The 113280-nt window shown below is 69.1% G+C and carries 106 protein-coding genes, 1 tRNA gene, 2 pseudogenes and 1 riboswitch (1 of these 110 only partly in view); of the genes and pseudogenes, 62 read left to right on the forward strand and 47 right to left on the reverse strand.

Features of this window, described 5'->3' with window-relative positions; all coding sequences use genetic code 11:
* Positions 1-164: 164 nt before the first annotated feature.
* The 3 genes from ACZ5BU_RS08535 to ACZ5BU_RS08545 all read right to left on the reverse strand — a co-directional run bounded on the left by ACZ5BU_RS08535 (position 165) and on the right by ACZ5BU_RS08545 (position 2868).
* Positions 165-1055: a hypothetical protein gene (locus ACZ5BU_RS08535; protein ID WP_465696745.1), complete on the reverse strand. Its 891-nt coding sequence runs from the start codon at positions 1053-1055 to the stop codon at positions 165-167.
* A 10-nt stretch (positions 1056-1065) separates the two neighbouring features.
* A complete protein-coding gene (locus tag ACZ5BU_RS08540) occupies positions 1066-1839 on the reverse strand; it encodes a L,D-transpeptidase (RefSeq protein WP_465696747.1) in 774 nt (257 codons plus the stop codon).
* Between the two features lie 180 nt (positions 1840-2019).
* Complete coding sequence (locus ACZ5BU_RS08545) at positions 2020-2868, reverse strand: PAC2 family protein (RefSeq protein WP_465696749.1); 849 nt, start codon at positions 2866-2868, stop codon at positions 2020-2022.
* Positions 2869-3124: 256 nt separating this feature from the next.
* On the opposite strand from ACZ5BU_RS08545, the gene ACZ5BU_RS08550 reads away from it, so the two are divergent.
* The 7 genes from ACZ5BU_RS08550 (at position 3125) to ACZ5BU_RS08580 (ending at position 11692) form a co-directional block, all read left to right on the forward strand.
* Positions 3125-3778 (forward strand): HAD family hydrolase, encoded by a 654-nt coding sequence (locus ACZ5BU_RS08550; RefSeq protein WP_465696751.1) that lies wholly within the window; start codon positions 3125-3127, stop codon positions 3776-3778.
* Positions 3779-3844: 66 nt separating this feature from the next.
* Positions 3845-5410, forward strand: a complete 1566-nt coding sequence (locus ACZ5BU_RS08555) for an ABC transporter substrate-binding protein (RefSeq protein ID WP_465696753.1) — start codon at positions 3845-3847, stop codon at positions 5408-5410.
* Positions 5411-5684: 274 nt separating this feature from the next.
* Positions 5685-6677 (forward strand): ABC transporter permease, encoded by a 993-nt coding sequence (locus ACZ5BU_RS08560; RefSeq protein WP_465696755.1) that lies wholly within the window; start codon positions 5685-5687, stop codon positions 6675-6677.
* Positions 6678-6729: 52 nt separating this feature from the next.
* The gene (locus tag ACZ5BU_RS08565) at positions 6730-8487 is read left to right on the forward strand and encodes an ABC transporter substrate-binding protein (protein WP_465696757.1); all 1758 of its coding nucleotides are present in this window, start codon (positions 6730-6732) and stop codon (positions 8485-8487) included.
* Positions 8488-8565: 78 nt separating this feature from the next.
* Positions 8566-9591, forward strand: a complete 1026-nt coding sequence (locus ACZ5BU_RS08570) for an ABC transporter permease (RefSeq protein ID WP_465696759.1) — start codon at positions 8566-8568, stop codon at positions 9589-9591.
* Positions 9588-10631, forward strand: a complete 1044-nt coding sequence (locus ACZ5BU_RS08575; RefSeq protein WP_465696760.1) for an ABC transporter ATP-binding protein — start codon at positions 9588-9590, stop codon at positions 10629-10631. The genes ACZ5BU_RS08570 and ACZ5BU_RS08575 overlap by 4 nt, the downstream gene beginning before the upstream one ends.
* A gap of 11 nt (positions 10632-10642) precedes the next feature.
* Complete coding sequence (locus tag ACZ5BU_RS08580) at positions 10643-11692, forward strand: ABC transporter ATP-binding protein (RefSeq protein ID WP_465696762.1); 1050 nt, start codon at positions 10643-10645, stop codon at positions 11690-11692.
* Here ACZ5BU_RS08580 and ACZ5BU_RS08585 read toward each other — a convergent pair.
* The 4 genes from ACZ5BU_RS08585 to ACZ5BU_RS08600 are packed head-to-tail and all read right to left on the reverse strand — an operon-like array spanning position 11686 to position 15505.
* Complete coding sequence (locus ACZ5BU_RS08585) at positions 11686-12852, reverse strand: hypothetical protein (RefSeq protein ID WP_465696764.1); 1167 nt, start codon at positions 12850-12852, stop codon at positions 11686-11688. The two genes, ACZ5BU_RS08580 and ACZ5BU_RS08585, sit on opposite strands and share 7 nt — an antisense overlap.
* Complete coding sequence (locus ACZ5BU_RS08590) at positions 12849-13355, reverse strand: SigE family RNA polymerase sigma factor (RefSeq protein WP_465696765.1); 507 nt, start codon at positions 13353-13355, stop codon at positions 12849-12851. Before ACZ5BU_RS08590 ends, ACZ5BU_RS08585 begins: the two co-directional genes overlap by 4 nt.
* A gap of 21 nt (positions 13356-13376) precedes the next feature.
* Positions 13377-14180, reverse strand: a complete 804-nt coding sequence (locus ACZ5BU_RS08595) for an SGNH/GDSL hydrolase family protein (RefSeq protein WP_465696767.1) — start codon at positions 14178-14180, stop codon at positions 13377-13379.
* The gene (locus tag ACZ5BU_RS08600) at positions 14177-15505 is read right to left on the reverse strand and encodes an alpha/beta hydrolase (protein ID WP_465696769.1); all 1329 of its coding nucleotides are present in this window, start codon (positions 15503-15505) and stop codon (positions 14177-14179) included. Before ACZ5BU_RS08600 ends, ACZ5BU_RS08595 begins: the two co-directional genes overlap by 4 nt.
* 251 nt (positions 15506-15756) lie before the next feature.
* On the opposite strand from ACZ5BU_RS08600, the gene ACZ5BU_RS08605 reads away from it, so the two are divergent.
* From ACZ5BU_RS08605 to ACZ5BU_RS08615, 3 genes are read left to right on the forward strand one after another with little or no spacing between them, the layout of a single operon-like run.
* On the forward strand, positions 15757-16590 hold the full coding sequence (locus ACZ5BU_RS08605) for an MIP/aquaporin family protein (protein WP_465696770.1): 834 nt from the start codon (positions 15757-15759) through the stop codon (positions 16588-16590).
* Between the two features lie 30 nt (positions 16591-16620).
* A complete protein-coding gene (gene glpK, locus ACZ5BU_RS08610; RefSeq protein ID WP_465696772.1) occupies positions 16621-18138 on the forward strand; it encodes a glycerol kinase GlpK in 1518 nt (505 codons plus the stop codon).
* 35 nt (positions 18139-18173) lie between these two features.
* Complete coding sequence (locus ACZ5BU_RS08615; protein WP_465696773.1) at positions 18174-19886, forward strand: glycerol-3-phosphate dehydrogenase/oxidase; 1713 nt, start codon at positions 18174-18176, stop codon at positions 19884-19886.
* 41 nt (positions 19887-19927) lie between these two features.
* Here the strand turns inward: ACZ5BU_RS08615 and glpK (ACZ5BU_RS08620) are convergent, their stop codons facing one another.
* The 5 genes from glpK (ACZ5BU_RS08620) to ACZ5BU_RS08640 form a co-directional block, all read right to left on the reverse strand.
* Positions 19928-21433 (reverse strand): glycerol kinase GlpK, encoded by a 1506-nt coding sequence (glpK, locus tag ACZ5BU_RS08620; protein WP_465696775.1) that lies wholly within the window; start codon positions 21431-21433, stop codon positions 19928-19930.
* 110 nt (positions 21434-21543) lie between these two features.
* Complete coding sequence (locus tag ACZ5BU_RS08625; protein ID WP_465696777.1) at positions 21544-22302, reverse strand: IclR family transcriptional regulator; 759 nt, start codon at positions 22300-22302, stop codon at positions 21544-21546.
* A 51-nt stretch (positions 22303-22353) separates the two neighbouring features.
* On the reverse strand, positions 22354-24873 hold the full coding sequence (locus ACZ5BU_RS08630) for an ABC transporter permease (protein WP_465696778.1): 2520 nt from the start codon (positions 24871-24873) through the stop codon (positions 22354-22356).
* Entirely contained in the window at positions 24873-25625 is a 753-nt protein-coding gene (locus tag ACZ5BU_RS08635; protein ID WP_465696779.1) for an ABC transporter ATP-binding protein, read from the reverse strand. The genes ACZ5BU_RS08630 and ACZ5BU_RS08635 overlap by 1 nt, the downstream gene beginning before the upstream one ends.
* Before the next feature lie 46 nt (positions 25626-25671).
* Positions 25672-26556 (reverse strand): RecB family exonuclease, encoded by an 885-nt coding sequence (locus tag ACZ5BU_RS08640; protein WP_465696781.1) that lies wholly within the window; start codon positions 26554-26556, stop codon positions 25672-25674.
* A gap of 111 nt (positions 26557-26667) precedes the next feature.
* Between ACZ5BU_RS08640 and ACZ5BU_RS08645 the strand changes: the two genes are divergently transcribed.
* From ACZ5BU_RS08645 to ACZ5BU_RS08665, 5 genes are all read left to right on the forward strand, one after another.
* A complete protein-coding gene (locus tag ACZ5BU_RS08645; protein ID WP_465696783.1) occupies positions 26668-27822 on the forward strand; it encodes a M50 family metallopeptidase in 1155 nt (384 codons plus the stop codon).
* A gap of 40 nt (positions 27823-27862) precedes the next feature.
* A complete protein-coding gene (locus ACZ5BU_RS08650) occupies positions 27863-28819 on the forward strand; it encodes a tRNA (adenine-N1)-methyltransferase (RefSeq protein WP_465696784.1) in 957 nt (318 codons plus the stop codon).
* 69 nt (positions 28820-28888) lie between these two features.
* Positions 28889-30634: a proteasome ATPase gene (gene arc / locus ACZ5BU_RS08655; protein ID WP_465696785.1), complete on the forward strand. Its 1746-nt coding sequence runs from the start codon at positions 28889-28891 to the stop codon at positions 30632-30634.
* Positions 30635-30752: 118 nt separating this feature from the next.
* On the forward strand, positions 30753-30884 hold the full coding sequence (locus ACZ5BU_RS08660; RefSeq protein ID WP_465696786.1) for a hypothetical protein: 132 nt from the start codon (positions 30753-30755) through the stop codon (positions 30882-30884).
* A gap of 172 nt (positions 30885-31056) precedes the next feature.
* Positions 31057-31407: a hypothetical protein gene (locus ACZ5BU_RS08665; RefSeq protein ID WP_465696788.1), complete on the forward strand. Its 351-nt coding sequence runs from the start codon at positions 31057-31059 to the stop codon at positions 31405-31407.
* Here ACZ5BU_RS08665 and ACZ5BU_RS08670 read toward each other — a convergent pair.
* The 3 genes from ACZ5BU_RS08670 to ACZ5BU_RS08680 all read right to left on the reverse strand — a co-directional run bounded on the left by ACZ5BU_RS08670 (position 31404) and on the right by ACZ5BU_RS08680 (position 34195).
* Positions 31404-32279 carry a hypothetical protein gene (locus tag ACZ5BU_RS08670; RefSeq protein WP_465696790.1) on the reverse strand — a complete coding sequence of 292 codons (876 nt, stop codon included), beginning with the start codon at positions 32277-32279 and terminating at the stop codon, positions 31404-31406. The two genes, ACZ5BU_RS08665 and ACZ5BU_RS08670, sit on opposite strands and share 4 nt — an antisense overlap.
* The gene (locus ACZ5BU_RS08675; protein WP_465696791.1) at positions 32276-32896 is read right to left on the reverse strand and encodes an RNA polymerase sigma factor; all 621 of its coding nucleotides are present in this window, start codon (positions 32894-32896) and stop codon (positions 32276-32278) included. The genes ACZ5BU_RS08670 and ACZ5BU_RS08675 overlap by 4 nt, the downstream gene beginning before the upstream one ends.
* Before the next feature lie 72 nt (positions 32897-32968).
* On the reverse strand, positions 32969-34195 hold the full coding sequence (locus ACZ5BU_RS08680) for a phosphotransferase (RefSeq protein WP_465696793.1): 1227 nt from the start codon (positions 34193-34195) through the stop codon (positions 32969-32971).
* A 73-nt stretch (positions 34196-34268) separates the two neighbouring features.
* On the opposite strand from ACZ5BU_RS08680, the gene dop reads away from it, so the two are divergent.
* From dop to ACZ5BU_RS08745, 13 genes and pseudogenes are all read left to right on the forward strand, one after another.
* Positions 34269-35789: a depupylase/deamidase Dop gene (dop, locus tag ACZ5BU_RS08685; RefSeq protein WP_465696794.1), complete on the forward strand. Its 1521-nt coding sequence runs from the start codon at positions 34269-34271 to the stop codon at positions 35787-35789.
* A gap of 57 nt (positions 35790-35846) precedes the next feature.
* Entirely contained in the window at positions 35847-36056 is a 210-nt protein-coding gene (locus ACZ5BU_RS08690) for a ubiquitin-like protein Pup (protein ID WP_130448384.1), read from the forward strand.
* 8 nt (positions 36057-36064) lie between these two features.
* Positions 36065-36907 (forward strand): proteasome subunit beta, encoded by an 843-nt coding sequence (gene prcB, locus ACZ5BU_RS08695; protein ID WP_465696797.1) that lies wholly within the window; start codon positions 36065-36067, stop codon positions 36905-36907.
* A 25-nt stretch (positions 36908-36932) separates the two neighbouring features.
* Entirely contained in the window at positions 36933-37766 is an 834-nt protein-coding gene (gene prcA / locus ACZ5BU_RS08700; protein WP_465696799.1) for a proteasome subunit alpha, read from the forward strand.
* A 116-nt stretch (positions 37767-37882) separates the two neighbouring features.
* Positions 37883-38407, forward strand: a complete 525-nt coding sequence (locus ACZ5BU_RS08705; protein WP_465696801.1) for an NUDIX hydrolase — start codon at positions 37883-37885, stop codon at positions 38405-38407.
* 12 nt (positions 38408-38419) lie between these two features.
* Positions 38420-38505: riboswitch (ZMP/ZTP riboswitch) on the forward strand.
* A gap of 42 nt (positions 38506-38547) precedes the next feature.
* A complete protein-coding gene (locus ACZ5BU_RS08710) occupies positions 38548-39408 on the forward strand; it encodes a bifunctional 5,10-methylenetetrahydrofolate dehydrogenase/5,10-methenyltetrahydrofolate cyclohydrolase (protein WP_465696803.1) in 861 nt (286 codons plus the stop codon).
* Between the two features lie 30 nt (positions 39409-39438).
* Positions 39439-39807 carry a chorismate mutase gene (gene aroH, locus ACZ5BU_RS08715; RefSeq protein ID WP_141860489.1) on the forward strand — a complete coding sequence of 123 codons (369 nt, stop codon included), beginning with the start codon at positions 39439-39441 and terminating at the stop codon, positions 39805-39807.
* A 7-nt stretch (positions 39808-39814) separates the two neighbouring features.
* Positions 39815-40891 carry a prephenate dehydrogenase gene (locus ACZ5BU_RS08720; protein WP_465696805.1) on the forward strand — a complete coding sequence of 359 codons (1077 nt, stop codon included), beginning with the start codon at positions 39815-39817 and terminating at the stop codon, positions 40889-40891.
* Positions 40892-40922: 31 nt separating this feature from the next.
* Positions 40923-41609: a (d)CMP kinase gene (cmk, locus tag ACZ5BU_RS08725; protein ID WP_465696807.1), complete on the forward strand. Its 687-nt coding sequence runs from the start codon at positions 40923-40925 to the stop codon at positions 41607-41609.
* Entirely contained in the window at positions 41599-42327 is a 729-nt protein-coding gene (locus tag ACZ5BU_RS08730) for a lysophospholipid acyltransferase family protein (protein WP_465696809.1), read from the forward strand. Before cmk ends, ACZ5BU_RS08730 begins: the two co-directional genes overlap by 11 nt.
* Positions 42320-43687, forward strand: coding sequence for a ribosome biogenesis GTPase Der (gene der / locus ACZ5BU_RS08735; protein ID WP_465696811.1), 1368 nt, complete (start codon positions 42320-42322; stop codon positions 43685-43687). The genes ACZ5BU_RS08730 and der overlap by 8 nt, the downstream gene beginning before the upstream one ends.
* 71 nt (positions 43688-43758) lie before the next feature.
* Positions 43759-43833 (forward strand) — tRNA-Pro (locus ACZ5BU_RS08740).
* 472 nt (positions 43834-44305) lie between these two features.
* Positions 44306-44566, forward strand: a pseudogene (locus ACZ5BU_RS08745) (group I intron-associated PD-(D/E)XK endonuclease); the annotation flags it as partial.
* Positions 44567-44689: 123 nt separating this feature from the next.
* Here the strand turns inward: ACZ5BU_RS08745 and ACZ5BU_RS08750 are convergent.
* Together ACZ5BU_RS08750 and ACZ5BU_RS08755 are read right to left on the reverse strand one after the other, a co-directional pair.
* Entirely contained in the window at positions 44690-46864 is a 2175-nt protein-coding gene (locus ACZ5BU_RS08750) for an MMPL family transporter (protein ID WP_465696813.1), read from the reverse strand.
* 75 nt (positions 46865-46939) lie between these two features.
* Positions 46940-47488 (reverse strand): TetR/AcrR family transcriptional regulator, encoded by a 549-nt coding sequence (locus tag ACZ5BU_RS08755; RefSeq protein ID WP_465696814.1) that lies wholly within the window; start codon positions 47486-47488, stop codon positions 46940-46942.
* A 118-nt stretch (positions 47489-47606) separates the two neighbouring features.
* On the opposite strand from ACZ5BU_RS08755, the gene ACZ5BU_RS08760 reads away from it, so the two are divergent.
* Positions 47607-48551 carry a S1C family serine protease gene (locus ACZ5BU_RS08760; RefSeq protein WP_465696816.1) on the forward strand — a complete coding sequence of 315 codons (945 nt, stop codon included), beginning with the start codon at positions 47607-47609 and terminating at the stop codon, positions 48549-48551.
* Here the strand turns inward: ACZ5BU_RS08760 and ACZ5BU_RS08765 are convergent.
* From ACZ5BU_RS08765 to ACZ5BU_RS08775, 3 genes are all read right to left on the reverse strand, one after another.
* Positions 48538-48906 (reverse strand): MmcQ/YjbR family DNA-binding protein, encoded by a 369-nt coding sequence (locus tag ACZ5BU_RS08765; protein ID WP_465696818.1) that lies wholly within the window; start codon positions 48904-48906, stop codon positions 48538-48540. The genes ACZ5BU_RS08760 and ACZ5BU_RS08765 overlap by 14 nt on opposite strands.
* Positions 48907-48916: 10 nt before the next feature.
* On the reverse strand, positions 48917-49450 hold the full coding sequence (locus tag ACZ5BU_RS08770; protein WP_465696820.1) for a GNAT family N-acetyltransferase: 534 nt from the start codon (positions 49448-49450) through the stop codon (positions 48917-48919).
* A 191-nt stretch (positions 49451-49641) separates the two neighbouring features.
* Complete coding sequence (locus ACZ5BU_RS08775) at positions 49642-50301, reverse strand: MBL fold metallo-hydrolase (protein WP_465696822.1); 660 nt, start codon at positions 50299-50301, stop codon at positions 49642-49644.
* A gap of 228 nt (positions 50302-50529) precedes the next feature.
* Between ACZ5BU_RS08775 and uvrA the strand changes: the two genes are divergently transcribed.
* Positions 50530-53538 (forward strand): excinuclease ABC subunit UvrA, encoded by a 3009-nt coding sequence (gene uvrA, locus ACZ5BU_RS08780; RefSeq protein ID WP_465696824.1) that lies wholly within the window; start codon positions 50530-50532, stop codon positions 53536-53538.
* Here the strand turns inward: uvrA and ACZ5BU_RS08785 are convergent, their stop codons facing one another.
* The gene (locus ACZ5BU_RS08785) at positions 53539-54435 is read right to left on the reverse strand and encodes a hypothetical protein (RefSeq protein WP_465696826.1); all 897 of its coding nucleotides are present in this window, start codon (positions 54433-54435) and stop codon (positions 53539-53541) included.
* A gap of 237 nt (positions 54436-54672) precedes the next feature.
* Here ACZ5BU_RS08785 and ACZ5BU_RS08790 point away from each other — a divergent pair, with 237 nt between their 5' ends.
* Positions 54673-55230, forward strand: coding sequence for a Rieske (2Fe-2S) protein (locus ACZ5BU_RS08790; RefSeq protein ID WP_465696827.1), 558 nt, complete (start codon positions 54673-54675; stop codon positions 55228-55230).
* A gap of 57 nt (positions 55231-55287) precedes the next feature.
* Here the strand turns inward: ACZ5BU_RS08790 and ACZ5BU_RS08795 are convergent, their stop codons facing one another.
* Both ACZ5BU_RS08795 and ACZ5BU_RS08800 read right to left on the reverse strand, forming a co-directional pair.
* Complete coding sequence (locus tag ACZ5BU_RS08795; protein ID WP_465696829.1) at positions 55288-56502, reverse strand: S8 family peptidase; 1215 nt, start codon at positions 56500-56502, stop codon at positions 55288-55290.
* 149 nt (positions 56503-56651) lie between these two features.
* Positions 56652-57107 carry a DUF6194 family protein gene (locus ACZ5BU_RS08800; protein WP_465696831.1) on the reverse strand — a complete coding sequence of 152 codons (456 nt, stop codon included), beginning with the start codon at positions 57105-57107 and terminating at the stop codon, positions 56652-56654.
* Between the two features lie 82 nt (positions 57108-57189).
* On the opposite strand from ACZ5BU_RS08800, the gene uvrC reads away from it, so the two are divergent.
* From uvrC to ACZ5BU_RS08815, 3 genes are read left to right on the forward strand one after another with little or no spacing between them, the layout of a single operon-like run.
* The gene (gene uvrC / locus ACZ5BU_RS08805) at positions 57190-59217 is read left to right on the forward strand and encodes an excinuclease ABC subunit UvrC (RefSeq protein WP_465696833.1); all 2028 of its coding nucleotides are present in this window, start codon (positions 57190-57192) and stop codon (positions 59215-59217) included.
* The gene (rapZ, locus tag ACZ5BU_RS08810; protein WP_141860527.1) at positions 59217-60083 is read left to right on the forward strand and encodes an RNase adapter RapZ; all 867 of its coding nucleotides are present in this window, start codon (positions 59217-59219) and stop codon (positions 60081-60083) included. The genes uvrC and rapZ overlap by 1 nt, the downstream gene beginning before the upstream one ends.
* The gene (locus tag ACZ5BU_RS08815) at positions 60080-61024 is read left to right on the forward strand and encodes a gluconeogenesis factor YvcK family protein (RefSeq protein WP_465696835.1); all 945 of its coding nucleotides are present in this window, start codon (positions 60080-60082) and stop codon (positions 61022-61024) included. The genes rapZ and ACZ5BU_RS08815 overlap by 4 nt, the downstream gene beginning before the upstream one ends.
* Here the strand turns inward: ACZ5BU_RS08815 and ACZ5BU_RS08820 are convergent.
* From ACZ5BU_RS08820 to ACZ5BU_RS08830, 3 genes are read right to left on the reverse strand one after another with little or no spacing between them, the layout of a single operon-like run.
* Positions 61021-61476 (reverse strand): hypothetical protein, encoded by a 456-nt coding sequence (locus ACZ5BU_RS08820; protein ID WP_465696836.1) that lies wholly within the window; start codon positions 61474-61476, stop codon positions 61021-61023. The two genes, ACZ5BU_RS08815 and ACZ5BU_RS08820, sit on opposite strands and share 4 nt — an antisense overlap.
* Positions 61477-61508: 32 nt before the next feature.
* Positions 61509-61931, reverse strand: a complete 423-nt coding sequence (locus tag ACZ5BU_RS08825; RefSeq protein WP_465696838.1) for a hypothetical protein — start codon at positions 61929-61931, stop codon at positions 61509-61511.
* Complete coding sequence (locus ACZ5BU_RS08830; RefSeq protein ID WP_465696840.1) at positions 61882-62325, reverse strand: sigma factor; 444 nt, start codon at positions 62323-62325, stop codon at positions 61882-61884. The genes ACZ5BU_RS08825 and ACZ5BU_RS08830 overlap by 50 nt, the downstream gene beginning before the upstream one ends.
* A gap of 196 nt (positions 62326-62521) precedes the next feature.
* Here ACZ5BU_RS08830 and tnpB point away from each other — a divergent pair, with 196 nt between their 5' ends.
* The 13 genes and pseudogenes from tnpB (at position 62522) to ACZ5BU_RS08895 (ending at position 73121) form a co-directional block, all read left to right on the forward strand.
* Positions 62522-63973, forward strand: a complete 1452-nt coding sequence (gene tnpB / locus ACZ5BU_RS08835) for an IS607 family element RNA-guided endonuclease TnpB (protein ID WP_465696842.1) — start codon at positions 62522-62524, stop codon at positions 63971-63973.
* 67 nt (positions 63974-64040) lie between these two features.
* Positions 64041-65024 carry a DNA-binding protein WhiA gene (gene whiA / locus ACZ5BU_RS08840; RefSeq protein WP_465696844.1) on the forward strand — a complete coding sequence of 328 codons (984 nt, stop codon included), beginning with the start codon at positions 64041-64043 and terminating at the stop codon, positions 65022-65024.
* 91 nt (positions 65025-65115) lie between these two features.
* A complete protein-coding gene (locus ACZ5BU_RS08845; protein ID WP_465696846.1) occupies positions 65116-65496 on the forward strand; it encodes a hypothetical protein in 381 nt (126 codons plus the stop codon).
* Positions 65497-65751: 255 nt separating this feature from the next.
* Complete coding sequence (locus ACZ5BU_RS08850) at positions 65752-65895, forward strand: hypothetical protein (protein ID WP_465696847.1); 144 nt, start codon at positions 65752-65754, stop codon at positions 65893-65895.
* Positions 65896-65940: 45 nt separating this feature from the next.
* Entirely contained in the window at positions 65941-66165 is a 225-nt protein-coding gene (locus ACZ5BU_RS08855; protein WP_465696849.1) for a hypothetical protein, read from the forward strand.
* Between the two features lie 128 nt (positions 66166-66293).
* A pseudogene (locus ACZ5BU_RS08860) lies at positions 66294-67265 on the forward strand (M4 family metallopeptidase).
* Positions 67266-67481: 216 nt separating this feature from the next.
* Positions 67482-68489, forward strand: coding sequence for a type I glyceraldehyde-3-phosphate dehydrogenase (gap, locus tag ACZ5BU_RS08865; protein WP_465696851.1), 1008 nt, complete (start codon positions 67482-67484; stop codon positions 68487-68489).
* A 90-nt stretch (positions 68490-68579) separates the two neighbouring features.
* Positions 68580-69773, forward strand: a complete 1194-nt coding sequence (locus ACZ5BU_RS08870) for a phosphoglycerate kinase (protein WP_465696853.1) — start codon at positions 68580-68582, stop codon at positions 69771-69773.
* A 1-nt stretch (position 69774) separates the two neighbouring features.
* Positions 69775-70590, forward strand: a complete 816-nt coding sequence (tpiA, locus tag ACZ5BU_RS08875; RefSeq protein ID WP_465696854.1) for a triose-phosphate isomerase — start codon at positions 69775-69777, stop codon at positions 70588-70590.
* Positions 70587-70820 (forward strand): preprotein translocase subunit SecG, encoded by a 234-nt coding sequence (gene secG, locus ACZ5BU_RS08880; RefSeq protein WP_360140486.1) that lies wholly within the window; start codon positions 70587-70589, stop codon positions 70818-70820. The genes tpiA and secG overlap by 4 nt, the downstream gene beginning before the upstream one ends.
* Positions 70821-70836: 16 nt before the next feature.
* The gene (locus ACZ5BU_RS08885; RefSeq protein ID WP_141860545.1) at positions 70837-71196 is read left to right on the forward strand and encodes an RNA polymerase-binding protein RbpA; all 360 of its coding nucleotides are present in this window, start codon (positions 70837-70839) and stop codon (positions 71194-71196) included.
* A gap of 85 nt (positions 71197-71281) precedes the next feature.
* Complete coding sequence (locus tag ACZ5BU_RS08890; RefSeq protein ID WP_465696857.1) at positions 71282-72256, forward strand: SMP-30/gluconolactonase/LRE family protein; 975 nt, start codon at positions 71282-71284, stop codon at positions 72254-72256.
* A gap of 10 nt (positions 72257-72266) precedes the next feature.
* The gene (locus ACZ5BU_RS08895) at positions 72267-73121 is read left to right on the forward strand and encodes an LLM class flavin-dependent oxidoreductase (protein ID WP_465696859.1); all 855 of its coding nucleotides are present in this window, start codon (positions 72267-72269) and stop codon (positions 73119-73121) included.
* 63 nt (positions 73122-73184) lie between these two features.
* Here the strand turns inward: ACZ5BU_RS08895 and ACZ5BU_RS08900 are convergent, their stop codons facing one another.
* The gene (locus tag ACZ5BU_RS08900; protein WP_130385526.1) at positions 73185-73394 is read right to left on the reverse strand and encodes a cold-shock protein; all 210 of its coding nucleotides are present in this window, start codon (positions 73392-73394) and stop codon (positions 73185-73187) included.
* A 423-nt stretch (positions 73395-73817) separates the two neighbouring features.
* Between ACZ5BU_RS08900 and ACZ5BU_RS08905 the strand changes: the two genes are divergently transcribed.
* The gene (locus ACZ5BU_RS08905; RefSeq protein WP_465696862.1) at positions 73818-74093 is read left to right on the forward strand and encodes a protealysin inhibitor emfourin; all 276 of its coding nucleotides are present in this window, start codon (positions 73818-73820) and stop codon (positions 74091-74093) included.
* Here ACZ5BU_RS08905 and ACZ5BU_RS08910 read toward each other — a convergent pair.
* Both ACZ5BU_RS08910 and ACZ5BU_RS08915 read right to left on the reverse strand, forming a co-directional pair.
* Positions 74090-75535, reverse strand: a complete 1446-nt coding sequence (locus ACZ5BU_RS08910) for a family 20 glycosylhydrolase (RefSeq protein ID WP_465696864.1) — start codon at positions 75533-75535, stop codon at positions 74090-74092. The genes ACZ5BU_RS08905 and ACZ5BU_RS08910 overlap by 4 nt on opposite strands.
* On the reverse strand, positions 75532-76746 hold the full coding sequence (locus tag ACZ5BU_RS08915) for an MFS transporter (protein WP_465696866.1): 1215 nt from the start codon (positions 76744-76746) through the stop codon (positions 75532-75534). The genes ACZ5BU_RS08910 and ACZ5BU_RS08915 overlap by 4 nt, the downstream gene beginning before the upstream one ends.
* A gap of 49 nt (positions 76747-76795) precedes the next feature.
* Between ACZ5BU_RS08915 and ACZ5BU_RS08920 the strand changes: the two genes are divergently transcribed.
* Positions 76796-77473 carry a CGNR zinc finger domain-containing protein gene (locus ACZ5BU_RS08920; RefSeq protein ID WP_465696868.1) on the forward strand — a complete coding sequence of 226 codons (678 nt, stop codon included), beginning with the start codon at positions 76796-76798 and terminating at the stop codon, positions 77471-77473.
* A gap of 168 nt (positions 77474-77641) precedes the next feature.
* Positions 77642-78058 carry a VOC family protein gene (locus tag ACZ5BU_RS08925; RefSeq protein ID WP_465696870.1) on the forward strand — a complete coding sequence of 139 codons (417 nt, stop codon included), beginning with the start codon at positions 77642-77644 and terminating at the stop codon, positions 78056-78058.
* 45 nt (positions 78059-78103) lie between these two features.
* Here ACZ5BU_RS08925 and ACZ5BU_RS08930 read toward each other — a convergent pair whose 3' ends face one another.
* Positions 78104-78958 (reverse strand): DinB family protein, encoded by an 855-nt coding sequence (locus tag ACZ5BU_RS08930; RefSeq protein ID WP_465696871.1) that lies wholly within the window; start codon positions 78956-78958, stop codon positions 78104-78106.
* Positions 78959-79021: 63 nt separating this feature from the next.
* Here ACZ5BU_RS08930 and ACZ5BU_RS08935 point away from each other — a divergent pair, with 63 nt between their 5' ends.
* On the forward strand, positions 79022-79963 hold the full coding sequence (locus ACZ5BU_RS08935; RefSeq protein WP_465696873.1) for a helix-turn-helix transcriptional regulator: 942 nt from the start codon (positions 79022-79024) through the stop codon (positions 79961-79963).
* Here ACZ5BU_RS08935 and hrpA read toward each other — a convergent pair.
* The 3 genes from hrpA to ACZ5BU_RS08950 all read right to left on the reverse strand — a co-directional run bounded on the left by hrpA (position 79960) and on the right by ACZ5BU_RS08950 (position 85322).
* Positions 79960-83865, reverse strand: a complete 3906-nt coding sequence (gene hrpA / locus ACZ5BU_RS08940) for an ATP-dependent RNA helicase HrpA (RefSeq protein ID WP_465696875.1) — start codon at positions 83863-83865, stop codon at positions 79960-79962. The genes ACZ5BU_RS08935 and hrpA overlap by 4 nt on opposite strands.
* A gap of 11 nt (positions 83866-83876) precedes the next feature.
* Positions 83877-84191, reverse strand: coding sequence for a hypothetical protein (locus tag ACZ5BU_RS08945; RefSeq protein ID WP_465696877.1), 315 nt, complete (start codon positions 84189-84191; stop codon positions 83877-83879).
* 726 nt (positions 84192-84917) lie between these two features.
* On the reverse strand, positions 84918-85322 hold the full coding sequence (locus ACZ5BU_RS08950) for a universal stress protein (RefSeq protein ID WP_465696879.1): 405 nt from the start codon (positions 85320-85322) through the stop codon (positions 84918-84920).
* A gap of 236 nt (positions 85323-85558) precedes the next feature.
* Here ACZ5BU_RS08950 and ACZ5BU_RS08955 point away from each other — a divergent pair, with 236 nt between their 5' ends.
* Positions 85559-85786, forward strand: a complete 228-nt coding sequence (locus ACZ5BU_RS08955) for a hypothetical protein (protein WP_465696881.1) — start codon at positions 85559-85561, stop codon at positions 85784-85786.
* 15 nt (positions 85787-85801) lie between these two features.
* On the opposite strand, the gene ACZ5BU_RS08960 is transcribed toward ACZ5BU_RS08955, so the two are convergent.
* From ACZ5BU_RS08960 to ACZ5BU_RS08970, 3 genes are read right to left on the reverse strand one after another with little or no spacing between them, the layout of a single operon-like run.
* On the reverse strand, positions 85802-87424 hold the full coding sequence (locus tag ACZ5BU_RS08960) for an AMP-binding protein (RefSeq protein ID WP_465696883.1): 1623 nt from the start codon (positions 87422-87424) through the stop codon (positions 85802-85804).
* Positions 87421-88299: an SDR family NAD(P)-dependent oxidoreductase gene (locus tag ACZ5BU_RS08965; protein WP_465696885.1), complete on the reverse strand. Its 879-nt coding sequence runs from the start codon at positions 88297-88299 to the stop codon at positions 87421-87423. Before ACZ5BU_RS08965 ends, ACZ5BU_RS08960 begins: the two co-directional genes overlap by 4 nt.
* A gap of 45 nt (positions 88300-88344) precedes the next feature.
* Positions 88345-89196, reverse strand: a complete 852-nt coding sequence (locus tag ACZ5BU_RS08970) for a helix-turn-helix domain-containing protein (RefSeq protein WP_465696886.1) — start codon at positions 89194-89196, stop codon at positions 88345-88347.
* A gap of 179 nt (positions 89197-89375) precedes the next feature.
* Here ACZ5BU_RS08970 and ACZ5BU_RS08975 point away from each other — a divergent pair, with 179 nt between their 5' ends.
* Positions 89376-90155, forward strand: a complete 780-nt coding sequence (locus ACZ5BU_RS08975; protein WP_465696888.1) for an SDR family oxidoreductase — start codon at positions 89376-89378, stop codon at positions 90153-90155.
* On the opposite strand, the gene ACZ5BU_RS08980 is transcribed toward ACZ5BU_RS08975, so the two are convergent.
* Positions 90143-90925 (reverse strand): alpha/beta fold hydrolase, encoded by a 783-nt coding sequence (locus ACZ5BU_RS08980; RefSeq protein WP_465696891.1) that lies wholly within the window; start codon positions 90923-90925, stop codon positions 90143-90145. The two genes, ACZ5BU_RS08975 and ACZ5BU_RS08980, sit on opposite strands and share 13 nt — an antisense overlap.
* 78 nt (positions 90926-91003) lie before the next feature.
* On the opposite strand from ACZ5BU_RS08980, the gene ACZ5BU_RS08985 reads away from it, so the two are divergent.
* Positions 91004-92131: a M24 family metallopeptidase gene (locus tag ACZ5BU_RS08985; protein WP_465696893.1), complete on the forward strand. Its 1128-nt coding sequence runs from the start codon at positions 91004-91006 to the stop codon at positions 92129-92131.
* Between the two features lies 1 nt (position 92132).
* Here the strand turns inward: ACZ5BU_RS08985 and ACZ5BU_RS08990 are convergent, their stop codons facing one another.
* The gene (locus ACZ5BU_RS08990) at positions 92133-93113 is read right to left on the reverse strand and encodes a GlxA family transcriptional regulator (protein ID WP_465696895.1); all 981 of its coding nucleotides are present in this window, start codon (positions 93111-93113) and stop codon (positions 92133-92135) included.
* A gap of 70 nt (positions 93114-93183) precedes the next feature.
* Between ACZ5BU_RS08990 and ACZ5BU_RS08995 the strand changes: the two genes are divergently transcribed.
* The 3 genes from ACZ5BU_RS08995 (at position 93184) to ACZ5BU_RS09005 (ending at position 97202) form a co-directional block, all read left to right on the forward strand.
* Positions 93184-94458 (forward strand): MFS transporter, encoded by a 1275-nt coding sequence (locus tag ACZ5BU_RS08995; protein WP_465696897.1) that lies wholly within the window; start codon positions 93184-93186, stop codon positions 94456-94458.
* Between the two features lie 47 nt (positions 94459-94505).
* Positions 94506-94985 (forward strand): redox-sensitive transcriptional activator SoxR, encoded by a 480-nt coding sequence (gene soxR / locus ACZ5BU_RS09000; RefSeq protein ID WP_465696899.1) that lies wholly within the window; start codon positions 94506-94508, stop codon positions 94983-94985.
* A gap of 78 nt (positions 94986-95063) precedes the next feature.
* On the forward strand, positions 95064-97202 hold the full coding sequence (locus tag ACZ5BU_RS09005) for a RecQ family ATP-dependent DNA helicase (RefSeq protein ID WP_465696901.1): 2139 nt from the start codon (positions 95064-95066) through the stop codon (positions 97200-97202).
* A 30-nt stretch (positions 97203-97232) separates the two neighbouring features.
* On the opposite strand, the gene ACZ5BU_RS09010 is transcribed toward ACZ5BU_RS09005, so the two are convergent.
* Positions 97233-98009, reverse strand: coding sequence for an ArsR/SmtB family transcription factor (locus ACZ5BU_RS09010; protein WP_465696903.1), 777 nt, complete (start codon positions 98007-98009; stop codon positions 97233-97235).
* Positions 98010-98112: 103 nt separating this feature from the next.
* Between ACZ5BU_RS09010 and ACZ5BU_RS09015 the strand changes: the two genes are divergently transcribed.
* The 3 genes from ACZ5BU_RS09015 to ACZ5BU_RS09025 are packed head-to-tail and all read left to right on the forward strand — an operon-like array spanning position 98113 to position 100379.
* The gene (locus tag ACZ5BU_RS09015) at positions 98113-98898 is read left to right on the forward strand and encodes a GNAT family N-acetyltransferase (RefSeq protein WP_465696905.1); all 786 of its coding nucleotides are present in this window, start codon (positions 98113-98115) and stop codon (positions 98896-98898) included.
* Positions 98899-98911: 13 nt separating this feature from the next.
* The gene (locus ACZ5BU_RS09020; protein ID WP_465696907.1) at positions 98912-99646 is read left to right on the forward strand and encodes an SDR family oxidoreductase; all 735 of its coding nucleotides are present in this window, start codon (positions 98912-98914) and stop codon (positions 99644-99646) included.
* Positions 99636-100379, forward strand: a complete 744-nt coding sequence (locus ACZ5BU_RS09025; RefSeq protein ID WP_465696909.1) for a TioE family transcriptional regulator — start codon at positions 99636-99638, stop codon at positions 100377-100379. Before ACZ5BU_RS09020 ends, ACZ5BU_RS09025 begins: the two co-directional genes overlap by 11 nt.
* Here ACZ5BU_RS09025 and ACZ5BU_RS09030 read toward each other — a convergent pair.
* Entirely contained in the window at positions 100330-101907 is a 1578-nt protein-coding gene (locus ACZ5BU_RS09030) for an adenylate/guanylate cyclase domain-containing protein (protein WP_465696911.1), read from the reverse strand. The two genes, ACZ5BU_RS09025 and ACZ5BU_RS09030, sit on opposite strands and share 50 nt — an antisense overlap.
* Positions 101908-102035: 128 nt before the next feature.
* Here ACZ5BU_RS09030 and ACZ5BU_RS09035 point away from each other — a divergent pair, with 128 nt between their 5' ends.
* Positions 102036-103808 carry a M1 family metallopeptidase gene (locus ACZ5BU_RS09035; RefSeq protein ID WP_465696913.1) on the forward strand — a complete coding sequence of 591 codons (1773 nt, stop codon included), beginning with the start codon at positions 102036-102038 and terminating at the stop codon, positions 103806-103808.
* 2 nt (positions 103809-103810) lie between these two features.
* Here the strand turns inward: ACZ5BU_RS09035 and ACZ5BU_RS09040 are convergent, their stop codons facing one another.
* From ACZ5BU_RS09040 to ACZ5BU_RS09050, 3 genes are all read right to left on the reverse strand, one after another.
* The gene (locus ACZ5BU_RS09040; protein WP_465696915.1) at positions 103811-104671 is read right to left on the reverse strand and encodes a GNAT family N-acetyltransferase; all 861 of its coding nucleotides are present in this window, start codon (positions 104669-104671) and stop codon (positions 103811-103813) included.
* A gap of 57 nt (positions 104672-104728) precedes the next feature.
* Positions 104729-106480 (reverse strand): gamma-glutamyltransferase family protein, encoded by a 1752-nt coding sequence (locus tag ACZ5BU_RS09045; protein WP_465696916.1) that lies wholly within the window; start codon positions 106478-106480, stop codon positions 104729-104731.
* A 209-nt stretch (positions 106481-106689) separates the two neighbouring features.
* Positions 106690-107184 carry a GNAT family N-acetyltransferase gene (locus ACZ5BU_RS09050; RefSeq protein ID WP_465696918.1) on the reverse strand — a complete coding sequence of 165 codons (495 nt, stop codon included), beginning with the start codon at positions 107182-107184 and terminating at the stop codon, positions 106690-106692.
* 181 nt (positions 107185-107365) lie between these two features.
* On the opposite strand from ACZ5BU_RS09050, the gene ACZ5BU_RS09055 reads away from it, so the two are divergent.
* On the forward strand, positions 107366-108094 hold the full coding sequence (locus ACZ5BU_RS09055; protein ID WP_465696920.1) for a DUF4232 domain-containing protein: 729 nt from the start codon (positions 107366-107368) through the stop codon (positions 108092-108094).
* A 191-nt stretch (positions 108095-108285) separates the two neighbouring features.
* Here the strand turns inward: ACZ5BU_RS09055 and ACZ5BU_RS09060 are convergent, their stop codons facing one another.
* The 4 genes from ACZ5BU_RS09060 to ACZ5BU_RS09075 all read right to left on the reverse strand — a co-directional run.
* Entirely contained in the window at positions 108286-109656 is a 1371-nt protein-coding gene (locus tag ACZ5BU_RS09060; protein ID WP_465696922.1) for an SWIM zinc finger family protein, read from the reverse strand.
* Between the two features lie 86 nt (positions 109657-109742).
* Complete coding sequence (locus ACZ5BU_RS09065; protein ID WP_465696924.1) at positions 109743-110204, reverse strand: DEAD/DEAH box helicase; 462 nt, start codon at positions 110202-110204, stop codon at positions 109743-109745.
* A gap of 74 nt (positions 110205-110278) precedes the next feature.
* Positions 110279-112774: a DEAD/DEAH box helicase gene (locus tag ACZ5BU_RS09070; RefSeq protein ID WP_465696926.1), complete on the reverse strand. Its 2496-nt coding sequence runs from the start codon at positions 112772-112774 to the stop codon at positions 110279-110281.
* Between the two features lie 32 nt (positions 112775-112806).
* On the reverse strand, positions 112807-113280 hold the 3' end of the coding sequence (locus ACZ5BU_RS09075) for an ABC transporter ATP-binding protein (RefSeq protein ID WP_465699222.1). Its footprint extends 1395 nt past the window's final position; the window shows 474 of its 1869 coding nt (coding positions 1396-1869); its start codon lies off the right edge, out of view; its stop codon occupies positions 112807-112809.

Below are 113280 nucleotides of genomic sequence, written 5' to 3' on the forward strand. Positions count from 1 at the left end.
GGCTCCACTTCTACAATCACCACCGACCCCACTCCGCCATCGGAGGCCAACCACCCATCACCCGACTGACCAACCTCCCTGGACATCACATCTAGCTCAGTAGCTGGTTGCTGAATGCAAGAACCCTCGACCCGGACGGGGCGAGGGTTCTGTGCTGTGGATCGTCAGCCGGTGACGGCCTGGTGCGTCTTGACCGGGGTCGGGACCGGGGCTGCCGGTGGGGTGTTGACCTGGGGTGGGGCGGGGTTGTCCACCGGGGGCTTCGGGGTGGGCTTGGGTTTGGCGGCCGGCTTGGCGCAGGTGGCCGACGCGAGGTTGATGGTTTCGGCGCCGCCGCCCAGTTCGATGGTCAGGCCGGTGACGGTGAAGGCACCGTCGGAGTGCTTGGCCTGGGTGTTGACCTTGATGCTCGCCAGCGGGTTGGACGGCAGGGCGGCGCCTTGCGTTGTGGTCGGTACCTTGACGGTCTGACCGAGCAGCGTCAGCGAGCCGATGTCGATGCCGCCCTTGCCGCCGGAGCACCACACGTTCAGGGAGTCGATCGCGAGCAGCGACTTCGGCGGCGTCAGCAGCAGGTTGCACAGGTCCGGCAGGTTCTTCACCGGCAGGTCCTTGGTGCTCAGCGCCGGCAGGCTGGGCAGGCCGGGCAGCGCGAGGTCGGGCAGCGGCAGGTCGGAGACGCCGGTCTTCGGCAGGTTCGCGCACTGCTGCTTGAGCTCCGGCGGGACCTTCACCTGGCTGAGGATGTCCGGCCCGACGACGATGTCGAACAGCTCGACCGACGCCGAGTCGTTGCCCGCGGTCGCCGTACCGGCCCGGACCGAGAGCAGCGGGTTCTGCGGGAGCTCGAGCGCGGACGTCGTCTGCCGCTTGCCGTCGAGCGACTCGGCGTACGGCGTCTTCGGGATCGGCACCTGGCCGTCGGCGCTGACCGCGTACGCGGAGGAGGGGCGGGCCGCTGCGTTGCCGAGGGGGGCACTCGCGACCAGGCTGAACGTCACGACGCCGGCCACGGCCGCAGCCGTCAGCACCGTCGGAGTCAGTGGGCGTCGCATCGGAATCTCCTTATTTGCTGTCGATCAGGACGAGCGTCCCGAGCGGAACCTTCTGCAGATCGGCGAGCGCCGTCTTCGGCACCCGGACGCAGCCCGCGCTGATCGCCGCACCGAACACGTGCGGATTCGGCCAGCCGTGGATCGCGACGGTACCAGGTCCGCCACCGAACGTGTCCAAGGTGGGACTGTGCGCACCCAACGGGAGCACGATCGGCGACGCCGAGCGCTTGTGGTCGATGATCGAGCCGAGCAGGAACGTCCGGCCCGGCGGCGTCGGCGTCTTCTTCGCGCCGACCCCGGCCTTCCAGCTGCCCAGGCTCTTGTTGTTCTCGAAGAGCTCCAGCGTCCGCGAACTGGTGTGCACGCGGATCAGGTACGACGAGGTGGCCCGGTCGAGGTCCTCGTCCTGAAGCCAACCGGTGGATCGGTTCGGCTTCGAGGGGAGCAGCACCCGGACCCAGCCGTCGGTCTGGTCCACGACCGGCAACCAGGTCGGACCGAACTGGGTGGGTGCGATTTTCCCGAACGCGTCGCCGGCGTCGGGGGAGCTGAACAGCGCGACCTCGGACCGCGGGTGTACGACCACGCCGCTTGTCCCGGAGAACGGGTCGGTGTCGAGCGGCGCGGTGGCGATCGTGGTGGCGGTCGTCGACGCGGCCAGTGTGGTCAGGTCGACCGGGGTGGGGTGGTCCTTGTTACCGAAGATGCCGACGGCGGCGACCACGCCGAGCAGGACGAGCACAGCCAGCGCAGGGATCGAGCTCCCGCCCCGCTCGTCGCGCATCTGATTGCTCCCCGTGGTCCCGGTGACGGCACGCCGTCACCCCCCAGTAGTGCGGTCGAATATAAACCCACTGGTAACAACGCGCCACAGCTCGCGGGGTTACACCGCCAGATAGTGCAGATAGTGCTCTGCGATGTCGTCACTCGTGGTCAACCAGACGTCGCTCTGCGAGGCAATGTCCTACTCGCCCGGGTGATTCTTGTTGCGGCGTTTCAGGTAGCGCTCGAACTCGGCGGCGATGGCTTCGCCGGTGGCCTCGGGCAGGTCGGCGGTGTCGCGCTGCTCCTCGAGCGACTGCACGTACTCCGCGACCTCCGGGTCCTCCTCGCTGAGCTCGTCGGCGCCGCGCTGCCAGGCCCGGGCCAGCTCGGGCAGCTCGCCCTCGGGGATGGTCAGGTCGAGCAGCTCCTCGATCTTGCCGAGCAGCGCCAGCGACGCCTTCGGGCACGGCGTACCGGCGATGTAGTGCGGGATCGCGGACCAGATCGACACCGACGGGACGCCGAGCGTGCTGCACAGGTCGGCGAAGACGCCGGTGATCCCGGTCGGCCCCTCGTACGTCGACGGCTCCAGGCTCCACGCCGCCGACAGCTCCTCGTCGGACGATGTCGCGGACACCGGGATCGGCCGGGTGTGCGGCGAGTCCGCGAGCAGCGCGCCGAGCACGACGACGATCTGCGCGTTCGACTCGTCGACGAGCTGCAGCAGCTCCTTGGAGAACGCGCGCCAGCGCATGTTCGGTTCGACGCCGCGGATCAGCAGCACGTCGCGGCCGGTGTCGCCCGGGCGGGCCAGGTAGATCCGGGTCGTCGGCCAGGTCAGCCGGCGGACGCCGTCGTCGTCGATGTCGACCCGGGGCCGGTTCACCTGGTAGTCGTAGTAGTCCTCGGGGTCGATCTCCGTGACGAGCTCCGCGTCCCACTCGTCGATCAGGTGGTCGACCGCTCCGGTGGCGGCCTCGGCCGCGTCGTTCCAGCCCTCGAACGCGGCGATCACGACCGGGTCCCTCAGGTTCGCGAGGTCAACCACTCGCAGGCCCCCCTGTCGTCTCTGTAGCCAATCCGGCGGGTCACCGGAAACCGGAGTGCCAGCCTACGTGTTCGGCCGTCGCCACGCGCCGCGTTTCACCCCTGGCGGAACGTGTCGCTGCGCACCCGCCGTCCCCACCCCCAGCCCCACCAGCGAGAATGAACACCGAGACTTTGAGAAGCCACCAACCGTTTTCGGCGCTCGAAAGTGGTTGGTGGCTTCTCAAAGTGGTGGAGACGGAGTAGAGGAGCGGTAGTTGCCGGCCCTGCAAGCGGTGCTGTGGGACATGGACGGGACGTTGGTCGACTCCGAGAAGGTCTGGGCGGAGGTGCAGCTGGAGCTGCTCGCGGAGCTCGGCGCGACCTGGACACTCGAGGACTGCATGTCCTTGATCGGCAGCGACCTGCGGGACGCGGTCGAGGTGTGGATGGCGCGGATCCCGGCGGGCGTGATCACCGGCGACCAGCTGGCGGACCGGATGTTCGCAGAGGTGGTCCGGGCGCTCCGCCGCGAGGTCACGTTCCAGCCGGGTGCGCTCGACCTGCTGCAGGCGCTGCGCAAGGAGGCGGTTCCCTGCGCCCTGGTCTCGGCGTCGTACCGGACGATGATCGACGCCGTCCTCGGGCACCTGCCGCCGGATCCGTTCGACGTGATCGTGGCCGGTGACGAGGTGACGCTCGGCAAGCCGCACCCCGAGCCGTACCTGACGGCGGCCGAGCAGCTTGGCGTCGACCCGGCGAACTGCGTGGTGATCGAGGACTCGATGACCGGTACGCAGGCCGGTACAGCGGCCGGTATGTACGTCGTCGCCGTACCGCAGTGGATCAGCATCCCGGACGCCCCGCGGCGGCTCGTGGTCAAGTCGCTGGAACCGCTCACGCCGGAGTCACTCCGCTCGTTGCTCCGTTGACGAGCTACCGTCACTTGGAGCCCGTGGGGGCGTTGTTGAGTTTGTGGGCTGGGGAGAGGTGAGACGGTGAGTGAGTGGGTGCGCCGAGTGTCGGCGGCCGTTGCTGGCGGTGCGCTGGGAATCTGCCTGGCTGCCTGCGGTGAACCGGACGACAACGCCCCGCACCCGGGGGAGCAGACGCCGAAGCTGATGCTGCTGAGGATGGCGACCACCGACTCGGTCACCTCCCTCGACCCGGCCGGGCCCTACGACCTGGCCTCGCGGACCGTCCAGGCGAACCTGTACCAGACGCTGCTGACGATCCTCCCGGACAAGCCGACGCCGGTCCCGGACGCGGCGGACTGCCAGTTCGACTCGCCGACGACGTACACGTGCAGCCTGAAGGAGAAGCTGACCTTCCCGAACGGGCACGACCTGACCTCCTCGGACGTGAAGTTCAGCTTCGACCGGCTGGTCCGGCTGCGGACGCCCGGGGGACTGGCGCCGCTGTTCTCGTCGGTGAAGTCGGTCAGTACGCCGGACCCGCTGACGGCGGTGTTCAACCTGACCACCCCAGACGCGCGGCTGCCCTACCTGCTGACCACGACCGCGGCGTCGATCGTCGACGAACAGTCGTACCCGGCCGACGGCCTGCTCGAGGACAAGGCGATGGGCAGTGGACCGTACGAGCTCGCCGGGTACAAGGCCGGCGCCGAGCTCGCGCTGACCAAGTTCGCCGGGTACCGCGGCCCGCGGGCGGCGCAGAACGACGGCGTCACGATCAGCACGGCCGCCGACTCGAACGCGGTGTACCAGGCGATCACCACCGGCAAGGCCGACCTGGCCTTCCACGGCCTCGGCCCGAACCTGCTCGACAACCTGCGCAAGGCCGGTCAGGTCCAGATCGTCGACACCGGCTCCGCGGAGATCCGGCTGTTCGCGTTCCAGATGAAGTCGTTGCTGTCCCGGAACCCGGCGATCCGGCGTGCCGTCGCCCAGGTGATCGACCGGTCCGCGATCGCGAAGAAGGCGTACGGCGATCACGTGTCGCCGCTGTTCTCCGTCGTACCACCCGGCTTCGGCGGGCAGGTCGACGCCTTCAGGACCGAGTTCAAGCAGCCGAGCAAGGCCGCCGCGGCAACGATCCTGAGGGACGCGAACATCGCCGTACCGGTCCCGCTGACGGTCGGGTGGACGCCGTCGCAGTACGGCGCCGGGGCCAAGGCCGAGGTGCTGGAGCTGAAGCGGCAGCTGGAGGCGACCGGGTTGTTCCGGGTGACCTTGCGCAGCGCCGAGTGGCCGCAGTACCAGGTCGCGACGAAGGCCGGGGCGTACGACCTGTACCAGACCGCCTGGACGCCGCAGTACCCGGACGCTGACGACTACCTGGCGCCGTTCGTCACCGACACACCGTTGCAGAACGGCTACCGCTCCTCGGCGGCGACGAAGTTGCTGCAGCAGGAACGGACCGAACAGAACGGCCTGAAGCGCGACGACCTGATCGGGCAGCTACAGGGAGTGATCGCGCACGACGTACCGGTGATCCCGATCTGGCAGGGCCGCGTCTCTGTGGTCGCCGCGAAGGACCTGGAGAACCTGAAAACGGCCCCTGACCCGCTGTCTTTCGTGTATCTCGCCGGATTACGGCGCTGATCAGGTTGCCGACAGGGCGCTGACACGGCCCTGATCACGGCCCTGACACAAAAATGCCATGGCAGTAACGGTTCGCGAGGTCCTGGCGACCGTCGGTGCGACGCCGTGGTTTACTGCGGAATGTCCACGATACGGGACGATTTCCTGACGATCACGATCGGGCAACGCAGCACTTCCGGCGTTTGACTCCGCACCGTAATGGCGGCAGGTTTAGGCAACTGCCGCATCGGGTGCGGTCGTCGAAATTCTTACAGCGGACAGGGGTAGCCAGCGCGTGACCACACCACTCGAGGTCGAGCCGGGCGCGTCGGGGGAGCCGGAAGCGATTCTTCAGGGCACTCCGCGGATCGAAGGCCGTTCGCTGTGGCGGATCTCGTGGACCCGGCTGAAGCGCGACAAGGTCGCGATGGCCGGGGCGGTCGTCGTCGTGCTGCTGATCCTGATGGCGGTCTTCGCGCCGCTGATCGTGAAGGCGTTCGGCAACCCGCCGAACGAGTTCCACGAGAACCTCATCGACACCAAGAACGGCACCCTCGCGCCGCTCGGCTCGTTCGGTGGGATCAGCTGGCAGCACCTGATGGGGCTCGAGCCGGTGAACGGCCGGGACATCTTCAGCCGGGTCGTCTACGGTTCCCGGATCTCGCTGCTGATCGCGTTCTTCGCCACGCTGCTGTCGGTGGCCATCGGCACCACGATGGGCATCGTGGCGGGTTTCTTCGGCGGCTGGGTGGACGCGGTGATCAGCCGGCTGATGGACATCTTCCTGGCCTTCCCGCTGCTGGTCTTCGCGATCGCGCTGGCCGGCGTGATGCCGGACTCGGCCTTCGGGCTGCAGGGCAACACGCTGCGCGTGGTCCTGCTGATCTTCATCGTCGGCTTCTTCAACTGGCCGTACATCGGCCGGATCATCCGTGGCCAGACCCTGTCCCTGCGGGAACGTGAGTACGTCGACGCCGCGCGCAGCCTCGGCGCCCGCCGGCCGTACATCCTGTTCACCGAGCTGCTGCCGAACCTGCTCGGCCCGATCCTGGTCTACTCGACGCTGCTGATCCCGACCAACATCCTCTTCGAGGCGGCGCTGTCGTTCCTCGGAGTCGGGATCCGGCCGCCGACCGCGTCCTGGGGCGGCATGCTGTCGGACGCCGTCACCTTCTACACGATGCCGCACTTCATGTTGTGGCCCGGCCTGGCCATCTTCGTGACCGTGCTCTCCTTCAACTTGTTCGGGGACGGTCTGCGTGACGCCCTCGACCCCCGCTCCCGCTAACTCCACCGAAGTCCTGGCAAGCTCCTGAGAAGAAGGGGTGAGATCGGAAACGATGAACACCAAACGAATGAAGTTCGCGACCGCCGCAGGTGTGGCGCTCGCACTCGGGCTGTCGGCCTGTGGGGGAGGCAGCAACAACAGCAGCGGCAGCTCCGGAGGCACGACGAAGGCCGAGTTCAACGCCGGCCTGACCAAGGTGTTCAACCCGTCCGACAAGAAGGGCGGCATCGTCAAGTTCGCGGACGAGAGCGCGCCTGACTCCGTCGACCCGGGCGACACCTACTACGGCAGCCAGTGGAACATGATCCGGCTCTACGGCCGGGCCCTGACGATGTTCACGGTGGCGCCCGGAGACGCGAGCAACAAGCTCGTCGGTGACCTGGCCACGGACGTCGGCAAGGCCAGCGACGGCGGCAAGACCTGGACCTACACGCTCCGCAAGGGCGTGAAGTTCGAGGACGGCACCGAGATCCACGCCCAGGACGTCAAGTACGGGATCGAGCGGTCCACGGACAAGCAGACGTTCCCGGACGGCCCGGCGTACTTCGACTCGATGCTGAACTGGCCGAAGGGATGGGCCGGTCCGTACAAGTCCAAGGGAATGAACACCGACTCGGCGATCAGCACGCCGGACAACTACACGATCGTGTTCCACCTGAAGGCGCCGTTCGCCGGCATGGACTACCTCGCGATGACGCCGCAGACCATCCCGGTCCCGGTCGCGAAGGACCAGGGCGGGAAGTACAAGCAGCACGTGGTGGCCTCCGGCCCGTACATGTTCGCCAGCTACGCGGACGGCAAGAGCTACGTGCTGAAGCGCAACCCCGCGTGGGACGCTTCGACCGACCCGAACCGGAAGGCGCTGCCGGACGGCTACGACATGCAGATGAACGTCGACGCCGAGGACATCGACAACCGGCTGATCTCCGGTGACGTCGACGTGGCGCTGGCCGGTACCGGTGTCACCGCGGCGACCCAGAGCCGGGTGCTGGGTGACCCGAACCTGAAGGCGCGCGCCGACAACGCGACGCTGTCGCGGCTCTGGTACACCTCGATCAACCCGACGGTGAAGCCGTTCGACAACATCAACTGCCGCAAGGCGATCGAGTACGGCATGGACAAGACGTCGTACCAGACCGCGTACGGCGGTCCGTTCTCCGGTGGCGACCTGGCGACCACGCTGATGCCGCCGATCGTTCCGGGCTACCAGAAGTTCGACCTGTACCCGACGCCGGACGGCAAGGGTGACCTGGACAAGGCCAAGCAGGCCCTGAAGGACTGTGGTCAGCCGAACGGCTTCTCGACGAACATCTCCTACCGGGCCGAGCGGCCCAAGGAGAAGGCCACCGCCGAGGCGTTCCAGCAGCAGCTGGCCAAGATCGGCATCAAGGTCACGCCGCGTCCGTTCCCGAAGAAGGACTACTTCTCGACGTACGCCGGCAACCCGCCGTACGTGGCGAAGAACAACCTCGGCCTGGTCGTCAACGGCTGGGGTGCGGACTGGAACGACGGCTTCGGCTTCCTGTCGCAGATCACCGACTCGCGGGTCATCCGGGAGACCGGTGGCTCGTCGAACACCAGCGTCCGGATTCCCGAGGTCGACAAGATGCTCGATGCGGCGGTCGGCGAGCTCGACAAGACCAAGCGCGAGTCCGAATGGGGTGCCATCGACAAGCGGGTGATGGAGGAAGCGGTCATCTACCCGGGTGTCTACGCCAAGAGCCTGCTGCTGCGGGGCAAGAACCTGACGAACGTCTTCGTCAACCCGCAGTTCGGCATGTACGACTACACGGCGTTCGGCAAGCAGTAACCCCGTCGCTCCTTTCGAGATTAGGTAGGTGAAGGCCGTTGGTGGCCGGTCCGGGACGACGTCCCGGATCGGTCACCGATGCCGAGGTCTGTGATCGCATACATCATCCGGCGGCTGGCCGCCGCGATCGGTCTGTTGTTCATCGTGAGCGTCATCACGTTCTCGATCTTCTATCTGGTCCCGCGGCTGGCCGGCGCGTCCGCCGAGACGCTCGCGACCAGGTACGTCGGCCGGACGGCGACCGCCGAAACGGTGCACCTGACGGCCGAGCGACTCGGGTTCTACGATCCGATCACCGTGCAGTACGCGCACTGGGCGAAGGGCATCTTCGTCGGTGCCAGCTACGACATGGGTAGCGAGGTCGATCACTGCCCGGCGCCCTGCCTCGGTTATTCGTTCATCACCCGCCAGCCGGTCTGGCCGGACCTGCTCGACCGAGCGCCGGTGACGCTGTCGCTGGCCGCCGGTGCGTCGATCCTGTGGCTCGTCGGTGGTGTTGCCATCGGGGTGTTGTCGGCGCTGCGGCGCGGCAGCATCTTCGACCGGGCGGCGATGTCGCTGGCGCTGGCCGGCGTCTCGATGCCGATCTTCTGGACCGGCCTGATGGCGCTGGCGTTGTTCAGCTACAAGCTCCAGATATTCAAGGGTGGCGGCTCCTACGTGCCGATCACCCAGAACCCGATCGAGTGGGCGCAGGGACTGCTGCTGCCATGGATCACGTTGGCCTTCCTGTTCTCGGCGCAGTACGCGCGGCTCACCCGGGCAGGCATGCTCGAGACGATGAACGAGGACTACATCCGGACCGCCCGGGCCAAGGGCCTGAAGGAGAACGTCGTGGTCGTCCGGCACGGCCTGCGGGCCGCGCTGACCCCGATCCTGACGATCTTCGGCCTGGACCTCGGCCTGCTGCTCGGCGGCGCCGTGCTGACCGAGAAGGTGTTCTCCCTGAACGGCCTGGGCAAGTACGCCGTGACCGGTATCTCCGATCAGGACATGCCCAAGATCATGGGTGTGACCCTGCTCGCGGCCTTCTTCATCGTGATCTCCAACCTGGTCGTCGACCTGCTGTACGCGGTCGTGGACCCGAGAGTGCGGCTTCAGTGACAGCGAACTCCCCGGCGAACTCCGACGCGTTCCTGCAGGTTCGCGACCTCAAGGTGCACTTCCCGACCGACGACGGTCTGGTGAAGTCCGTCGACGGGTTGTCCTTCAGCCTGGATCGCGGCAAGACGCTGGGCATCGTCGGCGAGTCCGGCTCCGGCAAGAGCGTGACCAGCCTGTCGATCATGGGTCTGCACAAGGCCGGTACGGCGCGGATCTCCGGTGAGGTGCTGCTCGACGGGCAGGACCTGATCAGCTCGACACCCGACGAGGTCCGGCAGTTGCGCGGCAAGCGGATGGCGATGATCTTCCAGGATCCGCTGTCGGCGATGCACCCGTACTACACCGTCGGCGCCCAGATCATCGAGGCGTACCGGGTGCACAACGCGGTGACGAAGGCGGTCGCGCGCAAGCACGCGATCGAGATGCTCGACCGCGTCGGTATCCCACAGCCGGACAAGCGCGTGGACGCGTACCCGCACCAGTTCTCGGGCGGGATGCGGCAGCGCGCGATGATCGCGATGGCGCTGTCCTGCGACCCGGACCTGCTGATCGCCGACGAGCCGACCACGGCCCTCGACGTCACCGTGCAGGCGCAGATTCTGGACCTGATCCGGGACCTGCAGCGCGAGTTCAACTCCGCGGTCATCATCATCACCCACGACCTCGGGGTGGTTGCCGAGTTGGCCGACGACATCCAGGTGATGTACGCCGGACGCGCGGCGGAGTACGGCACCGCCGAGGACATCTTCGACCAGCCGCAGCACCCGTACACCTGGGGTCTGCTCGGTTCGATGCCGCGGATCGACCGGGAGCGCAGCGAGCGGCTGATCCCGATCAAGGGCACGCCGCCGAGCCTGATCAACGTACCGAACGGCTGCGCCTTCAACCCGCGCTGCAACTACGCACGCCTGAACAACGGCCTCAGCGAGACCGAACGGCCGGAGCTGCTGGACATCGGCGGCGGCCACCTGGTCGCCTGCCACCTCTCCCCACAGAACCGCCGCGAGGCGTGGGAGACCGACATCAAGCCGAAGCTCTGAACGGGACGACTGTGACTACTACTGACGCCGAATCCACTCCCGCCGCACGGCAGCTGGGCGAGGAGATCTTGTCGGTCGACGGACTCGTCAAGCACTTCCCGATCCGCAAGGGCCTGCTGCAGCGCCAGGTCGGCGCCGTACAAGCCGTCGACGGCCTGACGTTCAGCGTGCGGCAGGGCGAGACGCTGTCCCTGGTCGGGGAGTCCGGTTGTGGCAAGACGACCACCGGGCGGCTGCTCACCCGGCTGGAGACGCCGACCGCGGGCAAGATCGTCTTCGAAGGCCGCGACATCAGCCACCTCAGCGAGGGCCGGATGCGGCCGATGCGTCGCGACATACAGATGATCTTCCAGGACCCGTACGGTTCGCTGAACCCGCGGCACACGGTCGGCAAGATCGTCGGCGCGCCGTTCAAGCTGCAGAAGGTGAAGACCGAGCACGGCGTGAAGAAGGCCGTGCAGGAGCTGCTCGAGCTGGTCGGCCTGTCGCCGGAGCACTACAACCGGTATCCGCACGAGTTCTCCGGAGGTCAGCGGCAGCGTATCGGCATCGCCCGTACGCTCGCGCTCCGCCCGAAGCTGATCGTCGCCGACGAGCCGGTGTCCGCACTGGACGTGTCGATCCAGGCCCAGGTCGTGAACCTGCTCGAGGACCTGCAGGACGAGTTCGACCTGACGTACGTGATGATCGCCCACGACCTGTCCGTCGTCCGGCACGTGTCGGACCGGGTCGCGGTCATGTACCTCGGCAAGATCGTCGAGCTGGCCGACCGCGTCAGCCTGTACGAACGCCCGATGCATCCGTACACGGTCGCTCTGCTGTCGGCCGTACCGGTCCCCGACACCAAGCGCAAGGCCAAGCAGGAACGCATCCGCCTCCAGGGCGACGTCCCCAGCCCCATCAACCCACCCCCCGCCTGCCGCTTCCACACCCGCTGCTGGAAAGCCCAGGAAATCTGCAAGACCCAAGAACCCCCGCTGATCGACCTGGCCCCCGGCCACAAAACCGCCTGCCACTTCCCGGAGAACCTCGAAACCCCGGCCCGGAAGGTTGATCAGTAGAGGTCCGTGATCGGCTTGCCGGTCGGTAGGGAGAACGGCGCCGTCCGAGGCGGCGTCGTGCTGAACCTGAGCTTGGCGAACGCGGGGACGGCGACCTGTACCCTGCCTGTTGCAGCGGTGACGACGAGCAGGTCCATCTCTTCTGTTGTCGAGAACCGGCGCTTGCCTGCAGCAACGAACGTGTCGTCGTCGAGCCACTGGCCGAAGTAGAGCCTGTCATAGGCGTAGGGCAGGCCGATCTTGCGCGCGGTTGCCACCTCGTAGAGTGCCAAGTCGCCCCAGCTTGGCTCGGTCGGGACCAGCGCGTCGTTCGGCTCGGTCACCAAGTACTTTGCCCTGGGCGAGAGAAACGCCTGCTGGCCGCCGAACTTGGCGGGGACCGCCGTCGACACGGTGCTCGCGATCGCCAGACTCACGGCAGGCGGCCGCTGCTCGAGCGGCTGCTGGTAGACGAACTGGCCGGCCGTGACGGTGCGGACTGCGTCCGGTGCGACCTTTGCGATCCGCTCGCCCTTGTTTGCGGTGATGTCCCAGCGATACAGGCCGTCGAGTGTTCCGAAGTACGCCTGGTTGCCGTCGAGGGCGACGATCTGCGGGCCGGTGACGAGGCTCACGTTCGGCGGGATCCTGTTGCCGATTGCGGCGCGGACGAGTTCGTGGCGAGCTGAGACGTCGTACACGACCGACTCGACGTGGTCGTTGAAGCCTTCGACCCAGGCGACGAAGTTGCCGCCGAAGCCGCCGGTGAGGTTCCAGGCGCCCTTGCCGAGCGGCCGTACGCCGTTGCCGTCGGCAACGTGGATGTCGTTCTTCTCGTTCAGGAAGACGAATGCGGTGTCGGTCTGGACGAACGCGTTCACCTTGTGCGGCGCGACCGAGATGACGTCCGGTCCGTAGTGGATCGCGGAGCCGAGGGCATACGTGACGCGGCGCTGGCTGTACGGCGTGGGCACGGGCGGCGGGACCTGATGCTTACGGGAGGCGGCAGCGACGGCGAGTCCACCACCGGCGACGGTCACAGCGCTGCCACCGATGACGGCGAGGGCGCGCCGGCGGGAGCGGCGGCGGTTGCCGGCTGCAACGATTGCGGCGAGGTCGAGCGGTGGCGGCTCGATGCTGTCGGCGCGTTCGACGAGGGTGTCGCGGAGCAGGTTGTTCATTCGGTCAGTCCCGCCTTCAGTACCACGTCGGGGCCCAGCCGGGCCCGGAGTTTCTTGAGTGCGTCGGAGACCTGGCTCTTCACGGTCCCGACGCTGCAGCCGAGGACGTCGGCGGTCTGTACCTCGGTGAGGTCCTCGTAGTACCGCAAGACCAGTGCCGCCCGTTGCCGCGGCGGCAGTTTCTGCAGCTCACGCCACAACCAGATGCGTGCCGTGCCGTCGTCGGTCTGGACGGGACGATCCGGTACGTCGTCGTTCGGGCGCTCGGCGTGCCACGACTTCCGGCGCCACCACCCGATCATGGTGGTGGTGATCGCGCGCCGCGTGTAGGCCTCGGCATTCCCCGGATCGCGCAGCCGATGCCAGCCGACGTACGTCTTGACCAGGGCTTCCTGCACCAGGTCCTCGGCCAGGCCGCGGTCGCCGGTCAGCAGGTACGCGTACCTGAACAGTGCGCCGTGCCTGCTGGCCGCGAACTCGGCGAAAGCCGCCGGGTCGGCCATGTCGTCCCCCTTCGAGTCTCTCTACCCTCCCTGACGTGGGGACGCCGGCAAAGGGTTGGGCGTTGCGGCGAGGAGGACGTCGGCGATCAGTTGGTGGCCGGCCGTGTTGGGATGGTCGCCGTCGGAGGCGAGCAGGGACGTGATGTTCGCGCTGTGCTCGAACGGGGTGTAGATGTCGACGTACGTCGCGTCGTCCGCGACGGCCGCGGCGTTGATCGCGCCGTTGGTGCGGACCGTGAGCTGGTCGCTGGCGACCCGGCCGCTCTCGGTGTACTGGCGTCTGGCGACGTCGCCGTCCTTGAACACGTTCCAGTAGCCCGTCACCAGGATCGTGGTCGGCAGGTTCTCCCGGAGGGTGTGGATCCGGTTCAGGATCTTGTCCAGGTTCACGGTCAGCTGCTCGTACTCGTCGGACACGCAGTCACCGGCGCACTGACCGCTGGTGACGTCGTCGTGGTGGTCGCCGAAGTCGTTCGCGCCGATCGTCAGCAGTACGACGTTCGCGCCGGCCGTGGCGAGCTGGGTGGGCGAGTCGTGCTGGTCGAGCGCCTGCAGGAGTCCGCCCGAGTCCATGCCGCCGACGCCCATGTTCTCGACCGAGACCGCCTTGCCGTCGCGGTCGTGCAGCAGGTCGCCGTACATCTGCGGGAACGCCGAGCAGTTGCAGTTGGTGCCGGACGTGACGGAGTCGCCGAGGGCCACCACGTGGACCTCGCCGGCAGGTTGCGGCCGGAAGACCTCGCTCACCGTGTCGGCATCGCTGATCACGGTGACGACGGTGAGGACGACCAGGCCGATGGCGAGCCGTCGGAGTGTCTGGATCACGCCGGTTTCGTGTGCCTCGTTTCGTGGTGCTCGCCGGTGGCCAGTTGGGTGTCGTGGTGCGTCAGCCCCGCGAGGGCGAGTTGGTTGGCGAGCCAAGGATAGGCCGAAGCGAACGCCGGCGCCGCGAACTGCCAGACGTGCGTGCCGGGGGAGATCTCGACCCGCGACCAGATCCCGACCTTCGCGGCCGCCTTGGACAGCTCCGCCGCCTCGCGCTGGTGGCGGTGCTCCTCGGTGCTGGTCAGGAACAGCCCATTCACGCCCACGTACTTGCCGTGCGCCTTCATTACCAGGAGCGGCTCGTTCTGCTTCTCGAGCGCCACGTTGCCGCCGTACAGGTCGTGCAGGCTGGCGGCCGGCGTGCTCGTGTACGGCGCGAGGTCGCCGGAGATGTCGATGAAGTGGGTGAACACGTCCGGGTGCTCGACGACCAGGTCGAGCGCGCAGGTTCCGCCCATCGAGAACCCGGCGACCGCCCACTGCGCCGGGTCGGTTGAGGCGCCGAAGGTCTTCTCGATGTACGTCGGGATGTCCTGGTCGAGGTGGTCGGCGGAGTTGCCGCGCGGACCGTTGACGCACTCGGTGTCGTTGTCGAACTTCCGGGTGGCGTCGGCGAACACGAGGATCGGCGAGTACCCGTGGTGCTTGCTCGCGTACTGGTCGGCCACCTGTACGGCGTTCCCGAGCCGGACCCAGTCACCCGGGCCGCCGCGCTCACCGCCGATCAGCTCGACCACCGGCAGCGGGTGCCGGTGCGCGGTCCGGACGAACCAGATCGGCGGCAGGTAGACCAACTCCTGCCGGTGCGCGAAGTGGCTGTACGTGTCGGGGATGTTCACCGCGACGAGCTTCCCGGCGCCCGGCACCTTGGTCGCGTTCGCCTCGTGCGAGAGCCCCGCGATCGATACCTGACCCGGAAGTGGTGCGTTCGACCAGTCGTTCACCGCGGCGTCGATGGTCGGGTAGTAGCCGACGAACTGGTTGATCCCGTTCGCACACACCAGCGCGGCGAGCGCCGCCGCCACGACCGCCATCCCACGCCGCCACCAGCGCGCGGTCCGCCACCCGGCGGCCAGCACGATCAGCGCCCCGACGGCCAGCCCGAACCACAGCCACACCGTGAACGGCAACGGATCCGTCACCCCGACGGCGTTGGCTCCCAGGTAGGCCGCAAGCACGGTGAGCACCAACGCCAGCCCCGCGATCAGCGGCACCGCACGCAACCGCCACTCCCGGTTCCGCCACCCGATCGCGGCGATCAGCGAACCGGCAGCCAGCACGTCGAGCATCGCCGGAAACCATCCCCCCAGCAGCGACACATTCATCCGACCCTCCGTCAGTCGACTGGACCCAACCCCCAGACGCCGTACGTCAACGAATGGTTGGCACGTCTGATTCCGGCCCACTCAGCGCTTCCTCAGGTTCGATCGAGTGATCGGACGATTACTGGGTGTCGCAGCTCAGGACAAAGGTGCCGCCGTTCGACAATGTCGAACGGCAGCCGTTGTACCGCGGGGGGGTTCGCTCTTAGATTCCAGGCAGCCGTGGTCGTCACGGCGACGAAGGGAGGTTCGGTATGGCTACGACCGAAGCTGTCAAGGCGAAGACCCTTCTGGGGGAGTGTTCAGCCGAGTTCCTGGGCACGTTCATCCTGATCCTGTTCGGTGTCGGCGTGGTGGCGCAGGTGGTGGCCGGCGGGATCGGCAACCACGACTCGATCGCGTGGGCCTGGGGTCTCGGCGTCGTGCTGGGCATCTACGTGGCAGGCCGGATGACCGGCGCGCACCTGAACCCGGCGGTCACGATCGCGCTGGCCGCGTTCCGCGGGTTCAGCTGGAAGAAGGTGCTGCCGTACGCCGGCGCACAGTTCCTCGGGGCGTTCCTGGCGGCGCTCGTGGTTCGCTGGAACTACACCGAGGCACTCAACAAGTTCGACCCGGGGCTGACCCGGAAGAGTCAGATCGTGTTCTCGACGCTGCCCGGCAACGGCTCGGACATCGGCGTACACCTCTGGGGCGGTTTCCGCGACCAGATCATCGGTACGGCGATCCTGATGCTGCTGATCCTGGCCATCACCGACCTGCGCAACACGGCCCCGGCCGCGAACCTGACACCGTTCATCGTCGGCCTGGTCGTGGTCGGCATCGGCATGGCGTGGGGTACGAACGCCGGGTACGCGATCAACCCGGCCCGTGACTTCGGCCCGCGGCTGGCCTCGTTCATCACCGGGTACGGCGGAGCGTTCAAGGACCAGTTCGGCGAGGTCTATTTCTGGGTACCGATCGTGGCGCCGATCCTCGGTGCGCTGCTCGGCGCGCTGATCTACGACCAGCTGGTCGGCCGGTTCCTGCCGATCGCGGACGAGGACGAGGAACCCGGACGGATCCCCGAGGAGAACACGACCGCATGACAACTGTGCTGTGTGAGGAGAGGACTTTCCATGGCTGACTTCGTCGGCTCCGTCGACCAGGGGACCACGAGCACCCGCTTCATGATCTTCGACCACTCCGGCAACGAGGTGGGCATCCACCAGCTCGAGCACGAGCAGATCCTGCCGCAGGCCGGCTGGGTCGAGCACAACCCGCTCGAGATCTGGGAGCGCACCAGCTCGGTGATCCGGACCGCGATGAACGCGCAGGGCCTGCAGGCGAGCGACCTCGCGGCGCTCGGCATCACCAACCAGCGCGAGACCGCGGTGGTGTGGAACCGCAAGACCGGCCGGCCGTACTACAACGCGATCGTCTGGCAGGACACCCGGACCGACCGGATCGCCTCCGCCCTGGAGCGGGAGGGCAAGGGGGACGTGATCCGGCAGAAGGCCGGCCTCCCGCCGGCGACGTACTTCTCGGCCGGCAAGGTGCAGTGGATCCTGGAGAACGTCGACGGCGTCCGCGAGGCCGCCGAGGCCGGGGACGCGGTCTTCGGCAACACCGACACCTGGCTGCTGTGGAACCTGACCGGCGGCACCGAGGGCGGCGTACACATCACCGACGTCACCAACGCCAGCCGCACGATGCTGATGAACCTCGAGACGCTCGACTGGGACGACGAGCTGATCAGCTTCTTCAACATCCCACGGTCGATGCTGCCGGAGATCCGGCCGTCGTCGGACCCGAACAAGTACGGCGAAACGCTCGCCAACGGCCCGCTGGGCGGCGTCGTACCGCTGACCGGCGACCTCGGCGACCAGCAGGCGGCCACCGTCGGGCAGGTGTGCTTCAACCCTGGTGAAGCGAAGAACACCTACGGCACCGGCAACTTCATGCTGCTGAACACCGGTACCGAACTGGTCCGCTCGAAGGCCGGTCTGCTCAGCACGATGTGCTACAAGTTCGGCGACGAGGCTCCGGTGTACGCGCTGGAGGGCTCGATCGCGGTCACCGGTTCCGCCGTCCAGTGGCTGCGCGACCAGCTCGGCATCATCTCCGGCGCGGCGGAGATCGAGACGCTGGCCAAGCAGGTTGCGGACAACGGCGGGGTGTACTTCGTCCCCGCGTTCTCCGGCCTGTTCGCGCCGTACTGGCGGTCCGACGCCCGCGGTGCGATCGTCGGACTGTCCCGGTTCAACACCAACGCGCACCTGGCCCGCGCAACACTGGAAGCGATCTGCTACCAGAGCAAGGACGTCTCGGACGCGATGGAGAAGGATTCCGGCGTGCACCTCGAGGTGCTGAAGGTCGACGGCGGTGTGACCGCGAACGAGCTGGCCATGCAGATGCAGGCCGACATCCTCGGCGTACCGGTGAGCAAGCCGGTCGTCGCGGAGACCACCGCTCTGGGGGCGGCGTACGCGGCCGGGCTCGCCGTGGGCTTCTGGAAGAACAAGGACGAGCTCGTGCAGAACTGGAACGAGGACAAGCGGTGGGAGCCGCAGTGGAACGACGAGCAGCGCGCTCAGGGGTACGCCGGCTGGCAGAAGGCCGTCCAGCGCACGCTTGACTGGGTCGACGTCGACTGAATCAGCAAGACCCGAGATCGGAAGGACGAACACAAGTGGCTGTAGTGGCTCTGTCACCGCAAGCGAGGGCCGACGCGATCGACGCGATGGCCGACGGACGCGAACTGGACGTCCTGGTGATCGGTGGCGGGGTGGTCGGCACCGGGTCGGCGCTCGACGCCGCCACCCGTGGGCTGACCACCGGACTGCTGGAGGCGCGCGACTTCGCGAGCGGCACCTCCAGCAGGTCCAGCAAGCTGATCCACGGTGGCCTGCGCTACCTGGAGATGCTCGACTTCCGGCTCGTGCACGAGGCGCTGCAGGAGCGCGGTCTGCTCCTGCAGCGGCTGGCGCCGCACCTGGTCAAGCCGGTCCCGTTCCTGTACCCGCTCCAGCACCGCTGGTGGGAGCGGTTCTACGCGGGCGCCGGCGTCGCGCTGTACGACGGTATGGCGGTCAGCTCCGGCCTCGGCGCGGGGCTGCCGATCCACCGGCACCTGACCCGGCGCGGCGCGATGCGGCTGGTCCCGTCGCTGAAGAAGTCCGCCCTGGTCGGCGCCTTGCAGTACTACGACGCGCAGGTCGACGACGCGCGGCACACGATGGAGCTCGCGCGTACGGCGGCGTCGTACGGCGCCTTCGTCGCGAACCGGGTGAAGGTCACCGGCTTCCTGCGTCAAGGCGAGCGGGTCACCGGCGTCCAGGCGAAGGACCTGGAGAGCGGTCGCGAGTTCGAGGTCCGGGCGAAGCAGGTCGTGAACGCGACCGGTGTGTGGACCGACGACACGCAGGCGATGGTGGGGGAGCGCGGGCAGTACCACGTGCGCGCCTCGAAGGGCATCCACCTGGTCGTCCCGAAGGACCGGATCCAGTCCAGCACCGGGATGATCCTGCGCACCGAGAAGTCCGTACTGTTCATCATCCCGTGGGGCCGGCACTGGCTGATCGGCACGACCGACACCGACTGGCACCTGGACAAGGCGCATCCGGCCGCGACGAGCAAGGACATCGAGTACCTGCTCGACCACGTCAACGCCGTACTGACGACGCCATTGACGCGTGAGGACGTCGAGGGCGTGTACGCCGGTCTGCGGCCGCTGCTCGCGGGCGAGTCGGAGAGTACGTCGAAGCTGTCCCGCGAACACGTCGTCGCGCACGCGGCCCCCGGCCTGGTAGTGGTTGCCGGTGGCAAGTACACGACGTACCGGGTGATGGCCAAGGACGCGATCGACGCGGCCGCGGACGCCCTCGACGGGCGGGTGCCGCGCAGCGTCACGAAGAACATCCCGCTGGTCGGCGCGGACGGGTACCAGGCGCTGTGGAACCAGCGGCACCTGATCGCCCAGCGGTCCGGGCTGCACGTGGCGCGGATCGAGCACCTGCTGAACCGGTACGGCGCGCTGATCAACGAAGTACTCGACCTGGTCGCGGAGGACCCGACGCTGGGCGAACAACTGCCCGGCACCCAGGACTACCTGAAGGCCGAGATCGTGTACGGGGCCAAGGCCGAAGGCGCGCGGCATCTCGACGACATCCTGGCCCGGCGGACCCGGATCTCGATCGAGGCCTGGGACCGCGGGGTGGCAGCGGCGCAGGCCGCGGCGGAACTGATCGCCCCGGTCCTCGGCTGGGACGCGGCAACGATCGAGCGCGAGGTGTCCTTCTACCTGCAGCGGGTCCAGTCCGAGCGCGACTCCCAGGACCAGCCCGACGACGAGTCGGCCGACAAGGTCCGCCTCGAAGCGCCTGACATCGTCTCGCCGGCATAAACCCGGAGGGGTGGGGAGGGCCGACACGCAGCCCTCCCCAGCTAGGCCTCGTGGTCCTCGGTACGGATCCAGTTGAAGGTTCGCTGGACGGCGGCCTGCCAGTTGGCGTACTCGGTGGCGCGGCGGGCGGGGTCCATGTGCGGCATCCACTGGCCGGCGCGGTGCCAGTTGCTGCGCAGCCCTTCGAGGTCGGGCCAGTAGCCGACCGCGAGGCCGGCGGCGTACGCGGCGCCGAGCGAGACGGTCTCGGTCACCATCGGCCGTACCACGCGGACGTCGAGCAGGTCCGCGAGGAACTGCATCAGCAGGTTGTTCGCGGTCATCCCGCCGTCGACCTTCAACGCGGTCAGCGCGATCCCGGAGTCCGCGTTCATCGCGTCGACCACCTCGAGCGTCTGGAACCCGGTCGCCTCGAGCACCGCCCGGGCCAGGTGCCCCTTGGTGATGTAGCCGGTCAGTCCGGCGATCACCCCGCGCGCCTCGCTCCGCCAATGCGGGGCGAACAGCCCGGAGAAGGCCGGCACGATGTACGCCCCGCCGTTGTCCTCGACGGTCCGCGCCAGCGTCTCGATCTCGGCCGCGGTGTGGATCATCCCGAGCCCGTCGCGGAACCACTGCACGAGCGAACCGGTGACGGCCATGGAGCCTTCCAGCGCGTACGACGCCGGGTGATCACCGATCCGGTACGCGACCGTGGTCAGCATCCCGTGCTTGGACCGGACGATCTCCTGGCCGGTGTTCATCAGCAGGAACGACCCGGTGCCGTACGTGCACTTCGCCTCACCCGGACTGAAGCACGTCTGACCGAAGAGCGCGGCCTGCTGGTCGCCGAGCGCCGCACCGATCCGGACGCCGGGTAGTACTTCGGTCGAGGTTGCGAAGACGCCCGACGACGGGCGGATCTCGGGCAGGATCGCCCGCGGTACGTCGAACGCGGCGAGCAGCTCGTCGTCCCAGTCGAGCGTCTCGATGTTCATCAGCATGGTTCGGCTGGCGTTCGTCACGTCGGTGACATGCAAGCCCCGCGTGAAGTTCCAGATCAGCCAGGTCTCCATCGTGCCGAACAGGATCTCGCCGCGCTCGGCCCGCGCCCGCAGCCCGGGCGTGTGGTCGAGCATCCAGCGGATCCGCGGCGCCGAGAAGTACGTCGTCAGCGGCAGCCCGCAGCGATCGGCGAACCGGTCCGGGCCGTCCTCGCCCGCGAGCTCCGTGACGAGCCGGTCGGTACGGGTGTCCTGCCAGACCACCGCGTGCCCGATCGGAATGCCGGTCCGCCGGTCCCAGAGCAGACTCGTCTCCCGCTGGTTGGTGATGCCGATGGCAACGACCTGCGACGGCTCGGCGCCGATCTGCTTGATCGCGGCCGGCACCACCCGGGTGACGTTCCGCCAGATCTCCTCGGCGTCGTGCTCCACCCATCCGGGTCGTGGGAACAACTGCCGATGCTCCCGCTGCGCGACCGACACCAACCGCCCCCGCCGGTCGAACAGGATGCAGCGGCTCGAGTTCGTCCCCTGATCCACCGCGGCCACATACTGCTCAGCCATCAGCCCCCCTCACGTGCGAACCCCCAGGCCATCACAATCCGCCCGGCCGACGAGCGCCCAGGCGCGGCGCTCGGCTGCCCGATCCGTTGTGATGGCGTGGCGATCCGCGGTCATCCGTCGTCCCGGAGATCTCGGGCGATGGCGTCGGCGGTGGCGCGGACCATCGTGACCAGGTCGTCGCGGTGGCGGAGCCGGCTGTCGCAGATCCGCTCGATCCGCCCGGCCAGGCCGACCGCGCCGACGACCAGCCCACCAAGGCCGCGGATCGGTGCGGCGATACTGGCCAACTCGACCGTATGCTCCTCGAACTCGGTCGCCCACCCCCGCGCCCGTACCGTCGCCAGCTCCTCGCTCAGCCGGTTCGGGTCGGTGATCGTCCGCGTCGTGAACGCCTCCAGCCGCCGCGGCCGGGACGCGGCGCTCGTGTCGTACGCGAGTACCGCCTTCCCCAGAGCGGTCGCATGTGGCGGGAGCGTCGTACCGACGTCGAGGTCCTGGTCGCTGTCGTCCGGCCGGAAGACGTGGTGTACGACCTCGACCTTGCCGTCGACCAACCGCCCGACCCGGACCACCTCGCCGCTGCGCGACGCCAGCGAGTCGGCCCAGTTGATCGCCCGGCTGCGCAGTTCGTTCGAGTCCAGGTAGCTCTCGCCGAGCCGGCCGAACGCGTCGCTCAGGTGGTAGTGCGCGCCGCTGCGGTCCTGGTCGACGAACCCGACCTGCTGCAGCGTCCGCAGGATCCCGTGCACGGTCGGCTTCGCCAGACCCAGGGCGTTCGCGAGGTCGGCGACCCCCAGCCCGTCAGGCGCGGCGGCGAGCAGTCGCAGCACCGCCGCGGCCCGCTCGATCGACTGCACGGTCCCCGGCACACCCGCAGGCTACCTGTGAATCACTGGTCTGGCTTCACTTCAGGGGTCCGATCACTCTGATGCGATCGCCCGCAGCACGTCGAGTCGCGCCGCACGCCGTGACGGCCAGACAGCGGCGAGTACGGCGAACACGACCGCGACCCCGACCGCGAGCGCGAGCTGCCCGACCGGAACCACCCGGACACCGAGCCCGCTGTCCGACATCGAGGCCTGGACCGCGACCCCGAAAACTATCCCGATCAGCAGCCCGAGCAGCGCACCGAGCAACGTGATCGCCACCGACTCGACCCGCAGCATCCGCCGCAGCTGTGTCCGGTCCATCCCGATCGCACGCAGCAGCCCGATCTCACGGGTCCGCTCGATCACGCCGAGCGCGAGCGTGTTCACGATCCCGAGCAGCGCGATCAGGATCGCCATCGTGAGCAGGAACCCGACCGCGGCCAGGCCCGCGTCCACCGGCTGCATGGCACCGGCCGCGTACGCCTTCTGGTCCCGGACCTGCAGCGACGGGTAGTCCTTCAGCCGGTCCAGGACCGCGGCCCGGACCGTCGCGATCTCCTTGCCTTGGGCAACGTCGACGTACAGCAGGCTGTCCGTCGGCGGGCCGCCGAGCTGCTCGTACGTCGCGAGTGAGAGCACGACGGCGTTGAGCTGCCGGTTCGGGGCCAGGGTGCCGCCGACGGTCAGCCGATGGACGCCGTTCGTGGTCTTCAGGTCGAAGCTCTTGCCGACGGTGAGGTTCAGCGTCTTGGCGAGGTTGCGGGGGAGGACCGCCTGCCCGTTCGTGAGCGCGACGGCTGATCCGCTGTCGAACCTGGCGACGATCGGGCCGTCCAGCGTGCCGTCGCTGACCCCGCTGACCTTCACGTCGGTGTCGCCGACCTCGCCGGTCTCCTGGCGGACCCGGTGCACGGCCTCGACGCCCGCGACCTCGGCCGTCCGGTCACCGACCTGGGTGCTGAAGTTCGGCGTGCCGTCGTTGGTGACGACGATGTCCGAGGTGCCGAGTGCCTCCAGGACGCCCTGGTTGATCGACGCCTTCGCAGACGCGGTGATCACCATCAGGCCGCTGATCAGCGCCACCGAGATCATCAGCGCGGAGGCGGTCGCGGACGTCCGGCGTGGGTTCCGCTCGGCGTTGCGCCGCCCGAGAGTGACCGGCGCGCGGCGCCCGAACGGGTACATCAGCACGCGCACGACGTAGCGGCTGATCAACGGACTGAGCATCACCACTGCCAGGACGGCGAGACCGGCACCCATCGCGATCAGGACCGCTCCGGGCAGGTCGCCCGCGGCCACTCCGATGGCGACGAACAACGCCGTCATCAGCAGCATGAACCCGCCGATCGACCCGCGGACGAGCAGCGAGCGCTCCGGGACCTGGACGTCGTCGCGCATCGCGGCGATCGGCCGGAGCTTCCCGGCCCGGCGGGCGGCCGGCGCGGCGGCCGCGACCGTGACGCCGATGCCGATCAGGTAGCACGCGATGATCGTGCCGGCGCTGACCTCCAGTCCCGCGGTCGGGATGCGCAGGTTGAACTTCTGGTACATCAGCCGGACACCGGCCGCGACCCCGATCCCGATCAGCAGGCCGAGGGTCGAGCCGATGAACCCGATGATCACGCTCTCGGTCAGGATCGTCCGGGTGACCTGGGCCCGGGACGCGCCGATCGCCCGCAGCATCGCGAGCTCCTTGCCGCGCTGCGCGACGACCATCGCGAACGTGTTGACGATCAGGAACGTACCGACGAACAACGCCAGCCCGGCGAACAGTGCCAGCACCAGGCTGAAGCTGCCGAAGGTGGTGTCGAGGTCGCGCTTGCCCTCCGACGCCACCTGCTGCGCGGTCCGCACCTTGACCGAGTCTCCGAGCACCTTGCTGATCGCCTGACCGACCGTGTTCGGATCGGACCCGGGCTTCAGCGCGACTGTGATCGACGTCCAGCCCGCCTTGCCGAGCAGCAGGCGCTGCGCGGTCGCACCGTCGAAGCTGACCAGTGGCGCGCCGGCCGCGGGACCGGCCGCCGCTGAGGTCGTGAGTGCGGTGAGTGTTGCGGTGACGGCTTGGGTAGGCGTGACGATCCGGACCTTGTCGCCGATGCTGTAGCCGGCCCGCGACGCGGTGGACTGGTCGAGCGCAACCTGCTGCTCGCCGAAGGGCGCGGTGCCATTGAGCACCTTGAACGGAGCCGACCCGATGACCCGCGGCCACGAGGCGCCGAAGGTGGTCAGCCCGTAGTTCTCGACCTCCTTGCCGGACGGATCGAGGACCTGTACGTCGCCGACCAGCAATTGCGGAACGGCGTCGGCGACCCCCGGTACGGAGCGGATCTGGTCGGCGAGTCCGTTCTGGAAGGTCACCGGCGTGTCGTTGGCGGCCTTGATCGGGGACGTCGGCGTGACCGTGATGTCCGCCGTACTGACCTCGAAGTTCTTCTTCAGGGCCGTGGACAACGAGTCCGTGAACACCATCGCGCCGCTAGCGAACGAGATGCCGAGCGTGACGGCGATCGTGCACAGAACGAACCGCAGCCGATGCGCGAGCACCGAGCGGAGACCGAGCTTGAACATCAGCCGGCCAGCTCGCCGGCCGGGTCCAGTTCCTTCATCCGGTCCAGCACGGACTCCGCCGTCGGATCGGTCAGCTCGGACTGCAGTTCGCCGTCGGCCAGGAACAGCACGCGGTCCGCGTACGACGCCGCGGTTGGGTCGTGGGTGACCATCACGACGGTCCGGCCGAACTCGCGGACCGAGCGATGCAGGAAGTCGAGGACGCCGGCGGAGGAGCGCGAGTCCAGGTTGCCGGTCGGCTCGTCCGCGAACACCACGTCCGGCCGGGACACCAGCGCGCGGGCGCAGGCGACGCGCTGCTGCTGGCCGCCGGACAGTTGCGACGGCCGGTGCCCGAGGCGGTCGGACAGCCCGATCGCGTCGACGACCGTGGCCAGCCACTCCTGGTCGGGCTTGCGGCCGGCCAGGTCGAGGGGGAGTGTGACGTTCTCCAGTGCCGAAAGGGTGGGGACCAGGTTGAACGCCTGGAAGACGAAACCGATCCGGTCCCGGCGCAGATGCGTGAGCTGCTTCTCGGGGAGCGCGGTCAGGTCGACGTCACCGAGCAGTACCTTGCCGTCGGACGGCTGGTCCAGACCGGCGAGGCAGTGCAGCAACGTGGACTTGCCGGAGCCGGACGGGCCCATGATCGCGGTGAAACGTCCTTTGCCGAAGTCCGCGCTGACGCCGGCCAGCGCGTCGACCTGCGTCGAGCCGCCGCCGTACCGCTTCCAGACCTCGACCGCCTGAACCGCAACCTCGCCCACACTCATGCGACGAACCGTACCGACCGAGGGTTCCTTCGCGGCCGGGAGGGCGTCAGCCGTCGACCGAGATCAGATCGATGCCCGCGGACTCGGCCGCGACCTCCTCGACGGAGCGGGTCGGCAGCGGTGGTGGCGTGCCGCCCCAGGCCGGGCAGATCGCCTTGTGGTCGCACCAGTCGCAGAGCGGGCCGGGGCTCGGGCGCCAGTCGCCGGAGTCGAGGGCGCGGGTGATCGCGACCCAGAGCGCCGACACCTTGCGCTCACAGGCGCGCAGGTCGGCCTCGTCGGGGACGTACCGGACGATCTCGCCGTTGCCCAGATACACCAGCTGGAGCATCGCCGGCACGACACCGCGCAGCTTCCACAGCACGAGTGCGTAGAACTTCATCTGGAACAAAGCCTTCGCCTCGAAGAACTCCGACGGCGAGCGGCCGGTCTTGTAGTCGACCACCCGGATCTCTCCGGTCGGCGCGACGTCGAGACGGTCGACGTACCCCCGGAGCACCAGGCCGGAGTCCAGCGCGGTCTCGACGTACAGCTCGCGCTCGGCGGGCTCCAGAGCGTTCGGGTCCTCGAGCGTGAAGTACTTCCCCAGCAGTTGATGGGCCTCGGCGAGCCACTTGGCCAGCTCGTCGCCGCTCGCGTCCTCCGCGAACAGTTCGCCGACCTCGGGCTCCTCCTCGAGCAGGCGCTGCCACTGCGGCTCGAGCATTCCGGCCGCCTGCTCCAGCGTCCGCTGGCCGCGCGGCAGGTCGTACAACCGCTCCAGCACGGCGTGCACCACCGTCCCGCGGACGGCCGCCGGCGACGGCTTCTCCGGCAACCGGTCGACGACCCGGAACCGATACTTCAACGGGCAGCTCATGAAGTCCGCGGCTCGGGAAGGTGACAGCGCACCCCGCGGATGCGGATCGACCTCGACAGCTGCAACGCTCATGCCCTAAACCCTAGGCACAACCACCGACAGTTCGCGCGCACCCCACCCCGGCCTGTGGAAAACCGAGGGCGTGTAGCAGCCGGTTACCCTCGGCCAAGTAGCGTTGGCTTGATGGCTGACTCGCGAGACCCCGAGACTCCCGCTCCGCCGGCCGGTCCACCACCGCCCGGGACGTGGGTGCTCGGTCGCGTCCGCGGGATCCGGCTGACCATGCGGTTCACCTGGCTGCCGGTGGCGATGCTGCTCGCGCTCGGGTTCGCGACGATCATCGGGCAGCAGTTCCCCGAGCTCGGCGGCTGGCGGTACGCGGCCGCCTTCGCGTTCGTGGTCGCGTTCACTGTGTCGATCCTGATCCACGAGCTCGCGCACGCGCTGATGGCGCTGAAGTTCGGGATCGGGGTCTCGGAGATCAACCTCGGTTTCTTCGCGGCCGGTACGCACATCGAGGGCGAGCGCAAGTCGCCGATGGAGGAGTTCGCCGTCTCCGTCGTCGGCCCGGTCGCCTCCCTGGTCGTCGGCGGGCTGGCGTACCTGGCATCCCGCCCGATCGGCGAGGGCGTCGGGTACGTCGCGCTCCTGGAGCTCGGCGTCGCGAACCTGATCGTCGGCGTCACGAACCTGCTGCCCGGTCTGCCGCTGGACGGCGGTTGGGTACTGCGCGCGATCGTCTGGAAGCTCACCGGCAACATGCACACCGGCACCGTCGTCGCCGCCTGGGCCGGGCGTCTGCTGGCGATCCTGGTGCTCACGCTGCCGGTGCTGGCCGAGCAGATCTTCCACTGGCAGGCGTCGATCCTCGACTTCGTCATCGCGCTGCTGGTCGGGTTCTTCCTCTGGTCCGGCTCGACCGCGTCCCTGATGCAGGCCAGGCTGCGGCGCAAGCTGCCCGCGCTCCAGGTGCGGACGCTGGCCCGCCGCGCGATCGCCGTACATTCCGGTACGCCGATCTCGGAGGCCGTCCGGATGGCCGGGGACTCCCAGGCCGGGGCGGTCGTGGTGATCGACGGCGACGGCAGGCCGCACGCGCTGGTGTCGGAGTCCGCGGTCGCCGCCGTGGCCCCGAACCAGCGCCCGTGGACCACCGTGAGCGAGGTTTCGACCCGGATCGGCGCGGGCCACATCATCGGGGTCAACGACACCGGCGAAGAGATCCTGACCACCCTGCGTGAACACCCCGCCACCGAGTACCTGGTGCTCGACCCGGCCGGCGGCGTGTACGGCGTGCTCGCCACCGCGGATGTGGAACGCGCGTTCCGGGGCCGCTGATTACAGGCTTTCGGTGACCGAAAGTTAAGGTGAGCGCCTTATGGCTGACTTGCGCGACTTCCCCGACCAGGCGTTCTCCGGCGTCCACCACGGACCGCTGCAGGAGGGCGAGTGGATCACCCTGCAGGACTCCAAGGGCCGCCGGCACTCGGTGAAGCTGGAGCGCGGGAAGATCTTTCACACCACCAAGGGCGGGATCGCGCACGACGACCTGATCGACGGCCCGGACGCAGTCACGATCCGCTCCAAGGGCAACGTCGAGTACCTGGCGCTGCGCCCGCTGATGGCCGACTACTCGGTGTCGATGCCGCGCGGCGCCGCGGTGATCTACCCGAAGGACACCGCGCAGATCGTCACGATGGCCGACATCTTCCCGGGCGCCAAGGTGGTCGAGGCCGGCGCCGGCTCGGGTGCACTGACCACCGCGCTGCTGCGGGCGGTCGGGATCCACGGCCGGGTGATCTCGTTCGAGCGCCGCGAAGATTTCGCCGAGGTTGCGCGGAAGAACGTGACAGGTTTCTTCGGCGGTGAGCATCCGGCGTGGCGGCTCGAGGTCGGCGACCTGGTCGAGAAGCTGAACGAGCAGGACGTCGACCGCGTCGTACTCGACATGCTGGCGCCCTGGGAGTGCGTCGACGTCGTCGCCGAGGCGCTTTCGCCCGGTGGGGTGTTCTGCGCCTACGTGGCCACCACGACGCAGCTGAGCCGGGTTGTGGAGACGCTGAGGGCACACGGCGAGTTCACTGAGCCGCGCGCGTGGGAGTCGCTCGTGCGAGACTGGCACGTAGAAGGTCTGGCCGTTCGTCCGGGGCACCGGATGCAGGGGCACACGGCCTTCTTGGTTACTGCCCGACGAATGGCGCACGGGGTTCCGGCACCCCGGAAGAAGCGTCGCCCTGCGCCCGGTGCGTACGGTGACGACTACTCCGGCCCGCGCCGTGCCGAAACTTCCGGCGACATGCCGAAGGCAACAGATTCATCCGCAACCGACACGTGATGGGATTCAGCTTGCCCGGCGAGGTTTTCTGGGTAAGGTCCATAGGGTCGAGCCCCACATGGTGAGGTGATGATCGTGGCTGGAGACGAGAGTCCTACCGCGGCAGAACTGCGTAACCAGGTCCGGTACCTGGAAGCCGAAGTCGCGGCGTTGCGACGTCGGCTGCTCGAGCACCCGGCAGACAGCCGGTCGCTCGAGAGCAGGCTGTCCGAAACACAGGCCTCCTTGGCGAGTGTCACCGCTCAGAACGAGCGGCTGGCCGACACGCTGCGGGAGGCGCGAGAGAAGATCATCGCCCTGAAGGAGGAGGTCGACCGGCTGGCCCAACCGCCCTCCGGATTCGGCACCTTCCTCGGACGAAACGAAGACGACACGCTCGACGTGTTCACCGGCGGCCGGAAACTCCGGGTCGCGGCGAGCCCGTCGGTGGACCTGGACGAGCTCAAGCTCGGCCAGGAACTGATGCTGAACGAAGCACTCAACGTGGTCGAGGCCTGCGCGTACGAGGTCGTCGGCGACGTGGTGATGCTCAAGGAGCTGCTCGCCGACGGTGAGCGGGCGCTGGTGATCGCGCAGGCCGACGAGGAGCGGGTGGTGCGGCTCGCGTCGCCGCTGCTCGACACCCCGCTGCGGGCCGGCGACTCGCTGCTGCTCGAGCCCCGTTCCGGGTACGTCTACGAGAAGATCCCGAAGTCCGAGGTCGAGGAGCTGATCCTCGAAGAGGTCCCGGACATCGACTACACCCAGATCGGTGGCCTGTCCGGCCAGATCGAGGCGATCCGGGACGCGGTCGAGCTGCCGTACCTGCACAAGGACCTGTTCCTCGAGCACGAGCTCAAGCCGCCGAAGGGCGTGCTGCTCTACGGCCCGCCCGGCTGCGGCAAGACGCTGATCGCCAAGGCCGTGGCGAACTCGCTGGCGAAGAAGGTCGCGGAGAAGACCGGCGCGGCCGGCCAGAAGTCCTTCTTCCTGAACATCAAGGGTCCCGAGCTGCTGAACAAGTACGTCGGCGAGACCGAGCGGCACATCCGCCTGGTCTTCCAGCGGGCCCGGGAGAAGGCCTCCGAGGGCATGCCGGTGATCGTGTTCTTCGACGAGATGGACTCGCTGTTCCGGACCCGCGGTTCGGGTGTGTCCTCCGATGTGGAGAACACCATCGTCCCGCAGTTGCTGAGCGAGATCGACGGTGTCGAGGGCCTGGAGAACGTGCTGGTCATCGGTGCCTCGAACCGTGAGGACATGATCGACCCGGCGATCCTGCGGCCCGGCCGGCTGGACGTGAAGATCAAGATCGAACGCCCGGACGCGGAGGCGGCCCGGGACATCTTCTCGAAGTACCTGACCGCCGGACTGCCGCTGCACGTCGACGACCTGGGCGAGTTCGGTGGCGACAAGCAGGCCTGCGTGGACGGGATGATCCAGCGCACCGTCGAGCGGATGTACACCGAGGCCGACGAGAACCGGTTCCTCGAGGTCACGTACGCCAACGGTGACAAGGAAGTCCTTTATTTCAAGGACTTCAACTCGGGCGCGATGATCCAGAACATCGTCGACCGGGCGAAGAAGATGGCGATCAAGGCGTTCCTCGACGAGAACCAGAAGGGTCTGCGGGTGCAGCACCTGCTGCAGGCCTGCGTGGACGAGTTCAAGGAGAACGAGGACCTGCCGAACACCACCAACCCGGACGACTGGGCCCGCATCTCCGGCAAGAAGGGCGAGCGGATCGTCTACATCCGGACGCTCATCTCCGGCAAGCAGGGCACCGAGCCGGGCCGGTCGATCGACACTGCGACCAACACCGGTCAGTACCTGTAAGAGCGTCATACCTCCGAAGAAGCCCGCGCCACGGCGCGGGCTTCTTCACGTCTGCTTCTGCGCGCATTCGTCAGCGGCTCGTGCTGAATAGAGTCGTGAGGAAGAGAGGAGGCAGGACATGGCCCCAGACCGGAAGCACAAGAACCACGAGGCCCTGCGCGGCTGGCTCGCGACCTCGGCGCAGGTGCTCGCGGTTCTCGTTGCACTGACCCGACTGATACTTCCCCTGTTCCACAGCGGAAGTAGCTGACGAATCGGAGATCAGCATCAAGTGGCGCCGGCGACACAACCGTGTTGCCGGCGCCTCCACATATACCAGCTTCCGGACCGGCGTTCCAGGAGCCTGGGGTAGAGATAACCCCCGGTCGGTTCGGGGGGTTTCCCCGATTGGTACGGCGTGATCGCGGGCCTACCGTGCTGCTATGGCGACGGACGATCTGCGTAAGGACCTGCGGGCCGCGGTGGCGGCGCGGCAGGAGCTCGGGCCGGAGTACGAGTCCGAGCTCATCGACAGCTTCCTCGACAAGCTCGACCAGCGTGACGCCCAGCGCCGCGCCGGCCTGCTGCCGGAGCGGGTGCCCAGCCGGCGGGTGAACCGTCACCCGAGCCGTGAGCCGGACCCGGGTGGTCTCGCGCTGGCGATCGTCTCGATCGTGGCGGCGATCCCGATCACCGCGATCGCCGCCGGCATGCTGGGCAAGTTCGGCGTCCTCATCTGCTGGGCCGGTCTGGTCGGGATCAACTACGCCCGCACGATGGCCCGTCGCCGTTAGCCGACCGGCACCTGCAGCCCCCGGGCGTCGAACGCGCGTACCTCGGTCTTCAGCTTCTGGCCGACCCTGAACTTTCCGTTCGCCTGCACCTCGATGTATGCGAAGCCGTCCTCCACGACGCCGCTGGTCCACGGGCCGGTCTTCCCGTTCAGCATGTACCGCGCCTCGACCTTCGCGACGTTCGGATGCGCCCGGTAGAGCCGCCAGGCCTGCAGCGTGGACAGGTTGTACGTGACGTCGCCGTCCGTGCCGCCGAGCGCCGTCAGGCCGTTCCGCACCGTGGGCTCGGTCTGCCAGACCTTGTCCTCGACGCGGGTGACCTGCCCGATCGCGCCGAGCTTGGCGCTCGGTGGTACGCGGGTCAGGCAGAACCGGTACCCGAGCTTGGCGGTGGACGGCGTTCCACCCGGGCCCGGCTTGCGACCGCCGCGGGACGCGGTGGGAGGTGGTGCAACGGTCCTGCGAGTGTCGCGCGCCAGTCCCACCAGCGCGGTGCTGTCCTGGGTGATGCCGCGGACGTGACGGCTCCACAGGACCTGGGCAGGACCGGCCTCGCCCGGGAACTGACATTCGGCGGTGACCTTGGCCAGGTCGTTATTCGACACCGCGCCGAGATCGACGCCGACCTTGGCTTCCGGCGAGGCGAGGGACGACGTACCGGCCGCGCCCGGGTCGTCGGAGGAATTCTGGGTGACGACCAGCGTGCCGGCGACCACGGCTCCGACGGCCGCGACTCCTACCACCGGGGCGACCCAATGCCGCGCGGGGTGCCGCGTGGCCGGCCGGGTCCGTTCCATCAGCTGGTTGCGCATCCGGGCCCGTTCGGCGGCGCTCAACGATGGAACGCGCGGCGGTTCGAGTTCGGTGTTCATGAGAGCTCCTCGGTGAGGGCGACCCGGGTGAGCAGGTCGGGGAAACGCTGACGGGTGCGGTGCAGCCGGGCCTTGACGGTCCCGACCGGTACGCCGAGGGCTTCCGCCGCCTCGGCTGTGGTGAGTCCGGACCAGACGACGAGCTCGAGCGTCTCGCGTTCGTGCCGGGGGAGTTTCGCGACGGCGCGGCGGATCGCGGACATCCGGAGCTCGTCGTCGAGCCGGCGGGCGACGTCCGGCGCATGGTCGTGTCCGGGCGCGGGGCCGGGCAGCCGGTCGACCAGATTCCGCAACCGGCTTGCCGTCCGGGCCAGTGTTCGGCACTCATTGCCGGCCACGACCAGCAGCCACCCGCGGGCACTCGGTGCGGTCAGCGGCCCGGGTGGGTTCCGTTCGAACCGTCGCCAGGTGCTCAGGAACGTCGCCTGGACCACGTCGTCGGCGGTACTCCAGGACGCGGTCCGGCGGAACGCGAACGCCCGGACGTCGTCGGCGTACCGGTCGAACAGCTCGCCGAGGGCGAAGTGGTCCCCGGTGCGCAACCGCTCCCACAGCTCCTGGTCCGAGCCGTCCGCCGGACCCGGACCGCCCGCTGAACCGGCGCCTGCGGATCCCATCGACGGCTCCGTATCGTCAGTCAGGATGATCTTCACAGCAGCTAATGACCGCTCGGCCGCCGAGTGGTTGCATCACAGCGCGGCGACGATCTGCGCCAGTCCGTCCTCGACGTCGCCGGGCCGGTCGAGCAGCAGGCCGCGGTGGACGCCGTACCAGGGGGAGAGCCGCGCCCAGTCCTTCGAGCGCTCGATCAGGCCGGGATCCGGCCGGTAGACCTCGCGTACGCCGGCGGCGACGGGTTCCGGTGCGCCGTTGAGCGGCCAGCAGAGGTCGAGGGCCGGGTCGCCGATGACCGCGTCGGTCCAGTCGATGATCCCGGTGATCCGGCCGCCGGCCATCAGGATGTGGTCCGGTCCGAAGTCGCAGTGCACCAAGGAGGTCCGGACCTGTGCGACCCGATCGAGGAGGTCCAGGGCCGTGCTGTGCAGCTCGGCAGGAAGCAGCGGCACGACCTGGGCCCGGAACTCGGCGAGAGTGGCCGTCTTCTCGGCCGTAGCGGTCGCTGCGTCGAGTGCGCCGTACGCGACGGCCTCCGCAGGGTCGACGGCGTGCAAAGCCTTCAGAAAGGCGCCCAGCGCCCGTCCCGTCTCCTCGTCGCCGGTCGTGAACGGTCGTCCGGGAAGCAAACGATGCCGTACGCCGTCCGCTGTCGGCTCCGGTACCGGTATCGGCAGGGGGAGCTGCGGGGCGAGCCAGGGGAGGAGCGTGAGCTCGGCGAGCAGCCGCGGCCGGACCTCCGGGCGACGGGGCACGCGATAGATCCACGGGCCGTCGATCCACGCGTGGCTGTCCCACCCCTCGTCGATCGCGAGGTTCCGGACCCAGTCGCCGAGCAGCCCGACGCTGTCCGGCATGAACGACCACTCGTCGAACTTCGCCACCAGCTCCGCGGGCGACATCCACGCGCCCCACGCGACCTCCTCGGGCTGGTGCCGCACCGGTCCGTCCCACACGCACGTGTAGAGGTATGCGTGGTACTGCGTGTTCTCGTCGGCGTAGTCGCCCTCCGGCAACCGCGTCAGCTCCACGCCGGTGATCCCGAGTTCCTCCTCGAGCTCCCGTACGACGGCGTGGAACGGGTCCTCACCTGCCGCCACCACACCGCCCGCGGCGAAGTCGTACCGGCTCGGATACACGTCCTTGGTTGGCGTCCGGCGATGGACGTAGATGTCACCGGCCGGATTCCGGACGACCACGCCGGTGGCCGAGTGCCGCAGGTTGTCGCGCCGCATCACCGACCGTGGCACGGCTCCGGTGACCTGGTTGTCGTCGTCCAGGATCGCCACCAATTCGTCCACGCGCGCAGTCTCACACGTAACCCTGTGGACACAGCAACCACTTTCGCCGTCGGTACCGCGTAGGCTCAACTCCATGAGTGTTCGGCGGATCATGGGTACCGAGACCGAGTTCGGCATCTCGGTACCGGGCCAGCCCGGGGCGAACCCGATGCTGACCTCGAGCCAGGTGGTGAACGGCTACGCGCAGACGCAGCCGCTCGCGCGCAAGACCCGGTGGGACTTCGACGAGGAGCACCCGTTACGGGACGCGCGCGGGTTCGACCTCAGCCGGGACGTGGCGGACTCCAGCCAGCTCACCGACGAGGAGACCGGCCTGGCGAACGTGATCCTCACCAACGGCGCCAGGCTGTACGTCGACCACGCCCACCCGGAGTACTCCGCGCCCGAGACCACGAACCCGCGGGACGCGGTGGTGTGGGACAAGGCCGGCGAGCTGGTGATCATGGAGGGCGCACGGCAGGCGCGGCTGATCCCGGGCGCGCCGCAGCTGAACCTCTACAAGAACAACGTCGACAACAAAGGCGCGTCGTACGGCGCCCACGAGAACTACCTGATGCGCCGGTCTACCCCGTTCGCGTCGATCGTGCGGCACCTGACGCCGTTCTTCGTCAGCCGCCAGGTGGTGACCGGCGCCGGCCGGGTCGGGATCGGCCAGGACGGTGCCACCCACGGCTTCCAGATCAGCCAGCGCGCGGACTACTTCGAGGTCGAGGTCGGCCTGGAGACGACGCTGAAGCGGCCGATCATCAACACCCGCGACGAGCCGCACGCGAACCCGGACCGGTACCGCCGGCTGCACGTGATCATCGGCGACGCGAACCTGTCCGAGATCTCGTCGTACCTGAAGGTCGGGACCACGTCGCTGGTGCTGGCGATGATCGAGGACGGCTGGCTGACCGACGACCTCGGCGTCGACCGCCCGGTGACCGCGCTGCACGAGGTCAGCCACGACCCGACCTGTACGCACCTGCTGACGCTGAAGGACGGCCGCAAGCTCACCGCCGTCCAGCTCCAGACGGAATACCTGGAGCAGGCCCGGAAGTACGTCGAGGACAAGTACGGCGACGACGCGGACCGGCAGACCAAGGACGTGCTGCACCGCTGGGAGCAGATCCTCGACCAGCTGGCGCTGGATCCGATGAAGTTGTCGGACCAATTGGACTGGGTGGCGAAGTACAAGCTGCTCCAGTCGTACCGCGACCGCGACGGCCTGGACTGGGACGACCCCAAGCTGCACCTGGTCGACCTGCAGTACGCCGACCTCCGCCCGGACAAGGGGCTCTATTACAAGTTGGTGAAATCCGGCCGGATGCAGCGGATCGTCACCGACGAGGAGATCCGGATGGCGGTCGCGCACCCGCCGACCGACACCCGGGCGTACTTCCGCGGCCGCTGCATGCAGCAGTACGCGCCGCAGGTCGCGGCCGCCTCGTGGGACTCGGTGATCTTCGATCTGCCGGGCAAGGAGTCGCTGCAGCGGATCCCGACCTTGGACCCGTTGCGGGGCACGAAGGCGCATGTCGGGGCACTTCTTGACCAGTGCGACACCGCGAGTGACCTGGTTCGCACCATTACTGGGGGCGGCGCCGGGTAGGGTCGCTAGTGAGGGTCGATTTGGGCGGCCCTCCCAGCGGTTCTAGGAGGTGGCCACATGGCGAAGGACGGCGGTCAGCAGCACAAGCAGCCGAAGCGTTCGTCGACCGAGGAAGAGGTCGAGCAGGTCGAGGCGTCCGAGGACGTCCAGGAGCGGAAAGAGCGGCTCGACGAGGACGTCGACTCGATCCTCGACGAGATCGACGAGGTGCTCGAGGAGAACGCCGAGGAGTTCGTCCGCGGATTCGTGCAAAAGGGTGGGGAGTGAACCGCTCGATGACATCTGATGCCTCCGGCCGGCTGCCGGAAGCCTTCCTGACCCCGGGCGGCTCGTCGTTCATGGACTTCCTGGCCGGGCACGCGCCCGACCTGTTGCCCGGACGGCGGTCGCTCGGGCAGGGTGACCTGTCCAGCGAAGTCCCGCACGGTACGACGATCGTGGCCGCCACCTTCCCCGGTGGCGTGATCATGGCCGGCGACCGGCGGGCCACGATGGGCAACATCATCGCCCAGCGTGACATCGAGAAGGTGTTTCCGGCCGACGAGTACTCGGCGGTCGCCTTCGCCGGGTCGGCCGGTTTCGGGATCGAGATGGTCCGGCTGTTCCAGGTCGAGCTCGAGCACTACGAGAAACTCGAGGGTGCGACGCTCAGCCTGGACGGCAAGTCCAACCGGCTGAGCGCGCTGATCCGGGGCAACCTGGCGATGGCCATGCAGGGTCTGGCCGTGGTGCCGCTGTTCGCGGGGTACGACGTGGACCTCAAGGGCGGCCGGATCTTCTCCTACGACGCCACCGGCGGGCGGTACGAGGAGCACCACTTCCACAGCGTCGGCTCGGGCTCGCTGTTCGCCCGCGGCGCGCTGAAGAAGCTCTACCGCGAGGACCTGTCCGAGACCGACTGCGTGACGGTGGCGATCCAGTCCCTGATCGACGCCGCCGACGACGACTCGGCCACCGGCGGCCCGGACATGCTGCGGCGGATCTTCCCGGTGGTCGGCGTGGTCACGGCGGACGGTTACCGGCGACTGCCCGAGGACGAGGTGGCCTCCTTGGTCGACGCGGCCTGGGAGCAGCGGCACCAGCGTCCCGACGGCCCGGCCGCGGCGTCCCTGACCTGATCACCCCGAACTGACAGAGGACTCGATGAGCGTTCCCTTCTACGTCTCGCCCGAGCAGCTGATGCGGGACCGGGCGGACTTCGCCCGGAAAGGCATCAGCAAGGGCCGCAGCGCGATCGCGCTGCAATATGCCGACGGCATCCTGTTCGTCGCGGAGAACCGGTCGCCCGCGTTGCACAAGGTGGCCGAGATCTACGACCGGATGGCCTTCGCCGCCGTCGGCCGGTACAACGAGTTCGAGAACCTGCGGATCGCCGGCGTCCGGCTCGCTGACATGCGCGGGTACTCGTACGACCGTCGTGACGTGACCGGCCGCGCGCTCGCCAACGCGTACGCGCAGACCCTCGGCGCGATCTTCTCCTCCGGTGGCGAGAAGCCGCTCGAGGTGGAGATCCTGGTCGCCGAGATCGGCAACAGCGCGGCCGAGGACCAGATCTACCGGCTCACGTACGACGGCTCGATCGCCGACGTCCGCGGGTACGCCGTGATGGGCGGCCCGGCGGAACAGGTCGCGGACTACATCGGCGAGCACTACCGCGACGCCATCTCATTGGCCGGTGCGCTTCGCCTGGCCGTGGATGCGCTCAGCCACGACGGCACCGAGGTCCGGGAGCTGACGCCGGACCAACTGGAGGTCGCCGTCCTGGACCGGACCCGCTCCCAGGTCCGCAAGTTCAAGCGGATGACCGAGGAAACCGTCTCCAACATCCTTTCGGAGTCCCAGCCGGCGCCGGCCGAGGAGACGTCCGCCAAGTCCGAGGACGACACCGCGTCCGCGGAGGAGACCTCGGAAGTACCGCAGCCGGACGACGCACCGGTGGCCCCACCGGAAGACCCCGAAGACAACCGTCCGCTGTGACGGACCACCCCGAGAACTCAGCCGTCACCGACCACGTGGCGGCTGAGCCATCTCCGGACCCGTCAGCCCCTGTTTCGCCCGCTGGGGGTCAGCCGGCTGATCCGGCGCCCTGGGAGTTGCTGGGGGAGGAGCTGGGGTTCGAGCGGTTCCTGTCGGTGCGTCTGCGGCGGTACCGGATGCCCGACGGGCGTGAGGTCGAGTGGGACGTGTTCGGCCGTGAGGCCGGCGTCAACGCGGGGGTGACCGTGCTGCCGCTGACGCCGGAGGGGCGGATCGTGACGATCCGGATGTTCCGGGCCGGTCCGGACAGTGTGGTCACGAACCTTCCCGGTGGGCTGGTGGAGCCCGGGGAGGAGGTGGCGGTCGCGGGTGCGCGGGAGCTCGAGGAGGAGACCGGGTACACCTGCGAGACCCTCGACGTGGTCGGCTGGCAGTGGTCCGGGGCGTCCTCGACGTTCCGGAAGTACGTCGCGATCGCCCGCGGCTGCCGCCCCGACGGCAAGCAGCAACTGGACGAGACCGAGGACTGCGTCCCGGTCGAGCTCACCGTCGACGCCTTCCGTGCCGAGCTCCGCAATCCTGGCGCGATGACCGGGATCGACGCCGCCTACCTGGCCCTGGACCACGCTGGTCTGCTCTGACTGGATATCCTGACGGTGGACCGCGACTGGCGTTGAGGTGGAGGAACCACCGGGGAACGGTCTGCCATCCGGCTTCGCCGCGCGCCTGGGCACCTTCGTACCAAGAGGGTGTCTGGGAACCCTCACAGAGGAGTGCGCGCATGAGTGCTGAGCTGATGATCGGGACCGACCTCGCCGCCGAGATGGTGGCCAAGGCGGCGGAGCGGGCGAGTGCCCTGCGGGAGCGGTACGGCGTACAGCCGTGCCTGGCGACGGTTCTGGTCGGCGACGATCCGGCGTCGGCGACGTACGTACGGATGAAGCAGAACCGGTCGAGGAAGGCCGGTATCGCGTCCCGCAGCGTCGTACTGCCGGCCTCGACGACCACCGAAGAGCTGGTCGCGGAGATCAGCAAGCTGTCCGAGGACCCGGCTGTGCACGGCATCCTGCTGCAGCACCCGGTTCCGGCGCAGATCGACGAGCGGGCTGCGTTCGAGGCGATCGACCCGGCCAAGGACGTGGACGGCGTGACGATGCGGTCGTTCGCGGCGATGGCGTTCGGGGACCAGGGGTTCCGGTCCGCGACGCCCGGCGGGATCATGCGGCTGCTGGCGGCGTACGACGTACCGCTCGAAGGCGCCCACGCCGTCGTGATCGGCCGCAGCCCGATCCTCGGCAAGCCGGCCGGTATGTTGCTGCTGGCATCGAACGCGACCGTCACGTACGCGCACTCCCGGACCCGCGACCTGCCCGAGCTCGTCCGCACGGCCGACGTGGTGGTCGCCGCGGTCGGTAAGGCGAACTTCGTCCGCGGCGACTGGCTGAAGCCGGGCGCGGTGGTCGTCGACGCCGGCTTCAACGAGGGCAACGTCGGCGACGTGCACTTCGCCGAGGCGGCCGAGGTCGCGAGCCTGATCACCCCGGTTCCGGGCGGCGTCGGTCCGATGACGATCGCGCTGCTGCTGGAGCAGACGGTCGACGCCGCTGAGACGGCTGTCCACTCCTTGACTACGCTGAACTAGGGTTGGGGGAGGCGAACGAGGAGGCGAGACGTGGCGGTACGGGCGATCCGGGGTGCCACCCAGCTGGACGTGGACGAGCGCGAGCATCTGCTCGAGCGGTCCGCGGAGCTGGTGAAGGCAGTCCTGGAGGCGAACGATCTGGAGAACGAGGATCTGATCAGCATCCTGTTCACCGTCACGTCGGACCTCCGGTCGGAGTTCCCGGCCGTCGCCGGCCGCCAGATCGGGCTCACCGACGTACCACTGATGTGCATGCAGGAGATCCCGGTGCCGCACGCGCTGCCGCGGGTCGTCCGGCTGATGGTGCACACCGAGTCGCCGCGCTCCCGGGACAAGATCCAGCACGTGTACCTGCACGGCGCCGTCGCGCTCCGTCCGGACCTGACCGGTGCCCAGTGAAGGCGGCATGGTGACTGAGCTTCGCGGGCCGGTCCGCATCGTCGGTACCGGGCTGATCGGTACGTCGATCGGCCTCGCGCTCGCCCGGCTCGGGGTGGTCGTGGAGCTCGTCGACGGCAACCCCGAGAACGCGCTGATGGCCGAACGGATCGGCGCCGGTTCGCGGCTGGTCGGGATCGAGCCGCAGCTGGTCGTGGTCGCCGTACCGCCCGATCACGTCGGCGAAGTCGTCGCCGAGCAGCTTCGGCAGACGCAGCAGTCGGGGGCGATCGTCACCGACGCCGCGAGTGTGAAGTCCAAGCCGCTCGCGGACGCGCGCAGCCTGGTTCCGGACGTCAGCCGGTACGTCGGAAGTCACCCGATGGCCGGCTCCGAACGCAACGGCCCGCTGGCCGCGCGCGCTGACCTGTTCGACGGTGCGACCTGGGCGATCACGCCGCACGCGACCAGCGATCCGGGCGCGATCGACCTGGTACGGCGACTCGCCGAGGCCTGCGGCGCCCGGACCGTCGAGCTGTCCGTGGACGACCACGACCTGGGCGTCGCTCGCGTCTCGCACCTCCCGCACCTGATGTCCGCGCTGGCCGCCGGGACGCTGGCCGACGCGCCGTCCTCACACCTGGAGCTGTCCGGGCAGGGCGTCCGCGACGTCACCCGGATCGCGGCCGGCGACCCGCGGCTGTGGACGCAGATCGTGTCCGCGAACTCGACCGCGCTGACCGGCCTGCTGGAACAGATCCGCGGCGAGCTCGACCGGCTACTCGTTGCCCTTGGCAAAGAAGAGGCGAACGACGAACTGACCGCGATCCTCGGCCAGGGCGTGTCCGGCGCGGTCCGGGTCCCGGGCAAGCACGGCACCCCGCACATCGACCTGGTCACGATCCTGGTCACGATTCCGGACCGCCCGGGCCAGCTGGCGAAACTGTTCGCCGACGCCGCCGAGTCCGGCGCCAACGTCGAGGACCTCCGCATCGACCACAGCCCCGGCCGCCCGGTCGGCGAGGTCGAGCTCGCGGTCAAACCCGGCTCGGTCGACCAGCTCGTCGACGTACTCACCGACCGCGGGTGGGTAGTCCACACTTAGACTGTCACCGTCCGAAGGTAATCTTCGGGGCATGATCATCGCTGTGGACGGGCCGAGCGGCTCCGGTAAGTCGAGCACGGCCCGCGGAGTGGCCACCCGGCTCGGACTGCGGTACCTGGACACCGGTGCGACGTACCGCGCGGTGACCTGGTCGGCGGTCGAGCGCGGGCTGGACCTGGACGACACGGCGGCGGTCGCGCAACGCGCCCGGGACCTGGTGCTGGAGATCAGCACCGACCCGGGTCACCAGTTCGTGATCGCCGACGGGACCGACATCACGGCCGCGATCCGGGAGCCGCGGATCAGCGAGGTGGTGTCGAAGATCGCCACCAACCTGGACGTCCGCAAGGAACTGATCCGGCGCCAGCGGGCAGTCATAGACGACGCGCAGACCGACGGCGGCATCGTCGTCGAGGGCCGTGACATCGCCACCGTGGTCGCCACCGACGCCGAGCTGAAGGTGCTGCTCACCGCCGACCAGGAGGCCCGGATGGCGCGCCGGGGCGCCGAGCTCGCGGCCGGGTCCGTGACCGCGGCCGAGCTCCGTGACCAGATCGTCCGCCGGGACGCCGACGACTCGACCGTGTCGGAGTTCCAGGTGGCCTCCGACGGCGCGGTCACCATCGACTCGACGTACCTGACCCTGGAGCAGGTCGTCGACGCGATCCGCCGGCTCGCACTCGAGAGTGTTCCTCAGGGCCGGAGTCATGACGGCTGAGGTCACGGGGCACAAGGATCTGCCCAGAACGGACGATCTGCCCCCACTCCCGTACCGCTTGGCGCTCCCGATGCGGAAGGTCGCCAAGCCGTACTTCTTCCGCAAGTACAAGTTGACCGTGCATCACGAGGACCGGTTCCCGCTGACCGGTCCGTTGCTGATGACACCGAACCACCTGAGCCTGCTGGACGCCCCGCTGCTCGGCGCGGTCGCGCCGCGGATGCTGCACCAGCTCGGGAAGATCGAGGTGTTCGGCGGCTTCCAGGGCAGGTTCCTGCACCGGATCGGCCAGATCCCCGTCGACCGGTCGTCGTACGACATGCTCGCGGTCCGCACGTCGATCAAGGTGCTGCGGGACGGGCGGGTGCTGAACATCTACCCGGAGGGCACCCGCGGGCCGGGCGACTTCGGCCGGATCCGGATCGGGGTGGCGTATCTGGCGATGGTCACCGGGGCGCCGATCCTGCCGGTGGCGCTGATGGGTACGCGGTTACCGGACGGCAGCGTGGAGACCCATCCGCCGTCCGGGAGCCGGATCGACATCGTGTACGGCGAGCCGTTCTCCGTGGACCGCGTACCCTTTCCCAGGAGACATTCCGACGTACAGGCGGTCGCCGACCACATCGGCGACGTGCTGCGCGCCCACGTGAAGGCGGCCGTCGACGAAACCGGCCACCCACTTCCGGGCTGGCGAGACCAGAAGGACCCTGATGACTGACCTGCCCATCGAAGTACCGACGCACGAGCGTGAGGACACCGGGCCCTTGCCCGTGCTCGCGATCGTCGGGCGGCCGAACGTGGGCAAGTCCACGCTGGTCAACCGCATCATCGGCCGCCGCGAGGCGGTCGTCGAGGACACCCCGGGCGTCACCCGGGACCGGGTTTCGTACGACGCGAACTGGGCCGGCCGGGAGTTCACCGTCGTCGACACCGGCGGCTGGGACCCGGACGCGGTCGGCATGGCCGCGCTGGTCGCGGCGCAGGCCGAGGTCGCGATCAACGCCGCCGACGCGGTCCTGTTCGTGGTCGACGCGGTGGTCGGCATCACCGACGCCGACGAGGCGGTCGTCCGGGTGCTGCGCAAGTCCGGCAAGCCCGTCGTCCTGGCCGCGAACAAGGTCGACGACCAGCGGATCGAGTCCGAGGCGATGAACCTGTGGGCGCTCGGCATCGGCGAGCCGTTCCCCATCTCGGCCATGCACGGCCGAGGGACCGGGGACATGCTGGACGCCGTCCTCGAGGCGCTCCCGGAGGCGCCCGCGGAACGCGATGGCGAGGTCGGCGGCCCGCGCCGGATCGCGATCGTCGGCAAGCCGAACGTGGGCAAGTCGTCGCTGCTGAACAAGGTCGCCAAGGAGGACCGCGTCGTCGTCAGCGACGTCGCCGGTACGACGGTCGACCCGGTCGACGAACTGATCACGCTGAGCGGCAAGGAGTACCGGTTCATCGACACGGCCGGGATCCGGCGCAAGGTCAAGAACGCCTCCGGCCACGAGTACTACGCCTCCCTGCGGACCAACGCCGCGATCGAGCGGGCCGAGGTCGTCGTGGTCGTGATCGACTCGTCCGACTCGATCACCGAGCAGGACCTGCGGATCATGAACGCGGTCGAGGAGGCCGGCAAGGCGCTCGTGATCGCGTACAACAAGTGGGACCTGATGGACGACGAGCGCCGCTACTACCTGGAGCGCGAGATCGACCGCGACCTGGTCCAGTTCCGCTGGGCGCCGCGGGTGAACATCAGCGCGCTGACCGGCTGGCACATGGACAAGCTCGTACCGGCCATCGAGGCCGCCCTGGAGGGCTGGCAGACCCGCGTACCGACCGGCCAGCTGAACGCCTTCCTCGGCCGCCTGGTCGCCGCCCACCCGCACCCGGTCCGCTCCGGCAAACAACCGAAGATCCTCTTCGGCACCCAGGCCACCACGATGCCGCCGACCTTCGCGATCTTCACCTCGGGCCAGATCGAACCCTCGTACCAGCGCTTCATAGAACGCCGCCTCCGCGAAGACTTCGGCTTCGTCGGCAGCCCAGTCCACGTACAGATCCGAGCCCGCCAAAAGAACAAGAAACGCTGACCGAACCCGGTAAGAACCACCCCTCGGCATGCTGTATGGTTTACCCCGGTTCGGTCTTCGGAACGAGCTGGCGGGCTGTGGCCTAGCTTGGTTAGGGCGCGTGTCTGGGGGACACGAGATCCCGAGTTCAAATCTCGGCAGCCCGACCGCCAAAGAGGGGCACCGATTCTGTCGGTGCCCCTCTTTACGTTTGTCCGCATGGATGAAACCGGGAACCGGCGTACCTGGACCGACACGCAACTGTCCGAGGCTGTCGCGAGCAGCCCGTCGTGGCGGGCGGTCGCTCGTGCACTGGGGTTGAAGAACACCTCCACAGGAGCGATCAGGCGGCACGCTGCGAGGCTCGAGCTGGATACATCGCACTTCACCGGACAGCGTCGCTGGTCCGATCAGCGGCTGCGCGAGGCCGTGGCAGGCGCGAGCTGCTGGGCGGACGTTCTTGTTGATCTCGGCATTGTGGACAACGGAGCAGAGCGGGTCCGGATCAAGGGTCATGCTGTCCGGCTGGGCTTGGACTGCACGCATCTGAAGTCGCCAGTGGCCCAGCCGGCACCCATCGCGATCTTCGACGAGGCGGTCCGGCCCGAGATGCTTCGGTATTCTGCCGCTGCGCTGGCGATGGCCTGGTTCACCCTGCGGGGATGTGCCGTCGCGCTGCCGATCGAGCCTCAGGAATACGACCTGCTCGTGACGACGTCCGACGGCATCCAGCGCGTGCAGGTCAAGTCCTGTGCAGCCCGAACCAAGCGCGGCTACTGGAACGTCGGCATCGGGCGGCGTCCGTACGTGCTGGACAAGTCCGCGGGAAAGGTGCCGTACGACCCGGATGCGATCGACTTGTTCTTCATCGTTCTCGGCGACGGCAGCATCTACGTCATTCCGAGTGCGGTCCTGGCGGGCCGCACCAGCATCTCGGCAGACAACTACACGCCGTACCGCGTTGGTGATGCCTCGAGTTTGCTGGGTGGGGCGCCGGGTGCATCCGGCGCCCCACGGCGTCGGTCAGCGTATGTTCAGGAGTTCGTCGGTTCGCGGTTCCTCGGGGACTCGAAGGGTTTCGCCTTCGATGTCTACTCGGGGGGTGAGGCGGTCCAGCCAGCGGGGGAACCACCAGGCTCGGTCGCCTAGCAGGCTGAGGATGGCGGGGACGAGCGTCATGCGGACGACGAAGGCGTCGATCAGGACGCCTACGGTGAGGCCGAAGCCGATGGCTTTGATGACGGGGTCGTGGACGAGGATGAAGCCGGCGAACACGGAGGCCATGATCAGCGCGGCGGCGGTGACGACGCGGGCGCCGTGACCGAGGCCCTGGACGGTGGCGTCGTTCGCGTGCCGGCCGTGCACGAACTCCTCCCGGACACGCGACACGATGAACACCTCGTAGTCCATCGCGAGCCCGAACAGGATGCCCATCATGATGATCGGCAGGAAGCTGACCAGCGGCCCGGGGGAGTCGACGCCGACGAGCTTCGCCAGGTGCCCCTGCTGGAACACCGCGACGGTGATCCCGAACGTCGCCCCGATCGTCAGCACGAACCCGAGCGTCGCCTTCAACGGCACGAGCACGGACCTGAACGCCAGCAGGAGCAGCAGGAACGACAACCCGATCACGACGAACAGGTACGTCGGCAACGCGTCGGACAGCTTGTTCGACACGTCGACGCCGACGGCGGTGTTGCTCGTCACGGAGATCTCGGTGTCGCCGGTTGCGAGAGGCTTGATCGCGGACCGTAGGCTCTTCACCAGTTCGGAGGTCTGCTCGCTGGCCGGTCCGCTGCGAGGGATCACCTGCACCAACCGCGTCGTACCGTCCTGACTGGCCGCGGCCGGCTGCGCCGCGACCACATCGGTCAGCCCCTGGGTCTTCCCCAGCACCTGCTGCGCCACGGCGTTGGCCGTCGCCGCATCGTTGCTCTTGACAACGACCACGAGCGGCCCGTTCGCGCCCGGCCCGAAGGCGGCGGCGGTGAGGTCGTACGCGACCCGCTGGTTCGTACCGGCCGCCGCCGAAGCACCGTCCGGCAACGCGAGCTGCATGTCCTTCGCCGGGATCGCCAGCAACCCGAGCCCGACGATGCCGACAGCAACGATCGGCACCCGCAACCGGGTGACCAACCGGCCCCAGCGGAACCCGAACCCTTCGACCGGCGCGACCGCGGTCGGCGCCTTCCGCAACTTCCGCGGCAGCACTCGGTTCCCGACGAACCCGAGCAGCGCCGGCAGCAACGTCAACGCGACGAGTACGGCGGTCAGCACCGTAGCGGCCGCGGCGAGCCCCATCGCGGTCAGGAACGGTACGCCGACCACCGACAGCCCAGCCAGCGCGATCACCACGGTCGCCCCGGCGAACAACACCGCCGACCCGGCGGTCGCGGTCGCCCGGGCGACAGACTCCTCCGGATCCATGCCTTCGCCGAGCTGCGACCGGTGCCGCGAGCTGATGAACAGCGAGTAGTCGATCCCGACCGCGAGCCCCAGCATCAACGCGAGGATCGGCGCCGTCGACGACACGTCGGTGAACGCGGTCACGACGAACAGCCCGGCCATGCCGGCGAGTACGCCGAGCAGGGCCGTCACGAGCGTCATCCCGGCGGCGACCAGCGACCCGAACGTGACGACCAGTACGACGGCCGCGACCGCGACGCCGATCACCTCGGTCGCGCCGATCTCCGGTACCCCGGCCTTGATCTGCCCGCCCGGCACCACCTTGAGGTCACCGTTGCTCAGCGCGCTGAGTCCGTCGTACCCGTCGCTGCTCGCGGCGGAGAGCTCGTCGGCGGGCTTGTCGAACTGGACGCTGATCAGCCCGGTCCGGCCGTCCGGGCTGATCGCCTTGCTCATGAGCGGGTCGATCGCGGCGATCACCTCGGGTACCTTCGCGACCTTGGCAACGGTGACGCCGACCGCGGCCTTCACGGTCGGGTCGGCGAGCGTCTTGCCCTCCGGTGCCTGGACGACGACCGTCGCGGACGCGCCGCTCGCAGCGGGCAGCTCCTGCTTGAGGGCGTCGAGTGCACGCTGCGACTCGGTGCCCGGGATCGAGAAGGTGTTCGCGGTCTTGCCGCCCAGCGTCAGTGCGCCGATCCCCAGCACCACGAGGAACAGCGCCCACAGCGCGGCGACGAGGTGCCTGCGCTGGTACGAGAACCGGCCGAGCCGGTACAGCAGATTGGCCATGGGGAAGTGCGTCCGTTTCAGGTCGGTGGGCAGAAGTGATCGCCCCAGCGGCAGCCGGGGGGATCGGGAGGGGCGTCAGGCGCGGAGGAGGAGCCTCCGCAGGGCGGTGTCGCAGAGCCTTCGGAGCTCGTCGTCGGTACGTTCGCCCGGGAACCGGCACTCGCCGAGCAGGCCGTTCACGGCGAACTTGGCGAGGTCGCGGTCGAGGGGGTCGTCGGAGCCGGCCAGGTACTCGGTCAGCTGGATGCCGTCGGCGACCAGACCGGCGACCTCCGGCATGTTCTCGATCACCGGGATCACGTCCTGGATCACATCCATCACCCCGCGGTGCAGGACCGCCAGGTCGGTGAAGCGCTGGATCGCGAGCTCCTGTGCCTCGGACCGGGGGAGCTTCGCCAGGCGCTCGATCAGCTCGGCCACGTCGGCCGCGGCGGGTTCGAGGACGGCGGCGAGCACGGCCGGTTTGCCGTTGAAGTGGTAGAGCACCGTCGCCTTGGAGCAGCCGGCCGCGGTGGCGATGTCCTGCAGCGACGTCGCGTTGTAGCCGGCCGCCTGGAACAGGTCCATCGCCTGGTGCACGATCTCGCGCCTGGTCCGCTCCCGGGCTGGGGTGGTGACTGCCATGAGATCAGCTTGCCTGACCGATCGGCCAGTTTTCAACCGATCGGTCAGTTTTGTGGTTCGGTTCACCCCGTGGCCAGTCCTTGCTTGCGGTGTAATGATGTAATTCAGGAGGCGCGAGATGGCTGATGAGATTGCTGGGGACGATGTCCTGGATGCCTACTCCCGGGTGGTCTCGGGGGTGGCCGAACACCTGATCCCGCGGGTCGCGAGCCTGCGGATCCACAGCCGGCGCGGCGACTCGTCCGGTTCCGCGGTCGTGCTGACCGGCGACGGGCATCTGCTCACCAACGCCCACGTGGTCGGCGACGGCAGCGAGGCGTCGGCGGAGTTCGCGGACGGTACGACGGCGCAGGCCCGGGTCGTCGGCGTCGACCGGCTGTCCGATCTCGCCGTCCTGCGGGCCGACCGAACCATCCCCGACCCGCCCGAGTACGGGGACGCGGACCACCTCAAGGTGGGGAACCTGGTCGTTGCGGTCGGCAACCCGCTCGGACTGGCCGGGAGTGTGACCGCGGGTGTGGTGAGCGCGCTGGGACGGTCGCTGCCGGTGCGCAGCGGTTCGGGCAACCGGATCATCGAGGACGTGATCCAGACCGACGCCGCGCTGAACCCGGGCAACTCCGGCGGCGCGCTTGCCGACGGCAATGGGCGGGTGATCGGCATCAACACCGCGGTGGCCGGCATCGGGCTCGGGCTGGCCGTTCCGGTCAACCCGACGACGCGCCGGATCATCTACTCGCTCCTGCACGACGGCCGGGTGCGCCGCGCGTACCTCGGTCTGGTCAGCACGCCGGCACCACTGCGGCCGGCGCTGGCAGAGCGGTTCGATCAACGTACGGCGTTGCGCGTCGTCGAGGTGATCCCGGCGAGCCCGGCCGCCGCCGCGGGCCTGCGGCAGGGCGACCTGGTGCTCGCGGTGAACGGCGTACCGCTGCGGGACGCGCAGTCGCTGCAGCGGCAACTGTTCACGGACGCGATCGCCCGCCGGACCGAGATCACCGCGATCCGGAACGACGCCCTCGTCGACGTGATCGCGTACCCGGCCGAGCTCACCGACCGCTGAAGAACTGCTGCACGTCGACATTCTGACGGCGTTTCGGCCCGCCGCGAATGCCGTACGAGTCGAGAAGCAGTTCGGCGAGTTCGCGCTGGTCGATCCGGTCGAGGTATCCCCAGCAGGTGACCCGGTACTGGAACGTGTGAACGACCGGGAACACGTCGCGCCGGGCGACCAGGGCGGGGCCGAGGTCCAGGTCGCCGGTCCAGACCTGGACGAGTTCGCGACCCTGCTCGTCCCAGCGGAGGCGGGCGAACTGGTGGCGGCCCGCGTACCAGGCCGGTGATCCTTCGTGCGCCTCGCCGAGCCGCGCGTCGGGGAGCCGTTCGGACAGGGCGCAGACGTCCCGCCAGGTCGCCATACCGGCGATGCTAATCCCGGAGTTGAGCGCGGAGGAGTACGCAGGTGCCGGGCTTCAGTGGAGCGTTCGGGAAGGTGAAGTCGCGGGTGACCTCGGTGAACCCGAACCTCTGGTGGAGGTCGAGGGTTGCGCCGTTCTGGAGGTTCGCGAAGTAGTAGACCTCGCCGGCGCGTTCGGCCACCCAGCGCATCCGTTCCGTCGTCAGCAGGTCGCCGATCCCGTGCCGCCGCCACGCGGGCGCGACGATCAGGCCGATCAGGTAGTACCCGTCCGGGGCCGTGTCCGGCGGGTCGCCGGGGGAGATCTTGTGCCCGAGCACGAGCGCGTACCCGGCGATCTCGCCGCCGACCTCCGCGACCACCGTGTACTTGTCCGGATCCCGCAGGTCGGCCTCCAGCCGAGCCCGCCGCGCCTGCACCGACCCACCGGTCCGCGTCACGATCAACTCGGCACACGCCGTCAGGTCGGCATCCACCGCCGGCCGCACCCGGACGTCGACGGTCCGCCGCGCGACCCCGGGCCGGTACTCCGCGAAACCACTCATGCCGTCACCCTAAGATCCGCCGGAACCGAGCCGGCGCGCCCTCCCGTACGCCCACCAGGTGGCTCCCCTGCCGGGTCCGCCCATCTTTGAGAAGCCACCAACCATTCCGCGGCCCCTTGAGTGGGCGGTGGCTTCTCAAAGTGCACCTCCGGACGCCGCACTGGGTGTGCTGTGGTGTGGTGGAACACGAGCTACCAGCCGCGTTCGCGCCATTCGGGGAGGTGGGGGCGTTCGGTGCCGAGGGTGGTGTCGGCGCCGTGGCCTGGGTAGACCCAGGTCTCGTCGGGGAGTTCGCCGAAGAGCTTGGTCTCCACGTCGTTGATGAGGGACGTGAAGCGTTCCTTGTCGCCCTGGGTGTTGCCGACGCCGCCGGGGAACAGGGAGTCGCCGGTGAACAGGTGCGGTGGGCCGTCCGGGTCGTCGTACACGAGGGCGATCGAGCCGGGGGTGTGGCCGACGAGGTGGACGACGCGCAGGCTGCACCGGCCGACCGCGATCTGGTCGCCGTCGTCGGCGAGCTGGTCGGTCGGGACCGGGATGCCCTCTGCGTCGTACCGCCCGGCGACCGTTGTCGCACCGGTCCGGGCGACGACCTCGGCGAGCGCCTCCCAGTGGTCCTTGTGCCGGTGCGTGGTGATGACCCGCGCGAGGCCCGCGTCGCCGATCAGCCGGAGCAAGGTGTCCGCCTCGTTCGCGGCGTCGATCAGCACCTGCTCGTCGGTCTGCCGGCAGCGCAGCAGGTACGCGTTGTTGTCCATCGGCCCGACCGCGACCTTCGTGATCATCAGCTGGGCCAGCTCGTGGGTCTGCGCAGGTCCGCCGACCTTGACGTTCCCGTGGTACTCCGGCATCGCGCCTCTCCCTGATCTCAGCGACATCTTGGTGACACGGCCGATCCTTCCACCTCGGGCCCGATCGGTTCGAGCACGGTGGGTTCGGGCACCGCCGGCGATCGAATATACTTTCGAAGCCGGGCAGCACCTCCGGCGGCGGAAGTTTTTGTCGGTGGCCCTCGTTAGCATGACCGGGCAGGCCGGAGAACCACCCGGAAACCCTCGAGAACGGCTGAGAGTGAGCTTGTGTCTGACCGTCTGATCGTGCGTGGCGCACGTGAGCACAACCTGAAGGACGTCTCGGTCGACCTGCCGCGGGACGCCATGATCGTCTTCACCGGCCTGAGCGGGTCCGGGAAGTCCAGCCTGGCCTTCGACACGATCTTCGCCGAGGGTCAGCGGCGCTACGTCGAGTCCCTCTCTGCGTACGCGCGGCAGTTCCTCGGCCAGATGGACAAACCCGACGTCGACTTCATCGAGGGCCTGTCACCGGCCGTCTCGATCGACCAGAAGTCCACCTCGCGGAACCCGCGCTCCACGGTCGGCACGATCACCGAGGTGTACGACTACCTCCGGTTGCTGTTCGCCCGGGCCGGCCGCCCGCACTGTCCCGAGTGCGGCGAGCCGATCGCGCGGCAGACCCCGCAGCAGATCGTCGACCGGGTGCTCGAGCTGGAGGAGGGGACCAGGTTCCAGGTGCTCGCCCCGGTGGTCCGCGGCCGCAAGGGGGAGTACGTCGACCTCTTCCGGCAGCTGACCGGTCAGGGTTTCTCGCGGGCCCGGGTGGACGGCGAGACGATCCAGCTGACCGAGCCGCCGAAGCTCGACAAGCAGAAGAAGCACAGCATCGACGTGGTCGTCGACCGGCTCGCGGTGAAGGGTTCCGCGAAGCAGCGGTTGACGGACTCGGTCGAGACCGCGCTCGGCCTGGCGAGCGGTCTGGTCGTGCTGGACTTCGTCGACCTCCCGGAGGACGACCCGCACCGCGAGCGCCGGTTCTCCGAGAAGCTCGCCTGCCCGAACGACCACCCGCTCGCGATCGACGAGCTCGAGCCGCGCTCGTTCTCGTTCAACTCGCCGTACGGCGCCTGCCCGGTCTGCACCGGCCTGGGCACCCGGATGGAGGTCGACCCCGAGCTGCTCGTCCCGGACCCGTCGAAGTCGCTCGACGAGGGCGCGATCCAGCCCTGGTCCGGGCAGAACGTCACGCAGTACTTCGAGCGTCTGCTCGAGGCGTTGGCGAGGGACCTGAAGTTCAAGACCAGCACGCCGTTCGGGGAGCTCCCGGCGAAGGCGAAGAAGGCGCTGCTCACCGGCCACGACAAGCAGGTCCACGTCTCGTACCAGAACCGCTACGGCCGCGAACGGTCGTACTACACGAGCTTCGAGGGCGTCATCCCGTACGTCGAGCGCCGGCATGCGGAGGCGTCCAGCGACACCGGGCGGGAGCGCTTCGAAGAGTACATGCGCGAGGTGCCGTGCCTGGCCTGCAACGGCGCCCGGCTGAAGCCGATCTCGCTGGCGGTCACGCTCGGCGGGAAGAACATCGCCGAGATCAGCGCGATGTCGATCGACGAGGTGCACGCCTTCCTCGTGCAGATGGAGCTGAGCCCGCGCGAGAAGCAGATCGCCGAGCGGGTGGTGAAGGAGATCGGCGAGCGGCTGCGGTTCCTGCTCGACGTCGGCCTGGACTACCTGGCGCTGAGCCGTCCGGCGGGTTCGCTGTCCGGCGGTGAGGCGCAGCGGATCCGGCTCGCGACGCAGATCGGTTCCGGTCTGGTCGGCGTGCTGTACGTGCTGGACGAGCCGTCGATCGGCCTGCACCAGCGGGACAACCGGCGGCTGATCGAGACCCTGGTCCGGCTCAAGGATCTCGGCAACACGCTGATCGTGGTCGAGCACGACGAGGACACCATCGACCACGCGGACTGGGTCGTCGACATCGGCCCGGGCGCCGGCGAGCACGGCGGTCAGGTGGTGGTGTCGGGCACGGTCGAGGACCTGCGCAACCACCCGGACTCGATCACCGGCCAGTACATCTCCGGCCGCAAGGAGATCCCGATCCCGGCGGTCCGGCGGCCGCTCACCGAGGGCCGCGAGCTGACCGTGTACGGCGCTCGCCAGAACAACCTGAAGGACCTCGACGTGACCATCCCGCTCGGGGTGTTCGTTGCGGTCACCGGGGTGTCCGGGTCGGGTAAGTCGACGCTGGTCAACGACATCCTGTACACGTCGCTGGCGCGGCAGATCTACGGCGCCCGCGCGGTGCCGGGCCGGCACACGAAGATCTCCGGCATGGAGCTGGTCGACAAGGTCATCCACGTCGACCAGTCGCCGATCGGCCGGACCCCGCGGTCCAACCCGGCGACGTACACCGGGGTCTGGGACCACGTCCGCAAGTTGTTCGCGGAGACGCCGGAGGCGAAGGTCCGCGGGTACCAGCAGGGCCGTTTCTCGTTCAACGTGAAGGGCGGCCGCTGTGAGGCCTGCTCGGGTGACGGCACGCTGAAGATCGAGATGAACTTCCTGCCGGACGTGTACGTCCCGTGCGAGGTGTGCCACGGCGCGCGGTACAACCGCGAGACGCTCGAGGTGCACTACAAGGGCAAGACCGTCGCGGACGTGCTGGACATGCCGATCGAGGAGGCGTCGGAGTTCTTCCAGGCGATCCCGGCGATCTCGCGGCACCTGAAGACGCTGGTCGAGGTCGGCCTCGGGTACGTCCGGCTCGGTCAGCCCGCGCCGACGCTGTCCGGTGGTGAGGCGCAGCGCGTGAAGCTGGCGTCCGAGCTGCAGCGGCGTTCGACCGGCCGGACGGTGTACGTGCTCGACGAGCCGACGACCGGTCTGCACTTCGAGGACATCAGCAAGCTGCTCGGCGTGCTGAGCGGCCTGGTGGACAAGGGCAACTCGGTGCTGGTGATCGAGCACAACCTCGACGTCATCAAGACCGCAGACTGGCTGATCGACCTCGGCCCGGACGGCGGTCGCCGCGGCGGCACGCTGGTCGCCGAGGGTACGCCGGAGGAGGTCGCGGCGAACCCGGCGTCGTACACGGGCCAGTTCCTCGCGGAGATCCTCGCGGGTCGCGCGGCGAAGCCGAGCGCGAAGAAGGCAGCCACCAAGGCCCTCCCGGCCAAGCAGGCTCCGGCGAAGAAGACCGTCGCCAAGAAGGCAGTCGCGAAGAAGACGGCCGCCAAGAAGGCGGCACCAGCCAAGAAGACAGCGGCGACCCGGAAGCGGGTCGCCGGGTAATCAGCGGCGGAAGAGTTGTTGCCATAGGTGCCAGAGCCAGGTGCGGCGTGGTGTCGGGAGGAGCGCCGCCGGGAGTACGACGGCCGGCGGTGTTGCGAGGGTGACCGGCACCTGCACCATCCGGTCACCTTGCAACCAGTAGAGATCCGGGCTGCACTGATCGGCCGCGCCCTGGTACGCGTCCGCCACGTACAAGGCCAACCGGTCCGCAACCTCCTGTCCTGCATCGGCGGGGCAGAACGCGACCTGGCTCAGCCGCGGTACGCCGACCAGCACGCCCATCCCGACCGAGGCCTGCGGCATGAGCTTGTCCCGGTCGACGATCGCCATCGACACCAGCGGGTCGTCCTCGCGGGAGATCACCGAGAACCCGTCGTGCTCGACCGGTCGCAGATCGGCGATCTGCTCGAGCGTGAGCTGCACCGGTGACGGCACGTCGGCATCACCGAGCCCGAGCATGGACCGCCGTACGATGGTCAGCCGGCGGTAGTCGTTACCGGTACAGATGAACACCACGACCTCGAAGTGGTCGCCGAACGGGATCAACGCGTCCGCGACCGGCCCGGCCGTCCGCGCGGACCAGCCGCGCTGCAGCAGCATCGCCCGCTGGCGGTCCCCGACGTCACCGAAGCGGTGCTCCTCGGTGGCGAGCTCGCCCTCCGCGACCACCGCCCGCAGCCAGGCCTCGATCTGGTCGGCCCACAACTGCTGCGGCAACTGCAGGCACCGCTCGATGATCTCGCCGAGCCCGACGACCGCGGACATCTGCAGCGCCCCACGTCCCCAGCCGACCTCGACGGTCCGGTCGGCGGTGTCGACGACGCACCCCGGCATCCACAGCGGCGCGAGGTCCGCGATCGCCTTCAGGACGGTCGAGTCGTTCGTCGTGCCAGTCATCTCATGCCTCTCCCACCACCACAGTGTGCCGGTCCCGGGTCGCGGCGGGGCCGGTCAGCGGGGAAACCCTAGTTGCCGACCGGTCGACGTACGTCGATGGCTCCCAGCAGGCTCACAGGAACCTTCAAACCGCGGTTGAATCCGGACCCCGGTGAACCGTTCGGGGGACCCGGCCGTTTGACTGGGGTGACCAGCGTTCAACTACTTCGATCAGCAGGCTCCTGGAGGACCGGATTCATGAGCGATGACACGACGGCATCGGCCACCACGTCGGCAGTAGCAACCTCGGCGGCGCAAGGCGGCCTGAGGGACCGCAGGACAGTGCTGCGCTGTGCCGCGATGGTCGCCCTGGCAGGTGCTGGCGCGCCGCTCCTCGCGGCCTGTGGCGGCAGCGATAACGCCAGTGGCGGCAGCACGGGCGGCACCGGTACGAGCCCGTCGGCGACCGGGCCGAGTTCTGCCCCGGCGTCCTCGGCCACACCGTCGGCCAGCAGTGGTGGCGGCGGTACGGTCCTCGGCCCGGTGTCCGACGTACCGGTCGGCGGCGGGAAGGTGTTCACCGACGCGAAGGTCGTCGTGACCCAGCCGACCGCGGGCACGTACAAGGGGTTCTCCGCGGTCTGCACGCACCAGGGGAACCCGATCGGCTCGGTGGAGGGCGGCCAGATCGTCTGCCCGTTCCACAACAGCCACTTCAGCATCAAGGACGGCAGCGTGGTCAGCGGGCCGGCGCCGACCGCGCTTCCGGCCGTGAACGTGAAGGTCGTGGGCGGCAACATCGTCGAATCAGCCTGACCCACGACATGGCGAAGACCCGGCCACGGGGTGGCGGCCGGGTCTTCGGTCAGGGAATCACGACTGGTCGGGAGCCCCGACGTACAGCAGTTTGTTCGGTGAGCCGGTGCCCGGGTCGCCGACCTTGTCCGCGGTCGAGTTGGTGACCAGCGCCTTCGCGACGTCGGCCGGGGTGGCGTCCGGGTGGTCGGCCAGGTAGAGCGCGATCCCGCCCGCCACGTGCGGGGTCGCCATCGACGTACCGCTCATCTTCGCGGTCGCGTCCGGGGCGGTGATACCGACCGAGGTGATGTCGACGCCCGGTGCGAACAGGTCGACGCACTTGCCGTAGTTCGAGAACTCGGCGCGCTGGTCCTGGTCGTCGGTGGCGCCGACCGTGATCGCCGACGGCTCCTTGGCCGGCGAGCTCTGGCAGGCATCGGCGCTGTCGTTGCCAGCGGCAACGGCATAGGTGACACCGGAGCCGACCGAGGCCTTCACCGCGGCGTCGAGCGCGTCGTCCGCGCCGCCGCCGAGGCTCATGTTCGCGACCGCCGGCTTCTTCGCGTTCTTCGTCACCCAGTCGATCCCGGCCACCACGGACTCGGTCGAGCCGGAGCCCTTGCAGTCGAGCACCCGGACCGCGATCAGCTTCGCCGCCTTGGCCAGGCCGTACGTCGTACCGCCGATGGTGCCGGCCACGTGGCTGCCGTGGCCCATGCAGTCGACGCCGTTCTGGCCGTCGCCGACCGTGTCGGTGCCGACCGACGCGCGGTCGCCGAAGTCCTGGTGCTTGGCGTAGATACCGGTGTCGATGATGTACACGTTGACGTTCTTGGCGTCCGTCGACGGCTCGTACTTCTTGTCCAGCGGGAGCGCCCGCTGGTCGGCGCGGTCCAGGCCCCACGGCGGGTTGTCCTGGGTAACCGTGATCTTCTGGTTCTGCTGGACGTACGCGACCCGCGAGTCGCCGGCCAGCTTCTTGGCCTGGTCCTCGGACATGTTCGCCGAGAAGCCCTTGATCGACGAGTCGTACTGGTCCTTGACCTTGACGTCGTAGCTCGCGGCGAGGCTCTGAGTGGCGACCCGGGTCTGGGCCTGCGAGCGCTGTCCAGCGAGAACGACGATGTAGCTGCCGGGGATCGCGTTCGGGTTACCGGCACCGCGGATCGTCACCGGCGCGGGCTGTGACGCGTTGCTGCCGGCCGCGGTCGCTACGACGCCGGTCACGGCCAGCGCGGCCGCGGCGACCGCACCGAATACTGCGCGGGGTCTGCTAAGGGAAGGGGACATGGGCGGAACTCCCTCGAGTCAGCGCAAGGCCTTGTTGCCTCACGCAAAGGACCTGCGCATCTACCCTTGTCCACAAGTAAGACAGCTGGCCCATCCCAGCCGGGGATAAATCTCGGCTTATGAGTCAACCCGCAACAGGACCGCAATCTTCACTTCGGTTGCCGGGCCTCGTGATTGGCGTACTTCCGGGCGGCGAACCGGTACGCCTCTTCGATCAACGGGAGCAGCCGGTCCAGACCGCCCGGGTTCACGATCGCGACCCAGTACTGCGAGGCGTAGAACGGATGCGGCATCAGTACGTCGCGGGCGGCGTAGTCGTGGCCGGAGTCGAGCACCCAGTCGGCGTCGCGTTCGGTCGGCACCGGGCCGAGGAGTTCGCCGTACGTCGCCTTGGTGAGGCCGAGGTTCAGCCGCCAGGCACCGGGCTCGTCGAGGTTCGACACCTTCTCGTAGTGGTCGCCGGTGACAATGGTGGCGAAGGGCTGTTGCCGTTCCGGTGGCAGGTCGCCGGCCGGGTCGTACAGGTAGAAGAGGTCGTCCTGGGCCTCGAGCACCCGGACGCCGTCGTACGCGCGGATCGTCCGATCAACTTCTCCGAATCTCATGCCTTCAAGTCTGTCATTCAAGCGCCCGTAGAGACTTTTTCCCGATTCCGGGTTTGTCGGTGGGCCGAACTAGGGTGGTTGGGTGGCTGATCCGTCCTCCTACCGTCCCGCTCCGGGGTCGATCCCGGACTCACCCGGCGTCTACCGCTTCAGCGACTCCGCCGGGCGGGTGATCTACGTCGGCAAGGCGAAGAACCTCCGGGCCCGGTTGTCGTCGTACTTCCAGGACCTGGTGAACCTGCACCCGCGGACGCAGGCGATGGTGACGACGGCCTCGAAGGTCGAGTGGACGGTCGTCGCCACCGAAGTCGAGTCGCTGCAGCTGGAGTACTCCTGGATCAAGGAGTACGACCCGCGCTTCAACGTGAAGTACCGCGACGACAAGTCGTACCCGTGGCTCGCGATCACCCTCAACGAGGACTACCCGCGGGTGATGGTCGGCCGCGGCCAGAAGAAGAAGGGCGTGAAGTACTTCGGTCCGTACAGCCACGCCTGGGCGATCCGCGAGACCGTCGACCTGCTGCTCCGGGTGTTCCCGATGCGCTCGTGCAGCAAGGGCGTGTTCAACCGGCACCGCCAGATCGGCCGCCCCTGCCTGCTCGGGTACATCGGCAAGTGCGCCGCGCCCTGCACCGGTCAGGTGTCGCAGGAGGAGCACCGCAAGATCGTCGACGACTTCGCCGCGTTCCTGTCCGGCCAGACGGCGACGTACGTACGCCGGCTGGAGAAGGAGATGAAGGCCGCGGCCGCCGAGCTCGAGTACGAGCGGGCCGCGAAGATCCGCGACGACCTGGCCGCCCTGGAGAAGGCGCTGGCGAAGAACGCGGTGGTCCTCGGCGACGGCACCGACACCGACGTGATCGCGCTCAGCGAGGACCCGCTCGAGGTCGCGGTCCAGATCTTCTACGTCCGCGGCGGCCGGATCCGCGGTGAGCGCGGCTGGATCGCCGACAAGGCCGACGGTACGGCGTCCACCGGCGATCTGGTGTCCCGGTTCATCCAGCAGATGTACGCCGACGACTCGGTGGACGCGATCCCGCGGGAGATCCTGGTCCCGACCATGCCGGAGGACGCGGACGCGCTGACCGAGTGGCTGGAGCGGATCCGCGGCGCGCGGGTGTCGATCCGGGTCCCGCAGCGCGGCGACAAGAAGGCGCTGATGGAGACCGTCGAGCGGAACGCGCTGCAGACGCTGACCATGCACAAGACCAAGCGGGCCAGCGACCTGACCACCCGGAACCAGGCGCTGGAGGAGATCCAGGCCGCGCTCGACCTGCCCGAGGCGCCGCTGCGGCTGGAGTGCTACGACATCTCGAACCTGCAGGGCACCGAGGTGGTGGCGTCGATGGTCGTCTTCGAGGACGGCCTGCCGCGTAAGAGCGAGTACCGGCGGTTCGTGATCAAGGGTGTCGACGGCCAGAACGACGTCGCCTCGATCGCCGAGGTCCTCACCCGCCGCTTCAAACGCCTCCTCGACGAACGCGCCACGATGACCGACGACGATCCCAACGCCGCGCTGATCGATCCCGAGACCGGTCGCGCGAAGAAGTTCGCGTACGCGCCGGGGCTGGTGGTCGTCGACGGTGGTCCACCTCAGGTGGCGGCGGCCCGTCAGGCGATGGACGAGCTGGGCGTCGGGGACATCCCGGTCGTCGGCCTGGCCAAGCGCCTGGAAGAGGTATGGGTACCGGACGAGGAGGACCCGGTCATCTTCTCGCGGACCTCCGAAGGCCTGTACCTGTTGCAGCGCCTCCGCGACGAGGCGCACCGGTTCGCCATCACGCACCACCGCAACCGGCGGTCGAAGTCGATGGTGGAGAGCACCCTCGACGAGGTCCCGGGGCTGGGCGAGGTGCGGCGGAAGACCTTGCTGCGGCACTTCGGGTCGCTGAAGAAGTTGCGGGCCGCCACCGTCGGCGAGGTGGCCGATCTCCCCGGTTTCGGGCCGCGGCTGGCGGAGTCGGTCGTACTGGCGGTTAACGCTGCCGCAACGAAGGCGGAAACCGGCCGGGCTCCGTCGGTCAACACCGCGACAGGCGAGATACTGGGCGACGACGTCCCGGCGCCTGCCGGGGCGCCCGACGGGGACCCAGGGAGAACAGAGAACTGATGGACGACACGGGCGGCAACCTGATCATCGTGTCCGGGATGTCCGGCGCGGGCCGCAGCTCGGTCGCGGACGTACTCGAGGACCTCGGCTGGTTCGTGGTGGACAACCTGCCGCCGATGTTCCTGACCACAATCGTCGAGCAGGTGGTCGGTACCGGCGCGGCGCCGCGGCTGGCCGTCGTCGTCGACGTCCGTACCGGCCTGTTCTTCGACGAGCTGAGCTCGGCCATCCACGACCTGCGGCTGAAGGGGTACCGGCCGCTGACGCTGTTCCTGGAGGCGTCCGACGACGTGATCGTGCGCCGGCAGGAGAGCGTCCGCCGGCCGCACCCGCTGCAGGGCGAGGGCCGGCTGCTCGACGGCATCCAGCGCGAACGCGAACTGCTCGGCGACATCCGGGCCGGCGCCGACCTGGTGATCGACACCTCCAGCCTGAACATCCACCAGCTCGCCGCGAAGATCGTGAACGCCTTCGGCGACGAGGAGAACGCCGAGCTGCGCGCGACCGTGGTCTCGTTCGGGTTCAAGTACGGCATCCCGGTGGACGCTGACGTGGTCGCCGACATGCGCTTCATCCCGAACCCGTACTGGCAGCCCGACCTGCGCCCGATGACCGGGCAGGACAAGCCTGTGTCAGACTTCGTGCTCGGCCATCCGCTGGCCCAGCAGTTCCTCGAGAACTACGTGGACGTACTGGACACCCTGCGGACCGGCTACCTGAACGAGGGCAAGCGCTTCGTCACCGTCGCGATCGGCTGCACCGGAGGTAAGCACCGCAGCGTCGCGATGGCCGAGGAGATCGCCCGCAGGCTGCGCGAGAAGGGCTCACCGACGTTGGTGGTACACCGGGATCTGGGACGCGAGTGACGACGAGAGCCCCACGGGTAGTTGCACTAGGTGGGGGACACGGTCTGGCCGCGTCTCTGTCCGCGCTCCGGCACGTCACCGACCAGCTGACGGCGGTCGTCACGGTCGCCGACAACGGCGGCTCGTCCGGGCGGCTGCGCCAGGAGCTCGGCGTACTGCCGCCCGGGGATCTGCGGATGGCGCTGGCCGCGTTGTGCCGCGACGACGAGTGGGGCCGGACGTGGGCCGACGTACTGCAGCATCGCTTCCGCAGCAACGGTGAGCTGCACGACCACGCGGTTGGCAACCTGCTGATCGTGGCGTTGTGGGAGCTGCTCGGCGAGGCCGTCGACGGGCTCGACTGGGTTGCACGGTTGCTGGGTGCGGAGGGCCGGGTGCTGCCGATGTCGTCCGTACCGCTGGACATCACCGCGCGCGTGCTCGGGCTGGACCCGGCGCATCCGGAGGCGATCACCGAGATCCGCGGCCAGGCCGAGGTCGCGTCGACGGCGGGACATGTCGTCGACGTGGCGCTCGATCCGGCGGACCCGCCGGCCTGTCCGGAAGCGTTGGTGGCGATTGCGGAAGCGGACTGGGTCGTCGTCGGCCCCGGGTCGTGGTTCACGTCGGTGATCCCGAACCTGCTGGTTCCCGCGCTGTGCCGCGGCCTCGAGCAGACCAGCGCTCGCCGGCTCCTCACGCTGAACCTGGGGGAGCAGAAGGGTGAGACCGACGGGTTCTCGCCCGAGACCCACCTGGAGGTGCTGGCCGGTCACGCCCCGGACCTGCGCATCGACGTCGTCCTCGCCGACGTAGGTCGCGTGCCCGACCCCGAGTCGCTCCGCCGTACCGCAGAGTCCCTCGGGGCCGAGCTCGTGATCGCCGACATCGCCGACGACGAACGCGACCTGCACCACGCCCCGGACAAGCTGGCCAAGGTCTACCGGGAGATCTTCAGCTAATCGAAATCGGCGTCGACGTCCTTCTTGGCGGTGTACACCTGCTTGCCCTGGGCGTCGTACCCGCGGATCCGGACGCTCTGGACGTCGGAGTTCCCGCCGGTGAGGCCCCAGATGTAGTAGCCGTTCGAGATCAGCGCGCGGGTCGGGCCCTGTTTCGGCAGGTCGACGACGAGCTGCGCGACGCCGTCCGGCACCATGCCGAAGGTGAAGGTGTCGGCGAACTTCCCGTCCGCCTGTACGGCGCTCCGCGTGTAGTCGTACGCGCCCTTCGCCGTGGCCGCCAGCATGTGGCACCACGCGTACACCTTCTTGTCCGGTGAGATCAGTACGGCGGTGAGCTTGTCGCCGGTGCCCGTCTTGAGCGCGACCTGCCAGTCCTTCGTGACCGGGCCGGCCGCCTTGACCCGCGGATCAGGCTCTCTGCTGCTGCCACTGAAGTAGATGTCGTCCACGCCACGGCAGCGCCTGGTGATCTGCTCGTCGGTCAGCGGACTGACCGGCGGCGGGGAGCGAGAGCCTTCCCGGTCAACGGGTCTTTCGTGAGTACGACGTTCGGCGTGATCGGCTCGGCGGTCTTGACCGTGACGTCGTCCGGGCCGGCCGGCCGTTCGGTCGCTGCGGTCGGAAGTGATGGGCCCTGGTACTCGAAGATCCTGCGCCCTTCGGCGTCGTACCCGCGGACCTGTCGCAGCTGCCCGGCCCTGCCGTTGTCGTCGAACCCGAGCGAGTAGTAGCCGTTCTCGCCGAGGAGTGCCTGCCGCGGCTCGGTCTCGCCGTCGAGATCGACCAGAACCTCGCGGACACCGTCCGGAACCCGGTTCGCGGCCGCCCCGGTCGGTGTCGGCCCCGAGGTGGCCTCAGGCTTCGTGCTGACCCGTCCGTAGGACTGCGCCTGCCCGACCTTCATCAACGCACAGGTGCTGACGATGGACTGGTCCGGTAACAGGAACATCGCCTCCACCTGGTTGCCGGCGCGAGGCGAGCGCCTCGACGACGAGCATCCGGTCCTCGACGGTGCCGACCGGATCGGGCTGCGGCGCGATCTTCTCGTCGGTGTCGAGGAGCCGCTCCCGGCGCCACGGCTTCCTGGACTGGTCGAACACGGCCGTGACCAGGCACTGGTGCGCGTAGCTGTTCAGCCCTTGGGTGCGGTCGATGCGGTGCCAGCGGCGGTACACCTTCACCAGCGGGTCCTGCGCCGCGTCCTCCGCCCGGTGCCAGTCGCCGCACATCAGGTACGCCGTTCTGCGCAGCCGCCGGATCGTGGTCGCGGCGAACTCGGCGTCGTCCGGTGCCTTCATACCCCTCCTCTCGGAACGTCGCCGGAGTAACGCACTCAGTCCGCCGAAAGGTTGCAGTTCTCGTAACGGATCTTCGCCGCCTCCGTTGGAGTGATCGAGCCCGAACGCTGCTTGCGTTCCGTCGCGAGAGTGATGAAGCGACTGACTGGGTCTGCGAGCGGCCGTGGTTGTCGGTGGTCGATGGGAGGGTAATGAGATGGCGCGGTTCAAGATTCCGGACGGTTGGGTGGTGCAGGCATACCGATACGCGCTGGATCCCACGCCCGCCCAGGAGCGCAGCCTGACTTCTCATGCTGGGGCGGCAAGGTTCGCTCGCAACCACATGCTCAGACTGGTGAAGGCGGTGCTGGACCAGCGGGCCGCCGAGAGGTCGTACGGCGTTGCTGACGCTGACCTGACCCCAGGCCTGGGATGGTCGCTGCCGGCGCTGCGCAAGGTGTGGAACGCGCGCAAGAACTCGGCGGCGCCGTGGTGGAAGGAGAACTCCAAGGAGGCATACAACACCGGCCTGGATTCCCTTGCGAGGTCACTGGAGGCGTGGTCGAAGTCCCGCGGAGGCGGACGTGCTGGGCAGCCAGTTGGGTTTCCACGCTTCCACAGCAAGCGGGCGCGCGCGAGCGTGCGGTTCACCACGGGTCCGATCCGGCTCGAGCCAGACCGGCATCACGTCAACCTTCCCAGGCTCGGCAGGATCCGCACGCACGAGTCCACACGGAAACTCGCACTCTGCATCGAGAGCGGGACAGCGCGGGTGCTTTCGACGGTCGCCAGGGACAGTGATGGGCGCTGGCACGTCTCCTTCCAGACACTCGTACAACGCACCAGTGCTCGTCCGGCGCACGTGGGTATACGGCATGCCGTGGTGGGTGTGGATGTCGGTGTGAGAGATCTGCTGGTGGTCGCCACTCCAGACGGGACTGAGGTCGAGCGGGTGCCTGCGCCCCGGAGCCTCGCCAAGGCACAGGTTCGGCTGCGCGCGCTGCAACGCAAAGCCTCACGCCAGCAGGCCCCGTACGATCCCCAGTCGAAGCACAAACGGTCGCCGTCCAAGCGCTGGCAACGCACCCAGGCCCTGATCGGCAAAGTCCACGCGCGGGCCGCGAGCCTCAGGCGGGACACTCTGCAGAAGGCCACGACGCGGCTCGCCCAGCAGCACCTGACCATCACTGTGGAGACACTCAACGTCTCGGGTATGCGGACCGCTGGCGGTGCGCGGAAGCGTGGCCTGAACCGCGCGTTGGCGGATGCCGCTCTCGCGCAGGTACGACGCATGCTCGCCTACAAGACGATCTGGTACGGGTCGAGAATGGTCGAAGCCGACCGTTGGTATCCGTCCAGCAAGACCTGCTCGAGATGCGGCAGCCGAAAGCCAAGGCTTCTGCTGGCTGAGCGCAGTTACGTGTGCGAACACTGCGGCTTGGTCATCGACCGGGACCTGAATGCCGCAATCAACCTCGCGAGGCTCGGCGAGACTCACACCCTGAGTGAACAGAGCCCCGCCGGGAGTGGCCCGGTGGAAGGACGTGGAGCCATGCAGGAGACCGGACCCGCGCCAGCGGGCGACGCAGCAGGCTGTGAAACGTCAACCCCGCCCCAGCGTCCGCTGGATCAGACGGGGACTGCCTCGCCGCAAGGAGAGGCTGCCTGATGGAGCAAACCGACGTTCGCTTCCCGAGCAGGCAACGGTCTTTGACACAGGTGGGAGGATGGCCTTCATGGCGATGACAACACAGGTGAAGTCCGAGTTGACCAGTATTCAGGTGACGAAACCGTGTTGCCGCAAGGCTGAGGTCTCGTCGATCCTGCGGTTTGCCGGCGGGCTGCACCTGGTGTCCGGACGCATCGTCGTCGAGGCCGAACTGGACAGCGGCGCCGCGGCCCGGCGGCTGCGCAAGGACATCGCCGAGATCTTCGGGCACCCGTCGGACGTGGTGGTGATTTCCCCGTCAGGCATTCGCAAGCAGACGAAGTACGTCGTCCGCGTGGTCCGGGACGGTGACGCGCTGGCCCGGCAGACCGGCCTCGTGGACAACCGGGGCCGTCCGGTCCGGGGCCTTCCGCCCGCGGTCGTTTCCGGTGCGTCCTGTGACGCGGTGGCGGCCTGGCGTGGGGCGTTCCTCGCGCATGGATCGCTGACCGAGCCGGGTCGGTCGTCCTCGCTCGAGGTGACGTGCCCCGGTCCGGAGGCGGCGCTCGCGCTGGTCGGTGCGGCGCGACGGCTCGGGATCGGTTCGAAGGCCCGCGAGGTGCGGAACGTGGACCGCGTGGTGATCCGCGACGGTGACGCGATCGGCGCCTTGCTGACGCGGCTCGGTGCGCACGAGTCGGTGCTGGCGTGGGAGGAGCGTCGGATGCGGCGCGAGGTCCGCGCGACCGCGAACCGGCTGGCGAACTTCGACGACGCGAACCTGCGCCGCTCCGCCCGAGCCGCGGTGGCCGCTGGGGCGCGCGTCGAGCGGGCGTTGGAGATCCTGGGTGACGACGTACCGGACCACCTGCAGGTGGCCGGCAAGCTGCGGCTGGAGCACAAGCAGGCCAGCCTCGAAGAGCTCGGCCAGCTGCACGAGCCGGCGCTGACCAAGGACGCCGTCGCCGGCCGGATCCGCCGACTCCTCGCGATGGCCGACAAGCGCGCCAGCGACCTCGGCGTCCCGAACACCGAAGCCAACCTCACCCCGGAGATGCTCGACCCGGCCTGACCGGATCGTTATCTCCCACTGCCCACACAGCCCTTGCGTCGTTGGTTGGATTTCTCCACGGGGTTTCCATCCGATGAACAGATGAGGACCGATGGGCACAACACCAGAAGAACAAGCGGCGCTGGACAAGATCATCCAGGACGGCATCAAGCGCGAGGTCGAGCGGATGCAGGCGGAGGCAGCGCGCAAGGCCGCTGAGGAAGCGAACAAGGGCAAGATGGTTGCCGACCCGGAGCCGGCCGCCGCGAACTGGCCGGACAACGGGGTGCAGGCGGCGCCGCAGACCGGGCTTGGCAAGGTGGCCGGGGCGCTGCGCGTCGGTCAGGCCGGTGACGTGGCGTTCGCGCGGGATCTGCTGAACAGCGGTCAGGCGCCCCTCGGCGGAGTCGCCAAGCCGGAGTCGGCTGCCGGCGGCGCGAAGGAAAGCGCGGCCGGCTCGCGGGCTCCGAAGCCGGCGCTCGGCCTCGGCTGACCGCATCAACTTCCGCCACTCACCAACTGGCCGGGTCGTGAGGTCCGCACGGTAGGCGACCGCTGGATGCCCAACCCGCGCGCGGGTTGGTGAGTGGCGGAGGTCCGGGCGTCCCGGACCGAAGGATTACCCGGTGATTCCGGGGTTTCGAGGCTGATCGGTTCCCTTTCGTGGAGGGCTCGCCGAGGGTGTGCGTGCCCATTCGCGCACGACCCTGTCCCGGATCGTGCGCGTCTTCCGCCCAAGGGAGTTCGCATGAAGCGCATTCATCGCGCCGGTCTGGCCGCTACCGCGATCGCCGGTCTGGCCGCCGTAACCATCACCGTCAACGTGCGGGCCGCCCAACCCGGTGGCACCGCCGTGTCCCCGGTGGCCGCTGCCCGCGCCAACGCCGTATAGCTCGGCATCGGTGACGGCAGTGACCTGGTTGTCCGTGATGTCGTCGTGGACGGTGACGGCAGCAGCCACGTCCGGTTCGACCGCACGTACCAAGGTCTGCCGGTCGTCGGCGGCGACGTCGTCGTACACCAGGACAAGGCCGGCAAGGCCCGTTCGACGACCGGTGGTGTCGGCAAGCTCGCCCTGTCCGTGAAGCCTGCGTCTCGGCGGCGTCCGCGACTGCGGCCTCGAAGCAGAAGGCCGGCAAACAGCAGCTCGTCGTGTTCGTGACGGACGCCGGCCAGTCCAAGCTCGCGTACAAGGTCGTGAGCGAAGGCCGCAAGGCCAACGGCGAACCGACCGGCACCGAGACGTACGTCGACGCGCAGAACGGCAAGGTCCTCGACAGCTGGGCCACGATGAACGACGACCTCGGCAGCGGTACCGGCCCGTACGTCGGCACCGTCGGCCTCGACACCACCAAGTCCGGTACCAGCTGGACGATGGTCGACCCGGTCCGCGGCGGCAACGCGACGTACAACGCCGGCACGCTCTTCTCCGACGCCGACAACGTCTGGGGGACCGGCAGCAACTCGAACGCGCAGACTGCTGGCGTCGACGCGCACTACGGCATCGCCGAGACGTGGGACTACTACAAGAACGTGCACGGCCGCAACGGCATCGCCAACGACGGCAAGGGCGCGACGTCGTACGTTCACGACGGCGCGTACGTCAACGCGTCCTGGAGCGACTCCTGCTTCTGCATGAAGTACGGCGACGGCGACCCGAGCCAGGGGATCGGCCCGCTCGTCGAACTGGACATCGCCGGGCACGAGATGAGCCACGGCGTCACCAGCCGCTCGGCCGGCCTGCGCTACAGCGGCGAGTCCGGCGGCCTGAACGAGTCGACCTCGGACATCTTCGGAGTGGTACGCCGCCAACAGCCAGGACACCCCCGACTACGTGATGGGTGAGGAGATCTTCACCGACTACAACCCGGCGGTGAACTACATCCGGCGGATGGACAAGCCGTCGATGGACGGGTCCAGCGCGGACGCGTGGTCGAAGAGCGTCGGCCGGCTGAACGTGCACTACTCGTCCAGTGTCGGCAACCACTTCTTCTACCTGCTGTCCGAGGGCAGCGGCGCGAAGACGATCAACGGCGTCGCGTACAACAGCCCGGCCGCCAACGGCGTCACCGTCAGCGGCATCGGCATCACGAAGGCGAGAAGATCTGGTACCGCGCGCTGACGACGTACATGACGTCCCGGACCGACTACCACGGTGCGCGGACGGCGACGCTGAACGCCGCCACGGACCTGTACGGCGCGATCAGCGCGGAGCGGGCCGCGGTGGACAAGGCGTGGGCCGCGGTGAACGTGCTCCCGTGATCGGGTGAACCTCACGTAGCCAGCAGTGCGAACGGCGGTTTCCGGAGAGATGCTCCGGAAACCGCCGTTCGTCGTACCAGTCAGTGGTCTGGTCTGAAGCCGTGAAAAACTACCGGTGGTCTTATCTGGACGCTACCAGTTGATCGAGTGGGCTGTTGGGCTAGTGTTCGGGCTGTAGCGGCAGTGTCAAAGCTAGATTCGAGGAGACGTAGTCCCGTGACCGTACGCGTAGGTATCAACGGCTTCGGCCGCATCGGCCGTAACTTCTTCCGGGCCGCGCAGGCGGCCGGTGCCGACATCGAGGTCGTCGCCGTCAACGACCTGACCGACAACCAGACCCTCGCTCACCTGCTGAAGTACGACTCGATCCTGGGCCGCTTCCCGGGCGAGGTCTCCGCCACCGACGACGACATCACCGTCGCCGGCAAGAGCTTCAAGGCGTTCGCCGAGCGCGACCCCGCGAACCTCAAGTGGTCCGACGTCGGCGCCGACGTCGTGATCGAGTCCACCGGCTTCTTCACCGACGCCACCAAGGCCAAGACGCACGCCGACAACGGCGCCAAGAAGGTCATCATCTCCGCCCCGGCGAAGAACGAGGACCTGACCGTGGTGATGGGCGTGAACCACGAGCTGTACGACGCCGAGAAGCACACCGTGATCTCGAACGCGTCCTGCACCACGAACTGCATCGCCCCGCTGGCCAAGGTCCTCAACGACGCGTTCACGATCGAGAAGGGTCTGATGACCACGATCCACGCGTACACCCAGGACCAGAACCTGCAGGACGGCCCGCACAAGGACCTGCGCCGTGCCCGCGCCGCCGCGCTGAACATCGTGCCGACCTCGACCGGCGCCGCGAAGGCGATCGGCCTGGTGCTGCCGGAGCTCAAGGGCAAGCTGGACGGGTACGCGCTGCGCGTGCCGGTGCCGACCGGCTCGGCCACCGACCTGACCGTCACCGTCGGCCGTGAGGTCACCGTGGACGAGGTCAAGGAGGCCTACAAGGCCGCCGCGGCCGAGGGCTCGCTGAAGGGCTACCTGACCTACACCGAGGACGAGATCGTCTCCACCGACATCGTCACCGACCCGGCGTCCTGCATCTTCGACGCGGGCCTGACGAAGGTGATCGGCAACCAGGTCAAGGTCGTCGGCTGGTACGACAACGAGTGGGGCTACTCCAACCGCCTCGTCGACCTGGTCAACCACGTCGGCGCCTCGCTCTGACACGTCCATAAGCTTTGCGTCCGGAGAGCTGGTGCTGTCTCCGGGCGCAAAGCTCGTTCACCCGTGGAAGCTGATCGAGGAAGCTGAACTGTGAAGACCATCGAAGATCTCGGCGACCTGGCCGGCCGGCGGGTGCTGGTCCGGTCCGACCTGAACGTGCCGATCAAGAACGAGGTGATCGGCGACGACGGCCGGATCCGCGCCTCGCTGCCGACCCTGGTGAAGCTCGCCAAGGCCGGCGCGAAGGTGATCGTCACCGCGCACCTGGGCCGCCCGAAGGGCAAACCGAACCCGGAGTTCACCCTGGCCCCGGTGGCCAGGCGGCTCGGCGAGTTGCTGCAGCCCGAGGGCATCACCGTGCACTTCGCCACCGACGTCACCGGCGAGAGCGCGCAGGAAGCCGTCCAGGAGCTGGACGAGGGCGAGGTTCTCCTGCTCGAGAACGTCCGCTACGACCCGCGCGAGGAGAGCAAGGACGAGGCCGAGCGGGACGCGCTTGCCGACGAGCTCGCCGCACTCGCGGACGTGTTCGTCAGCGACGGCTTCGGCGTCGTCCACCGCAAGCAGGCCAGCGTGTACGACGTGGCCCGCAAGCTCCCGCACGCCGCCGGCGGCCTGGTGCTCGCCGAGGTCGAGGTACTGAAGAAGCTCACCGAGGACCCGGCCCGGCCGTACGTCGTCGTACTCGGCGGCGCGAAGGTGTCGGACAAGCTCGCGGTGATCGACAACCTGCTGGCGAAGGCCGACAAGCTGCTGATCGGTGGCGGCATGGTCTTCACGTTCCTGAAGGCGCAGGGCCACGAGGTCGGCAAGAGCCTGCTCGAGGAAGACCAGCTGGACGTCGTCCGCGGCTACCTGAAGGAGGCCGGCGACAAGATCGTGCTGCCGACCGACATCGTGGTCGCGCCCGAGTTCAAGGCCGACTCCCCGGCGACCGTGGTCGCGGCCGACGCGATCCCGGCGGACCAGCTCGGCCTGGACATCGGCCCGGAGTCCGGTACGGCGTTCGCGTCCGAGGTCGCGAAGGCGAAGACCGTGTTCTGGAACGGCCCGATGGGCGTCTTCGAGATGGCGGCGTTCGCCGGCGGAACCAAGGCCGTCGCGCAGGCGTTGACCGAGGTGGACGGGCTGAGTGTCGTCGGTGGCGGCGACTCCGCGGCCGCCGTCCGGCAGCTAGGCTTCGCCGACGACGCGTTCGGCCACATCTCCACTGGTGGTGGCGCGTCGCTCGAATACCTGGAGGGCAAGGAGCTCCCCGGGCTCGCGGTACTGGAAGAGGACTGAGATGGCCACCGACAACACAGCTGCCCGCACGCCGTTGATGGCGGGCAACTGGAAGATGAACCTCAACCACGTCGAGGCCGTGCACCTGCTGCAGAAGCTGAGCTGGACGCTGCAGGACAAGAAGCACGACTTCGACCGGGTCGAGGTGGCGGTGCTGCCGCCGTTCACCGACATCCGCAGCGTGCAGACGCTGGTCGACGGTGACCGGATGAAGATCAAGTACGGCGCCCAGGACGTGTCCACGCACGACTCCGGGGCGTACACCGGCGAGATCTCGGCGACCATGCTCAGCAAGCTCGGCTGTACGTACGTGCTGACCGGCCACTCGGAGCGCCGGCAGTACCACGACGAGACCGACGAGGTCGTCAACGCGAAGACCGCGAAGGCGCTCGAGGCCGGCCTGACCCCGATCATGTGTGTCGGCGAGGGTCTGGAGATCCGGAAGGCCAACGGGCACGTCGAGCACTGCCTCGGTCAGGTCGACGCCGGGCTGGCCGGCCTGAAGCAGGACGACGTCCGCAAGCTCGTGATCGCGTACGAGCCGGTGTGGGCGATCGGCACCGGCGAGGTGGCCACCCCGGAGGACGCGCAGGAGGTGATCGCCGCGATCCGTGGCCGGCTCGAGGAGACGATTTCACCCTCGGTCGCCGACTCGGTACGGATTCTTTACGGCGGATCGGTGAAGATGGCCAGTGCAGGTGGCATCATGGCCCAACCGGATGTCGACGGCTGCCTGGTCGGAGGTGCGAGCCTTCAGGTGGACGAGTTCGCCGGCATCTGCCGTTACCTGGACCTTCAGTTAGGCTACTCCTCGTGAAACTCGCGTTCTCCATCGTCGTGATCGTCTGCAGCCTCATGCTCACGCTGCTCGTGCTGCTGCACAAAGGCCGTGGTGGCGGTCTGTCCGACCTGTTCGGTGGTGGGGTGTCGTCCAGCCTGGGCGGCTCCTCGGTCGCCGAGCGAAACCTGGACCGGATCACGATCGGTATCGGTCTGGTCTGGTTCGCTGCCATCGTCGCGCTCGGCCTGCTCTACAAGCTCGGCTGAGGGGGAGTAGGTTCCCGTGGCTGGTGGTGGCAGTGCGATTCGTGGCAGCCGGGTCGGTGCCGGGCCGATGGGCGAGGCGGAGCGCGGGGACACCGCGCCCCGGCAGCGCATCGTGTTCTTCTGTGCGAACGGGCACGAGACCGCGACCTGGTTCGCGGTCGAGGCGGCCATCCCGGAGGAGTGGGACTGTCCACGGTGCGGTCTGCCGACCAGCACCGATGTGAACAACCCGCCTCCGCCGCCGAAGATCGAGCCCTACAAGACCCACCTGGCCTATGTGAAGGAGCGCCGCTCCGAGCAGGAGGCCCAGGAGATCCTCGACGAGGCCCTCGAGAAACTGCGGGCGCGTCGCGCCCGTGGCGAGGTCATCTACTAGCAGCATCCAACGGCTACAGCCCGGTCTCCTGGACCGGGCTGTAGCCGTTTGTGGTTGGACCGGTGCAGCGCGCTAGGGTCTGGTCATGAAGTCGTCGATCGCCCCGGTCCGCTGGACTCCGCCGCCCCCGCCGCCGGTTCGGCACCCGAAGACCGTCGACGTCGAGGTGGTCGCGCTGCCCGGCACCGGCCCTGAGGACACGTTGATCGACGAGGACGGCAGCGTCCTCACCGGCCTGTACGACGGCCGCATCCTGCGCGTCTCCGCCGACGGGAAGACGATCAGCACGCTGGCCGACACCGGCGGCCGTCCGCTCGGCCTCGAGTGGCTGCCCGACGGCAAGGTGCTGATCTGCGACGCGAACCGTGGCCTGCTCACGCTCGACAAAGATCTCCGGATCGCGACGTTGCTGTCCGAGATCGACGGCCGGCCGATGCGGTTCTGCAACAACGCCGACGTGACCGAGGACGGCACGATCTACTTCACCGACTCGTCCACCCGGTTCGGCATCGACGAGTGGATGGCCGACCTCCTCGAGCACTCCACCACCGGCAGCGTGTACCGCCGTACGCCTGACGGTGAGGTGACCCGGCTGGCGACCTGCCGCGGCTTCCCGAACGGGGTGGCGCTCAGCAGCGACCGTACGGCGTTGTTCTGGGCCGAGACCGCGACGTACGGGCTGTACAAGCTCGACCTGATGACCGACGGCGCGGAACCGGTGCAGATCGCCACGATCCCGGGGCTGCCCGACAACATCGCCCGCGGCTCGGACGGCCTGATCTGGGTCGCGGTCGGCTCACCGCGGAACGCCGTACTCGACCTGCTGCTGCCGAAGCATCCGGTGCTCCGGAAGCTCGTCTGGGCACTGCCCGACGCCCTGAAGCCGAAGCCCGCGGACATCATCGAGATCCAGGCGTACGACGAGACCGGCGACCTCGTCCACGACCTCCGCGCCAAACACCCGCAGTTCCACATGCCCACCGGCGTCCGCGAACGCAACGGCCAAGTCTGGCTGGGCAGCATCGGCACCAGCTCCCTCGCCACCTTCCCAACACCGTAGGCTCGCGATCATGCGTTTCGGGATTGGGATTTTGCCGGAGTATCGGTGGCGCGAGGCTGCGGGGCGGTGGCGGCGGGCGGAGGGGTATGGGTTTGATCATGCGTGGACGTACGACCATCTGACCTGGAGCGGGTTGCAGGACTCGCCGTGGTACGGGACGACGCCGACGTTGACGGCGGCCGCGACGGTGACGTCGACGATCAAGCTCGGCACGTTCGTCACCTCGCCGAACTTCCGGCATCCGCTGGCGTTGACCCGCGACATCCTCGCGATCGACGACGTCTCCGACGGCCGGTTCCTGTGCGGTATCGGCGCCGGCGGCAGCCTGGACGCGACCATCCAAGGCGGCCCGGACCTGGCGCCGCGGGAGAAGCAGGACCGCTACCAGGAGTTCGTGAAGCTCCTGGACATCCTGCTCACCACCGATGGCGTGGACTTCAAGGGCGAGTACTTCGAGACCCGCAACGGCCGCACGCTACCCGGTTGCATCCAGCAACCGCGCGTCCCGTTCATCCTTGCGGGCAACGGCCCGCGTTCGTTGAGGTTCGCCGCGAAGCACGGTGACGGCTGGATGACGACCGGGGGAGCGGGTGACGACCTGGACAGCTGGTTCGCGTCGGTCGCCGAGCTCAGCCACCGCCTCGACGAGCTCCTCGAGGGCCGCCACCTGGATCGCTACCTGTCCCTCGACTCGAAGGTCTACGCGCTGTCCAGCCCGGCCGCCTTCGAGGACGCCGTCGGCCGCGCCGCCGCCCTTGGCTTCACCGACGTGATCACGCACTGGCCGCGCGCCGAGGGCGTGTACTCCGGTTCGGAGGACGTCCTGGAGAAGGTCGCCACCGAGGTCATACCGCGGCTGCGCTAGAGCGGCGAACGGGCCGCACACCCGAAGGTGTGCGGCCCGCTCACTGTGTGCTGGAAAGGGCGATCAGGAACCGATCGCGCGGATGTTCTCCGCCTGAAGGCCCTTCTGGCCCTGGGTGATCTCGAACTCGACGCGCTGGTTCTCGTCCAGCGAGCGGAAGCCCGACATCTGGATGGCCGAGTAGTGCGCGAACACGTCCGCGCCACCGTCATCCGGGGTGATGAAGCCGAAGCCCTTGTCAGCGTTGAACCACTTGACAGTACCGACAGCCATTTGTCTATCTCCTCGATGGCTATTAACAATCCGTGGTCCACACCTCATGGACCACGCGTCGCCGAAAGGTCCCAGACGACAGACCGGCCATGCAGCACAGCAAAGTCAGGGAGTCCAAAACTGCAACGCCACAACTGTAGCCGTTCTGCGGCGCGATGGTAGAGGTGACCACAAACACGTGTCGCTGATTGTCGCCGATCGCTACCCTCCGTACACGGCCGATCCAGGGCACCCTGGGCCCTGCCCGGAACCGGAAATCCGGCGCCTACCTGCTGTTTCGCGGGCGGCGGTAGGTAGGGAACATTGGCAACGAAGGACAATTGCCCGGTACGCCGGGTGATGGACGCATGATTCTGATCGAATTTCCCGGCGTGTCGCGCGGCTGTGGACAGTTGCACGAGGCGCAACAGCAAGGAGACGGAAATGATCCTGACGGTGATCCGCACGGGTGGTTTCGCGGGGCTGACCAAGCAGGGCGAACTCGACACGGCCGGCCAACCGGACGCGGACCGGCTGGAGGAGGCGGCCCGCGCGCTGGGCACGAAGGACCTCGGCTCCGGCCGGCCGCAGCCGGACCGGTACGTGTACCGGCTGGAGGTGCGTGACACCCACGACGCGGACGCCACGCAGCACACCGTCGCCGAACAGGATGTCGACCCGGCCACCGCGTGGCTCTTCGACCGGGTCCTCAGTCGTTAGCGCCAGTCGATCTCGGGTGCCCGGTAGAAGTTGACGCCGAGTACCTCCCAGCGCGGTGCCTGCTCGGCCAGGCGGTCCTTGTAAGCCGTCCAGTCAAGAGCTTGCTCCGCGGACCAGCCGAGCTCGGCGATCCCGGGCAGCCGCGGGAACACCATGAACTCGACCTTGGCCAGGTCGTCGAGGGTCTCGGTCCACAGCGGCGCCTCGACGCCGTCGATCGCGCTCGCCGGCACGTTCGGGATCAGCGTGGCCGGGTTCCAGCTGTACGCCTGTTCGACGCTGACGAGCCCGGCCCAGTCGAGCCCGAGCGGCGTCTCCGCGTGGTACTTCATGTCCAGGTACGCCCGGTTCGCGGGGGAGAGCACCAGCGTGGCACCCTGCTCGACGGCCTTCACCGCGAGCGCCTGCGCCTTCTCGTCCTCGGTACCCCAGTACTGTACGAGCGTCCCGGCCGGCAGCGGCGCGTCCGCGATCTCGTGCCAGCCCATCACCGTCTTGCCCTGCTTCACCACCAGCTCGGCCGCCTTCGGCACGAACGTCAGGTAGTCCGAGTGCGGCGTGGAGTGCGCCTCGTCCCCGCCCAGGTGTACGACGTCGCCCGGCGTCTGCTCTGCCACCTCACGGAACACGTCGCCCAGGAATTCGTACGTACGGTCCAGCTCCACCGTCAGCGTGCTGAAGCCGACCTCGGTCTCGGTGTAGAGCTTCGGCGCGACACCATCCGGTGTGAGCTCCGCGTACGACGCCAGCGCCGCGTTCGTGTGCCCCGGGGTGTCGATCTCGGGTACGACTGTGATGTAGTGCTCCCCGGCGTACCGCACGAGCTCGGCGTACTCCGCCTTCGTGTACGAGCCGCCCGTACCGCCTCCGACCTGCAGGCTGCCGCCGTACTCGGTCAGCCGCGGCCAGGAGTCCACCTGGATCCGCCAGCCCTGGTCGTCGGACAGGTGCAGGTGCAGGCGGTTGATCTTGTACAGCGACACGAGGTCGATGAAGCGCTTGACCTGGTCGACGGTGAAGAAGTGCCGCGTCACGTCGAGCATCACGCCGCGGTATCCGTACCGCGGTGCGTCGGAGATCGTCGTACCGGCAACCTCCCACCGACCGTCCTGCTGGGTCGCGGCGTCGGCTTTCGCCGGCAGGAGCTGGCGGAGCGTGGTCACTCCGCGGAAGACCCCCTCGGCGGTCCCGGCCATGACGGTGACGCCGGTGGCGTCCGCGCGGAGCTCGTACGCCTCGCCCTCCTGGGCGCCTGACGTGGTGAGCGTGATGGTCCCGGCGCCGTCCAGCACCGGGAGCGCGTACCCGGTCGAGCGGCGGAGCAGTACGGCGAGCCGATCGGCGATCGGCCGGGCCGCGGGATCGGCGCCGATCGTGGCGTCGGGCTGCAGCGTGAAGGTCTGGTCGGGAAGCGCCTGCTGCGCCGTGGGCTGCGGAATCATGATCGAGAGTGTTCGCGGCCCGCGCACGTTACGTCAAGAGGCTTCAATATCGTCTCTCGGTGCCGAGCCAGCAGCGGCTCGCTCAGCACCACGAGAGCTGCAACCGCCACCAGCAACCCGCCGACGACGGCCACGCTGCGGACAGTCGTGTGATCGATCAGGAGGCCGCCGATGAAGGCGCCGGCGGCGATGCCCAGGTTGTAGGCGGAGTTCATCCCTGCGGACGCCAGCGAGGTGTTGATCGGCGCCACCTGCAGCGTCCGGGTCTGGAGCGCAACAGCCATCGAACTGTAGGCCAGGCCGCTCACCGCAATGAACGCCACCGTCGGAACCTTCCACTGGCCGAAGGCGGCAAGACCGAGCAGCGTCACAGAGACCAGGACGAGCGCCTGCAGCAGGACAACCCAAGGGTGGCTGTCCAGCACTCGGCCCACGAGCGCCGCGCCCACCACGCCGCCCAAGCCGCTGGCGAGCAGCACCGGGCCCAGTGCGTTCCGGCCGAAGCCGGACAGGTCCAGCAGGAACGGTGTGACGTACGTGTTGAACGTCATGAAGCCGGTGACGCCGATCGCGGCCGCGGCGACGACAGCGGTGTACCGCCGGGCATCCGGGGCCTTGCCCCGGCGTGTGGTCGCGTCCTGCACCTCCACCTTCGGCAGCAAGGTCATCGCGCCCGCGAACAGTGCGGCGCCCAGCCCGGCCGTGACCAGGAACGGGATCCGCCAACTGGTGTTCGCGCCCAGCCAGGTGCCGAGCGGTACGCCGAGAACCGATGCCAGTGCTGCCCCGATCGAGATGCGGGCGACTGCCCGGCCCTGGGCGTCGGGCGGCACCAGGCCGGTCGCGATCGAGGGCGCGATCGACCAGAACAGCGCCTGGGACAGCGCGGTCACCAGTCGCGCGCCGAAGAGCACCTCGTACGTCGGTGCGGCCGCGGCGAGCAGGTTCGCGACCGCGACGACGGCGAGTGTCCAGCTCAGCACGGTCCGGCGGGGGAGCCGGCGGGTGAGCCGGGTGAGCGGGATCGAGGTGAGGACGACGATCACGGCGTACCCCGAGACGAGCAGGCCGATCTGGGAGTTCGACCGCTGCAGGTCGCCGGCCATCACGGTGAGCAGACCGATCGGCAGGACCTCGATCGTGACGTACGAGAAGGTGCCGACGGAGAGCATGAGCAGGGCCGCGGCGGCGCGGCGTGACGGAGAAGGCATGCTGACACCTGATTCCAGTAAAAGATCTGACAGTGGTAGCATCTCATCCATGACCGACAGTTCTCACGCGGAGTTCCGCATCGTGGGCGGTCACCCTGCTCTCGAGCTGGCGAACACGGTCACCCCGCGGCTGCGGGGCGGTGCCGCGGAGCACGACTACCTCACGTCACCCGCCGAGCTGGTCGCCTGGGCGCGCCGGATCGGGCTGATCGACCTGCGCGACTACAGCTCGGTCGAGGGCACCTGGCGGTCGATGCCGGAGCTGGCGACGAAGGCGCTGAACGCGACGCTCGAGATCCGGGAGGCGGCGTACGACGTGTTCGCGCCGCGCGCGTCCGATGCCGTGGTCGCGTCGGACGGCGTCAAGCACAGCGAGGGATCCGCGTTCGAGCGCCTGATGCTGCGGTGGTCGGCGGCCGCCGCGCGGTCGATGCTGATCCCGGACGCGAGCCGTGAGCGGGGGATCGCGGAACTGGTCGTCGGTACGTCGCCGGCGCAGCTGATCCCGGACCGCTTGGTGGTGGCGGCGGTCGAGCTGGTACGGACCGTCGACCTGCGCCAGTTGAAGGCCTGCCCGGTCGCGGACGGCGGCTGCGGCTGGCTGTTCCTGGACCGCAGCCGGAACGGTTCACGCCGCTGGTGTGCGATGGAGGATTGCGGTACGCGGGCGAAGATCCGGAAGCTGGGCGAGCGCCGGCGTGCTACCGCCGTACCCGAGGTTCAGTAGTTATTATCACTGTCAGCGACCGGACCAGCACGCGAGATTGCGTGTCGAAAGGTGCGAATTGTCCCCGGGACCTGTCATCGTAGGCGGCCGGGCCTTCCGACAAAGTGGGCCTTGCCCCTACTTGCCCCGGATCAGGAGCAGGTTGATGAAACAGATTGTGGAGGACAGATGACGCAGGTGGCAGAGCAGCCGGGCAGTACTGCCGGGCGGCTCGGCTCGGTGGTGCTGGACTGCCCGGACCCACTCGAGCTCGCCCAGTTCTACTCGGCGCTGCTGGGGCTGGACATCGACGAGAACGGTGACGAGGACTGGCGGAGCCTGACCGGCCCCGGTTCGTCACTGGGCAACTCGGCGCTGGCCTTCCGGCGCTCGGAGGAGTACGTGCCGGCCACGTGGCCCGGCACCGAAGCGCAGGACCTTCATCTCGACCTGATCGTCGAGGACCTCTCCAGCGGTCACGCGACCGTGGTCGCACTCGGGGCCGAGCCCCTCGACCCGCTGGACCCACCACCGGCCGAGAACGCGCGCGGCTGGCGGATCTACGCCGACCCCGCCGGGCATCCGTTCCGGATCTGCCTCGAGTAAGTCACCGAAGAAGGGCCTGTCGCAGGAGACAGGCCCTTCTTCACGTCAGGCCCGCGTTCGTTCGGTGAGGTAGTCGGTGACCGCAGTTTGCCCGGCCCAGGCGGCCCAGCCGGGGACGTCGGCGTCGAACTGGGTGTCCTTCAGCGTCAGGTCGGCGCCGTGCTCGACGAGGAAGCGCAGGACGTCGAGCTCGCCCGTACCGGCGGCGAGATGAGCGGCGGTCATGCCGCCTGACGTGCGTTCGTTGACGCCGAAGCCGAGGTCGGCGAGTCGCTCGATCAAGTCCCACCTCTGCGCCGCGGCGGCCTCGGCGAGCAGCGCGGGACGATCCGCGGGAGTGAGCTCACCGGCGAGCACGGCCGGGAACGGGTCCTCGGCGCGCAGGCCCTGATAGAAGTCGCGGACGGTGCCGACCTCCGCGCCGTGGTGGATCAACTCGTCGAGGATGTGCAGGGCGAACGCTGCGCCGTCGTGGTCCGCGTACGCGCCCGCGGGCTCACCCATCGGGCGGCTGAGCTCCTCCTTGGTGACCTCGGCCAGACGTCGGCGCCAAACGGCGTACGCGTGATCGAGAGCGGTGAGCGCCTCCGCAGCCGACCCCGGCGTGGGCGGCTGTCCGTCGTCCGGGCGGGGCTCGTGGCCGAACCAGGTCGCTGTCCGATCCTCCTGCAGAATGTCGACGATGTGCGTGATCCGCCACGCGAGCGTGGTGAACGGCGCCGGCGCGGGCGGGATCCTGCTGTCGTCCGCGACGTACCCGTTGCCGGTCTTGCGGATCGTCCAGCAGCCGTCGAACGGCTCCCAGAAGTACTCGTCGTCCGTCAGGCCCTCGACCCGCTGCCGCAGGCGCTGCCACGCGAAGTCCGACAGGTCCAGAAGGTTCTGCGAAAGCGTCGTCATGTGTTCACCGTAGAACGACCTGCGGACAGGATCGGTCCGCAGATTGGAGATAATGCCAACGAGATGGATACCGCGTCCCGGCTGCTTCGGTTGTTGTCCTTGCTGCACTCGCGCCCCCAGTGGGACGGCGCCGAGTTGGCCGCGAGGCTCGAGATCACGCCTCGGACCGTACGGCGGGACGTCACGCGGCTGCGTTCGCTCGGCTACCCGATCGACGCCGCGGCCGGGATCGGCGGCGGCTACCGTCTCGGTCCGGGCGGCCGGCTCCCGCCGCTGCTGCTCGAGGACGAGGAGGCGGTCGCGATCGCGGTCGGACTCCGCGTGGCGACGACCACGACCGTGTCCGGCGTCGAGGAGGCTGCGGTCTCGGCGCTGGCCAAACTTCATCAGGTCCTGCCGGCACGACTGCAGGAGCAGATCGCGGCGATCAGCGCGCACACGACGCAGCTGCCGCAGGGAGAGCTGCCGCAGGTCGACGGCGAGGTACTGGTCACGCTGGCCGCCGGTTGCCGACATGTCGAAGGGATCCGGTTCCGCTACCGCACGCACGACGGCACCGAATCCGAGCGCAGCGTCGAGCCGCTGCAGATCGTGCACACCGGCCGCCGCTGGTACCTGGTCGCCCGCGACCGTGATCGGCAGGCCTGGCGTACGTTCCGCGTCGACCGCATCAGCGAGCCCGTGCTGACCGGCTCGCGCTACCGGTTCGACGACCCGCCCGACCCGGTCGCACTAGTTGCCGAGGGCACCGGAGTGGCGCCGTGGGACCTCGTCGCCCGGGTCCGCGTACACGCTGACGCCGCGACGGTCGCGCGGCTGATTCCGCCGAGCCAAGGTGTGGTCGATCCCGTCGACGCGAACACCTGCGAGGTCCGCTTCGCCGCGAACGACCTGGGACCCCTCGTTTCAGCGGTCATCCGCATCTACTGGCCGTTCGAGATCCTCGAACCACCCGAACTCCGCACGGCCGTCCACGAACACGCCCGCCGCCTGCTCGACTCCTAGCTCTCCGCCAGTGCTTTGCGGATGCGCTTCTCCGAGACCGGGTACGGCGTACCGAGCGTCTGCGCGAACAGGCTGACCCGCAGCTCCTCGAGCATCCACCGTACGTCGAGGAGCTCGGGGCTCGGGTACTTGCCGGTGGGAACCGCGCGGAGCTTCTTGCGGTACTCGTCGGTCAGCATGTCGACGACGGCCATCCCGGACCGGTCCCGCGCCGCGTTCGCGCCGAGCTTGTCCAGCCGCTGCTCCATCCCGCGCAGGTACCGGACCAGATCAGGCAGTCGCTTCGCGCCCGTCTCGGTGATGAACCCGGGATGTACGAGCCCCTCGAGCTGGCCTCGTACGTCGGACAGCGCGGCCAGCAACGCCGGCGACGCCGCCCTTGAGATCTGCTTGTCGACGGTCCGCGCGTGCGCCAGCACCCGCTCGACCTGCTGCAGGATCGTCAGTACGGTGTCCGCGAGCTCGGACCGGACGGCGTCCCGCAGGATCGAGAACGCGGTCAGGTTCCAGGCCGGCCCGCCCGCGGCCGCCATCAGCTGGTCGACGGCAGCACCGATCGCGTCGTCCAGCAGCTCGCCGACGTTACGATGCGGCCCCGCCATCAGCGTCAGCTTCTGCGCAGAGCTAAGTTGGCGCTGGACGACGTCGATGACCGACGGCATCGTCAGCAGCAGAAGCCGGCGCGTACCGGCCCACATCGCCGCAGCCTGGTCGCGCTCGGTCTCCTGGAGCCGGATCGCCACGGTCTTGCCCTCGTCGACGAGCGCCGGATACCCCGCGACGGTGAGGCCGTTGCGATGCTCGGAGAAGCTGCGGGGGAGATCGCCGAACGTCCAGTCGGTCAGCCCGGACTTCTCCAGCCCGCTCACCGCCTTCGACGCGACCTGCGAGATCGCGGCCGTCGTCTTCGGCTTCAGCTTCTCCTTCAGCCTGGCGAGATCCTTGCCCTCGGCCACCGTCTTGCGCTGGTCGTCCTCGATCCGGAACGTCATCCGCAGGTGCTCCGGCACCCGGGTCCAGTCCCAGTCGCCCGGCTCGATCACCACGCCGCGGAGCTCGCCGAGCGCGCGGGCCATCGCGTCGGTGAGCGGCCCGGACGCCGGATCCAGCTCGGGCAGGATCTGCCGCGCGTGGTCCGGGGCCGGCACGATGTTCCGCCTGATTGCCTTCGGCAACGACTTGATCAGGGTGGTGACGAGCTCCTCGCGGAACCCGGGCACGGTCCACTCGAAGCCGTCCGCGCTGACCTGGTTCAGTACGAGCAGCGGGATGTGTACGGTCACACCGTCAGCGTCGGTGCCCGGCTCGAACGCGTACGTGAGGTCGAAGGTCATTCCGTTCTGCAACCAGTGCAGCGGGAACTCCTCCTCGCGCACCTCGGCGCCCTCACGGACGACGAGTGAACGCTCGAAGTCGAGCAGGTCGTGGTCGCGCTGCCGGGCCGTCTTCCACCAGGTGTCGAAGTGCCGCCCGGTGACGACCTCGGCGCCGATCCGCTCGTCGTAGAACGCGAACAGCGTCTCGTCGTCGACCAGCAGGTCGCGCCGCCGGGTCCGTTCCTCGAGCTCCTCGACCTCCTCGATCAGCTTGCGGTTCTCGTGGAAGAACTTGTGGTGGGTGTCCCAGTCGCCCTCGACCAGCGCATGCCGGATGAACAGCTCGCGGGACACCTCCGGGTCGACCTTGCCGTAGTTGACCTTGCGCCGGGCAACGATCGGTACGCCGTACAGCGTGACCTTCTCGTACGCCATCACGGCGCCGGCCTTGCGTTCCCAGTGCGGTTCGGAGTACGACCGTTTGATCAGGTGCGGCGCGAGGTCCTCGGCCCACTCGGGCTCGATCTTCGCGTTCACCCGGGCCCAGAGCTTCGACGTCTCGACGAGCTCGGCGGCCATCACGAACTGCGGCGGCTTCTTGAACAGCCCCGAGCCGGGGAAGATCGCGAACTTCGTCCCGCGGGCGCCGAGGTACTGGTGCTGGTTCGCCGGGTCCTTCATGCCGAGGTGGCTGAGCAGGCCGGACATCAGCGAGATGTGCACGCTGTTCGGATCGGCCGGTTCGCCGCTGTTCAGCCTGACGCCGATCTGCGACGCGACCTGGCGGAGCTGGGCATAGATGTCCTGCCACTCGCGGACGCGAAGGTAGTTGAGGTACTCGCTGCGGCACATCCGGCGGAACTGGTTGCCGGACAGCTCCTTCTGCTGCTTCTTCAGGTAGCCCCAGAGATTCAGGTATCCGAGGAAGTCGCTGTTCGGGTCGCGGAACCGGGCATGTGCCTGCTGCGCCTGCGCCTCGGCGTCCGTCGGGCGTTCGCGCGGGTCCTGGATCGACAGCGCGGCCGCGATCACCATCACCTCGCGGACGCAGGCGTGCTTGTCGGCCTCGACGATCATCCGGGCCAGCCGCGGGTCGAGCGGGATCTGCGCGAGCTGCCGGCCGACCGGCGTCAGCCGACCGCCCTTCGGGGTCTCGATCGCCCCGAGTTCGGTGAGCAACTGCAGGCCGTCGGTGATGCTGCGCTTGTCCGGTTCGTCGATGAACGGGAACGCCGCGATGTCGCCGAGCCCGATCGCGGTCATCTGCAGGATGACCGACGCCAGGTTGGTACGCAGGATCTCCGGGTCGGTGAACTCCGGGCGGTTCTCGAAGTCCTCCTCGGAGTACAGCCGGATGCAGATGCCGTCGCTGGTCCGGCCGCTGCGGCCCTTGCGCTGGTTCGCGCTGGCCTGGGAGACCGGTTCGATCGGGAGGTGCTGGACCTTGGTGCGGTGGCTGTACCGCGAGATGCGCGCCGTACCGGGATCGATGACGTACTTGATGCCCGGCACGGTCAGCGAGGTCTCGGCGACGTTCGTGGCGAGGACGATCCGGCGGTTCGAGTGCGACTGGAAGACACGGTGCTGCTCGGCGTTCGAGAGCCGGGCGTAGAGGGGGAGTACTTCGACGGCGCCCGGCCGGCCGCGTTGCGCGGCGTATTTGTCGTTGAGCGCGTCGGCGGTGTCGCGGATCTCGCGTTCGCCGGAGAGGAAGACGAGTACGTCGCCGTCCGCCTCGTACTCGAGCTCGTCGACGGCGTCCAGGATCGCCTGCGTCTGGTCGCGGTCGATCGTGCTCGGGTCGTCCGGGTCGTTGACCGGGCGGTACCGGACCTCGACCGGGTAGGTCCGGCCGGACACCTCGACGATCGGCGCCGGGTCGCCGTTGGCGTCCGCGAAGTGCGCGGCGAACCGCTCGGGGTCGATGGTCGCGGAGGTGATGATCACCTTGAGGTCCGGGCGGCGGGGGAGCAGCCGTTTCAGGTACCCGAGGATGAAGTCGATGTTCAGGCTGCGCTCGTGCGCCTCGTCGATGATGAGCGTGTCGTACCGGGTCAGGTCGCGGTCACGCTGCAGTTCGTTGAGCAGGATGCCGTCGGTCATCAGCTTGACCAGCGAGCGTTCGCTGACCTTGTCGGTGAACCGTACGGCGAACCCGATCGTCTCGCCCAGTTCGGTGCCAAGCTCTTCCGCGATCCGCTCGGCCACGGTCCGCGCCGCAAGCCGGCGAGGCTGGGTGTGCCCGATCATGCCGTGGATCCCACGCCCGAGCTCGAGGCAGATCTTCGGGATCTGCGTCGTCTTCCCGGACCCGGTCTCACCCGCAACCACCACGACCTGGTGCTCCCGGATCGCGGCGGCAATCTCGTCCTTCAGCTGACTGACCGGCAACTCTTCCGGATAAGAGATCTCCGGCACGGCGTTCCGTCGTACGTCAACCCGCCGCTCAGCCTGCTCGACAGCAGCCACCACCCCCCTGAGCTCGTTGCCCCGCTTCTTGGCGTCGGTCGTCCGCCGAACCCGCTCCAACCGTCGCCCCAACTGCTCCCGGTCATACGCGGTCACCCCTTCCAGCCGAGCAACCACCGCCCCCAAGCTCAACCCCCCGTCCCCGGCCTGCCCACCAGCCCCGGCTCCACCAGCCCCGGCTCCACCAGCCACGGCTCCACCAGCCACGGCCCCACCAGCCACGGCCCCACCAGCCACGGCCCCACCGACCTGCTCACCAGCCGCGGCTCCATCAGCCACGGCTCCACCAGCCTGCCCACGGGCCGCCGCCCCGCCAGCCTGCCCACCAGCCGCGGCCCCATCGACCTGCTCACCAGTCGAGGCTCCACCAGACTGATCCGCAGCCGCGGCTCCACCAGCCGAGGCACCAGACGCCCCGCGACCCCGACGACGCCGCCCAGCACCTCGTGACTCCCCAGCGGTGCCGCCCGGCGCGACACCACCCTCCGCACGCGCGGGGCGGCGTGTCGCGTCGCTGCCCGCAGCCGCGGGACGTGCTGCGTTGCCCGCGGCTGGCGCGGAGTGTGCCGCGTCGCTCTCGGCAGGCGCGGAGCGCGTCCCCTCGCTCTTCCCACCCGCGGGGCGTGTCCGGCTGCTCTCCGCGGACGCTGGGCGCGCGTCGCCGGCCGTGGGCGCAGGCTGGGCTCCGCCAGGCGGAGTGGTGCCGGGCGGGGTGGTGCCGGGCGGGGTGGTGCCGGGCGGGGTGGTGCCGGGGGTGGCGGATGCTGGGTTTGTGGCGGCTGGTCGCCGGTTCTTGCCGCCGCGGCGGCGCCGGCGGGGCGCCGGGGCCTGGGCGGGGGCTGGGGATGGACTCGGGGACTCGGTCCGGGCATCAGGCATAACCCGACCAGTTTAGGCGGCCGGACCCAACGCATCACCCGGATTAGCGGACGCCCAGGCCATCGCAATCGCTCCGCAGTGCGCGCCCCAGGCGAGAGCCGCACCGTGAGCGGGGATTGTGATGGCCCGCAGGCCCGCGCCCACTCGTGCGGCGACGGACCCTGGGGGCCTCGGGTCTGCGATTAGTCGTGCGGGGGCGGAGCCGCGGAGGCGAGGGTGTGGTGGTCTGGAGGCTCGTGGGCAGTCGTGCAGCGATGGGACCTTGAGAGGCGAGTCCGGGACCTTCGGGGTCAGTCGTGGGGGGAGGGGACCTTGACGGCTAGGACTGGGACGGGGGATTCGAGGAGGACTCGTTGGGCGGTGCTGCCGAGGATGAGTTTGCCGACGGGGCTTCGGCGGCGGAGGCCGAGGACGATCAGGACGACGTCCTCGGCGGCGGCGGCCTTCAGCAAGGCGCCGGCCACGTCGCCCTGGGACAGCGCCTGCTGGACCGTCACCTCGACGCCGGACTCGCGGAGCTTGGTCTCGGCGGCGGCCAACTCGTCGGCATTGGCGTAGCGGGCGTCGATGTAGGAGTCTCCGCGACTGGTGTTCAGCAGCAGGATCGAGGCTCCCCGCAGCGTGGCCTCGGCCGCCGCCGCGGTCAGCGCCGCTTCACCTTCGGGCGTTGGTACGTATCCGACGAGAATCTTCACGGCCCCCACTCTCCCACGGGCGGACCTGCACCACTCACCAACCAAGCCCCCACCGCCCGGCCCGCGCCTGCCGACCCCTGCAAGTCGGCCAAGGCGCCAGTTTGGTGAGTGGCGGGCGTCCGCCTGGTCGACCCGGCCATCCTCATCATCCCCACGTAGACCGGTAGCCCGCCGCCCAGGCTCCATCGGGGTCGACACCGGTCGCCCGCCGCGCACGCTCAGTAGGGGTCGACCGCATGGCCGAGCTCCAGGTGGTCCTCCCGGACAAGTCCGGGGCGAAGGCACCCGCGCGGCCCGTCGAGCTCGCGATCGCGGCGGAGGAGCTGGGCTACGGTACGGCGTGCTTGCCGGACCACCTATTGCCGCCGGGGAAGTTCGGCTCGACGTACGGCGGGTGCGTACGAGCCGCTCGGCTACGTGGCCGCGCGGACGAGCCGGATCCGGTTCGGGCCTGGAGCGCATGACCCGCTTCCACGGCTTCACGGTGGGGTGAGTTTGCTTCGAAGGACCTTGCCGGTGGCGTTGCGGGGGAAGTCGTCGAGGATGACGACGCGGCGCGGGGTCTTGTAGCGGGCGAGGCTGGTCTTCACGTGAGCGATGAGGTCGTCCTCGGTCGTGGGCTCGTTGAGTACGACGTACGCGATCAGTCGCTGGCCGAACTCCTCGTCCGGAACTCCGGCGACGACCGCCTCGGCAACGGACGGATGTGCCGTGAGGCACTGCTCGACCTCGACCGGGTACACGTTCTCGCCGCCGGACACGATCATGTCGTCCTCGCGGCCGTCGATGAACAGTCGCCCGGCCGCGTCGAGGTGGCCGAGGTCGCCGGTGCTCATCCGCCCGTCGACGACGGTCTTGTTCGAACCGTCGGAGTACCCGCCGAAGACGAGCCCGCCGCCCGCGAAGATCCGCCCGGTCGTACCGGTCGGCACCGTACGGTCCTGGTCGTCGAGGATCCGGATCGAGCTACCGAGGCACGGCCGCCCGACCGTCCCCGGTGCGGCGCGCAGGTCCGCGGGCGTCGCGATCGTGGCGATCCCGACCTCGCTCGACCCGTACGCGTCACACAGGATCGGCCCGAACCGCTCGACGAACCTCTCCGCCAACGGAGCCCCGAGCTGCGACGCGCCAGAGATCACGGCGCGCAACGATCGCAGGTCGTACCGCGCGACCTCGGTCGGCCCGAGCTCCAGCAACCGCCGCAACATCACCGGTACGGCGACGACCGATCCCGCCCGCGTCGCCTCCACATCCGCCAGCAAGGTCGCCGCGTCGAACCGCGGCCGCAACACCAACGGCGACCCGAGGAACAACGCGAGCATCGACGTCAGCAACCCGACCCCGTGGAACAACGGCGGCGCGATAACCATCGGCTCTCCGGCCCGAACACCGAACCGCTGCAGCGCACTCCCGGTCAACCCCGCCAACCCCAAAGCCGTAGGCACTCGAGGAGCAGCCTTCGGCGCCCCCGTTGTCCCAGAAGTCAGCAACGTAATATGCCCAACCCGCCCCGGCACCGGCGCAGCGGGCGCCTCACTCGCAGTCAGCTCACCGAGGCTGACACCGCGCGCCGGAGGCGGCGAGGACAGAACGGAAGGGACGTCGGGAGGTGGCGTGAACTCGGGGTCGTGGATGAGTAGGTCGGGGTGGTGTTGGTCAAGGACGGCTTGTAGTTGGGGTGCGGCGAACTCGGTGTTCACGAACAGGACGTCCGCACCCAGGCGAGACGCGGAGAGCGTGGCCTCCAGGAACCCCGCATGGTTCCGGCACAGCACGGCCACCTTGCTGCCAGCAACAATGCCGTACTGCGCATGCAAGCCGGCGGCGATGCGCTCGCACCGCGCGTCGAGCTCGGCGTAGGTGAGCCGGTCATCCCCGCAGATGACGGCCGCTCGTTCCGGGTACCGGATCGCCGCGACCGCGGCGAGCGTCGCCATCGACTGACCCCACGTGCGCAGCGCCCTCTCGATCCCGCGTAGTTGGGACGGCCCGGCGGACCGCCACACGCCGGACCTGATCAGCGCGACCGACAACCCGCCGACCTCGGCCGCGCTGTGCACCAGCCACTCCGGTGGCCGGAGCGGCCCGATCGGCCGGATCATCGCTTCTTCCCGCCTCCGGTACGCCGGAAGTACTGCTCCAGCAACCGATCCGTCGGCACCCGCAGAAGGTTGCCCACGGCATCGGCCGGCCGGACGAACGGTGGCGTGATGTTGTGCGGCCGCTCCGCCACCGCCGTACACACCTGGTCGGCCGCCTGCTCCGGGGACAACCCTGGCAGCTTGTTCAGCACCGGCGTCGGCTCGCTCATCCGCGTGTGCACAAGCCCCATGTACACCGTCGAGGTCGTCACGCCGTTCCCGCGCACCTCCTGCGCGACACACCGCAGCCACACGTCGAACGCACTTTTCGACGCCAGGTACGCCGACCACCGTGCCATCGGAGGCGTCCGGACTCCGGCCGTCGACACGTTCACGATGTGCCCGGATCGTCGCTCGCACATCGACGGCAGCAGTTCGAGTACGAGCTTCGCCGGCCCGAGGTAGTTCACGGCGTTGGTCCGCTCGATGTCGTGGAACCGCTGGTAGGTGTCCGCGACCGACCGCCGGATCGACTTGCCCGCGTTGTTCACGAGTACGTCGACGTGCCCGTGCTCTGCCAGTACGGTCCGCACCAGCTCCTCGACCGCGGCAGGATCCGCCAGGTTCGCCGGGTACACGTACGCGGACCCGCCGCCCGACCGGATCTCGTCGGCGACAACCTGCAGTTGGTCCTCGGTCCGCGCGACGAGCAGCACCGTCGCACCAGCCGCGGCCAGCCGCCGCGCGGTCGCCTCGCCGATCCCGTACGACGAACCGGTCACCAGGACGACCTTCCCGCGGACCGCAGCAGCGAGCCGCTCGTCGGAGATCCTGGCGCGCCCGTTGGTCAGCGCGACAAGCAACGGCCACCCGAACGGACGCTTCGCAGTCACCATGCCGCCGACATTACCCGCTGGTAGCCGCCCGTGGCAGGGGGTGACTCAGTCGTTTGCCGGTTGGGGCGCGATCCAGCTGGCCAGCAGCCGGAGTCCGTCGGCGGTCGGGGAGCCTGGCTCGACCTGATAGACGCACAGCGTCTGCTCGGCGTCGCCAGGCACCTGGAACGACTCGTAGGCGAACTCGAGATCGCCCGCGACCGGATGGTGGTAGACCTTCGACCCGTGCGTCCGGCGCAGGACGCGGTGATCGTTCCACCAACCCGTGAACTCGGGACATTGCAGCGTGAGCTCCCCGACGAGGTCTGCGAGCTGACGGTCGTGCGGATAGCGACCGGCTTCGAGGCGCAGAATCGCGACGGTCTCGGCCGCAATCCGTTCCCAGTCGCCGACCTGCTCGCGGGCCTCCGGATCGAGCAGGTAGTACCGCGCGAGGTTCCTGCGCGTCGCCGGCATCGCGTCGAAGTCCGTCAGCACCGTACGCGCGAGCCGATTCGTCGCGAGTACGTCGGTACGCCGGCCGAGGATGAACGCGGGCACGTGGTCGAGCGTCTGCAGCATCAGGTAGAGGCCCGGCCGGACCCGCTGCGGACTCGTCGGCGTACGTCGAGCCGGTGGCCGTCGGCTCAGCAGATCGGTGAGGTGCTCGCGCTCGACCGTATCGAGTTGCAGCGCGCCGGCGAGCGCATCGAGAACCTCGGCGGACGGGTTCCCGGCCCGTCCTTGCTCCAGCCGGGTGTAGTACTCCGTGCTGACACCGGCCAACCGCGCAACCTCGTCACGCCGCAGACCGGGGACGCGGCGCTTGCGGCCGTCCTCGGGCAGGCCGGCGCGGTCGGGGGCGATGGCGGCCCGCCGCGAGCGGAGGAAGTCTGCGATCTCGGTACTTCGGTCCATGGCTCCAGTGTGATTGACCGCCACAGCCCAACCGTGGGGGTAGGTGGCCCTGCCGGTACCAGTCTCGCCGGTGCCTGCCCGGACAGGGGCTGTTCGAGCGCCCCAAGCGCCTTCTGGGACTGGTGTTCTGGAGACACGGACGGCAACCGCCGCCCATCACATCGGAAGGCAGTCACCACATGTCTGTGCAATATTCTGAAGTCAAGCCGCTCACTGGTCGGGTCGCGGTCGTCACCGGCGCCTCGAGCGGCATCGGCGAGAGCACGGCCGAGCGCCTGGCCGGACTCGGCGCCACCGTCGCCGTCCTGGCCCGGCGGGCCGAACGCCTCGAAGAGCTGGTCACCCGGATCGAGAAGGACGGCGGGCAGGCCTTGGCGCTGGTCGTTGACGTCACCGACGCAGCAGCGGTGCAGGCGGCAGCCGATCGGGTCGCGGCCGAGCTGGGCGGCGCCGACCTGCTCTTCAACAACGCCGGCGTCATGCTCCCCGCGCCGATCGAGGAGCGGGCGACCGAGCAGTGGCAGTACCAGATCGACCTGAACATCACCGGTCTGATGAACGTGATCGGCGCGTTCACGCCGCAGCTGGTCGCGGCCGCCGCCGAGCGCGGGGTCGCGGACCTGATCAACACGTCGTCGATCGCGGCGCAGAACATCTTCCCGAACTTCGCCGTCTACTCGGGCACCAAGGCGTACGTCAGCCACCTCTCCCGGCACCTGCGCGCCGAACTCGGCCCGAAGAACGTCCGGGTCTCGGCGCTCGAACCGGGCATCGTCGGCACCGAACTGCAGAGCCACGTCACCGACGCCGGCGCGCTGCAGTGGCTGGACGGCTCCAAGCAGACGATGGAGTGGTTGACCGCGGACGACATCGCGCAAGCAGTCGGCTTCGTCGCCACGCAGCCGCCGCGGGTCAACTTCCAGCAGCTGACGATCATGCCGACGGCTCAGACCAGCTGAATCCGCTGCAGCCATTCGCTGATCAAGGCCCCGAAGAGCGCGGGCTGTTCGAGCTGGAGATTGTGGCCGGCGACATCGAGTACGGCGTACGTCGCGCGTGGGTAGTGGGGGAGCAGTTCGTGCTGATCCTCATACCCGGTCACGGCGTCCTGCCGGCCACAGACGATGAGAGACGGTCCGTCGTAGGGCGGACCGCTCTCCGGCGCCTTCGTCAGTGCCCAGTTCTTCTGGATGCGTTCCATCGCCGCCTCGTCCGCGAGCGCCAGCCCCGGCGCCACGTCGGAGCGGTACGCCGCCAGCGCCGCCGCGGTCTGTACCACCGCCAGATCGGTGAAGTCCTCGCCCTCCTCGAGCGACTCGAGCACGCCCGGTTCGGTCCGCAGTACGACGTGTTCGGGCAGCTTCCTGTCCTTGTGCCAGAGCACGCCGATCGGGCAGATCATCGCGAGACCGCGGATCTGTTCGGGTCTCTCCACGACCAGCCCGCGCGCGAGGTACCCGCCGTACGACTCGCCGATCAGGAGGAACGGTTCGTCGCCGATCTGCTCGTCGATGAACTCCCGGAGCGCGGCCATGATGCCGTCCGAGCTGTCGATGTCGCCGGCCGGGCTCCGGCCCATCCCGGGCAGGTCCGGATAGAGCCTGCGGTAGCCGGAGAGCTCGCTGAAGATCGGTTCCAGGCAGCCGGTCATCAGCCGGTGGTCCGGCGACCATCCGTGCAGTGCGAGAACCGGTACGCCATCGCCGTGGGACACGAAGTGCAGTGTCATCGAAGAGCCTTTCGCCGAGCAGGGGTTGAAGCGAAACCCAGTTGTAGCAAGCCGTTCCGACAGTTCTAGAGTCTGCCTATGGCCCGTCGCTCCGCACTCCCGCCGATTCCTGATGCCGCCGTCCTTCGTTCCCGCCTGGACCGTGCCCGCGAGGTCGCGGCCGGTACGGGCCTGGTGATCGCGCCGGGTTCCGACCTGCGCTACCTGATCGGTCAGCCGGGTGGTTCGTTCGAGCGCCTGACGGCCCTGGTGATTCCGGCCGACGGTGCCCCCGCGCTTGTCGTACCGAAGCTCGAAGCGCCGGGGTACGGCGAGCTCCCGCTCGACGAGCTCGGCGTCGAGGTCGTCACGTGGGTGGACGGCGTCGACCCGTACAACCTGGCCGCCGACCGGCTGCGTGGCGCCGACCGGGTCGCGGTCAGCGACTTCACGCCGGCCCTGCACGTGCTCGCTCTCCGCGACGCGCTCCCGAAGGCCGACCAGGTGCTGGCCGGGCCGATCGTCCGCGAACTCCGGATGCGCAAGGACGCAGCCGAGCTCGAGGCGCTTCGCAAGGCCGGTGCGGCGATCGACCGCGTACACGCCCGAGTCGGCGAGTGGCTGCGCCCGGGCCGGACCGAGGCGGAGGTCGGCGCGGACATCGCGGCCGCGATCGTCGAGGAGGGCCACACGGTGGCGGACTTCGTGATCGTCGCCAGCGGCCCGAACGGCGCGAGCCCGCACCACGCGTTGTCCGGACGGGTGATCGAGGCCGGTGACGTCGTGGTCGTCGACATCGGCGGACCCGTTGCCGAGGGCTACAACTCCGACTCCACCCGGACGTACGCGGTCGGTACGCCACGGGACGCCGACGTGGCCGCGACGTACGCCGTACTGCAGGAGGCGCAGCAGGCCGCCGTGGACGCCGTACGGCCTGGTGTGACCGCCGAGTCGATCGACGCCGCCGCGCGGGACGTGATCGCCGCGGCCGGCTTCGGCGACTACTTCATCCACCGCACCGGCCACGGGATCGGGCTGGACGTGCACGAGGACCCGTACATCATCGCGGGCAACGAGCTGCTGCTGGAGCCAGGCATGGCGTTCAGTGTGGAGCCGGGTATCTACCAGGCCGGCCGCTGGGGCGCTCGCATCGAGGACATCGTCGTCGTCACCGCGGACGGCGTCGAGTCGATGAACAAGCGCCCACACGACCTCGTCGTGCTCTGACTCAGCCTGCCCGGAACGTCTTGCGGTAGGCCAGCGGGGACACGCCCAGCGCCGACCGCAGGTGGTGTCGTAGAGAGGCCGCCGTACCCAGGCCGGCCTCCTCGGCGACCCGGTCGACGGACAGGTCGGTCGTCTCGAGCAGGTGGCACGCGTGCCGCACCCGCTGCTGCAGCAACCACGTGCCCGGCGACTGACCGGTCTCGGCCTTGAAACGACGGCTGAACGTCCGAACGCTCATCCGCGCATGCCCTGCCATCGCTGTGAGGCTGATCTCCCGATCCAGATGCTGCAGCGCCCAGGCCCGCGTCGGCGCGGTACCTTCGGTGCCTTCCTCGGGTACGGCGCGTTCGATGAACTGCGACTGGCCGCCGTCCCGCCATGGTGCGACGACGCAGTGCCGTGCCGCACGGTTGGCGACCTCGCTGCCGAAGTCCCGGCGGACCAGGTGCAGGCACAGGTCGATACCGGCGGCGAGTCCGGCCGAGCTGAGGACGTCGCCGTCGTCGATGAACAGGCGGTCCTCGTCGAGCTGCACCTGTGGATAGACCTTGCGGAACAGCTCCGCCCGCCGCCAGTGGGTCGTCGCCGGACGGTCGTCGAAGTACCCGGCGGCGCCGAGGACGAACGCGCCGGTGCAGATCGACGCCACCCGGGTGCCGGGCCGGATGGTCGCGAGCGCGGCCGCCAGGTCATCGGGCAGCGTGCCTTCGTACCGCGGCTGCGGGATGTACGTGCCGGGGATGATGACCGTGTCCGCCTCGGCGAGCGCTTCGGGTCCGTGGTCAGGCGTGAGCGTGAAGCCGGCGCTCGCGCGGACCGGTCCGCCGAGGCCGCAGACGCGTACGTCGTACAGCTTGGTGCCGTCGGCCGTGGTGGCGGCGCCGAGGACGGTCGGCGGGATCGTCAGGTCGAACCCGACGACCGGCTCGAGCGCGAGCACGGCGACCACGTGCGGTCCGACGGCGGCCAGCTGACGACTCATGGCCGTATCTTGACACATGTTGTCTATATGGCCACTAGTTCGATGATCGTCAAACCGGCACCCTGGTCCGGTGACACAGATTGTGGAGACGAGGAAGGCTCCCCGGGTGCACCTGGCCTGGGCGGTCGCGGTGGTCGGATTCGTGACGCTGATCGGGGCGGCCGGCTTCCGGTCGGTGCCGAGTGTGCTGCTCGACCCGTTGCACGAGGAGTTCGGGTGGTCGCACGCGACGATCTCGACGGCGGTGTCGATCAACTTGCTGCTGTTCGGCGGCATCTCGCCGTTCGCGGCAGCACTGATGGACCGGTTGGGTCTGCGGAAGGTCGTCAGCGGGGCGCTGGTGCTGATCGCGCTCGGCAGCGGGCTGACCGTGTTCATGACCGCGTCGTGGCAATTGCTGCTCTGCTGGGGGCTGCTGGTCGGCATTGGTACCGGATCGATGTCGATGACGTTCGTCGCGACCATCACCGGTCGCTGGTTCGTCCACCGTCGCGGTCTGGTGACGGGGATCCTCACAGCGGCCGGTGCGACCGGCCAGCTGATCTTCTTGCCGCTCATCGCGTCCCTGGCCGCTCACTACGGCTGGCGAGTCCCTGCACTCGTAGCGGCCGCTGCTGCGTTGGCCGTCGTACCGCTGGTGCTGCTGTTCTTGCGGGATTACCCGAGTGATGTCGGACTGCGCGCGTACGGCGCTCCCGAGGGAAGTACCGCGGGGCAGCGCGTGGAGACGACCGGGAGTAGTGCCAAGCGGGCGCTGAACGCTCTGACGATGGCTATGCGTCGGCCGGCGTTCTGGCTGCTGGCGGGTGGCTTCGCGATCTGCGGGGCGTCTACGAACGGTCTGATCGGCACGCACTTCGTTACGGCTGCCCACGACCACGGGATGCCTGCGACGACCGCTGCGTCGCTGCTGGCGCTGGTGGGGGTGTTCGACGTCGGCGGGACGATCTTCTCCGGGTACCTGACCGACCGGTGGGACCCGCGGTACCTGTTGATCGCGTACTACACGCTCCGTGGTCTGTCGCTCCTGGTGCTGCCTTCACTGCTCGGTCCGACCGCAGCGCCCAGTACGTGGGTGTTCATCATCTTCTACGGGCTGGACTGGGTCGCCACGGTTCCGCCGACGGTGGCGCTGTGCCGGGAGTGGTTCGGGCAGGACGGGCCGATCGTGTTCGGCTGGGTGTTCGCGTCGCACCAGGTCGGTGCCGCGCTGGCCGCGACCGGTGCCGGCGCGATCCGGGACGCGCAGGGCAGCTACAACCTGGCGTGGTACCTGGCCGGCGGGTTGTGTGCCGCGGCCGCGCTGATGTCGGCGAGCATCGGACGGCGACTCGTGCCTGCGTGACCCCGTCCGCTAGCCTCGATCTAAGTTGAGGTTGGAGGGACAGGGCGATGGACATCGAGCCGGGTGAGTTGACGGTCGGGCAGCTGTCGCAGCGCAGTGGCGTCGCGATCTCGGCCCTGCACTTCTACGAGCGGCAGGGGCTGATCCTGAGCCGCCGTACGTCCGGTAACCAGCGCCGGTACAAGCGCGACACGTTGCGGCGGGTGGCGCTGATCCGGATCGCCCAACGGGTCGGCATCCCGCTCGCCGAGGTCGCCGCGATCCTCAAGCTGCTGCCGGAGAACCGGACGCCGAACCGCGCCGACTGGGAGCGGATCTCGGAGTGCTGGCAGGCCGAGCTCGACCGCCGGATCGTCCACCTCGAGCAACTCCGCGACGACTTCAAGGACTGCGTCGGCTGCGGCTGCCTGTCCCTGGACCGCTGCGCTCTCGCCAACCCGCAGGACACCCTCGCTGCCGTCGGCGCCGGCCCGCGCCGCCTGGTCGCCACGACCGGCGAACCCTGTCACCCCGGCAAGTGCGCCTGACCCCGGCACGAGAGGGTTATCCACAGGTGCGTGGTCGCGGCGAGCGCGTTGGGGGTGGCGGCGTCTAGGGTCTTGGGCATGAGTGAGACCGACTCGATGGTGACCTCGATGGTGACGCTGACCGATGCCCGGGCGAAAGTCGCGGGGGACGTGATCCGTGCGATCGCGGGCGACGACGCGCGGTTGCGGCCGGATCAGGAGACCGCGGTCGCGGCGCTGTGCGAGGCGGCGGCGCGGGTGCTCGTCGTGCAGGCGACGGGCTGGGGCAAGTCCGCGGTGTACTGGGCGGCCACGGCGATCCGCCGGGCCGAGGGGTTCGGTCCGACGCTGGTGGTCTCGCCGCTGCTGTCGTTGATGCGTGACCAGGTGGCGGCCGCCAACCGCGCGGGGCTGCGGGCCGCGACCTTGAACTCGAACAACATCGAGGCCTGGTCGAGTATCGAGCACGATCTGCGGTCCGGTGCGGTCGACGTGCTGCTGGTCTCACCGGAGCGGCTCGCCAACCCCGGATTCGGGCGACGCGTGCTGGACGGGCTCGCGGGGAACATCGGCCTGCTCGTGATCGACGAGGCGCACGCGGTGTCGGACTGGGGCCACGACTTCCGGCCGGACTACCGGCGCGTGTCCGACGTACTGCAGAAGCTCAACCCGGACACCCCGGTGCTCGCGACGACGGCGACCGCCAACTCGCGGGTGACGGAGGATGTCGCGAAGCAGCTCGGCGCGTCGACGCTGGTGCTGCGTGGTCCGTTGGCGCGGTCGAGTCTGCAGCTGGCGGTGGTGGACGCGCTGTCGCCGCTGGACCGGTTCGCCTGGGTGGTCGACGTACTGCCGCGGCTTCCGGGGTCGGGGATCGTGTACGCGCTGACTGTCGCGGACGCGCAGCGGCTGGCCGCGCTGGTGCAGGAGGTGCACGGGCGGGACGTGCCGGTCGCGGCGTACACCGGGCAGTTGGAGGCGGGGGAGCGGGAGAGCCTCGAGGACGCGCTGCGGGACAACCGGCTCAAGGCCTTGATCGCGACCTCGGCGCTCGGGATGGGGTACGACAAGCCGGACCTCGGGTTCGTGGTGCACGTCGGGTCGCCGCCGTCGCCGGTGTCGTACTACCAGCAGGTCGGGCGGGCCGGGCGTGGGATCGACCACGCGGTGGTGGCGTTGCTGCCGTCTGACGCGGACTCCGGCGTGTGGGACTACTTCGCGACGGCGACGATCCCGGTGCCGGAGAACGTGCAGCGGTTGCTGCGTGCGCTCGACGGTTACGGGCCGGACGAGCCGGCGTCGGTGCCCGCGCTGGAGGCGGAGACCGGGCTGCGGCGGACGCGGGTCGAGTTGATGCTGAAGCAGCTCGCGGTGGACGGGGCTGTCGAGCGGGTCGAGCGCGGGTGGCTGCGGACGGGCGCCGAGTGGACGTTCGACGCGGCGCACTACGACGGCATCGTGTCGGTACGGCGGCGCGAGGCGGACATCATGCGCGCGTACACCCGCGGCGAACGTTGCCTGATGCAACTGCTGCAGGAGTCGCTGGACGATCCGTCCGCGGAACGGTGCGGGCGCTGCTCGGTCTGCCTGGGGGAGTTGCCGGAGCCGCTGGTGGCGCGGCCCGATCCGGAGACGGTCGGCACGATCACCCGGCTGCTGCGCGGCGAAGTCCACGTCCTGGAGCCGCGGAAGATGTGGCCGGGCGGGGCGTTCGGTCCGCGCGGGAAGATCCCCGCCGGGTTGTCCGCCGAGCCGGGCCGCATCGTCGTGTACGCGGACGCTCCCGAGTGGCGCGAGGTCCTCGCCGGAGCATTCAACGGTACGCCGGTCCATGACGCCGTCGAGGCGTTGAAGGCGGGCGCAGTCGCCGCCCTCTCACGCTGGCGCGGGTCCTGGTCGGCCCGTCCCGACGTCGTCGTCCCACTCGCCGCCGGCGGGCACCCGGACCTGACGTCGGCCGTCGCCGATCACGTGGCCGGCGTCGGCCGCCTGGACCGCGCCGAGCTGTCGGTCGACCGTACCGGCTACACCGACGACCTCTCCTCGGCCGAGGAGGCCAAGGTCTGGCGAGACGGCATCGTCGTCGACAGCAGCACCGCCCAAGCTGTCACCGAGCGCACGGTTCTCCTGCTGGTGGATGCGACATCATCCCAATGGCCGGTCACAGTCGCCGCGGCCAAACTCCGCGAATCCGGCGCGCGAGCCGTCCTCCCGCTGGTCATCCACAAGCGTCCTTAGGTCGTCACGCTTCGAAGGTGGTGCGACCCCCTAGGCGGGGACTTTGGTCTCCAGCAAGGATTTCAGGTCGGAGAGCAGCCGCGGCCAACCGTCCTGGATCATGGTCCGGATCGTGCTGCCCGGCTCGAACCCGCTGTGGATCACGGTCAGCTTGACCTGGTCCTCGACCGGCTCGAGTTCGAACGTTGCCGTCGACAACGGCTCCTGAGCGGCCCGCTCGTACGTCGTCTGGTCGAGCCCGACGTCCTTCGCGAACTCCGGCGTGATGTGGTGCCAGGCGTACGACAGCCGGGTGTACGGCGTGTGCTCGACCACGACCTGGCCCGGCCCGGCGATCTCCACGTCGCCCTGGTGCCAGACCATCGGGGAACCGGCCTCCCAGTCGGTCTCGTGGTACAGGCCCCAGTACTCCTTCGTGAAGGCCGGGTCGGTCAGCCCCTGCCAGAGCCGCTCGGACGTGGTCCGGATGTAAGTGGTGTACACGAAGTCGTTCACAGTCGTCTCCTCCAAGGAGGTCTTGAGGTCGGCGAGCAGTTGGACCCGCCGCCGCTCGTACTGATGGATCCACCGGTCCGCGATCGCGTTGATCGGCTCGGCGTTCAGGTGGTGCAACTTCTCCCGCCCGCGCCACACGGTGGTGATCAGGTTCGCGTTCTCGAGCACGGCGAGGTGTTTGCTGACGGACTGCCGCGCCATGTCCAGTTCGGCGCACAGCTCCCGCAGGGTCTGCCCGTTCCGCGCGTTCAGCAGGTCGAGCAGCCGGCGCCGGCTCGGATCCGCCAGCGCCCGGAACACCTCGTCGTCCATCGCACTCCCGATCCTTAAAGGCAGCCTTTCAGCTGCATGACCACAATAGGCAGCCGATTGGCTGCATGTCAAACCCGATTGACGGACAGGTGAGGATGGCTGGGTGGAGATCACGAGCCTCGGCTTCCGGACCGACCTGTTGCTGCTCGAGCTGGGCGGCAGCGAGTTCCGCGACACCGGCGAGTACGTCGTCGTCCGGACCCCGGGGAACCCCGGCTTCTGGTGGGGCAACTTCCTGCTCTACCGAACGCCGTTCGCGCCTGACGACACCGAGCTCCGGACGGACGACTTCCGCCGCGAGTTCCCGGCGGCGAAACATGTTGCCTTCGGCATCGACAGCACCGACGGCGACCCGGGTGCCGCGGACGAGCTGGCCGCCGCCGGGTTCGAGATCGAGCACAACGTGGTGATGACCGCAGAGCGGGTCGTCCCGCCGCCGCACCCGAACGAGCAGGCGACGTACCGGTTCCTGACCAGCGACGACGACTGGGAGCAGCTGTACGAGCAGACCCTGGCGTGCGCGGAGCTGACGGTCGACGACGACTACAAGGAGTTCACCCGGCGCAAGCTCGCCACCAGGCGGGACGAGGTCGACTCTGGGCACGGCAAGTGGTTCGGTGCCTTCGACGGGGACCGGCTGCAGAGTTCGCTCGGGCTGATGTTCGACGGCAACGGCCGGGCCCGGTTCCAGAACGTGCAGACCTCGCCAGAGGATCGTGGCCGGGGTCTGGCCGGGACGCTCGTCCACCACGCGTCGACGTACGGGCTGACCCACGCGCGGACGCTGGTGATGGTGGCGGATCCGGAGTACCTGGCGATCCGGATCTACCGGTCGGTGGGCTTCGCGGACACCGAGACCCAGCTCCAGATCGTCCGGCCGCCCGCGTGACAGACTGGCCCGCATGAGTCGGGTTGTGCTTGTCACCGGAGGCAGTCGCGGGATCGGGGCGGCCGCCGCGGTCGCGCTGGCGGCCGACGGCTGGAACGTCGGCGTGAACTACCGGACGCAGGCCGACGAAGCCGCGCGGGTCGTGAAGGCATGCGAGGAGCTCGGGCGGCGCGCGATCGCCGTACAGGCCGATGTGACCGAGGCGGACCAGATCGAGCGGCTGTTCGACACGGTGACCGCCGAGCTCGGCCCGATCGGTGCCGTGATCAACAACGCGGGCGTCGTCTCGCCGTCGGGGCGGGTCGCGGAGTACGACGCCGAGCGGCTCGACCGGGTGTTCCGGATCAACTCGATCAGCGCGTTCCTCGTCGCCGGCGCCGCGGTACGGCGGATGTCGACGGCGCACGGCGGGAACGGTGGCGTGATCGTCAACGTGTCCTCGCGCGCGGCGGTGCTCGGGTCCGCCGGGGAGTACGTCGACTACGCGGCGAGCAAGGCAGCCGTCGACGCGTTGACGGTCGGCCTGGGCAACGAGGTCGCCAAGGAAGGCATCCGCGTGCTCGGCGTCCGGCCGGGGCTGATCGAGACCGACATCCACGAGCCCGGCCGGCTCGACCGGATCGGTACGACACCACCGCTGGGCCGTCCGGGGAAGGCGGAGGAGGTCGCGGAAGTGATCGCGTTCCTGGCCTCGGAGCGTTCGTCGTACATGACCGGCTCGACGGTTGACGTCGCCGGTGGCCGGTAAGGGGCTGCGCCCGGTCGACCTGGCGCGCGGCGCCGGTGTCTCGACGCAGCTCGTCCGCAACTACGAGGCCGACGGCATCCTGCCGCCCGCGCCGCGTTCGGACACGGGCTACCGCCAGTACGGTCCGGAACATGTCCAGGCCCTGCTGACCTACCGCGCACTCGCGCCGGGCTTCGGCGCGGAAACGGCGACGGCGATCATGCGCGCCGTCCACGGCGGCGACGAGGCGCTCGCGTACCGGCTCGTCGACGCGGCCCACGCAGCCCTCCACGAGCAGCGGCGCGCAACCGACGCGGCCAGCGACGCCCTCGCCGCGCTGGCCGCCGAGTACGTCGACGAGCAGCCCGAGACCGGTCCGACCTTGCTGGTGGGGGAGTTGGCGCACCGCCTGGGCATCCGCCCGTCGGCGCTCCGCGTCTGGGAGGCCGCCGGACTGCTCGCGCCGACGCGTGAACCCGGTACGAAGTACCGCCGGTACGGCCCCGAGCAGGTCCGCGACGCACGCATCATCCACATGCTTCGCCAAGGCCGGTACTACTTCGACCAGATCAAGCCCGTCCTCGACGGACTACGTCGTACCGGCAGCACGGACGCGCTGCGGAACGCGATCGCCGAACGCCGGGCCGCCCACGACCGCCAGACCAAGGCGATGCTGTACGGCGCTGCACTACTCCATCAATTGATCACTGAGGGACCGCGAGCCGGGTCGGAACCGACCGTCCCCGCACCGTGACCAGCTCGCTCTGCTGCCACTGGTCCGACTCTGCCACAGCGGCCTTCTCCACCGCGGTCATCGACGCGATCAACCGCCCGGGCGCCGTCTTCGCGAGCTCGCTGAGCCGCGCCGCCTCGTTCACCGGGTCCCCGATCACGGTGTACTCGTGCCGCCGTACGTCGCCCACCGTCCCGGCCACGACGACGCCCGCGGTGACCCCGAGACCTGCAGTTGCTTCCGGCAACTCCTCGGCCAGCCGCCGGGCCAGCGCCCGCCCAGCCGCCAGCGCACTGCCCGCCGGATCCTCGAGCTCGGCCGGCGCGCCGAAGATCGCGAGCACCGCGTCGCCGGCGAACTTGTTCACGAACCCGCCCTGCCGGTCCACCTCGGCGACCACGATCGCGAAGAACCGGTTGAGCAGCTGCACCACCTCGGTCGGCGGCCGCTGCGCCGCGAGCTCGGTCGAACCGACCAAGTCGACGAACAGCACCGCCGCGAACCGCTCCTCGCCGCCGAGCCGGTCGCTGGTCAGCGCCTCCCGCACGACACCCGGTCCGACGTACCGCCCGAACACGTCCCGGATCCGCTCGCGCTCCCGCAGCCCGTCGGCCATCCGGTTGAACCCGGCCTGCAACGACCCCAGTTCGGTACCGTCGAACACTGGGATGCCCACGTCGAGCCGCCCCTCGCCGATCAGGCTGAGCGCGTCCCGTACCGACCGCACCGGCGCGACCACGGACCGGGCCGACAACCAGGTGAGCAGGCAGCCGTTGCCGAGCGCCACGATGCCCAGGGCAAGGATCACCACCGACAACCGGGTCGAGGTGACGTCCCCCTCGATCAGCGCGAGGACGGCGGCGAGCATCAGGCCTGCCACCGGTACGCCCGATCCGACCGCCCAGAAGAACAGCGTCCGCGCCTTGAGACCGGCCGCGAGCAGCCGCCGCGGAGGCGGCGAGTCGACCAGCGCGCGGGCCGCGACGGGCCGCAGTGCGAACTCGGTCAGCAGGTACGACACCGAACACGTGACGATCGCGCCGTCGATCACCGTCATCGCGACGCGCAACGCGTTCTCCGGCTGCAGGACCACTGTCATCACGGTGAAGAACACGGCCGCGACCAGCCACAGCAGCACCTCGATGAGGGTCAGCCGCAGCGGCAACTGCAGCGTGGCGATCTGCTCCTTCCGGGTGGCCGGCCGGCCGAGCTCGATCCAGCGGGTCACCCGCCGCGTCAGCCGCCTGCTCCAGATGCAGCCGATCGTCATCGCGACCAGGAAGTACGCCGGAATCACGACCGCGTCGACCAGTTGTAGCTGATCGACCAGCGACGGACCGGGCAGTACGAAAACCGCCAGCGCGAACACGATCAGCGCGCCGACCAGGTTGGTACCGATCGAGAACGTGGTCATCAGGATCTGCAGCCGGATCCGCAGCCGCCGCGTACTCTGGTCGGCCGGCCCGAGCAGCCAGGATCCGAACGGCCGCCGCCTGAGCACCAGCTCCGGATCCCCCTGGGCGCCGTGGATCGTCCGCTGGATGGTCATGGCCCTAGTGTGCCAAGTCAGGACCGAAGCGGGGTTTTGGCACGGTGGTGCGGGTGGCTCAGATTGGCCGTCCGATCCGGCCGGGACGTGGGTACTGTTCCCCGGACGCCTCACTCGGGGAGCATCCCTTGACGCACGATCGCCACTCCTACGCCGAACCTGCCCTGGTTCGGACGACCCACCTCGAGCTCGACCTCGCGCTCGATTTCGACCAGAAGGTCCTGGCCGGCAGCGCGACGCACACGCTCGCCTGGACAGCCGCCGGCGACGGCGACCGGCTGGTGCTCGACACCCGCGACCTCACCGTGGTGGGCGTCGAGGGGGAGACCGCCGACGGGTGGGAGCCGCTGGAGTACAGCCTCGCCGGGGCCGATCCGGAGCTGGGCTCCGCGCTGGCGATCTCGACGGCGAGCCATCCGCGGGTGAGGGTCGAGTACCGGACCGCGCCGACCGCGACCGGTCTGCAGTGGCTGGAGCCGGCGATGACCGCCGGTGGCGTGATGCCGTTCATGTTCAGCCAGTCGCAGGCGATCCACGCCCGCAGCTGGGTCCCGGTGCAGGACACCCCGGGCGTCCGGTTCAGCTACGCCGCCCACGTGACCGCGCCGCCGGAGCTGATGGTGCTGATGAGCGCCGACAACGGGACGACGTCGCGTCGTACGGGCTCGTACGACGTGGTGATGCCCGAGCCGATCCCGTCGTACCTGCTGGCGATCGCGGCCGGCGACCTGGTGTTCGAGCCGCTCGGCGAGCGTTCCGGGGTGTGGGCCGAGCCGGCCACGGTACGGAAGGCCGCGACCGAGTTCGCCGACACCGAGGAGATGATGCGGGTCACCGAGGAGCTCTTCGGCCCGTACCGCTGGGGCCGGTACGACCTTCTCGTGCTGCCGCCGTCGTTCCCGTACGGCGGGATGGAGAATCCGCGGATGACGTTCGCGACGCCGACCGTGGTGATCGGCGACAAGTCGCTGGTCAGCGTGATCGCGCACGAGCTCGCGCACAGCTGGTCCGGCAACCTGGTCACGCAGGACAGCTGGGACGACATCTGGCTGAACGAAGGCTTCACGTCGTACGTCGAGAACCGGATCGTCGAGGCGGTGTACGGGACCGAGTTCGCGGTGATGGAGACCGCGATCAAGCAGCACGCGACCGTGGTGAAGCTGGACCCGCTGACGCCGGACGAGCTCGCGGTCGAGCTGCCCGGGCTGCACCACCGCTCCGAGTACCACGGGACGACGTCGACCGGGCCGTTGAAGGGGTCGTGGTTCCTGTCCTGGCTGGAGGCGCGGTTCACCCGCGAGGTGTTCGATCCGTTCCTGCGCGGGTACTTCGACCGGTTCGCGTTCCGCAGCATCAACACCGACGACTTCGTCGGGCATCTGCGGGAGCATCTGCTCGCGTCGCATCCGGAGGTGGTGACGCCGGACGAGCTGGCCGCCTGGTTGTACGAGCCGGGGATCCCCGCGTTCGCGGAGCGGGCGGCGTCGGCGCGGTTCGCGGTCGTGGACGAGGCGCGGGCCAACTGGCTGACGACGGGGGAGTTGCCGCACGGGGCGGGGCAGTGGACCACTCAGGAGTGGCTGCGGTTCCTCGACGCGGCTCCCGACGTACTGAGCCCGCTGCTGCTGCATCAGCTGGACCGCGCGTTCGGCCTGACCGGTACGGCCAACGGCGAGATCGCCCGCCGCTGGTACCAGATCGTTGCCGCGAGCAGCTATGAGGCGGCGTACGCCGAAATGGCGGAGTTCCTGACGAGGGTGGGCCGGATGAAACTGGTCCTCCCGGTCTACCAGGCCCTGGCCGGTACGGACCGGGCCTTCGCCGCCGAGGTCTTCGCCAAGGCCCGCCCCGGCTACCACCCGATTACGACGGCGGCCGTGCAGAAGATCCTCGGCCAGTAGTCCTACAGGTCCAGCTTGCGGCGGTGGACCCGGCGGTGGGGTCGGTAGCCGAGGCGGTCGTTGGTGCGGCGCATGGCGGCGTTCGTGTCGACGGTGTCGGTGACGAGGCCGTCCAGGTCGGGGAAGCGGTGGCGGAGCTGGTTGATCTGGGCGGCCTTCATCCACAGCGCGAGACCGCGGCCGCGGTGCTCGGGGAGTACGGCGGTCCCGTACAGCTGGCCGTCGCCCTTCCCGTCACCCGGTACGACGACCTCGGTGAAGCCGGCCATCCGCCCGGTGTGGTCGAGCGCCGCGACGACGGAAAGGTGCTCGCCGCGCTCCTCGATCACCTGCGCGGCGTACCGGCTCCGCTCGTTGTCCCATACGTCGACGGGGGTCGCGATCGTGCCGGACGGTGCGTCCGCCATTCCGGCGCGCGCGTCGGTGAACGTCTGCAACAGCTCGTCCGGTACGACGCCGTCCCACGACACCAGCCGATACCCGGCAACCGCCGGCACGTCGAGCGTCGGCCGGGCCAGGTCGAGCCGCGCATAGATCAACGTCAGCCCGATCTCGAACCCGTGGTGGTGGAGGAACCCGTCACCCGCCGAGCCGGCGTCGACGTCCGCGATCAGTGTCCGTACGTCGTGATCCTGCGCACCGGCCGCGACTGCGCCGAGCAGGGTCGTGCCGGTGCCCTGGCGACGTTCCGCCGGGTGCACGTTCAGCTCGAAATCGGCCAGGTGCGCGTGCGTACGGCGGCCGTCCAGGCGCAGGAACGCGGAGCCGACCGGCGTACCGTCGGGCCGGGTCGCGAGCCAGGCGATGCGCCGGCTGAACGGGCGGACGTCGGGATCCGTCAGCGGAATCAGTCTGATGCTCAAGCCGTCAACATAACCCGGTGCCGGATCATCTCCGCCTGCCGGTCGATCCGAATCGGGTCAACGGCCGACGGCGTAGCCCTGCATGCCGCGGGGGTTGGCGGCGGCTGCGAGGACTCCGTCGGGCTCTCGGCGTACCGCGCACAGGCGGCCGAGGCTCCACGGGTCCGACTCGGTGACGACGTGGCCGCGTCGCACCAGGTCGTCGCGGATCGTGCGGCCGACTCGGCTCTCGATCACCAGTCCGCCAGGCTCGGTCGCGCGGGGGTAGAAGGAGGACGGGAAGCTGGTTGTGTGCCAGGCGGGGGCGTCGATCGCCTCTTGGAGATCCAGGCCAGCGCCGAGGTGGCGCAGCAGGAACAGCAGTTGCCATTGATCCTGCTGGTCGCCGCCCGGTGAACCGCATGCCATCACCGGCTCGCCGTCGCGGAGGACCAGCGTAGGCGTGAGGGTGGTCCGCGGGCGCCTGCCCGGTGCCAGCGAAGCGGGCAGACCCTCCTCGAGCCAGAACATCTGCGCCCGGCTGCCAAGACAGAACCCGAGCTCCGGAATCGTCGGGGAAGACTGCAGCCACCCGCCGCTCGGCGTCGCCGAGATCATGTTCCCCCAGCGGTCCACGACGTCGACATGACACGTGTCGCCGCGCGTCTCACCGACAGCGGACACCGCCGGCTCACCGGTCGTCGCATCACCAGTTTCGTTGCCGGTGGCAATCGATGGGAGAACCGGCGAACGGCCGTCCGGCGACCCCGGACGCAGATCCAGCGACGCCTCCGCCCCGACCAGCTTCGCCCGCTCGGCCGCGTACGCCGGGGACAGCAACGTCGCCAGCGGTACGTCCGCCCCGTCGCCGGACCACGCCTCCCGGTCCGCATACGACAGCTTCATCACCTCGACCGTCGCATGCACACCCTCGGCGCTGTCGAGATCCACCTCGCCCAGCGCCGCGAGCACCGCAAGCGACTGCAACAACCCTGGCCCCTGGCCCCAAGCCCCGGTCTTCGCGACCGTGTACCCGTTCCAGTCGTACGTCGCCGCTTCCTCCCAGCTCGCCTCGAACGCCGCCAGGTCGGATCCCGTGATCAGCCCACCATGATCCGCACCGCTCGAGTCCCGGTGCGGCAACTTCGAGAATCCGTCGATCGCCTCGGCGACGAACCCCTCCCGCCAGGTCCGCCGCGCCCGCTCGATCTGCTCCTGGCGATCGCCCTCACCTGCCTCGCGGACGAGCCGCTCGAGCGTTCCGGCGTACGTCTCGTTCCGGAACCGTCCCGATACCGGCCGCCCGTTCTGCAGCCACAGTGCAGCCGAGGTGGGCCAGTGCTCCTCGAACAACCCCTGCACCGTCGCGATCGTGTCGGCGACCCGCGGCACCAGCGGATGCCCGTTCCGCGCGTACTCGATGGCCGGCTCGAGAACGACGCTGAGCGGCAGCGTCCCGTGATCCCGGAGCAGCAACAACCAGGCGTCGACAGCGCCGGGAACCGTCGCCGCGAGCGGACCGGATCCGGGTACCAGTGTCAGCCCGAGCGACCGGTAGTACTCGATCGTGGCCCCGGCCGGTGCGACGCCCTGCCCGCAGAGCACGCGCGGCGCCGGGTCCTCGGCGGTTGCGACGATCGCCGGTACCTCACCGCCCGGACCGTTGAGGTGCGGCTCGACGACATGCAGCACGAACCCGGCCGCGGCGCCCGCGTCGAACGCGTTCCCGCCCAGTTCGAGGATCCGCATCGCGGATTGCGATGCCAGCCAGTGCGTGGACGAGACCATCCCGAACGTGCCGCGCAGCGTCGGCCGGGTGGTGAAGGTCATTGGGCCACTCCCTCTGTTGTCCGTACGTCCGGTCCGGTCCCGTCATCAGGTGGCAGACCACCTGATGTCCACCTTCCCCGATCACGCGGGATTCCCGTACGGATAGTCCAGCAGGTGGCCACCGAGAGGCCGGCGTTACGGTCGGCCGGCTCGATCGGTGAACACCCGACCAGAGCCGGCGCCGCGCCAGCTCCGATCAGGTTCCTGGGTCAGATGTCGACCGGATACGTCAGAGTGCCGGTCGGTACGGGGTCGTTGCCGAGGGCGAGCGCCATCAGGTGCGGCCCGTCGTACTGCGGGTGATGGATGCCGAACCCGGTGGCCTGCCGGAATCCGAAACGCGGGTAGTACGTGTCGTGCCCGAGTACGACCGCGACGGGTTCGGTGCGCCCACGCGCCGCAGCCAGAGCCGCCCGAACGGCCGCACCACCCGCGCCTTGCCGTTGGTACGCCGGCAGTACGGCGACCGGGCCGAGCGACAGGATCGGTACGTCACCGACATGACAGCGGGTCAGCAACGCGTAGCCGACCGGACGATCATCGGGGCCGGTGGCAACGAACATCAGCCCGGGGAGCCAGGCGTTCGGATCGGCCCGGTGGGCGTCGAGGAAGTCGACCTCGTACTGGCGCCCGAAGGCGTCGCGGGTCAGTGAGCGAAGGGGTTCGACGTCGGACGGAGTCTCGACACGAGTGTTCCAGGACAACGGAGGTTCCTTCCGGAGAACGGGATGAGTTGAACGGCCGACGGCGCCGCGGTACGTGCCGCAGCGCGGGATCGCGCGGTCATCAAACTCACCTCCTCTTCCGAAGTCGGTCCAACTTTAGCCGAGTGCGGGACGTCAATCATGCGAGTTTCCAATGCGGCTTTTGACAAGGGGAATTGCCATGAACGTTGTTGCCCGGGGGAACCGCAAAGGTCCTGGCAGCTGGAGAACGTACGTACTTGGAGCAGGTGTCACCGCGGCGCTGCTGACGGCCGGCGCGTGCGGCTCGGCCGATGCGTCGGATGGGAGCAAGCCTTCCGGTGGGAGTACTTCGGCGAGTACAACGCCGAGTGCGACGCCGTCGTCCGGCGCGACTCCGTCGTCGGGCACGACTGCTTCCGCGAGCGCCTCCGCGGGCCGTACCACCTCGAAGCCGAGCGCGACGACGTCGACCAAGCCGACGGGCGACCCCAGCGTCGACCTGTGCGTGATGGCGGACCTGACCTTTACTGTCACGAACTATGACGCACCGGGCGAGCCGGTCCGGCACCTGATGCTCGTGGCTACTAACAAGAGCTCGAAGAAATGCGCCGTCCAGAGCTATCCCGTCGTGACGCTGGGCGATGCGAAGCGCCCCGCACCGGTGAAGGCGGGCGGTGTCGACGAGGCACTCGCGCTCGCTCCCGGCGAGAAGGCGTACGCCGGTGTGCTCGCGACCGGCGGCAAGATGGACACCTACACCGTGAAGTCCATCACCGTCGGCCTCGGCAGCCCCGGTGGCGAGACCGAGCCCGAGAAGCCGGTGAAGGTGAAGATGCCCGTCACCTCCTTCGAGGCCGACGACGGCCAGCGCGTAACCGACTGGACCGCCACCGAAGGCCTCGCCATGCGCCCCATCACCCAGTCCTGACGACTCGGGTCCCCGGCTCCCCACGCCCGCCAGCCCCACGGCCGCGGGGCTCGCCACAGCTGCCGGGCTCCCCACGCCCGCCAGGCTCCCACAGCCGCCGGGCTCGCCACAGCCGCCGGGCTCGCCATGCTCGCCGGGCTTCCGACGCCCTGCGGGCCCGGACCGGATGGACCGGGGCGCCTCCACCGCGGTTACCACTCGAGGACGAGTGGGTCCTTCGACGGTGGGCCGGCGGGTGTCCAGGTGCCCTCGACTAGGCGGTACGGGTGCCAGCGCCCGTGCCGGTCGAGCCTGAGTTGGACGTCGGCGCCGAGCGTCAACCGGTTCGCCGACGTACTGACGGTCAGGTCGTCGTCGGTGGCGAGCAGTTCGGTGCGGGCGCGGTTCAGTACTGCTGCGTCGGGCGTCCAGGTGTGTTCGAGTACGTCGAGCCCGGGCGCCCCGCCGTACCGCCAGGCTTGGATGCCTAGGGCAAGGGTTTCGCCGCCCGCCCCGGGGAGGACCGCCGGCTCGAGGGAGTTGGCCAGCTCGGGGAAGCCGGCCGACGCGCGGGAGCCGGCCGACTCGGGGACGGCGGCCGACTCGGGGAAGCCGGCCGACGCGCGGGAGCCGGCCGACTCGGGGACGGCGGCCGACTCGGGGAAGTTGGCCAACTCGGGAAAGTCGGCGGCTAGGCGGACCGTGTCCTGCCATTCGTCGAGGGTGTCCGGGACGGCGGTGTTGTGAAGGAGCGCGTTCAGCACCGAGCGCGCGCGGCGGGCCGCGTCGAGCACCAGGAGCTGGAGTGTGGCAGGCCCGAAGCCGTCGGGAGGTTCGATACCTGCCACGGCAAGCTGGTCGACGCTGACCTTCGCCGGCAGCTCCGGCGGCTCGGGGAGAGCAGCCGGTACGCCGGCGAAGACGTCGGCGACAGCCACCCCGGGGCGAGCAGCGGAGCCGGACAGGCCAGCGGAGCCGGCACGGGCAGCGGAGCCGGTGAGGCCGGCGGCGCCGGGACGGGCAGCGGAGCCGGTGAGGCCGGCGGCGCCGGGACGGGCAGCAGAGCCGGGGAGGCCGGCGGAGCCGGGGAGGCTCGCGGGGTCGGCGTCCGGAGGGATCGCCGACGTCTGCAGCTCGTCGAGCAGGCTTTCGCGATCGCGGCCGCGGAGCAGCAACAGGACGAACGGGTCGTCGTCCAGCAGCCACGCGACCTGATAACAGAGCGCCGCCGCGTGCTGGCACGGCAGCTCCCACGCGTCGCACGTGCAACTCGGATCGAGATCCCCGATCCCCGGCAGCAGCACAACCCCCGCGTCGGACGCGGCCTCGACCAGCTTGTGCGGCATCTCGCCGTCCAGCAACGCCGCGATGTGCCCGGCCCGCGCCGCGACCTGCTCACGGAACCGCCGCCAGTCGTCGTCGGTCAGCTCGTCGACCCGTACGACGGACTCGTACGTGTCCTCAGGCGCGTACACCGTCGCCGCGATCCGCCCCGGGCTGATCGTGATCGTGCCGACCTGCCCCGAGTTCGCGTACTGGCGGCCCTTGCGGAGCTGGCCGTTGTCGAGTGACGTGTCCTCCATCGCCTGCACCCACGCTCGCGCCCACCACGACCGCCCGCGCGTGCTCCGTCGCTGCCTGGAAAACGCCGGGAACCCCTGCGCGCCGCTCATCGCAGACCTCCGCGCAGCTCGACGAGGTCGGCCAGCTCGGCGTCGGAGAGCTCGGTCAGAGCTGCTTCGCCACCGGACAGCACGGCATCGGCCAGTTCGCGTTTCGCGGCGAGCATGCCGGCGATCCGGTCCTCAATGGTGCCCTCGGCAATCAACCGGTGGACCTGCACCGGCCGGGTCTGTCCGATCCGGTACGCGCGGTCGGTCGCCTGGTCCTCGACCGCCGGGTTCCACCACCGGTCGTAGTGCACGACATGCTCGGCCCGCGTCAGGTTCAAGCCGGTGCCTGCCGCCTTCAACGACAGCAGGAACACCGGGACCTCGCCCGCCTGGAACCGGTCGACCATCTCCTGCCGCCGCGGGACCGGGGTGCCGCCGTGCAGGAGTTGCGCGCCGATCCCGCGCGCCGTGAGGTGCCGCTCAAGGAGCCGCGCCATGGCGACGTACTGCGTGAACACCAGGACCGCGCCGTCCTCCGCAAGGATCGTCTCGAGCAGCTCGTCGAGCAGTTCGAGCTTGCCGGAGCGGCCGGTCAGCGTGCGTCGTCGGGCTCTTTCAGGTACTGAGCGGGGTGGTTGCAGATCTGCTTCAGCCCGGTCAGCAGCTTCACGATCAGCCCGCGGCGGGCCATCCGGTCGCTGGCCCGGACCTCGTCCATCAGCTCGCGAACCGTTGCCTCGTACAACACCACCTGCTCGCGAGTGAGCGACACCGGCTGATCGGTCTCGGTCTTCGGCGGGAGCTCCGGCGCGATCCCCGGATCGGACTTCTTCCGCCGCAGCAGGAACGGGCGGACGAGCTTCGCGAGCCGGGCCGCAACCTCCTCGTCCTTGTCCGCCTCGATCGGCGTGGCCCACTGGTTCCGGAACGTGCCGAGCCGGCCGAGCAGCCCGGGCGTCGTCCAGTCGAGGATCGCCCACAGCTCGGACAGGTTGTTCTCCACCGGCGTGCCGGTCAGGGCGACGCGCGCCTTCGCGGGTACCGTCCGCAGCGCCTTCGCCGTACCGGACGAGGGGTTCTTCACGTGTTGCGCCTCATCGGCGACCACGAGCGCCCACGGATGAGAGGCCAGCCGTACGGCGTCGCGGCGGAGGGTCCCGTACGTCGTGAGTACGAAGCCGTCGTGCGCTTCGTCGAGGGAGCGGGACGTGCCGTGGAAGCGCCGTACCGCTGTGCCTGGTGCGAACCGCTCGACCTCGCGCTCCCAGTTGCCGAGGAGCGACGCGGGGCAGACGACGAGGGTCGGGCCGGCGGTGTCCTCGGACTGTTGACGATGCAGGTGCAGGGAGATGAGCGTGATGGTCTTGCCGAGGCCCATGTCGTCGGCGAGGCAGCCGCCGAGGCCGAGCGAGGTCATTCTCGACAACCAGCGGAGACCTCGGAGCTGGTAGTCGCGCAGGGTCGCCTGCAGGCCGGGTGGGGCCTCGATCGGGTCGTCGGCGCGGTCCGGATCGGCGATCCGCGCGCGGAGCTCGTCGAGCCACTTGGCCGGGGTGACCGGGATGTGTTGGCCGTCGACCTCGGCGGTGCCGGTGAGTGCGGCGCCGAGGGCGTCGATCGCGGTGACGGGTTTGAGGATCCGCTCGCGGGCCTTCCGGGCCAGGTCGGGGTCGATCAGCATCCACTGGTCGCGCAGGCGGACCACCGGGCGGGTCGCCTCGGCGAGCTGGTCGAGCTCGGCCTCGGTCAGCGGATCGTCGCCGACCGCGACCTGCCAGCTGAAGTCGAGCGTCCGGTCGCCCTGGAAGAAGCTCGGCAGGCTGCTTGGCGGACCGTCGGCCGAGGTGATGGCGGCGCGGGCGGTGAGCGCGCGGCCGAGGCTCTTCGGCCAATGCAGGTCGATGCCGGCGGCCGTGAGCCGCTGAGCCGATCCGGCGAGCAAATCGGCGACGTCCTCGTCGGCGAGCTCCATCCGGTCGGGTACGGCGGAGTCGAGGAGGCGGGCGAGGGGTTGCCAGACGCGGGCGGCCCGGCGGATCGCGAGCGTGGCGTCGATCCGGGCGCGTGGTCCGAATCCCGGTACGTCGGCTGACCACACGTCGTACGCGTCGCTGACGAGGGTGGGGTCCTTGAGGCTGTGCAGCTGTACGACGGCGCCGAACGTCTGCGCCTCGCTCAGCTCGACGCGCAACGAGATCCGTACGCCGGAGTCGAGCCCGACGGAGACCTCGTCCGCCCAGCTCCGCAGGCGATCCGCCCGCTGCGGGGTGGTCGCTGCGAACAGGTTCGTCCGATGCATCTTCGCGGCTGCCGGGGACCGTGGCATCCCGTCGGCCACCGCGTCGAGGAACTGCCGCAGCAGCTCCTCGGCCACGGGCAGCCGTACGTCTCCGAGCGCGGAGGATGCGGCGCTGGCGGGGGAGGAGGCGGCGCTGCCGGGCGCGGAGGCGGCGCTGCCGGGGCCGGACGCGGCCCCGCGCGGGGCGGATGCGGCGCTGGTGGGGGCGGCGCTGGCGGGTGCGGCGCTGGTGAGGGCGGAGGCAGAGGAGGGTGCGTTGGACGGGGGAGTGGCGGGGGTTGGTGAGGACAGGGGGAGGGCTCGTGCGGAGGCGGGCATGGCCTCGGCGAGTTCGAGGAGGCGGGTGATGTCGCCGGGGTCGAGCGGACCGACCCGCCAGGCGTCGTGCCCGCCCGGGGAGACGCCGGGCAGGAGCTTGCCGCGAGCAACCAGTTGCAGCGCGACGAGTGAGGCCCCACCCCAGAACGCTGCCGACGGATGCGCTCCCGCCGCCAGCCGCAACCGGCCCAGCACCGGAACCGCATCCGCCACCGACAACCCAACCGCACGCACGGTTCGCAGCCGAGCACCCTCCGCCGAACCGCTGAGCTCCGCGGAAGCGGTGTGCTCCGCGGGACGGCTTGGCTCGGTGGGGGTGTCCGCAACGAGCGTGAGCTCGAGCTGGTCGCCGACGCCTAGGGGGAGTGGGGCGCCGGTTGGGTGCCAGAAGGCGACTCGGCTGGTGCGTGGTGGATCGGCTGGTTGGAAGACGACCGCGCAGCCGGCCAGTTCCTGCCCCGTGCCCTGCAAACCGACGACCTCCGTAGTAGGAAGAACGAACCTCAGACAGTTACTGCTTCACCCGGCTGATCGAACTGGGTCCGGTACAGCTCCTCGTACCGCCCGCCGGCGGCGAGCAGCTCCGCATGCCGGCCCTGCTCCACGATCCGACCGTCCTCGATCACGAGGATCTGGTCCGCGGCGCGGATCGTCGACAACCGGTGGGCGATCACGACCGCCGTACGACCGGCGAGCGCCTCCGTCAACGCCGCCTGTACCGCTGCCTCGTTGGTCGAGTCGAGCGCCGCCGTCGCCTCGTCGAGGATCACCACCCGCGGCTGCGCGAGCAGCAACCGGGCGATCGTCAACCGCTGCCGCTCACCACCTGACAGGCGGTACCCACGTTCGCCGACCACCGTGTCCAGCTGATCCGGCAAAGACTCGATCAACGTCCGCAACCGCGCCCGCTGCAACGCATCCCAGAGCTCGTCCTCCGACGCCTCCGGCCGCGCGAGCAGCAGGTTCTCCCGGATGGA

Source organism: Kribbella sp. NPDC031520 (assembly GCF_055580825.1).

Coding starts and splice junctions, on each gene's coding strand:
- ACZ5BU_RS08535 (WP_465696745.1), bottom strand. CDS start 1,055: ATGCGACGCCCACTGACTCCGACGGTGCTGACGGCTGCGGCCGTGGCC.
- ACZ5BU_RS08540 (WP_465696747.1), bottom strand. CDS start 1,839: ATGCGCGACGAGCGGGGCGGGAGCTCGATCCCTGCGCTGGCTGTGCTC.
- ACZ5BU_RS08565 (WP_465696757.1), top strand. CDS start 6,730: ATGAACACCAAACGAATGAAGTTCGCGACCGCCGCAGGTGTGGCGCTC.
- ACZ5BU_RS08570 (WP_465696759.1), top strand. CDS start 8,566: ATGCCGAGGTCTGTGATCGCATACATCATCCGGCGGCTGGCCGCCGCG.
- ACZ5BU_RS08585 (WP_465696764.1), bottom strand. CDS start 12,852: ATGAACAACCTGCTCCGCGACACCCTCGTCGAACGCGCCGACAGCATC.
- ACZ5BU_RS08590 (WP_465696765.1), bottom strand. CDS start 13,355: ATGGCCGACCCGGCGGCTTTCGCCGAGTTCGCGGCCAGCAGGCACGGC.
- ACZ5BU_RS08600 (WP_465696769.1), bottom strand. CDS start 15,505: ATGAATGTGTCGCTGCTGGGGGGATGGTTTCCGGCGATGCTCGACGTG.
- ACZ5BU_RS08605 (WP_465696770.1), top strand. CDS start 15,757: ATGGCTACGACCGAAGCTGTCAAGGCGAAGACCCTTCTGGGGGAGTGT.
- glpK (WP_465696772.1), top strand. CDS start 16,621: ATGGCTGACTTCGTCGGCTCCGTCGACCAGGGGACCACGAGCACCCGC.
- glpK (WP_465696775.1), bottom strand. CDS start 21,433: ATGGCTGAGCAGTATGTGGCCGCGGTGGATCAGGGGACGAACTCGAGC.
- ACZ5BU_RS08630 (WP_465696778.1), bottom strand. CDS start 24,873: ATGTTCAAGCTCGGTCTCCGCTCGGTGCTCGCGCATCGGCTGCGGTTC.
- ACZ5BU_RS08635 (WP_465696779.1), bottom strand. CDS start 25,625: ATGAGTGTGGGCGAGGTTGCGGTTCAGGCGGTCGAGGTCTGGAAGCGG.
- ACZ5BU_RS08640 (WP_465696781.1), bottom strand. CDS start 26,556: ATGAGCGTTGCAGCTGTCGAGGTCGATCCGCATCCGCGGGGTGCGCTG.
- ACZ5BU_RS08645 (WP_465696783.1), top strand. CDS start 26,668: ATGGCTGACTCGCGAGACCCCGAGACTCCCGCTCCGCCGGCCGGTCCA.
- ACZ5BU_RS08650 (WP_465696784.1), top strand. CDS start 27,863: ATGGCTGACTTGCGCGACTTCCCCGACCAGGCGTTCTCCGGCGTCCAC.
- arc (WP_465696785.1), top strand. CDS start 28,889: ATGATCGTGGCTGGAGACGAGAGTCCTACCGCGGCAGAACTGCGTAAC.
- ACZ5BU_RS08660 (WP_465696786.1), top strand. CDS start 30,753: ATGGCCCCAGACCGGAAGCACAAGAACCACGAGGCCCTGCGCGGCTGG.
- ACZ5BU_RS08665 (WP_465696788.1), top strand. CDS start 31,057: ATGGCGACGGACGATCTGCGTAAGGACCTGCGGGCCGCGGTGGCGGCG.
- ACZ5BU_RS08670 (WP_465696790.1), bottom strand. CDS start 32,279: ATGAACACCGAACTCGAACCGCCGCGCGTTCCATCGTTGAGCGCCGCC.
- ACZ5BU_RS08675 (WP_465696791.1), bottom strand. CDS start 32,896: ATGGGATCCGCAGGCGCCGGTTCAGCGGGCGGTCCGGGTCCGGCGGAC.
- dop (WP_465696794.1), top strand. CDS start 34,269: ATGAGTGTTCGGCGGATCATGGGTACCGAGACCGAGTTCGGCATCTCG.
- ACZ5BU_RS08690 (WP_130448384.1), top strand. CDS start 35,847: ATGGCGAAGGACGGCGGTCAGCAGCACAAGCAGCCGAAGCGTTCGTCG.
- prcB (WP_465696797.1), top strand. CDS start 36,065: ATGACATCTGATGCCTCCGGCCGGCTGCCGGAAGCCTTCCTGACCCCG.
- prcA (WP_465696799.1), top strand. CDS start 36,933: ATGAGCGTTCCCTTCTACGTCTCGCCCGAGCAGCTGATGCGGGACCGG.
- ACZ5BU_RS08710 (WP_465696803.1), top strand. CDS start 38,548: ATGAGTGCTGAGCTGATGATCGGGACCGACCTCGCCGCCGAGATGGTG.
- ACZ5BU_RS08720 (WP_465696805.1), top strand. CDS start 39,815: ATGGTGACTGAGCTTCGCGGGCCGGTCCGCATCGTCGGTACCGGGCTG.
- cmk (WP_465696807.1), top strand. CDS start 40,923: ATGATCATCGCTGTGGACGGGCCGAGCGGCTCCGGTAAGTCGAGCACG.
- ACZ5BU_RS08730 (WP_465696809.1), top strand. CDS start 41,599: ATGACGGCTGAGGTCACGGGGCACAAGGATCTGCCCAGAACGGACGAT.
- der (WP_465696811.1), top strand. CDS start 42,320: ATGACTGACCTGCCCATCGAAGTACCGACGCACGAGCGTGAGGACACC.
- ACZ5BU_RS08750 (WP_465696813.1), bottom strand. CDS start 46,864: ATGGCCAATCTGCTGTACCGGCTCGGCCGGTTCTCGTACCAGCGCAGG.
- ACZ5BU_RS08755 (WP_465696814.1), bottom strand. CDS start 47,488: ATGGCAGTCACCACCCCAGCCCGGGAGCGGACCAGGCGCGAGATCGTG.
- ACZ5BU_RS08760 (WP_465696816.1), top strand. CDS start 47,607: ATGGCTGATGAGATTGCTGGGGACGATGTCCTGGATGCCTACTCCCGG.
- ACZ5BU_RS08765 (WP_465696818.1), bottom strand. CDS start 48,906: ATGGCGACCTGGCGGGACGTCTGCGCCCTGTCCGAACGGCTCCCCGAC.
- ACZ5BU_RS08770 (WP_465696820.1), bottom strand. CDS start 49,450: ATGAGTGGTTTCGCGGAGTACCGGCCCGGGGTCGCGCGGCGGACCGTC.
- ACZ5BU_RS08775 (WP_465696822.1), bottom strand. CDS start 50,301: ATGCCGGAGTACCACGGGAACGTCAAGGTCGGCGGACCTGCGCAGACC.
- ACZ5BU_RS08785 (WP_465696826.1), bottom strand. CDS start 54,435: ATGACTGGCACGACGAACGACTCGACCGTCCTGAAGGCGATCGCGGAC.
- ACZ5BU_RS08790 (WP_465696827.1), top strand. CDS start 54,673: ATGAGCGATGACACGACGGCATCGGCCACCACGTCGGCAGTAGCAACC.
- ACZ5BU_RS08795 (WP_465696829.1), bottom strand. CDS start 56,502: ATGTCCCCTTCCCTTAGCAGACCCCGCGCAGTATTCGGTGCGGTCGCC.
- ACZ5BU_RS08800 (WP_465696831.1), bottom strand. CDS start 57,107: ATGAGATTCGGAGAAGTTGATCGGACGATCCGCGCGTACGACGGCGTC.
- rapZ (WP_141860527.1), top strand. CDS start 59,217: ATGGACGACACGGGCGGCAACCTGATCATCGTGTCCGGGATGTCCGGC.
- ACZ5BU_RS08825 (WP_465696838.1), bottom strand. CDS start 61,931: ATGAAGGTCGGGCAGGCGCAGTCCTACGGACGGGTCAGCACGAAGCCT.
- ACZ5BU_RS08830 (WP_465696840.1), bottom strand. CDS start 62,325: ATGAAGGCACCGGACGACGCCGAGTTCGCCGCGACCACGATCCGGCGG.
- tnpB (WP_465696842.1), top strand. CDS start 62,522: ATGGCGCGGTTCAAGATTCCGGACGGTTGGGTGGTGCAGGCATACCGA.
- whiA (WP_465696844.1), top strand. CDS start 64,041: ATGGCGATGACAACACAGGTGAAGTCCGAGTTGACCAGTATTCAGGTG.
- ACZ5BU_RS08845 (WP_465696846.1), top strand. CDS start 65,116: ATGGGCACAACACCAGAAGAACAAGCGGCGCTGGACAAGATCATCCAG.
- ACZ5BU_RS08850 (WP_465696847.1), top strand. CDS start 65,752: ATGAAGCGCATTCATCGCGCCGGTCTGGCCGCTACCGCGATCGCCGGT.
- tpiA (WP_465696854.1), top strand. CDS start 69,775: ATGGCCACCGACAACACAGCTGCCCGCACGCCGTTGATGGCGGGCAAC.
- ACZ5BU_RS08890 (WP_465696857.1), top strand. CDS start 71,282: ATGAAGTCGTCGATCGCCCCGGTCCGCTGGACTCCGCCGCCCCCGCCG.
- ACZ5BU_RS08895 (WP_465696859.1), top strand. CDS start 72,267: ATGCGTTTCGGGATTGGGATTTTGCCGGAGTATCGGTGGCGCGAGGCT.
- ACZ5BU_RS08900 (WP_130385526.1), bottom strand. CDS start 73,394: ATGGCTGTCGGTACTGTCAAGTGGTTCAACGCTGACAAGGGCTTCGGC.
- ACZ5BU_RS08905 (WP_465696862.1), top strand. CDS start 73,818: ATGATCCTGACGGTGATCCGCACGGGTGGTTTCGCGGGGCTGACCAAG.
- ACZ5BU_RS08910 (WP_465696864.1), bottom strand. CDS start 75,535: ATGATTCCGCAGCCCACGGCGCAGCAGGCGCTTCCCGACCAGACCTTC.
- ACZ5BU_RS08915 (WP_465696866.1), bottom strand. CDS start 76,746: ATGCCTTCTCCGTCACGCCGCGCCGCCGCGGCCCTGCTCATGCTCTCC.
- ACZ5BU_RS08920 (WP_465696868.1), top strand. CDS start 76,796: ATGACCGACAGTTCTCACGCGGAGTTCCGCATCGTGGGCGGTCACCCT.
- ACZ5BU_RS08925 (WP_465696870.1), top strand. CDS start 77,642: ATGACGCAGGTGGCAGAGCAGCCGGGCAGTACTGCCGGGCGGCTCGGC.
- ACZ5BU_RS08930 (WP_465696871.1), bottom strand. CDS start 78,958: ATGACGACGCTTTCGCAGAACCTTCTGGACCTGTCGGACTTCGCGTGG.
- ACZ5BU_RS08935 (WP_465696873.1), top strand. CDS start 79,022: ATGGATACCGCGTCCCGGCTGCTTCGGTTGTTGTCCTTGCTGCACTCG.
- ACZ5BU_RS08955 (WP_465696881.1), top strand. CDS start 85,559: ATGGCCGAGCTCCAGGTGGTCCTCCCGGACAAGTCCGGGGCGAAGGCA.
- ACZ5BU_RS08960 (WP_465696883.1), bottom strand. CDS start 87,424: ATGATCCGGCCGATCGGGCCGCTCCGGCCACCGGAGTGGCTGGTGCAC.
- ACZ5BU_RS08965 (WP_465696885.1), bottom strand. CDS start 88,299: ATGGTGACTGCGAAGCGTCCGTTCGGGTGGCCGTTGCTTGTCGCGCTG.
- ACZ5BU_RS08970 (WP_465696886.1), bottom strand. CDS start 89,196: ATGGACCGAAGTACCGAGATCGCAGACTTCCTCCGCTCGCGGCGGGCC.
- ACZ5BU_RS08975 (WP_465696888.1), top strand. CDS start 89,376: ATGTCTGTGCAATATTCTGAAGTCAAGCCGCTCACTGGTCGGGTCGCG.
- ACZ5BU_RS08980 (WP_465696891.1), bottom strand. CDS start 90,925: ATGACACTGCACTTCGTGTCCCACGGCGATGGCGTACCGGTTCTCGCA.
- ACZ5BU_RS08985 (WP_465696893.1), top strand. CDS start 91,004: ATGGCCCGTCGCTCCGCACTCCCGCCGATTCCTGATGCCGCCGTCCTT.
- ACZ5BU_RS08990 (WP_465696895.1), bottom strand. CDS start 93,113: ATGAGTCGTCAGCTGGCCGCCGTCGGACCGCACGTGGTCGCCGTGCTC.
- soxR (WP_465696899.1), top strand. CDS start 94,506: ATGGACATCGAGCCGGGTGAGTTGACGGTCGGGCAGCTGTCGCAGCGC.
- ACZ5BU_RS09005 (WP_465696901.1), top strand. CDS start 95,064: ATGAGTGAGACCGACTCGATGGTGACCTCGATGGTGACGCTGACCGAT.
- ACZ5BU_RS09010 (WP_465696903.1), bottom strand. CDS start 98,009: ATGGACGACGAGGTGTTCCGGGCGCTGGCGGATCCGAGCCGGCGCCGG.
- ACZ5BU_RS09020 (WP_465696907.1), top strand. CDS start 98,912: ATGAGTCGGGTTGTGCTTGTCACCGGAGGCAGTCGCGGGATCGGGGCG.
- ACZ5BU_RS09030 (WP_465696911.1), bottom strand. CDS start 101,907: ATGACCATCCAGCGGACGATCCACGGCGCCCAGGGGGATCCGGAGCTG.
- ACZ5BU_RS09045 (WP_465696916.1), bottom strand. CDS start 106,480: ATGACCTTCACCACCCGGCCGACGCTGCGCGGCACGTTCGGGATGGTC.
- ACZ5BU_RS09055 (WP_465696920.1), top strand. CDS start 107,366: ATGAACGTTGTTGCCCGGGGGAACCGCAAAGGTCCTGGCAGCTGGAGA.
- ACZ5BU_RS09060 (WP_465696922.1), bottom strand. CDS start 109,656: ATGGAGGACACGTCACTCGACAACGGCCAGCTCCGCAAGGGCCGCCAG.